A 113263-nucleotide genomic window follows, 5' to 3' on the forward strand; every position below is an offset into this window, starting at 1 on the left:
GATGATCGAAACCGAACAGCGGCTCGCTCTTGATCATCGCCAGGAGGAAGTCGTGCGACAGCCTCGCAGTCGTCGGACGCAGGTTTCGAAACCCTCGCCGGACCCGGGCCGGGGTGAGCCGCTCGAGCGGAGCCGGTTTCTCCCACGGGTGCCGCAGGTCCCTCACGAGCGGTCGGGCGAGCCGGAGCTGGGTGTAGGCGGCGGCGATGAGCCATGTCCATCGGTCGGCGGCCTCGGGGCTGCGGAGCCTGGGGGCGGTCCAGCCCAGGGTCTGCTTCATCATCCGGAAAGTGTGCTCGACATCGAACCTTCTCAGGAACGCTTGCCAGCAGCGGTCGACGTCGGCCGCAGTGGCGCCGGTCCTGGACCACCACAGCCACAACGGCTTCGGACCGGCACCCGAGGGCAGATGCTCGACCTGGAGGCGGATGACCGTACCTTCGATGATGGGCAGTTCGGCGGTGTGGTCGATCCAGGCGGCCCGCCGGGTCAGTCGGGGGTGGAGCCGGTCCCATGCCCGGGCCGTCGCCTTCCCGTAGAGACGGGTGCCGGTGACGGTCACCACCTGCGCATCTCCCCAGGATTCCGGCTGTCCGAAGACGAACTCACCACCGTGCTTGGGCGGCCGGCCGCCATCGGGGTGTTCCTGGTGGAAAGCCTCGCGGGAGGGCGCCGGCCGACGCATCACCCGGTCCGAGCGGGTCCGGCCCAGGATCTCGATGGGCAGGTCCGCCAGCAGGTGGGCGAGCCGTGGAGCGTCGTAACCGGCGTCGACCACGATCAGGATGTGCGGGTCGCCCGGTGCCCACTGGCCCGCCGTGATCAGACGCTCCACGACCTCCCGGATCTGGGCGGTGGTGACGGCTGCGACGTCGGCGCCGGGCAGCAGCCGGACGGTGTCCAGGACCGCGGTCCATGAGGTCCGGCCGGTCTCCAGCGCGGCGACGACCGAGTAGGGCCAGCCCGGGATCATCAGGTGCTTGTTCTCGCCGTACCCGTAGGTGTGGCAGAAGCACCGGTCAGGGGCCGTGTCCGCGTCCGGGCGGAGCCAGGGCGAGACGTCGACAGCGAGGACCAGGCGGCCGTCGGCCGCCTTCGGCAGCGGTACTGAGACCAGGGCCCGTCGCAGTCGGCCCACGTCCAGCTGCCCCTGGTTCAGGCCCGCGTACAAAGCGCCGTGTCCACGACGGTGTTCGGCTGCGAGCGCCAGCCCGACCAGGGTCTTCACCGGCCCGTCCGCGCAGAGCACCGCGTCGGTGAGCTCGAACAGGGCGTCCGCACGCGCGGTCAGGCACGCGTACAACTCCGACCGGAAGTGTGACAGGAGCCCGAACGGCTCACCCGGAACATCGTGATGCAGCAGACTCACCTACGGCCTTCGGCTGGATCTGTATCTCTGTGACGGAGCACAGGTTCCAGGCGAAGGCCGCTCTGCTGTCCAGCACTTATCACCATGAGTGATCAAGTTCGAGGAACGATTCGACCAGTGAAGATAAAACGCAAGGTCAGCGCCTGTTTGTAATCCTCGGAAGCGTGGAGAGGTGCTTCCGGCGTCGGTGACGGACCCCGTGGCGGCCCTGGTCGCGCCGGCATGCTGTGGCGCAGGAAAGGCGCGGCCCGCCTACGCGGCTTGGGTGAGTTCGGCGCGGCCGAACAGGAGTGCGTAGCCGGAGGGGAGCTGGCGCAGGATGCGGGTCAGCAGGTCGGGGCCGGCGTATGCCGCGACGGCGGAGAAGACGGATCCGGTGTCCCAGCGGGTGGTGCCCAGGGAGGCGCCGGTGCGGGCGGCGAGGTCCTTGACGAAGGCCCAGCCGCCGAGCGGTTGGGTGTCGGGGATCTGGGCGGTGAGGATGCGCGCGGCTTCGACGGGGAGGCGGGCGGCCAGTTCGACGCGTTCGTCGCCGGTCAGCTGGCGTCCCAGTCCCGAAAGGACGAGGCGGACGGCTTCCTCGGCCTTCTCGTGGGTGGGGTAGGCGCCTGTGTAGCGGACCGTTTCCAGCATCTGCTCGTAGGCCCTGCCGTAGGGCTGCTGGAGCGGCGCGCTCTGGTCGGACATCACTGCGGTGGTTGCCTTTCTGTCACCAGGGTTCGTGGCGGCCGGTGTGCGGCCGCCGGAGGGTGGGTGGTCAGGTGTGCTGGGGGCGCCCGAAGAGGAGGTCGTAGCCGGCTGGGAGCTGGAACAGGATCTCTTCGAGGAGTTCGTCTCCGGCGGCGTCGGCGGCCGTGGACAGGACGGCGCTGACGTCCCAGGCCGCGGTCTGTTCGGTGGCCCCTTCGATCCAGGCCGCGGTCGCCCGCACGAACCGCTCCGGGGACAGCGGCTCGGCGCTCTGCAGCGGATTGAGCAGGATCAGGGCGAAGTCTTCCGGCAGGCGCGCCGCCAGCTGGGCGCGTACCTGGCCGACCAGGTGTGCGCCCAGCAGGGCGAGCACCACGCGGGCCGCGCGCTCGGCCTCCTGCAGGGTGTGGTACTCGCCGCGTTCCTTCACCTGCTCGAGGAACGCTTCGCGTCGCAGAGTCATGGCGACCGCCACCCTTCCTCGGTTCCCCAGGGCGCGGAGGACGGGCGAGGGGGAGATCAGGTACCCGTCCTCCGCACTGTTCAGCCCTTGTCTGTCCGGCTCAGCCGGAGATCTCCTTGCGGCCGGATCCGCCGCCGATGGAGATCTTGCGGGGCTTGGCGCGCTCGGCGATCGGGATGCGCAGGGTGAGTACGCCCGCGTCGTAGTCGGCCTGGATGTGCTCGGTGTCGAGGGTGTCGGCGAGCACGATCTGGCGGGAGAAGACACCCAGGGGCCGTTCCGACAGCTCCATCTGCACGTCGTCGGCCTTCGCCACCGGCCGGCGCTCGGCCTTGACGGTCAGCATGTTCCGCTCGACGTCGATGTCGATCGCGTCCGCGCTGACACCGGGGAGGTCGAAGGCCACCACGTACTCGTCGCCCTCGCGGTAGGCGTCCATCGCCATCGCGGACGGCTTCGACCAGGTGCCCGGGGCCATCAGCTGCTGGGCCAGCCGGTCGAGCTCACGGAAGGGGTCAGTGCGCATCAACATGGAAAACACCTCCAGAGGGTTCGGGCAGTTGCTGCCAATGCGCCTCACTGAAACCGTTGTAACATGTCATCCAATGGATGACAAACATGGTGGTCGTCCAAAGGATGACATCCCTGATGGGAGGTGCCCATGACCCCGGCCGACCAGCCGCCCTCGTCCAGCGCCGAGGCAACGATCCCGGCGTCGTTCCTCGCCGCCGCGGCGGCCCTGCGCGCCATAGACGAAGCCCTGCACGCCGCCCGGAAGGAAGCCCCCGACACCACCGAAGCGCGCGACGCCGGCCCGGAGCAGGCCCTGGCCTCCCTGTTGCTGCTGCGGCAGGTCCGCGAGCAGCTCGCCGGATGGGAGACCGGCCTGATCGAAACCGCCCGCGACGCGGGCGCCAGCTGGGCCGACCTCGCCCACCCCCTCGGCGTCGCCAGCCGCCAGGCCGCCGAACGCCGCTACCTGCGCGGCCGCCCCGGCCCCGCCGGAACCACCGGCGAACAACGCGTGACGGCCACCCGCGAACGCCGCGCCGCCGAACGCACCACCGCCACCTGGGCCCGCCACAACGCCGCCGCCCTACGCCGCCTCGCAGGCCAGATCACCGCACTCACCGACCTCCCCGCAGCGGCCCGCCAACCGCTCAGCCGGCTCCACGCCGCCCTCGCCGAGGACGACCCCGCCGCCCTCATCAACCCCCTGACCGCCACCCGCCCCCACCTGACCACAACCCACCCCGACCTCGCCGCCCAACTCGACACCCTCACACCCCCCTGACCTCACCCGCTGCCCCAGAGGTGCGCAACACATCCCCCGGCCAGCCCCCTGACCAGCGCCCCCCAAACCAGCTCAGAGCATCACGCACCATCTTCACGTTCACGCGCTCCGGAGCGGCGCACGCCCAGCAGGACCGGTAGACGGTGCAGGCGCCGAACGCACCGATCACTGACCGCCTCCAGCCGTCGCGCCGCTCGGACAGCGACCGCGCCACCATGCGCTTGGGCGGGCGCGTCTGGTCGGCCGCCTGGCAGCCCAGCGCGTAGGCGGCCCGCTCCCCCGGCGGGTGCCTCTGCCTCTCTTCCTAGCCGGCCGTGAGGACGGACATCGTGTCCGCGATCTGCTGACGGCGACTCGACTGCCAGCCGATGAGCCGCTGGTCGATCCCGGCGATTGCCATGACCGGGCGCGAACTGCGGCCCTCGCCGGACGTAGTGGAGGCACTGGCCCGGGCACAGGGGTCCGGGCTCGGCACTCGGTCGTGCCGCACGGCCCCCGGCCGGGCTCGGGTAGCGCCGTGGCGTCAGACCGGCCACTGCCGCGCGCACTCCATCGGCGACGATGTCGATGTCTACGACGGGGTGGGGGCGAGTATCCTCCGGCCCCCGCGGCGGGCGGGGACCGTCAGGCGTTGTGGTGATTGCCCGCCCACACGGCGGGGGTCCGCTGGGCCCAGGGAGCGGCCTGTTCCAGTTGTCCGGCGAGACGGAAGAGTGCGTCCTCGCGTCCGTATCCGGCGGCGAACTGGATGCCGATGGGGAGTCCGGTGGCGGGGTCGGTCTCCAGGGGGACGGACATGGCGGGGGTGCCGGCGACATTGAACGCGGCGGTGAAGGGCGAGCGGTGGAAGAGTTGCCTGACCCAGCCGAGACCGTCGGCGCCGTCGGCACCCTCGGCGTACGTACCCAAGAGGACGGGTAGTTCGGGCAGGGTCGGGGTGAGCAGCAGGTCGTAGTCGGTGAAGTACCTGCCGATTGCGCGCGCGACGCTGTTGCGCATCGCGAGTGCGCGGACGAACTCGGCCCCGCTGACCTGCTGTCCGTATGTGTAGCTGGCCAGCATCTCGGGTTCGACGGTGGTGGAGTCGACGGGGCGCTCGAAGGCCGCGGCGAGGCCGTCGATCCACGTCACCAGATTGGTGCTCCAGAGGCGGGCATTGGCCAGGACGAATTCCTCCCAGCTGACGCCGAGGTCGACCTGGACCTCTTCCACCCGGTGTCCCAGGGACTCGGTGAGCCGTGCGGAGCGGAGTGTGGCGTCGACGACGGTGGCGTCGGCGGTCCGACCGCCCCAGGGCTGTGTCAGGAGGCCTATCCTCAGGCTGCCCGGGGAGCGGGTGATCTCCTGCGCATAGGGCCGCTCCGGCCGCTGGGCGGAATAGGGGTCACCGGTCTCGGGGCCATGGACGAGGTCCAGCAGCGCGGCGCTGTCGCGTACCGAGCGGCTGAGGACTCCATGGACGGCGAGCCCGTTGAAGACCTCGTCCGCGTCGGGGCCCATGGAGATCCGGCCGCGGGTCGGTTTCAGCCCGAACAGACCGTTGCCGGCGGCCGGGACACGGATGGAGCCCGCTGCGTCGGTGGCATGCGCGATCGGGACGATGCCCGCGGCCACGGCGGCTCCCGACCCGCCACTGGAGCCGCCGGGGCTACGAGTGGGGTCCCAGGGGTTACGGGTGGCGCCGTACAGGACGCCTTCCGTGGTGGTGCTGTAGGCGAACTCCGGAGTCGCCGTGCGTCCGAGTGTCACCAGCCCGGCGCGGCGGAAGCGCGCCATGAGTGATGAGTCGGCCCCGGCGACGTTTCCTGCGGCGAGGCGGCTGCCCAGTTCCACTCGCTTGCCGGCCATGGCGACGGCGAGGTCCTTGATCAGGAAGGGTACCCCCGCCAGTGGCGTGCTGCCGGGGGCCGGCGTGTCCTGTGCGGGCCAGGTCTCGACGACGGCGTTGATCTGCGGATTCACCGCCTCGGACGCCAGTTGGGCCGTCGCGGCGAGTTCCGCGGCAGTCACCTGGCCGCGGGCGACCAGGTCGGCCAGGCCGACGCCGTCGTAGTTCACGTACTCGGAGAGCTGCATTTTCGTCCATTCAGGAGAAGCGACATCAGTCAGCAAGACCGCTCGGTATCTCACGATACCGAGCGGTATCGCGTGGGACTGAGCGGTACCGTAGCATTGGCGGCAGGCGGTGCAACCCCCCACCGGACCGATGAAGGGCCGTACGGCGAGCATGGACAGAGTCAGCAGGCAGAGCAGGGTGGCCAAGTTGCCGCCCCGGGAACGGATCCTCGACGCGGCGGAGGAACTCTTCTCGCGTGAGGGGATCAAGGCGGTGGGCGTCCAGGCCATCGCCAGCCGGGCCGACACCACCAAGATGGCGCTGTACCGCCATTTCGCGACCAAGGACGCACTGGTCGAGGAATGGCTCCGCATCGTGGCAGCCGACTACACCGCTGTGTTCGACCGGTTGGAGGAGGCACACCCCGACGAGCCCCGGGCACAGATCCTGGGGATCGCCCGGTTCATCGCCGACGGGCTTCCCGAGATCTCCCACCGGGGGTGTCCGTTCATCAACTCCATCGCGGAACTGCCCGACCGCACCCACCCGGCGCGCCGGCTGATCGAAGCCCACAAGGCCAACCAGATGCGCCAGCTCACTGACTTGTGCGCCCGGGCCGGGCTGTCCGATCCGGACGAGGCGGCCACGGAGATCACCTTCGTCCTTGAAGGAGCCCAGGTAAGCACCCAGAACGGAAGCGTCGAACACGCGGGTGAGCGGCTCATGCGGATCGTCGAAGCCGTACTGGACCGCCACTCGGCCCCCAAGGCCGCCCGGTGAACGGTCACGCCACGGAGTGATCCTGGTGTGGTGGAGCGGCCGGACAGCAGTGAGCATCGCCCGGCCCGTCCCCGTGCTGTCCGGCCCTCACGCAGCCACCCGGCCGACGCTCGAACAGCGGCTCCGGCCCGTTGCCTGTCCGGTGATCCAGGCCCGGGAGTCCAGCCACTCGCTCAGCCGGCCCCGCACCTCGGCGAAGTCACGCCGGCCCACGTCGGCCCCGGCCTGCTGAATCTCCCCGACGTACGCACGCGCCGCTCGGCGCCAGGAGGAGATCGGCCAGGCGTGGCAAGCGAGCCGAGGGATCAGTGACGTGCTTGCTTAGGTGACAGGGCGTCACTCACTCGAGGGGTGGCGCTGTGTCCCTGCTGCTCTACGGCGCCTTCCGACTGCATGCTCGGCTCCATGATTTCGTTCCACCGCTACCGGATCACGGCTCCGAACGCCTTGCCGCCCGCCGGGATGCCGTCCTTGCCCGGCTGGTACACCGTCACCGGCTGGTCGGGGCCCGGGCCGGGGCCGGCGTAGGAGGTGACGTTCTGCCACGGCACCGCGTAGGCCGCGCCCTGCGCGTTCGGGCCGGTCGGCATGCCCACGTAGATGTGGGTCGGGGAGACTGCGACGGCCTGGCCGATGCGCTGGTTGGCGCCCGGCGTGCCCGGAAGGCCGTTGTGCCCGGCGTACAGGACGTCGTTGTGCGGGCCGGGAGCCCCGAGGAGGGTCATGGTCTGCACCGCTCCCGCAGCGGTCACGGGGCCCTGGGACTCGCCGGGGACGCCCACGACGAGCTGGAGCGTCTGCCAGGTGGGGGCGGTCTTCGGTGAGAGGTTGATCGCCTGGAGCGTCTCGCCGAACCGGTCGCCCGTCTCGATGCCCCCGATGACGTCCGGCTGGTCCTGGTGGATCACCTGGGACTGCGTCCAGCCACCAGAGGCGGGGATCTTGAAGGTGGTGACGCTGCCGGCGTTCTTCACGTCCGTCCCGGCCGCGTTGGTGATCGACTCACCCGGGGCGCCCGCGGCGAGGATCGAGTCGCCGTTCGGGCCGTTCTCCACCAGGGCGACGGAGGTGCCGAGGGCGTCGCCGGTCTCGGAGCCTCCGGAGACCTTGTCGCTGTTCTGGTTGATGTTCGCCCGCTCGGTCGGTTTGCGATCCGCGTTGAGCTGGTGCGACAGCACCCACACACAACCGGCGTCGCCGGCCCCGTCGATGTCCTCGCCCGGTCCGCCGATGGCGATGTTGTTCGCGTCGGCGGCAACGGACCAGCCGACCCTGTCCCCGGCCTCCAGGCCGCCCGACAGGCCGGCCTCCTGTGTCAGGTTCACGCTCGTGCCGCCGCGCACGTAGAAGACGTTGCCCGCGTCCTCCTTGGCGCCGATCGACTCGCCCGGGTCACCGATCACGATGAACGGTTCCCCGCCCCGGGTCTTCCCGGCCGCCACGGACCAGCCGAGCATGTCGCCCTTCTCGTTGCCCGACGCCTTCAGCGCGCCGTTGCCCTGGCCCTGCACGAAGTCCTCGGAGACGCGGCCCTTGCCCAGACCGCCCGCGGAGCCGTAGACGACGGACACCATGCCGGCGTCCGCGACCGGCCCGGCGTCCTCGAACGGTACGCCGACGACGAGGTCGGTGTAGCCGTCCTGGTTGTAGTCCACGGTGGCCAGCGACTGGCCGAAGCGGTCCCCTGCCTCCGCCTCGCCCGGGACGAAGGACAGGCTCTGGTCGAGCTGGACGTTGCCCTTGCCGCCGCCGTAGACGACGCGTACGGCGCCGGCCTCGGCGTTGCCGCCGACCGTCGCCTTGGGGTCGCTGATGGCGATGTCCTCGATGCCGTCCCCGTTGAAGTCGGCGACCGGGGCGGCCTTGACGGTGGAGTCCGCCCAGGCGGCGAGGTCGTCGGTGCGGGCGGTGACGCCCTTGGTGGATGTCTGCGCCGTGTCGATGCCGAAGCATCCGCCCTGGTCGGAGCGGGAGGCCACCGACACGATCTGGGCGATGTCCCCGGAGGTGCGGAAGAGGGGCGCGCCGGCATCACCGGCGCAGATCGCGGCGTTGTCGCCTGTGACGTCCAGGTCGGTGCTGCCGAGGGCGGTCGCGGTGAAGGTCCCGTTGTGCGCCTTGACGGGGGCCCACTCGTCCTTCGTCCGGCCGTAGCCGGTCAGCGTCAGCTTCTCCCCGGTCTGTGCGGGGGCGTCGGCGATCCGGGCGGTGCGGACGTTGGCGACCGGGGCGGACAGTCTGGCCAGCACCACGTCCCGGTCCTCTCGCGGGACGAGGTGGACCACGGTGCGCTCCGCCCCGTCGGTCGTGGTCAGGTCGGTGCGACCGACGACGGCCTTGGTGGCGAGCTTCGGCGCCCCGGCGGGGATCCTGACCGACTCGGCGGGATTGTCGGCGAAACAGGAGGCGGCGGTGATCAGCCACTCCGGGGCGACCAGGGCGGCGCTGCATGCCTTGGCGCCGTTGCCGATGTCGAGGCGGGCGGTGAAGCCGCGCGCGTTGTCCGTCTCGGCGGGGCCGGTGACGGCGTGGGCGGGCACGGCGGGGGCGCCGATCGCGGCGGCGGTGACCAGAGCCGCGAATGCGGTGCGCCACTTGGGGGTTGCACGCATGATGTGTGGTCTCCGGTTACTTTCTCGTACGGATCTCGAGGAGGACGAAGTCGCGGCTCTGCGGGTCGGCGGACTCGCCGACCGACGTCCAGTTGCCCTTGCCGACCTCGATCTCCTGATGAGTGCTGTCCGCCGCGGTCAGACTGACACCTGCTGCGTGATCGGCCGCGCCCTTGACCGCGAACACCGAGGGAATCTCCACCGCGAGGTAGCCCGAGGTGCCGGTGGTACGGAAGCAGATCTTCTCGCTCTTCCGCGACCACACCTCCATCAGTCCGGTCGCGGAGGAACAGCCGGCGAGGGTGATGTGGCCGTCACCCCGCTTGAGGGTGATGCCCTTCTCCGCCTTGATCTTGTCGGCGCCCGGGTAGGCGAAGTCCTCGACCACGTACCCGGGCCGGCCGTCGGCCACCGTCACCGGGCCGGGGGATGCACTGTCGGAGTCGGAGGAGAAATCGGCAGCGGCGAGGAGAGCGGCAGCACACGCTGCGGCAGCCGCACCGGTGGCGATGATCCGCCGTGCGAGCGTCATACACGATCCCTTACGTCAAAGGTGAGTTGAACCGTGTCGTACGACCTCCGGCCGAAGCGGACGACGCCCTGGTACGCAAGGGGCGGCTCGGCAACGGAGATGCCGAATTCAAACACGCGCCCCCTTCCCGCACCACCCCGTTAGCGGGTTATTGATCGGCAAAGCACCACACATGCGGCTTGTGGCCCTTCTCCTTGCTTCACATCTCCTTGCTTCACACCGGACCGAGAGGTGGTCACCGGGCCGATCCCGTGCATAGGGTCACGACGCGCATCCGTCGCACCTCTCCCAACTTCCGTACCGCTCCGGGAAGATGCCCACGGCTGACACACACCCCTGCCCGGCGGTGCGCCTCAGCGCGTACGCCGCCGCCGCTCACCGACCCCGAAGGACCGCTTTGCACACCATTTTTTGGAGCAGACGGCGCGTTCTCGGCGCCCTCGCGGCCACCACGGTTGTCGCCGCCACCTCCAGCCTCGTCCTCAACCCCTTGGCCGCCCGGGCCGACACCCCGCCGGCCGGCGGCGACGACGGCGACCCGTTCGACCTGCCCGGCACCGACCGGGCGAAGGCCGTCAAGGCGTGGCTGCTGGGCGGCAAGGCCGTCCGCGCCGCCGCGGAGACGGCGCTCTTCGGCACCGACGCCGACATCCAGACCTTCCTGGCCACCGAGCTCCCCCGGGCCACGGCGGAGGACAACCGCGTCGCCCTCGTCACCTCCCTCGCCGGAGGCGGCAAGGGCACCCGGCGCGAGGCCTCCGCCGCGCTCGAGGGCGGCGACGCCGCCATCGCCGACTTCCTCCAGGGCGGTTTCACGGCCGCCGTCATGGAAGACCTGCGCGTGGCGACCACGACCGTGATGGCCACCGGCGCCAAGGCCGTACGCCGCGAAGGCGGTGCCGCCCTGGACGCCGGCACCCGGGCCGCCCTGGAGACCTTCCTCGCCCAAGGCCAGCACACCGCCCGCCTGGAGGACATGCGCGTCGAGGCGTCCAGGCTCATGGTCGAGGCGGGCCCCGAGGTGAGGAAGTACGCCTCCCGGGCCCTGTCCGGAACCGCAGGCGACGTCGAATGGTTCCTCGACACCGGCCAGTACATCGCCCGCGCCCGCGACCAGGAAGCCGCCACGATCGAGGAACTCGTCGCGGTCGTCGAACGCGAAGGCAAGAAGGCCGATGCCAAGACGAAGCAGGCCGAGGAAGCCGCCGCCCGCGCCGTCGAAGCCGCCGAGAAGGCCAAGCAAGCGGCACAGAAGGCAGCGGCCGAGGCCCAGGCCGCCCAAGACGACGTGATCAAGTCCGGCAGGGCCGCCCGCAAGGCCGCCGAGGCCGCGAAAGGCGCAGCCGACTCGGCCCGCGTCGCCATCCGCGCCTCCCACGCCACCGTTCAGGCGGCCCGCCGCGCCGCCTACGCCGCCACCGCCGCGAGCCAGGCCGCAGCCACCGCCGGATCCGCCGCCGCCCGGGCGTACAGCGCCGCCATCGCCGCCTCCAAGGACGCCTCCAAAGCAGGCGCCGCCAAGGACGCCGCCGTCGCCGCCCGCAATGCGGCGGCCCGGGCCCGCAGCGCGGCCACGGCCGCCGACTACGCCGCCAACGCCTCGGCCCAGGCCGCGAACGCGGGATCCGCCGCCGCCTCGGCGGCCCGCAACGCCGCTGCAGCCGCGGGCGCCTCCGCAGTGGCCGCTGCCGCCGCGGGCAAGGCGCAGGCCGAGGCAGCGGAGGCCAGGCGGCAGGCGCAGATCGCCGGCGCCAACGCCGCCATCGCCACCAACGCCGCCGGTACGGCCCAGGCCCTCGCGAACACGGCAGCGGCCGCCGCCCGCACCGCCCGCGACGCCGCCAACAGCGCGGCCGCCCACGCGGAGAAGTCCGCCGAGGCCGCCGAGTGGGCCGCCAAGTACGCGGGCCAGGCGGTCGAGTACGCGAAGAAGTCCACCGAGTTCGCCAACGAGGCCACCAAGGCCGCGAACACCGCCACCGACGCCGTCGGCCAGGCGATCGAGGTGGAGAAGAAGGCGCGCGAGGCCGAGTGGCAGCGTCTGGACGAGGACATGAAGCAGGCGATCGAGGAGGCCCGCCGACTCGCACAGATCGAGGAGCAGGAGAGAGCGGACCTCGCCGCGAAGCGCACCCAGTCCGAGCAGACCGGGCAGTCCGTCAAGGACCTCGTCGCCCGGGCCGAATCGGCGCTCAAGGCCGGCGACACGGGCCTCGCCGCCACCCTCGGGCGCAAGGCGGCCGTCGCCCTGATGGACTCCCGCGGCACCTGGTCACGCGAGGCGGCGCGGTTCGCCCTGTCGGGCGCGGACGCCGACGTCCACGCCTGGATCGACGCCGACCGGCACATAGCGCAGAAGCAGGACGACCGGGAGACCGTGCTCTTCCTCGCCCAGACCTGCGCCCCGGACCTCGCCGATGCCGCGGCCAAGGCGCTGGAGAGCAGCGACCCGGAAGCCGCCACGGCGTTCCTCGGCCCCGGCGCCGTCGAAGCCGCCGCGATGGACAACCGTGTCGCGGTCTCCCGCGTCCTGGCCGGCAACCCCGGCAACGCGGTGAAGAAGGCGGCGAACGACGCGCTGAACGCGGGCACCGCCGAAGCCCTGTACGCATTCCTCGCCGTCACCTACGAAGCGGCGCAGCGGGAGGACGACGCGGTGGCCACCGCCGCCGTCATCGGCAAGGCGGGTCCGTACACCAAGGCTCACGCCCAGGCAGCCCTGGAGGGCCCGGCCTGGATGCGGCGCAACTTCCTCACCTCGGTGCGGTACAGGACCGCCCAGCTCGACCACGACTCCGCCACTCACATCGCCGCCGTGCAGGGCGCGATCGCCGCTGCCGTGAAGATCGCCCACAAGGCGCAGGAGGACGCCGCCCGTGCGCAGGAGGCGGCGGCGAAGGCCCGCAACGCCGCCAAGGAGGCGCTGGAGTGGGCGGACAAGGCGAGGAAGTCGGCCGAGCAGGCCGCCGTCTACGCGAAGCAGGCGGATGCGAACGCGGACGCCGCCGAGCGGTCGGCCAAGGAGGCACAGGCCTCGGCGAACAAGGCGAAGGAGGCGGCCGCCACCGCTCGCACGGCGGCGCGCTCGGCGAACTACTCCGCCAACCGCGCCATGGCCGCCGCCGTCCGCGCAGTGGACTCGGCCAACGCGGCCCAGTCCTCGGCCGCTTCGGCCCGCGCGTCCGCCGTCCAGGCGGGCAAGGACGCGAGGACTGCGGCGGCGGCTGCGAGCCAGGCCCACCGGATCGCCCTGGAGAAGCGGAAAGCCGAGATCGAGGAGGCGGCCAGGAAGGCCGCCGAGGAAGCGCGCAGGGCCAGGGAGTCCGGGAGGAATCCGGCCGACACGCCCGAGAACGACAAGGTCGAGAACCCCCTTCCCCAGTGGAAGATCGAGGCGAGGCGGCTGGCGGACGCCGCCAACGCACTCAGCATCGTCGCCGGATTCGCGAGCGCGTTCACCGGCCTCGTCGGCCTGGGGGCCGGCTTCGTGTTCCCGCCTGCTGTTCCGGTCATAGAAGCTCTGGCGCTCGGATTCGGGCAGGCCTCCGTCCTGTTCAGCGGGGTCAACGTCCTGTTCACCGGGTTGGGCTACGGCTGGACGAGCACCAAGTTCAAGGAGTCGCTCGGCAGTTTCGCCCTGGGTGTGCTCACCTTCGGGCAGTCCCAGTGGATCGGCTACCTCGGCGGAGGCAAGGTCGTCACGAAACTCTCGCAGTTCGGGCACGACCTCGTATCCCCGATCACCGGCCTGCTGGGACTCTGACACTCCGATCTGACACTCCAAGCGGACATCACGTATCGCGCAGAACCACGTCAAGGTCCGGCGGCGCACCCGCCGCCGGACCGCGTGCGCTGCCGGAAGGACGCCGCCGTGCTCGCGCAGCTTCCCCTCGCCCACCTGCTGCTCATGGCAGCTGCCGCCACTCTCGTCCTCTGCCTCGCGATCGACAGGTGGACGAAGTCCCACAAGCTTGCCGTGGTGGTCCTCGTCGCCTCCGTCGGATGCTGCCTCGGCATGATCGGGGCGGGAGGCCTCCAGGCCCAGCACTGGAATGCCCGTCAGATGCTGGTCATGTACTCCTTCACCTGGGCCGGTTTCACGATCGGCCTGCTTCCCTCCAGGAGGCTGTTCCTCACGTACGGGGAGGAATGGCGCCGAGGCGTGAAGAGGGACAAGTACGAGTACCCGGCACGATGCCGGTGGGCCGTGTACGTCTCGGTCATCGCCATGGGCCTCCTGGCGTTCTTCCTCGCGACATGACCGTCCTCAGCCTCCCGGCACGGCCCGTCGGCGCTCGTGAAGCGCGGTTCAAGGGCGGCGGCACAGGGCCGTGTCCACGACACCCTCCACGCGCTCCATCGTTGTCTTGTCGGTCGGCTGGACGGTCACCGCCACGTTGGCGGCACGGCCGTCGTCGGTGGCGCCGCCCCTGGTCTCGTATCCCGTGGTGCTACCACCGTGGCCCCAGTAGACACCGTCGCACGACAGCGGCTTGCTCACGATGCCCAGTCCGTAGCGGGCACCGGAGCCGAAGTATTCGGCGGGGACGGTGGTGCGCATCTGGGCGAGCTGGGCCGCCGGGAGGAGGCGGCCGCCCAGGAGCGCGGTGAAGAAACGGTTGAGGTCGGAGTCGGTGGAGATCATCTGACCTGCCGCCCAGCCCCAGGAGGGGTCCAGCTCCGTGCCGTCGCGCAGAGGCGCGCCTGCCGAATCCTGGTAATAGCCCTTGGGGTGGGGTTCTCGGATGGTCACGTCTCCGGGGGCGGGGAAGTAGGTGTGGCGCAGCCCGATGGGCTTGATGATGCGCTGATCCATCTCCTCGGCGAGAGGCCGGCCGGTGACCTTCTGGATGATCAGACCGGCCAGCACGTAGTTCGTGTTGCTGTACTCCCATTTCTTCCCGGGAGCGAAGTCGGCCTTGTGCTGGAGAGCGATGCCGAGGAGGTCGAGGGGGTCGTAGTGCCGGACGTCCTCGCCGAGGTGCTTGACGTAGTTGGGAAGTCCGCTGGTGTGCTGCAGGAGCTGCCGGACGGTGATGTGGCGTCCGTCGATCCCCTCTCCGCGGACGAGGCCCGGCAGATAGGTGTCGACGGGGGCGTCGAGGCTGACCTTCCCTTCACCGACCAGTTGCAGCACGACCACCGCGGTGAACGTCTTGGTGTTGCTGCCGATCCGCACCTGACCGTCCCTGGGCACCTTCGAGCCGGTGGCCAGGTCGCCGACCCCCGCGGTGTAGGTACGGGTGCGGCCCTCACGGTCTTGGACGCTCGCCAGCGCGGCGGGCAGGCCATCGGCGTTCACCAGCGCGTTCAGGCCTTGCTGGACGGCGTCCGGCCTGGCGGCGGCAGCAGACGCCGTGGGCGGCGCCAGGGTACCCATCGCCATGACACCGACGGCCACGGCGATCGCGCCCGGCACGGCTCTGCGCCGACCACCACCCGGCCGCCGCCCGGAAGAACGAAACCTCTGCCACGCCTGCTCACGCACGAGCCAACTCCTACGGGGTCATCGGGAAACCGGCGGTATGTACCGGTGCCCAGCATTTCCGGAGGCGCCCACCCGGGACGATCCTGCTATCCGCCCGGCTTCAGGTAGGGCTATCCCCCGTACGCGACCTTTCCCGTTCAGTTCGTGAGCCTGGGCCGACAGGAACTCCTGGACCGTGCCACCGCGCATGGAGTACGCGCCGACCCCGCTCGGCCGGCTGCCTTGGCTGCCTTGGCTCAGCTGCCGGTCAGGCCGAGCGCGAGATTCTTCTCCGCCAAGGCTTCGATGCGTGCCGAGCGCACGGTCTGTGAATCCTTGGGAGGTTCGACTGCGACCGGCTCGCCGTAGGCGAGGAACCGGACGTCAACCGGCACAGACGCGACCTTGGGCGTGTCCATCACGAGCTTGCGCGGATAAGGCTTTCCGTCGGCCTGGACGTAGGTGGTCACCGAGTTGCCCTGGTCGCCCTGCCTCAGCGGAATGAGGCGCTCACCCTGCTCGGTGACCTCGGCGTCACGATACGCACCTCGGTGAGGTCCGGTCATCTGGTCGGCGAGTTTGCGCATGTCAGTCAGGGCGCAGCGTTCGGCCATGTTCTTCCGGATTTTGCTGTCGTGGCTCAGCTCCAGCCACTTGCCACGCAGTTCCTTGTTCGCCTGGGCACCATCGGCGCCGGCGCTGCCCATATCGAGATAGGCGTCACTCCACCGCATCCACGCACGACCGCCGCGTTCGACATCGAACCGGAAGGCCTCGTTCTCGGCGACGACGTGGCAGTTGTTCTGGCGATCCGATGAAACCTCGACGCGAACCTCTGAGCCCTCCGTCATCTGGTACGAGACCCGTACTGACGGCGCGTCCTTGAACAACTGAAGCGACTGCGACAGCAACTTACCGTTTGCGCGCTCGTCATCCTTGCCCTTGCCCTTGCCGTCGCCACTCGCGCCGCTTTCGCAAGCAGTCAGTGTCAGCGCCGCGCACGCCACACCCAGTAACGCAGCTCTTCCCGCCTTGCTTCTCACTACAACCCCACCCTTGAACCAAGATATGTGGTCATAACTGTAGATCAGGGCCCGCGGCAGGCAGGGCGCGGCGGTGTACGGTACAGCCGGACCATGAAGGAGGTGGGCGTTCGACGGCGCGCCCCGGCAGGCGCCGATCGGTGCGTGAACCGGGCGAGATGCCCGACGGATGGCGGATGAAGCCGGGGGCGGCGACCGTGAGGATGGACGGCATGAACATCAACATGGACATGGATCCTGAACTCGAAGCATTCATCCCGTTCTTCCCCAAGGCCGACCTGAACGACCCGGTCGCCGCGCGCAAGGGCCTCGCCGGACTGGCCGCCGCGGTGCCGGCGCCGGACACCACAGGAATGGAGATCGAGGACCGTACGGTGCCCGCCGATCCGAACGTGGCGGTGCGCATCTATCGCCCTCACCAGGCGCAGGGCGGCGCCATCATCTGGCTGCACGGCGGCGGATGGGTCATGGGTGACCTGGACACCGAGCACCCGTGGGCCGCCCGGATCGCAGAGAGCTCCGGCGCGGTGCTGATCTCCGTGGACTACCGCCTGGCGCCCGAGCACCCGTTCCCGGCCGCCTTGGACGACGCCTACGCCGTGCTGACCTGGTCCTACGAGCACGCGGCCGAGCTCGGCATCGATCCGGAGCGGATCGCGGTCGGAGGTCACAGTGCCGGCGCGGGGCTCGCGGCCGCGGTTGCCTTGCGGGCGCGTGACCGGCAAGGCCCGCCGATCCGCTTCCAGCTGCTCAACCAGCCCGGGCTCGACGACCGGCAGGAGACGTGGTCGGCGCTGCACTTCACCGATACGCCCTGGATGAATCGCGACAAAGTCACCGCAGCGTGGCGGCACTACCTCGGCTCTTCCGCGCCCGCCTCGCCGTACGCCGCCCCGGCACGGGCCGACGACCTGTCCGGCCTGCCGCCCGCCTACATCGCCACCGCCGAGTTCTGTCCGAACCGCGACGAAGACATCGCCTACGCGCTACGCCTGCTGCAGTCGGGCGTGTCGGTCGAACTGCACCAGTGGGCCGGCACATTCCACGGCTCGCAGGCGATCCTGTCCGCCGAAATATCACAGCGGCAGCACGCCGAACTCGGCGCAGTCCTCCACCGCGCCCTGACCGGGTGAGGAGGCAGCGGCCGACCTGTCCGACAGGCGCGCCGGTCCGACAGGCCCGCCAGTCCGACGGCCTCCATACCCCGACCCACCACACAAGAGATCACCGCAGGAAGGATCTCCCGGCATGACTGTCACCCCGATCGATCTCTTCGCCTCCTTCATCCACCTCGACCGAAGCGGCCGGGCGCGCGCCGAGCAGCCGGCGTTCGATACCGAGCGGGACGGCTGGCAGCTGATGGCCTTCCACGTGGAGACCGGCGCCGACCTCCACGCCGACTACTGGGAAGTCCACCCGGAGGCTGACGAAGTCGTCGCCTGCCTCACCGGTGCGATACGCCTCTACCTTCGTCCGGAACAGCCCGGAGGCCCGGCAGGCAAGGAGGAAGAGGAGCGGGAGCAGGAGCGGGAGGAGGAGATCAAGCTGGTGGGCGGGACCGCGGTCATCGTGCCGCGCGGGCGATGGCACCGCATGGAACTGGACGCCCCCGGCGACATCCTGTCCCTCACCCTGCCGCGTGGCAGCCGCCTGGAGAAGCGCACCGAAGCCTAGGCGAGGGCGAGGCGCCGGACCGGCTTCGGGGCCCCGGCGCCGGAGCACAGGACTTCGCACTCGACTCGATGAGCGCGGATCCGGGACTGATCCGCATCGTGCGGTCCGACGAGGGGTGGCGCGTAGGGTCCCTCCTCGTACCCTGAGCTTCAGCTGCTGTGATCACGGTGGTGTGATCATGGCAGCCCAAGGCTTCGCACGAGAAAAGGCGTAAAGGTGACCGACCAGGCCAGGACGGCTATCCAGGTGACGTACGGCGAGCAGTGGGACTTCGCCACCCTGAAGGTCGTCGGGGCCCTGACCCGCAGCCAGGCCGAAGAGCGGGATGCCGCCGGGCTGCCGTACGTCGTGGTATTCGGCACGGCGGGACGGACGACACCGGTCGAAGTACAGCTGACCTCCTGGGCCGACCACTACCTGGGCGCGTGGGCATACGACGAACACGGCCGCCGGATATGCGAATTCGACCTGCGTCTGCTCGATGACACGCGCCTTCTGATACGGCATGCCGAGAACTGGGAATACGATGCTCCGGACATGCCCGAATTCGCCGCACACTGCCGACGGACGACGGTGGACCTCTACCCCGACGGCCGGGCCCAGCGCATGGTCAGTCCCTTCGGATCCGATGGCACCACGGTCACCCGATCCGGCATCGGGGACGAGCAGCGTTGGCTGGACAGACCTGCCTTCGGTCAGTGGGTCATGTTCAGCGCGGCCGGACAGGGCCTGGCCGGGCGGCTGCTGACCTACGAGGACGCGCAGCCGGCAACCGGAAACTCGCCGCAGACGGCAGTGGATGCGTGGCGTCCGCCCCGCACGAGGCCACCGCTCTGGCTGGACGCTCTGTTCCGGCCAGGCACACGCCTGTCCACGGCTCTGGAGCCCCTGGAGCTCCTGACCGTCCTGGAACCCCGTCCGGTCGGAACCGTTCGCGTCCCCAGCGGACGTATCGTCGTCGACTGCCCCGTCACCGGCGGCGGCCGCGAACTGACCGTGAGCATTCCCAGTGGGGAATACCTCGTGGACACCGCCCGGACCGGTTATACGTACGAGTTCATGGGCAAGCAGGTCGAAGCGGAGGACATGACAGCCGTACGGCTCCGCGTGAGCGACGAACCCGCCGTCCGGTGGGAGATGGGGCTCGGCGCCGGGGAAGACGTCAGGCTGCTGCGGGACGGGCACGCTTATGGGTTCAGCACGGACACCGCGACAGGCGGTTTCGCCGACGCTGTTGCCTGGCCGGTCCTTGCCGGGCTCTTCCGCCAGGCGTTGCAGACGAACGCCACCGGACCCGCCGAGCAGCTCAGCGACGGATTCCTGCGCACGACCGACGAATCCCTGAACGCCGATCTGATGGCATTCCCGACGGGCGGAGACGGAACGTACGCCGTGTGGGTGGGACGAGGGCGCTCCGGCGAGGTCACGGCCATCGTCGTGCAGGCCGGCTACCTCCACGACGTCCAAGTGCTCTGAGCGCCATCACCATCGGTCCACGGTCGCGCGTCCGGGTACGTTGTTGGTCCGAGCGGACCGAGCAGTCCGAGCAGGCGTAAGGGCAGGTTGCCGCTCTGCATCCCCGCGTCCCTGCACCGATCAGCCGCAGTACCTCGAAGGAGTTTCACGAACCGTGATATCCAAGCGCGCCCGGCGGACAGCCACTGAGCTGCTGGGAGAGTCCCCGGCAGCCGTGGGCTGGTGCAAGCTCGGCCCCATCCCCAAGCCGCCGAAGGACGTCTACGCGGCGGCCGGCCGACCCCGACTGCGACCAGGCTGGATTCGCCCCCTCGGCATTCTGGGATATATCGCGGCGGCACCCTTCCTGCTGTTCGCCCTCGGTTACGCCGCCTTGGAGGCGACCGCGGAAGCCGTCCTCGGGCCCCTGCTGCGCACGAAGAAGGAGCGCCAGGCGCTCAGGGACAAGAAGGCGTGTGAGCAACGACGCCGACGTGATACCGGGTTGCCCGAGAAGCCGCCCACGGACGTATTCGACGGTGACTGGCAGGCCGAAGCCGGTCAGCTTCTCCTGCGGTGGTACGGCCAGTCCTCGCACCCGTCCCGGCTCGTCATCCTGGGCCAGGACCGCATGGTGCTGGCCGGTCCTCCCCGCCGTGTGACGCTCGGGCAGGACAAGAAGGCGCAGATCCTTGACATTCTCAAGGCCGACCGGGCAGTTGCCGAAACCCCGGAGCGCGCCAGCTCCGATACCGACCGGTTCCGGATTCGCTTCCACGACGGCTCATGGATCATGCTCACTGCGACTGATTCCGTGAGCGATATCCATGCACACCTGACCGCGACCCGCATGCTTCCGGAATTCGATGCCTTCGGCCGACTCCAGAAAGACTTGCGTCGCTAGCAAGTCGCGATCGCGGGCGCCGGGGGAACTCGACGGTTCGACGCCCACCGCCCATGCACTCGATCTACGTCTACGAGGCCACAGCACCAACCTCGACACTAGCCTCGACCGTGGATCATCGACAACAGCAGTCCATGAGTCTCGGCATCCGCGGCCGCTACGAGCCCACGGCCCGCCTGCCCGATCGGAGCACCGTCGATTCCGGTGACGACGCAACCGGCGGCCTGACACAAGGCGATGCCGGCGGCGAAGTGCACACTCCCGGCCAGGTCACCGCCATCGGTGACGTATCCGGCGCGCTTACCGGCCGCGACCCAGGCCAGCGCCAGCGTCGTGGACACAACCCGCGACCGGAACCGTTCGACGAACCCGGGGTGAGCGAGCAAGTCCACAGCTCGGAATCCAGGCGCGCTCGGAAAGGGCGGATCCAGGTTCACGTCCACGAGCCGGGAGGCGGCCGTGGGCGCCAGCCGCGTGTCGTTCCCGTCGCGCCGGGCCCAAGCGGTCTCGCTGTCGGTGAAGAAGACCTCGCCGCTGAACGGATCGGCCACCGCGGCCGGACCGTTGCGCAGCCCCGGGCGGCCGGTCGGCATGCCTCACGTCAGCTTCGTCACGCCGCGGGAGTCGAGCCAGACGTAGGCCTTGGTGCCGTTCGGGACGCTCACGGTCACTCCGGTCGACTGTCGGACGACCACGCTGAACGCACCGGTACACGTGTTGTCGATCCACTTGCCGTACGCGTCGGCATCCGTCGCTTGAGGAAGCGTCAGATGGCGATTGGCCGTCAGCGCGCCGGTCGTCACGATGACGCCGCACTGGTGGACGCTCACGGCGGGCCTCTGGGCGGCGTCCCCCATCGCCTGGGTCCCGGTCCCTCCGTTGTTGAGGGAGCTCGTGATGCCGTCCTCGGTTCTCGCCCTGAGGGCTCTGCCGGCCCCGCCCACCCACAGCCAGGCGGCGTTGGCCGGGGGCCTTCGGGCACTGTCTGGTCGGCCAGGGTGAGGTAACCCTTCTCGGAGTCGACTCTGCCGAACGTCTGGAACGTCGCATGGTGGAGGGACAGCATCGCGAGCCCGGCAAGGACCATGAGTACGCGTACTCATGCAGCGCGGACGTCTGCGGATCGGTGGCCGACGGGTTCCGAGGCGCTGACTCGCCGACTCCTACGCCTGTCGGGGCCCTAGCGTGTGGCGAGCCGCTCCAGCAGGGCGGCGCTCCGTGCCAGCAGCGCCCGCTCCTCATCCGTCAGTTCGGCCTCGATGGCCTGCGCGAGCCAGCCGGCCCTGCGGCCGCGCTCCGCTTCGAGCGCGGCCCGGCCCGCGTCCGACAGCTCGACCAGCGACTTGCGGCCGTCCGTGGGGTGGGCCCGGCGCGTGATCAGGTTCTGTTCCATGAGCAGCCCCACCGCCCGGGCCATCGACTGGGGGCGTACGCGCTGATCGGCGGCGAGGTCGCTGGTGGTCATGGCGCCGTTGCGGTCGAGTGCACCGAGCACGGCGGCCTGGCCCAGCGGGATGCGGTCCTCGTCTTTGACGCGTCGGGTGAGCTTGCCCATCGCGGTGCGCAGTTCGACGGCGATGGCGGCGGCTTCCGAGGTGGGCATAGGGCACTTTACCCCGTTGGTCAGCAAAGCTGCGCAGCTGACCTGTACAGCATTACTGCACAGCATCACTGCACAGCAATGCTGTACAGCAAAACTGAGCAGCATTGCTGTAGAGTTTGGCGTTGTCGGGCTCAGCGCCAGCGTTGTCGCAGCCGGGGCCGCGACACACGACAACGGGAAGGACCTCCCATGTCCGCAAAGGCAGTCGGAACCGTCGACGCCGCCATCGAGACCGTCACCGCCCGCCGCATCATCGACAGCCGGGGCAACCCCACGGTCGAGGTCGACGTCGTCCTGGCGGACGGGTCCCTGGGGCGCGCGGCCGTCCCCTCCGGCGCCTCCACCGGCGCCCGGGAGGCCGTGGAACTGCGCGACGGAGACTCCGCGCGCTGGCACGGCAAGGGCGTCGACCGCGCGGTGGCCCACGTCAACGGGGAGATCGCGGCGTCCGTGCGCGGCCGGGACGCGGCGGACCAGGCGGGCCTCGACGCCGCGCTGGTCGCCCTCGACGGCACCGTCACGAAGTCCCGGCTCGGCGCCAACGCGATCCTCGGCGTCTCCCTCGCCACCGCCAAGGCCTCCGCGGCGGCCCACCGCCGGCCTCTCTACCGCTACCTCGGCGGCGCCGACGCCCGCCTCCTGCCGCTGCCGATGATGAACATCGTCAACGGCGGCGCCCACGCCGACAATCCGCTGGATTTCCAGGAGTTCATGATCGCGCCCGTGGGCGCGGACACCTTCGCCGAAGCCGTCCGCATGGGCAGCGAGGTCTTCCACACCCTGCGCCGCGATCTGCTGGCCGCCGGGCACTCCACGGGCGTCGGCGACGAGGGCGGCTTCGCGCCGGCGCTGCGCACCGCCGAGGAGGCGCTCGACTTCGTGATGACCGCCATCGAGCGCACCGGCTACCGCCCCGGCACGGACATCGGCCTGGTCATGGACCCGGCGTCGTCGGAGTTCTTCCGCGACGGGGTGTACGACTACGCGGGCGAGGGGGTGCGCCGCACCCCCTCCGAGCACGCCGACTACCTGGCCGGGCTCATCGACACCTACCCGGTCGTCTCCATCGAGGACCCGATGGCGGAGAACGACCTGGACGGCTGGCGCGAGCTGACCGCCCGCGTCGGCGACCGCTGTCAGCTCACCGGCGACGACGTGTTCTGCACCAACGAGACGCTGCTGCGCGAGGGCATCCGCACCGGCGTCGGCAACTCGGTCCTGGTCAAGGTCAATCAGATCGGGACCCTCACCGAGGCGCTGGCCGCGATGGCCACGGCCCACCAGGCGGGCTGGACGGCTGTCATGTCACACCGCTCGGGCGAGACGGAGGACACCACCATCGCGGATCTGGCGGTGGCGACCGGCTGCGGTCAGATCAAGACCGGCTCGCTCTCCCGCTCCGATCGCACGGCGAAGTACAACCAACTGATCCGGATCGAAGAGGAGTTGGGTGACTCGGCGCGGTTCGCGGGCCGCTCCGCGCTGCGTCGGGCATGAACAGCAGGCAGGGGTAGAGACCGCGCGGGCCGGGGAGACACCTCTTCCTGGGCTGTTCACAGCGCCGGACCCCGCACCGCCCCGCCGATGACCGAAGTCACGGTCTTGTGGACGGCTTCGGCCTTCGGTGGTGCAGCCTTCCGGTCCGCGAACAGGAGGTGCCCGGCCCCGATCAGCGTGGGGGCGAGCGTGTCGATGTCCGTATCGGGCGCGACGCGGCCCAAGTCGCGCTCGGCGGTCAGGTACGAGGCGAGCATGGCCGTGGCTTCCGTCAGGACCGGCAGGCCGGGTGGCCTGGTCTGACGCAGTCGGGCGCGGAGGTCGTCGCGGAAGGTGACGAGGGCGACGATCGCCACGGCGACCGAGCCGAACAGGTCCGTCAGCGCGCCGGTGAGGTTGCCGGCGACGGTGCCGGTCCCGGCGGCGGTACGCAGGGCGGCGGACTGGTCGGCGATCCGGGCGATGCGGTCCAGCACGAGGTCGGCGAGAAAGGCGTCGAAGTCGGCGAAGTGCCGGTGCAGGACGCCCTTGGCGCAGCCCGCCTCCGTCGTGACGGCCCGGCTGGTCAGGGCGTTCGGGCCGTCCCGGAGCAGGATGCGTTCGGCGGCGTCGAACAGCTGCTCTCGCGCATCGCGCATGGCCACACCTGTCGGCATACCGTCGCCCCTCTTTCTCTTTTCCCTTGCCTGTCCTGCTCGTTGACGAGTGGGCATGCGCCCATTCATAGTGGGCGCATGCCCACTTTACCTCCGGAGGGCTCCCGGCCTTCCGCGCACGAACCTCATCAGTATCGCCAGGCAGCGGAGTCGTTCGGTTCGGACGCCGAACGCTACGACCGGGCCCGGCCCCGCTATCCCGAGGCCATGGTGGAGCGGATCGCTGCCGCCGGCCCCGGCCGTCATGCCCCCGAGGTCCCTGGCGTCCTCGACATCCCCGACGTCCCCGACATCCTTGACGTCGGCTGCGGTACCGGCATCGCCGCCCGCCAGTTCCAGTCAGTCGGCTGCCGAGTGTTCGGGGTCGAGCCCGACCCGCGGATGGCCGACCTGGCGCGCCGACTGGGGCTCGAGGTCGACGTAGCGACGTTCGAATCCTGGGACCCGGCCGGCCGGGAATTCGACGCGGTCGTCGCCGGCCAGGCCTGGCACTGGATCGACCCGGTCGCCGGAGCGGCCAAGGCCGCGCAGGCACTGCGGCCCGGCGGCCGGCTGGCAGCCTTCTGGAACGTGCCCCAACTTCCGCCCGAGGTGGCAGAAGCCACCGCCGCGGTCTACCGGCGGGTGATGCCCGACTCGCCGTTCAACCTCCAGGCGATGACGAAACCCGCCCTGGATGGGTACCAGGCCTTGTGCACCAAAGCCGACGACGGAATCCGTAAGGTCGGCGCGTTCAGCGAACCCGAGCAGTGGCGATTCGACTGGGAGTGCTCCTACACGCGGGACGCGTGGCTGGACCAGTTGCCGACCCAGGGTCCCTTCACCCGGCTCCCCGCGGACAAACTGGCCGAGGTGCTGGAGAGCGTCGGAGCCGCTATCGACGCGCTGGGCGGCAGCTTCACGATGCCGTACGCAACGGTGGCGGTCACTGCGATACGAGAATGAGCACGAACGCGAACGCGAACGCGAACACGGACGCGAAGACGAACACGGCGGCCGCGGTCACGGACGCGAGCCCGAGCCGTAGCCGCGGATGGCGGACCTCCAGGCGGCTCGATCCGTAATCCCAGGCCCCGACGAGCCTGCCTACGTGCCGGCGTACGAGCCTCCGGCCCTGGTTGAGTTCGGGCACTTCTCCGCGCTGACACTCGGCTGGTTCGAAGGAAACGTTCTCAAGGAGGGCGGCGAAGGGCTGCGGTGGCGGCGCTAGGACCCCTGCGCGCACGAGTCGCTGATGCCGGAAGACGTGTGGTTCGCCGCCCTGCCCGACAGCCAAGCGGCCTGTACGGCAGCACGCGCTGCGCTCTTCGGCCGGCGGCCCAGTGGGCGGCGTTGCCGAAGACGGGGGCGGCGTGGTTCCGCGCGGACATGAGGAGACCTTGCCGCCCCGCAGTTGGCCTTCGGCGGTGCCGTCACCCGCGACGGTCAGCGGCACACGGGCGTATCCGTAGAGCCGGCCAACCGACGGCTCACCGCCGTCGGCTGTCATGGGCCGGATCCAGGGGCTGGTGCTGACGGGTGATCTACATCTACTCGGTATGCAGCACCGAGGCGATGGTCATCCGGGCCGCAGACCGGGCCGGGACCAGGGCGCCGAGGACTGCGATCGCCACACCCGCCAGGAGCATCGCGGCCAGCTGCGGCGCGTGCCACACGTCCTTCATGTACTCCGGGAAGTCGACCACTCCGACATGGTCCACGACGAGGCGGTGAGCCGCGATCCCGAGCGGGATGCCGAGCAGCCCGCCGACCGCGCCGAGACCGGCGACCGAGGTCACCGTCATCACCACCACCTGCCGGGGGGTCATGCCGATCGACTTGAGCATGCCCAGGTCCCGGCGCCGCTCACGGGTGTTCAGGAGGACGGTGTTGAAGACGCCGAGCGAGGCGACGAGGGTCAGCAGCACGGTGAACACCGTGGAGAAGGTGATAACGGTGGCGGTGCCGGCGTTGCCGGAGTCCATCACCGACGCGTGCAGGCCCGGGTCGAGCGCCGTGACCGCCTCGGCGTAGGCACGGGCGTCGGCGCCGGGGGCGAGGCGTACCGTGTACTCGGTGGCGCGGGCGTCCGGTGCGAGTCGGGTGAGACTCTCCCAAGTGGCCTCCAGCGCCCGGGCGTTGCCCTCGATGACCTGACCCACGACGGTCGCGGTGATCTTCCTGCCGTTCAGCTCCAGCGTGACCCGGTCACCGAGCTTCAGTCCGCGCTGGGTCAGGAACGCCGGCCCGGCCACGATCTCGCCCGCCGCGGCCGGCGCCCGGCCCTTGACGATGGTGCGGTCGTACACGGAATCGTCGCCGCGGTAGAAGTCGGCGAAGACGGGCTGGGTCTGCCCGGTCATGTGCGCCTGGGACAGCGCGCGGGCCCGTACCTTCTCCGCACCCGGCAGGGAGCGCAGCCGTTCCTCGATCTGCGGGTCGCTGAGCCGGGGCGGGGTCCGGTCGCTGCCCGACCCCCCGGTCGTCACCTGGATCCTGGCGCCCCCGTCCTCCCGCCCGACGTTGCCGTAGGCCACCAAGGTGCTGGTCAGTCCGGTCGACAGGGTCACCGTGGTGACCCCGAGGACGATGGCCGCCATGGTCAGCAGGGTGCGGGCGGGGCGGGCGAACGGCTGGCCGAGACCCAGACTGACCGGGCGCGGCAGCCGGGTGGCGCCGAGCATCCGCTGGACGCGCAGCCCGCGTCCGGTCCGCGGCGCGCCGCCCGCGCTGATCGCCCGTGCGGCGGGCAGCCGGTGGGCCCGCAGGGCGGGGGCCAGCGCGGCCAGCAGGACGAGGGCGGGCATGCCCACGAGGCAGGCCACGGACACCCACGGACTGATGTCGCCGACTGAGGCCCGGCCCACGTCGATGCCGGTGAACGCGACCTTCAGGATCGGTCCGGCCAGCGCGTTGCCCAGCAGGGTGCCCAGCACGCAGCCCACCACGGCCGGTACGGAGAGCATCGTCAGGTAGACGGCGACGACCTGGTTCGGGGTGAAGCCCAGGGCCTTGAGCACCCCGATGTGCCGGTAGCCGGAGACGACCGCCCCGCTGACCACGTTGCCGACGATCAGGGTGGAGACCAGCAGGCCGAGGACGCCGAAGAGCGTCATGAACGGGAGATAGGAGTCGGCCAGCGCAGAGAAGGCCCGCTTGAGGGTGAGGTAGGTCTGCGTGCCGGTCAGCGAGTCCTCGGGCAGTCCGGTGGTGGCCCGTGCCAGCGAGGCGCTCAGCTCGGCCTCCGTAGCGGAGTCCGTGAAGCGGTAGAGCATCTGGGCGGAGGTCGGGTGCAGCGCGGCCATCTGCTCGGGCGAGACCCAGGCGCTCGCCGACTTGCTCATGCTGGTGGCGAATCCGACGACGGTCAGCGTCCCCCCGCCTGGGGTCTCCAGCTTGGTGCCGAGGAGGGCCGTGCCGGGCGAGCCCTGGACGGACCAGTTGACGACGATCTCGCCGGGTGCGGTGGCCCAGTGGCCCTCCAGCAGCTCGATCCGGTCCACGGGGCCCGCCGGATCGGCCCGGCCCACCACGCTGAGGGTGCCGCCCGCCATCCAGAGCCAGTCCTTGGGAATGTCGACGACGGCCTGCCCGAACGGTCCGGCCGCGGCCTCCACCCCGGGCTGCCGGGCGGTCCGCGCCAGCTGCCCCGGCGAGACCTTCGTGGTGTCGAAGGCCGCCACCGTATGGGCACCGCGCTGTTCGGCGTAGGCCCTGTCGAAGGGGCTCGAGGCGGCGGTCAGCAGCGCCAGTGCGAGCAGGACGGTCGTGGTGGAGCAGAGCACGACGAGCCCGATGACGAAGGTCTGGAGCCGGCGGCGCTTCACGGCCGCGCGCGAGGCTCTCCATACGGCGCTCACGCGGTCGCCTCCAGCGCGCTTTCGCGGGCGACCCGGCCGTCGGCGACTTCGATCAGCCGGCTGGCGCAGCGGGTGGCCAGCTGCGGGTCGTGGGTGACGATCAACAGGGTCTGGCCGATCTGGTTGAGGTCGATCAGCAGATCCATCACCTGCTCGCCCGACCGGCTGTCGAGGGCACCGGTCGGCTCGTCCGCAAGGAGCAGGGCCGGGCGGTTCATCAAGGCCCGTGCTACGGCGACGCGTTGGCGCTCGCCGCCGCTCAGTGTCGCCGGATAGTTGTTCCGGCGCTCGGCGACACCGAGTTCGTCCAGGAGCTCCAGGGCGCGGCGGCGCGCCTGCCGGGCCGGGGTGCCGGTCAGCTGCGCGGCCAGCGCCACGTTGTCCAGGACGGGCAGGTCGTCGATGAGGTTGAAGAACTGGAAGATCATGCCGACGTTCCGCCGCCGGAACAGCGCCAGGCCGGTCTCGTTCAGCTTCCCGAGGTCGTGGCCCTGCACCTCGACCGTGCCCGAGGTCGGCCGGTCCAGGCCGGCCACCATATTGAGCAGGGTGGACTTGCCGCAGCCTGAGGGGCCCATCACGGCGACCGCGTCGCCCGCCCGGATCTCCAGCGAAAGGCCGTCCAGGGCCTTCGCGTCGCCGTACTCCTTGTGTACGCGGTCCAGCCGCACCACCACTTGCCGGGCACCGTCATGATCAGTTGTCATGACTCGAACTTAGGTCCGGGGCCGATGGCGGGGCGTCACCCGCCGGATGTATCCGTCCGGGCAGGTCATCCCGGGGATGTACGGAGCTGCATCCAGGGGCCGATGCGGGGCCGCGTCATGCACCTGCGAAGATGATCCGGTGGGGGAATCCTGGACGATTTGGCTGGTCATCGCCCTGGTGGTGGCAGTCGGCGCCGCCGGGTGGCTGTGCGTGGTGGCGCTGCGGGCGCGGCGGCGGCACCGGGTGGCCATCGAGGAGCGCGGCTGGCTGCTCGAGCGGGAGCGCGAGAGCGCAACGCGGACGGCGGTGGCCGCCGAGCGGGCCAGGATCGCCGCCGAGCTCCACGACATCGTCAGCCACAACGTGAGCGTCATGGTGGTCCAGGCCGGGGCCGCCCGCGAGATCCTTGCCACGATGCCCGACGAGGCCGCGGCCGCGATGAGCGCCGTCGAGACCGCCGGGCGGAACACGATGACCGAGCTGCGGCACCTGCTCGGCCTGCTCGCACCCGCACAGGACGGCGAGGACGAGCCCTACGACGTGGACCTGTCACCGCAGCCCAGCATCAGCCGGCTCGGCCCGCTGGTCGACCGGATCGCCTTTGCCGGCCTGCCCGTCGAGATGCGCATCTCGGGCGAGCCGCGCCCGCTGCCGACCGGGATCGACGTCACCGCCTACCGGATCATCCAGGAGGGCCTGACCAATGCACTCAAACACGGGGACGGGGCGAAGGCCGAGGTGACGGTGCGGTACGCGGACCACTACCTGCGCGTCGAGGTGCTGAACAGCGGACCGAGCGTCCTGTCGGGCGGCACGCCCGCACAGAAGGAGCCGGGCCGGGGCCGGGCGGACGGAACGGGGCGCGGGCTGCTCGGCCTGCGCGAACGAGTCGCCGTCTACGGCGGCGACCTGGACGCCCGCCGCCGCCTCGGCGGCGGCTACCGCGTCCGCGCCCGTATCCCGCTGGACCGGCCATGACGACGCACACCGAGCGCGCCCCGCGCGTCGTGATCGCCGACGACCAGGAGCTGGTACGCACCGGCTTCCGCCTGATCCTGACCGCCCGCGGCATCGACGTGGTGGGCGAGGCCGGTGACGGAGCCGAAGCCGTGGCCGCCGTGCGCAGGCTGCGGCCCGACGTCGTGCTGATGGACATCCGAATGCCCGCCATGGACGGCCTGGAAGCCACCCGCCGCATCCTCGCGCAGGCCCCGGACTGCCGGGTGATCATGCTGACCACCTTCGACCTCGACCGGTACGTCTACGCCGCCCTCGCCGCCGGAGCCAGCGGCTTCCTGCTCAAGGACGTCACCCCCGCGCATCTGGCCGCGGCCGTGCGCCTGGTCGACACCGGTGACGCCCTGCTCGCCCCCTCGATCACCCGCCGTCTGGTGGAGCGTTTCGCCTCCGGCACCCCGACCACCTGCCCGGGCCCCGCGACGCCGGCCGTCCACCGGGACCTGGCCGCACTGACACCGCGCGAGCTCGAGGTCCTGACGCTCATGGGCCGGGGTCTTTCCAACACCGAACTGGCGCGGGAACTGACGCTCAGTGAGGCGACCGTGAAGACCCACGTGGCCCGGATCTTCGCCAAGCTGACCCTGCGCGACCGGGCCCAGGCCGTCGTCCTCGCCTACGAGACAGGACTCGTCTCACCGGGCGAGTCCGCCGACACCGCCGACCCCTACCGATAGCCGCAGTTCGCTGCGGCGGAGCGGGGACGTCTTTGTCCCTGTAGCAGCCGGCGCCGCCTCAGGAGGAGTCGCGCCAGACGTCCACCAAGAGGACGACGGACGCGTCGCGGTGGTCGGACACCGACATGTTCTTGACGGTGATCAGAGCGGCCCAGCCCTGCTGGTTGCGCACGCAGATCTGCGATCCCGCGCTGAGCGTGCTCGTGTCGACGGAAGAGGTGAAGTCGAGCTTCTTCCGGCAGGCTTCGCGTGAACCCTGCTCGCCGCTGTCCAGCCGGATGAGGTGGGATTTATAGGCGCCGAAGCTGCAGCCCTCGAAGTCCAGGCAGAGGAAGTAGAAGTCGTCGTCGGAGCCCTGCCGCGGTGTGAGCGGCTCGTCAACCAGGTTCAAGTGATGTCCGGAGGGCAGGGTCACCTCCTTGGAATCCGCCAGCGGCTGTGTGTTCTTCGCACCCGCGGCAGCCGTGCCGCCTCTGCTGCCGCTTCCGGTGCCGCCGTCCGTCAGGACGTATGCCGTCGCGGCACCGGCGGTCAGGACGAGCGCGCCCAGGGCCGCGAACAGGACGGTGCGCGGGTTGCGTTTCCGCTGTGGTTGCGGGAGTTGTGGGATGTACGAGGGCGGCTGCAGGACGTACGAAGACGGCTCCGGAACCCGGGAAGGCGGCTGCAGGACGTAGGAAGACGGCTCCGGGGCGTAGGAGGGCGGCTGCGGGGCAGGCGGGAACGCCGGCACGACCGCGGTGAGGGGGGCCGTGAACGCCGGGCCGGGTGCGGGTGCGGGTGCGGCAGGCCGCTGTGCGATGCCCGCTGCAACCCCGGTCGGCAGCCAGCCCTCGGTGCGCCGCAGCTGGGTCTCGTCGCCCGCGGCGCGGCACAGGTCGATGACCGCGGACAGCGCCGGGCGCTGCTCCGGGTCTCTGGCCAGGCACCGGGCCACCAGGTCCCGCAGCTCCGCCGGCACCCCGGACAGGTCCGGTTCCTGGTGGACGATGCGGTAGAGCACGGCATGCGACGGCCCGTCCCCGTACGCGGATGCACCCGTCGCGGCGAAGACGGCCACCTGCCCGAGGGCGAAGACGTCCGTCGCCGCGGAGACTTCGGCACCGGATGCCTGCTCGGGCGCCATGAAGGAGGGCGTGCCGACGGTGACCCCGCTCGCGGTCAGGGACGTGGCGTCGGCGGCCCGTGCGATACCGAAGTCGATGACGCGCGGCCCGTCGGAAGCGAGCAGCACGTTGGACGGTTTGAGGTCGCGGTGCACCAGGCCCGCGCCGTGGATGGCCTGCAGCGCCTCCGCGATGCCTGCGACGAGCAACAGCACGGTCGGCACCGGCAGCGGCCCGTCGTCGGCGACCGCGGAGGTCAAGGTGGGGCCGGACACGTACGCCGTGGCCAGCCAGGGCCGCGGGGCGTCGGTGTCGCTGTCGAGGACCGGCGCCGTGCACAGCCCCTGGACGCGCCGGGCGGCCGCCACCTCGTCGGCGAACCGCCGCCGGAACTCCCGGTCCTCCGCGAACTCCGGCCGGATCACCTTGATCGCCACAGGGCGGCCGGCCGGGGTGTACGAGAGGTAGACCTTGCCCATCCCGCCGGAACCGAGCCGTGCGACGAGCCGGTAGTCCCCGACGACCGACGGATCGTCACCGTCCAGTTCCTGGAAGACCCCGGCGGATCTGTTGTTCTCCATGATCTCCACACACCCCCGGCCCGCACCCTAACGCGCGCCGCACACCTCGCACGCCTCGGCCCCCGGTCATCCGAGGGCCCCCGGCGCGAGGCGCGAGGCGCGCGCCGCCCCAGCCGCAGAGCGGGCGCAGAGCGGGCGCAGCACGTCGTCGTGTCGTCCACCCCAAGGGCTGCCCGGTATCCCGGTCACACGGAACGGGAGAGTTGTTCGCGCACCCATGCAGCGGTGGGGTTGACGTGCGGCCGGCCCGCTGCGAAGACAGTCGGAACGGTTTCATTGCCGTCGTTGGCTGCCCTCACCGTGGCCGCTCCGGCCGGGTCACGCCAGATGTTGACCCAGTGCAGTCGGCGGGCGCTGCGGCCCAACCGGATGCGCAGTCGGATGCAATATTTGCAGCCCGGCCGCCAGAAGACGACCGGCCGGCCGTCGGCCGCGCTGCGGCGTTGTGCCTCCAGCGAGTCGATCGACCTCGGGAAAACCAGAGGTGAGTTCACGCCTGCGAGCAGCACGAACACCGGCAGGACTGCTGCGGCTGTGCCGAGGCTGCTCTCGCTGAGGATCAGCCCGGCCACAAGGGCCGAGCCGCAGAGCACCAGCAGCATCGGCAAGATCCAAGCACGCACCATGATGAGAAAGGCTATCGATGAATCGAAGGGGCCGGGCCGCTACGTCCGCGGGGACGGCCTCGGCGCCTCCCAGGCGGGCCCGACGGAGAGGTAGGTGGTGCGCTGGATGAGGTCCCCGGCCCGGAGCTTCTGCGGTCCCCAGGACAGGCCGTCGTTCCGCGCCGTGTCCACGGACTCCAGCACATGGAACGTCCCGGTGTCGATGATCAGTCGCAGGCGCCAGGTATCGGCGTCCAGGTCGACGGCCGTGCCGGAGCGCCCGGTGCTGTCCTTGACCCGCTCCGTCACCCGCGCCCCGGGAATCCCGGTGAGGACCTTGAACAGTGCCGCCCGCAGCTGCGGTTCGGCGGGCGACTGGGAGAGCAGCTCCTCCATGCCGTTGTAGAGGTCCTCCGCGACCTCCTCTCCGGTGGCCTTTCCGACGAGCCGGGCCCGCAAGGCCGCCGGGTCGGTGGGCAGCTTCTTGAGGTCGTCCCACATGACCGGTTTGCCGCAGATCACGTAGGCCATCCCTCCCGTGTCCTCCCGGGAGTAGTCCTGGACCAGACCGTTGGCGGGCTGCTCGCGTGTGCCGCTCCGGCTCAACCAGACGGTCTTGTACGCCCCGTCCCGCCGCTGGGTCTCGTCGCTGCTCCGCATCCACTGGAGGGTCTGCACCTTCCAGTACGGTGCCGGCCCCGTCTGCTCCTGCACCGCCGTCCGATCCGCCGCCGGAGAGCGCTGCACGTCCCCGGAGTCCGACCAGGGCTGGAAGGCGACACCCAGTGCGATCGCCACGACCGCCGCCGCCGAGACGAGCACGGGAAGGCGCCGCCGCCACGTCCGCACCGGGACGACCGCGGCCACCGGCTCCCGTTCGAGCTCCAGCTCGACGGCCTGCCCGTCCCCCGCCGGCCGTCCGGCCGCCGCCGACCGCACCGCGGCCAGCGCCGCGGCGACGGCGTCCGCCGAGGGCGGCGCGACCTTGCCCGCGGCCCTCAACCGCCCGGCACCGGGGAAGTCGAGGAGGTCCCTGTCGTTCATGTCCTGCTGCCCGGTCATGCGAGGTCTCCTGTCAGGGAAAGCGGGGCGGAGGGGCCGAGCGCCGCGCGCAGCCGGGTGCGCGCCCGGTGCAGCCGGGACCTGGCCGTGCCCGCGGGGACGCCGACGACGGCCGCGGCCTCGGTGGGGCTGAGCTGCTCCCACGCGATCAGGAGCAGCAGCTCCCGCTCCACGGCCGGCAGCTCGGCCAGGGTCCGGCGCATCAGCGGCGCGACCGCCGCCGCGTCCAGCCTCCGGTCGACGGCGTTCCACGGGTCGCTGCTCGCCTCGCCGGCGAGCGCGGCGGCGGCCGCGGGCCGTTCCTGCCCGCGCCAGTGCGCGGCCAGCACGTTGCGGGCCACGCCGAAGAGCCACGCCCGGACCGGCCCGCGGGCCGCGTCGTAGGTGCCGCGCCCCGCGTAGGCCCGCAGCCACGCCTCGGCCAGCAGATCGTCCGCCGCGCCGGGTGCCCGGCGCGCGAAGTAGCCGTGCAGCGCCCTCGAATGGCGCTCCACGAGCGGTTCGAAGGCCGACGCGTCGGTTCCCGAGCGCGCCAGCAGTTCCTCGTCCGTCGCCACGGACCTCCCCTTCCACGGGCCACGCCTTCCGCGGCCCCCTCCCCTTCTTGTGTCCGCCCCGCGAAAGCGTTCGCGCCCGGGAACCGGGCACAGGCAGCGGCGTAGGGTGCGACGGCCCGCCGGGTCAGCCGGTCGCTCACCTTCGCCGCCCCCGGAACCGCTCCGGAGCTGTTCCGGAACCACTCCGGGATCTCCAGTGGCTGCGCCAGCTCCGCGCACTTACGCCGGGCCTTCCAGCAGCGGGTACGAAAGGCAGCCCGACAGGGGGACACGGGTGACGGGGGTTCACGGGCAACAGGACATCACCCGCGAGCAGGAGCCTCTCGCGGCTCGCGACGGTTGCGCGCCGTGGGATCCGGCGGGGAGTGCTACCGGTCTCCGAGGAGAGCAAAGGCAAAGGCGAGGCGGCGGTCGAGCCAGTCGGCCTTGATCGTGACCAACTCGCTTCCCTCGGAGGTCATGACCGGCTTTCCGTCGGCCTTCCATTCCAGAGTCCGCGACTTGGGAGGCTGCTCGCCGCCCTCGGCACCCATGTCCATGACGACTCGGAAGGCGGTCAGTACGACCTTGGTGGCGCCGAGCCCGAGGAGTTCCTTCGGGTCGTTGGTCGCCCATTCGCTGCGACCTGCGATCGCCTTCCAGTCGTCAGCGTCCGCCGAGGCTGCTCCCTCCGTCGACGTCGAGGACGTGGCCGGTGATGAACCCTGCGTCGTCGGAGAGCAGGAACGCGACGGCCGCGGCGACGTCGTCGGGAGTGCCCAGGCGCCCCATCGGGGTCGAGGCGATCGCCTTGCGCTCGGCCTCGCTGCCGACGGGCCGCGCGCGGCGGAACAGCTCGGTGGCGGTGGGGCCGGGCGACACCGCGTTGGAAGTGATGCCGTCCGGGGCGAGTTCCAGCGCCCAGGAACGGGTGCAGCCAACGAGCGCACTCTTGGCCGCCGCGTAGGACGTACGGTCCTTGGCGCCGTACGTCGCCCGCGAGGTGATGTTGACGATCCGGCCGAAGCGCTCCGCGCGCATGCCCGGCACGAGGGCCTGGACGATCTGGACCGAAGCGCGCAGGTTCAAATCCACCACCTGATGCAAGGTTGCAAGATCGAGGTCCTCGATGGGCTGGGGCTGCGCGATACCCGCATTGTTGACGACCCGGCAGACCGGGCGCCTTCGGGTGACCTCTTCCAGCATGCGTGCGGTGTCCTCGACATCGGCAAGGTCACACCGCAGGAACGTGCCGGGGAACTCCTCATCGGGCGCGCTCCGAGCGACGCCGATGACTCCATACCCTGCCTTCGCGAGCCGCTGGGAAATCGCCAGTCCGATGCCCTTGCTGGCACCGGTGACCAGTACGTCCTTCATTCGCTCCTCAAACTTCCACTGTTTTCACGCCGTTGCCCGCCCCGGTCGTCCTCGTGCGCGGCCGCGTACACAATGCTGTCACTTACACCCATCAGATGCACAGCGGTCTTATGGCTGGGCCGACCGACTTATGGCTGGGCGACCGACCGAACGTCGTGACTACGCAGGTTTCGCCGCATTGCGGCCAGGCGGTGGTGGGGGTGAAGCACAGCTCGGCCTTGTTGCACGGCCCACCAGAGGCGCCTGCCTACCGGATTGCGCCCATCGTCTACGGGTGAGGCCGGGCGCGTCGGCCAGCACCTTCCGGGCGGCTGCGGTGACCCTGCCGACTGAGCGTTTCCCCAGGTCGGAGGGGATTCTACGGAGCCGCACCGGCACGCTCGGGCGAGCCTGCGATTGACATGCAGGTAAATGCCTGCATGATGGAGATGTGAGCAGCGATATGGACAAGGTCTTCAAGGCCTTGGCTGACCCGACCCGCAGGTACCTGCTCGACCGGCTGCACGAGAACAACGGCCAGTCCCTGGGTGAGCTGTGCGAAAGCCTGGCGATGTCCCGCCAGTCCGCCACACAGCACCTGGGCCTTCTGGAGGCCGCCAACCTCGTCAGCACCGTCAGGCGGGGCCGGGAAAAACTCCACTACCTCAATCCCGTACCACTCCACGAGATCCAGGAGCGGTGGATCGAGAAGTTCGAACGCCCTCGCCTCCAGGCGCTGAGCGCACTGAAAGAAAGAGCCGAATCCGCCATGAGCACCAAGCCCGAGTTCGTCTACACCCTCTACATCCACGCAACGCCCGACAAGGTCTGGGAGGCCCTGACCGACGCCGAGGCGACCGCCGCCTACTGGGGCCACAGCAACGTCTCCGACTGGCAGGTCGGCTCCCCCTGGGAGCACCGCCGCGTCGACGGATCGGGCGTGGCGGACGTGGTCGGCACCGTCGTGGAGAGCGACTCGCCCAAGCGCCTCGTCACCACCTGGGCCGGCCCGGACGAGGAGCGCCCGGCCGGGCCGTCGAAGGTCACGTTCGACATCAAGCCCCTCGGCGATGTCGTCCGGCTCACCGTCACCCACGAGAACCTTCGCGACGAGGCCGAGAAGCGGATGGCCGCCGGCGGCTGGTCGAGCGTCCTGTCCAACCTCAAGACGTACCTGGAGACCGGCAGCCCCCTCCCCGCGGACTTGTGGGGCCGCGACTGAACCCAGCGACTGAACCCCGTCCCCAGGGAACAGCGCCCCGGGCAGCTCCATGCCGGATGCCACTACGCGCTGGGGTCAGGAGGTCCGGGCGTGGTGGTCCAGCAAGCGGGTGAGCAGCTGCACGAACTGGTCGCGTTCGGCGGGGTTCAGCGGCGCGAGCAGTTCGTCGTGGAGGTCGTCCAGGACCTTGTCGAGGCGGCGGAGGTGACGGCGGCCTTCGGCGGAGATCGTGATGATGTTGCGGCGCCGGTCGCCGGGATCCGGCGCCCGCTCGACGAAGCCACGCTCGGCCAGTTCGTTGAGCACGCCGACCATGTCGCTGCGGTAGATGCCGGTACGCCCGCTCAGCGTCGCTTGACTGCCCGGCCCGAAATCCTGCAGTGAGGCGAGCACGGCGTAGTGCCACTTGCGGGCGTCGGCAGCCTGGGCCAGCCCCTCGTTGATCAGCCGGTCCGACCGCACGGTCAGCTGCGACAACAGCCGGCTCGCCCGTCGGCGCAGTCTGTCGGGCGTCCTGGGCGCGCCGTCGTCAGGCATGTCCGCGGCTTCGGCTCTGGTCATGGCGCCCACCCTACCCGTTGCGTTAGTCAGACTAACGATGTACGTTCACTCGCGCCGAAAACGTTAGTGGAACGAACGTTGACGGAGTGAACTCCCAGGAAGGAAGGATCCGCCATTCCCACCAAGACGCTGCAGATTCCCACCCCGGACGGCCGGGCCGACGCCTTCGCCGCCTTCCCCGAGCACGGCGAGCGGCACCCAGCGGTGCTGATGTACGCGGACGCCTTCGGTATCCGGCCCGTAGTGGAGGAGATGGCCCGCGAGCTGGCCGGGCACGGGTACTACGTGCTCGTCCCCAACTTCTTCTACCGGCACGGCCCGACACCCCTGATCGAACTTCCCGGGCACATCGGGGAAGAGGTCCGGCCCGCGGCCATCGCCCGGCTGATGCCCTTGATCAGGGCGCACACTGCCGAACGTGTCCTGCGCGACGCCGACGCCTACCTCAGTTTCCTCGCCACCCAGCCCGAGGTCGCCGCCGGACCGGTCGCGGTGACCGGCTACTGCATAGGCGGCCTGCTGGCGATGCGCACCGCCGCGGCCCATCCCGACCAGGTGGCCGCCGTCGCCGCATTCCACGGCCCCGTGGGCGCCGACGGGCCCGGCAGCTTCTCCAAAATCACCGCCCGGGTCCACCTCGGCCACGCCGAAACCGACATCACGCCCGAGGCCCTCGGCGAGCTCAACCAGGCCCTGGACGCCGCAGGTGTCGACTACACCTCCGAGATCTACCCCGGCACCGTCCACGGCTTCACCATGTCCGACACCGACGCCTTCAACCCCGCCGCACTGCAGCACCACTGGGACCGCCTGCTGCCCCTCCTCGACCGCACCCTGGCCTGACTCGACATCACCGCCGACGGCACTGTGCCGAACGGGTGACGAGGCGGAGGTGCGACGGGGCGACGGGGCGACGGCGCTGCTTCGCCGACCGTCCCCGTCCGGGGCAGTCGGCGAAGCAGACCGGAAGCCGTCAGCTGCCTGCGCCGCGAGCGGGTCCCTTCGACCGCACCTGGGACTGCGGCCGGGACTGTGACCGAGACTGGGGCTGGGACTCGGGCAGCGCCCCGCCCTCCTCCTCCCAGTCGGCCAGACGCCTGGTCATCGCGTCCTCACGCGAAGCGGAATCCGCCCGCCCGCGCCCGGGAGACCGCCCATCGCGGGCACTCTTCCCGGACTCGTCCTCACGTCGGCCACCGGCCATGCTTTGCCTCCTGCCTATCCGTCCGACACGCGGGCACGCATCCGTACGCATCCGTACGCATCCGGTATGTATCCGCACGTGTGCGTACGCGCCCGTGTGTCCATCAGAACAGCGCTCTCCCGCCCCCACGACTCCGGATACCACAGATGGGTGCCCGTGCCCGTGCCCCTGCCCGAGCAGGCAGCGCACTGAAAGCCGCCCCCCGAGGGGCCGGACCCGACCGGGCTGTCAGCCCCGGCAGGTGAGCTGCGCCGGCAGCTTGGTGCTGATCAGGTACTCGGTCTCGCGCTCCCGCGCACAGGCGGAGTTGAAGTACGAGACGTGCCCGTTCACGTCGGTGACCAGAAGCCGGCTGTCGGCGATCTGGCCGGCGAGGCGACGCGCTCCCGGCAGCGGAGTCGCCGGGTCGTGCGTGTTGGCGGCGATGAGGATCGGCGGAGCCCCTCGTACGACGGTCGGCTGCCACGGATTGGTCGCCTTGACGGGCCAGTCCGCGCAGGAAGCGGACATCACCCACGCCTCTGCGGCGGCGCCGGTGCGCGGGGCGACCTTGCGCGCCCGGTCCAGCCGGGCCGCGGCGTCGGCGTAGCCGGTGAACTGCGGCGGGAAGTCCAGGCAGGACACGACGGCGTACGCGCTGTCCGGATTGCCGACGTAGCCTCCGCCTTGGACGAGGCCGGAGGCGTCGTTGTGGCGGTCTGCGGCGGCCAGCCGCTCGGACAGCTTCACCCACGCGTTCACGCCTGTGACATCCTCGATCAGGCGCAGCCGCAGGAGCTGTTCGGGCAGGGCCATGCGGATCCAGTCGCCGTTGACGGCTCCGATCTTCTCTCCGGGCGCCGGGATCGGGGTGCGGTCGGCGCGGGCCACGACCCGGTCGTACACCGCACCCACGTCCTCGCCGTGCAGCGCGCACGCGGTGTCCTCGGCGCACCAGGCGACGAAGCCGTTGAACTCGCCCTCCATGGCGGCGGCTTCCTCGCGCAGGAAGCGGGCCGAGCCCGAGGCGTGATCGACGGGGCCGTCCAGGACCATGGTCCGGATCCGGTGCGGGAACAGCTGGGCGTAGGTCGCGCCGAGGAAGGTGCCGTAGGACACGCCGAGGTAGTTGAGGCGCTGCTCGCCCAGCGCGGCCCGGAAGACGTCCATGTCGCGGGCGACGGAGACGGTGTCGACGTTCCGGACGAGGTCACCGTGCCGGGTCAGACAGCGTTCGCCACGGGCGCGGCTGTTGCGCTTCATCTCCTCGTACTCGCGAGGGCTCTTGGGGAAGACCACCTGGCCGGGGTCGAGAACCGGGCCGCAGTCCAGGGCCTGGCTGCCGCCGGTCCCCCGGGGGTCGAGGCTGACGAGGTCGAAGCGTTCCCGCAGCGGGCCGCCGAACATCTTGTCCGCGGCGCCGTACTCGAACATCGTCGCACCCTGGCCGCCGGGGCCACCAGGGTTGAAGAACAGCGCGCCGACACGGTGCGCCTGATCGCGGGCCGGGACCCGGGCGACCTTGACGTCGATCTTGCTTCCTGCCGGCTTCTTCCAGTCCAGCGGGACACGTATCGTGCCGCACTGAACGGCAGACCCGTCGCTGCACGGCTTCCAGGCTACGGGGGAGGCCGATGCTTCGGATGCTGGGGCGGACGTCGGTAAGAGTGCGCCGGACACGTCGGTCGCGGGAGCTGAGGAGCCGGGGGCAGAGACAGGGGCGGCCGCATGAGCAGCTGAGGCAAATGATGCGGCGGGGGCGACTGTGGTCGCGAGCAGCGTCAAGGCGCTGGCGCTCAGGACCACACCGTGTCGCACGGCCCGCGGTAGCGGCATACGCCGGTATTCGGTCGTCATACCCCCCATCCCAGCCCCGTTACGATCATGAAGGCAAGAGGCAATCACGCATGATGTTCCCGTGGCCCATCTTCCGACCGACGTGCGAGCCGCTCTCCGGTTCTTCGCGTTCTACCTAGGCAACGGCACCTTGGATCTCGAACTACTCGACGGGATCGACTACCGGGCCCGTTTGCTCGAATCCGGATCAGACCTCGAAATGGTCTTCGCGATCTTCACCAACGTGCTTGAAGTGGATGACCAAGGACAAACCGTCAACGACGGTGACGCTCAATACCGCGCCGCCCAGTGGATCCGCAGACGCTGCGATCCCGACTACCAGGTGGAGCCTCCGTTCGAGCCCTGGGAGACGGAACTGCACGGCCCCTGAGGGCCGTGCGAACCCCTGTGATGCGTGCGCGGGCGCCACGCGCCATGCAGGACCTGGCCGGCCGAACCTTCCCGGCTACCGGCTACCGGCTACCAGCTACCGGCACATAGGTGACCTCACCCGGAACTGGCGCCTGTCCCTCGGCCGCGTCGGCGCCGCCCCGGGGGCGCGGTACGGGTGGGAACCGTTCAGCTCCGCGGGGAGCCGGTGCAGCACGCGTCGCGCTCGCCGTCGTTCAGGACAGGGCTCTTGCCGAGGGTGTCGGCGTCGGCCTTGACGACGTAGACCTCCCAGGGCTCGCGGCCGGGGCCGTGCACCCAGACCTTGTCCTGGAGGGCGTAGCAGCAGGAGGTGTCGTTCTCCTCGAAGGTCGCCAGGCCGGACTCCGTGAGGCGTTCGGTGGCGGCGGCCACCTGCTCCGTGGTCCCGACTTCGACGCCGAGGTGGTCCAGGCGGGTGTCCTGGCCGGGTTCGCCTTCGATGAGGACGAGCTTGAGCGGGGGCTCGGCGACGGCGAAGTTCGCGTAGCCGGGCCGGCGCTTGGCCGGTTCGACGCCGAAGAGCTTGGAGTAGAAGGCCACCGACGCTTCGAGGTCGGCGACGTTGAGGGCGAGCTGGACACGGGACATGGCGATCTCCCTCGGGGCCCTTGCATTGATTGACTTCGATGCAAGCTTGCGCCTTGAATCGACAAGCGTCAACATAGAAGCATGTCGAATCAAGAATTCGTGGTGCTCGGGCAGGACGGTCCCGACGGCTGCTGCCCCGGCCTGCTGACCGCGCCACTGGCCGAGGACCAGGCCGTCGAGCTGGCCAGGGTCTTCAAGGCCCTGGGGGACCCGGTCCGGCTCCGGCTGCTCTCGATGATCGCCTCGCGGGCGGGCGGCGAAGTGTGCGTCTGCGATCTGACGCCCGCCTTCGAGCTCTCTCAGCCGACGATCTCCCACCACCTCAAGCTCCTGCGCGAGGCCGGTCTCATCGCCTCCGAGCGGCGCGGGACGTGGGTGTACTACCGGCTGCTGCCGGAGATGACCGACCGTCTCGCCGGGATCCTCACCCGCCCCGCCGGGCAGCCCCTGCCCGAGCCCGCCGAGGCCCCCTCGTGACCCGTACGACCACCGTCCCGGTAGCGGCCCGGCTGTCCTTCCTCGACCGCTACCTCGCGGTGTGGATCCTGGCCGCGATGGGCGTCGGCCTCGGCCTGGGCCGCATCGTCCCCGGGCTGGGGGACGCACTGGCGGAAGTCACCGTCACCGGGGTCTCGCTACCCATCGCGCTCGGCCTGCTGGTGATGATGTACCCGGTGCTGGCCAAGGTCCGTTACGACCGCCTCGGCAGCGTCACCCGCGACCGCCGCCTGCTCGTTCCGTCACTGGTGATCAACTGGGTCGTCGGGCCGGCCGTGATGTTCGCCCTGGCCTGGCTTTTTCTGCCGGACCTTCCCGAGTACCGCACCGGCCTGATCATCGTGGGCCTCGCGCGGTGCATCGCCATGGTGATCATCTGGAACGACCTGGCCTGCGGCGACCGCGAAGCCGCCGCCGTCCTGGTCGCACTCAACAGCGTCTTCCAGGTGATCGCGTTCTCCGCCCTCGGCTGGTTCTACCTCTCCGTCCTGCCCGGCTGGCTCGACCTGGAGACCACGGGCCTGGACGTGTCCGTGTGGGAGATCGCCCGTTCCGTGCTGATCTTCCTCGGCCTCCCGCTCGCTGCCGGGTTCCTCACCCGCCGCCTGGGCGAGAAGGCCAGGGGGCGCACCTGGTACGAGACGAAGCTGATCCCCCGCATCGCGCCGTTCGCTCTGTACGGGCTGCTCTTCACGATCGTCGTGCTCTTTGCCCTCCAGGGCGACGCCATCACCTCCAAGCCGCTGGACGTCGCGCGGATCGCCCTGCCGCTGCTGGTCTACTTCGCCGTCATGTGGGCCGGGTCCATGGGCCTCGGCCGCGCCGTCGGTCTGGACTATCCGCGGACGACGACCCTGGCGTTCACCGCTGCCGGCAACAACTTCGAGCTGGCCATCGCCGTCGCCATCGCCACCTTCGGCGCCGCCTCAGGCCAGGCCCTCGCCGGAGTCGTCGGTCCTCTCATCGAGGTCCCCGTCCTGATCGGTCTCGTCTACGTCGCGCTGGCCGCCCGCCGCCGCTGCTTCCCCTCACCCGCCGCCGTCGGCCTGCCGGCCGCCGCCGCTCCGGAAGGTTCCACCCGTGCCTGAGTCCCGTAAGCCCTCGGTGCTGTTCGTCTGTGTCCACAACGCCGGACGCTCCCAGATGGGCGCCGCCTTCCTCACCCACCTCGGTGCGGGCCGCGTCGAGGTCCGCTCCGCCGGGTCGGCCCCCGCCGAGACCGTCAACCCGGCCGTGGTCGAGGCCATGCGGGAGGTCGGGATCGACATCTCGGCCGAGACCCCGAAGGTCCTCACGGTGGAGGCGGTGCAGTCCTCGGACGTGGTGATCACCATGGGCTGCGGTGACGCCTGCCCGTACTTCCCCGGCAAGCGGTACCTGGACTGGAAGCTGGAGGACCCGGCCGGCCAGGGCGTCGACGCCGTCCGCCCGATCCGCGACGACATCGAGCAGCGCGTCCGCGGCCTGCTCGCCGACCTCGGCATCCCGGCCCGCGCATGAGCGACGCCGGCCACACCAGCCCCGCCGACGGGAACGGGAGCTGGAACCACGACGAGCTCTAGCCCCGTAGCGCCGTCATGCCGTTGCCGTTGTCGTAGGACGCCCACGCTTCCAGGGCGAATCCGTTCCCCTCCTTGCGGACTTCCATGGCGCCCGGCCCGGCGAAGTGTGCGGGGACGACCAGTTCGCGCTCGGCCGCGGCTCGTTCCAGGATCCGGCGGCGGCTGGCCGCGGCCTGGTCCTGGTCGAGGCAGAAGCAGCTGTTGCAGGAGGGGTGGAGGATCTGTACCGGGCTGTGCAGCAGGTCGCCGACGAACACGGCCCGGTCGGTGCCGGATGCCAGCCGCAGCACGGACGAGCCGGGTGTGTGGCCAGGCGCGGGCTCCAGCGTGAGGTTGTCGTCGATGCGGTGGACGCCGTCCCACAGCACGGCCCGGCCCGCTCGGTGGATGGGCGCGATGCTGTCCTCGTAAAGCAGCCGGTCGTCCTCCTGCCGGCCCTTTCCGTACCCGTTGTCCGGGCCGTAGTGGAAGTCGTCGGCGGCCGGGATGAGGTATTCGGCGTTCGGGAAGGTCGGTATCCACTCCCCCTCGGCGCCGGTGGTGTTCCAGCCGACGTGGTCGATGTGGAGATGGGTGTTGACGACGACGTCCACGTCCTGCGGCCGGACGCCGGCTTCCGCGAGCCGGCCGAGGAAGTCTCCCTGCCAGTGGTGGAAGTGCGGCGAGCCGGGCCGCTCGCGCCCGTTGCCCACGCCGGTGTCGACCAGGACGGTACGCCCGCCGCTGCGCAGCACCCAGCTCTGCAGCGCTACGACCGCCTTGTCGCTCTCCGGGTGCCAGTGGTCCGGCGCCAGCCAGTGCTCGTTGTCCTTCCACATCTCGGCGGTGGACTCCGGGACGAAGCCCCGGGCGGGCACGAGCGGGCCCTGCCATTCGACGACCCGGATGACCTCGACGTCGCCCAGCACGGTTCTCTGCACGTTCTCGTTCTTCATGTCCTCGACCCTAGGGGGGAGTCGGTGAGCTTCTCCATGCCTGTTCTGCTCAATTGAATACGTGGGCGTCTCATGTCTCACGCCCTCCGGCGATACCCTGACGTCCATGGACGTGGTCAGCGACGCGATCTCCGCCGTGCGCCTCGGGCGCCCCTCCTTCAACCGGGCGCGGGTAGGCGGGAGCTGGTGCGTGCGACTGCCGCCGTACGAGGGGGCAGGGTTCCACGTCATCATGGAGGGCAGCTGCTGGCTTCTGCCCGACGGCGGCTCCCCGGTCTCCCTCGGCACGGGCGACACGGTGCTGCTGCCGCACGGCAACGGACATGTGCTCGCCTCCTCCCCCGTCGACGCGGCGGAGGCGGAGAAGGCGGTGCCGTTCGAGCAGTGGCTCGACGAATCGGAGGCTCGTGCCGGTGCCGGTACCGACCATGTGGAGATGCTCTGCGGCAAGTACCGGCTCGACCGCAGCCACGTACACCCGCTGATGGCGGAGCTGCCGAAGGTCGTCCACCTGCCGAACCGCGCAGGCAGCCACCCCGAACTCCGCGCCGCCATCGGCCTGCTGGGCGGCGAGCTGGACGTCCGGCGGCCCGGTTCGTACACGGCTCTGCCGAGCCTGCTCGACCTGCTCCTCGTCTACATGATCCGTTCCTGGATGGCCGAGAGCACGACCGGATCCTGGCCCGGCGTACTGGGCGACGAGGTGACGGCCGCCGCCCTGCGCGCGCTGCACACGGACCCGGCCGCGCTGTGGACCAACGAGCGCCTGGCCGCCGAGGCGGGCGTCTCCCGCCCCACCCTGGCGCGCCGGTTCACCGCCATGGTCGGCCGCCCTCCGATGGCGTACCTGACCTGGTGGCGCCTGACCTTCGCCGCCACCCTCCTCCGTGACACCCCGGACACGCTCGCCTCCATCGCCCGTCGCGTCGGCTACGGCAGCCCGTACGCGCTCTCACACGCTTTCAGCAGGCAGTTCGGCACGACGCCGGGGCGGTATCGGGAGTCGCGTTCACCGGGCCGCTGATTCGGCTTCGCGCCGAGCACCGTTCCGGAGGTCACGACGTTCATAGCCGCCTTCTCCACCCTTCGGGCGGCGGCTTCTAGACTCCCGGCCATGACTTCAGGAGATTCGTTAGCCACCAGTCAGCGATCCCTGGGCGACCCGGAGGTACGCCACCCCCTGTGGCCACCGCTGGTCGCGGGGTGCCCCACCACCAGCACCGACGCCATCGCCCACCCGCTCGAGGTCGACTACGCCTACGACAGGGCGAGTACGGCACTGTTCACCGGCCCCGGCCCCGGCACAGGCCCTGGAAACAGCGCCGGTCACGACCGCTGGGCCCCGCTCCTGCCCCCGCTCCTGGCTCCCGGTCTCGGGGAAGGCGGCACCCCGCTGATCGACCTCGGCAACGGTGTCTTCGTCAAGGACGAGTCCCGCAACCCCACGTGGAGCCACAAGGACCGGCTCAACCGGGTCACGGTCAGCGCCGCCGTCGGCGTCGGGGCGAGCGGCACCGTCGTCGCCTCCTCCGGAAACCACGGCGCGTCCGCCGCCGCCTACGCGGCGCGTGCCGGACTGCGGTGCGTCGTACTCGCATCCGCGGACATGCCGCCCGCGGTCGCTTCCTTCCTGAACGCCTACGGAGCAGTGGTCCTGCCCGTGCCCGCCGCCGAACGCTGGCCGCTGATGCGGCTCATCGTCGACCGCATCGGCCTGCACCCCGTCAGCAACCTCACGGTCACCCACACCGGCCACCCTTTCGGCGCCGAGGGCTACAAGACCGTCGCGTACGAGATCTTCGCCGACCTCGGTGTCCCCTCGGCGGTCTTCGTGCCCACCGGCTACGGCGAACTGCTCTTCGGCGTCTGGAAGGGGTTCACGGAACTCCGCCGACTCGGCCTGGCAGAGAGCGTTCCGCGCATATACGCCTGCGAACCCGAACTCGGCGGCCCGCTCCACGCCGCCCTGCGCCAAGGGGTCCCGGCCGCCCGGGTCGATGTCGGCAAGTCGGATGCGTACGGCATCGACTGCCCGGTCGGCAGCATCCGGGGCGTGCTGGCCGTGCGCGGGAGCGGCGGCGATGCGCTGCTGGTCAGCGACAAGCAAATGAGGGCCGCTCAGGCGGAGCTGGCCGGCCAGGGCCTGTGGGTGGAGCTCTCGGCCGCCGCGGGGCTCGCCGGCCTGCGCAGCACGGAGAAGACCGAGGCGAAGACCCCGGAGAACACCGCGGAGAACGCCGCGGGGCGGGCGGAGCGAGAAGGGCCGGTCGTCTGCATCTCCACGTCCAGCGGCTTCAAGGACCGCGGCGTCGGCGCGCCGGAACTCGCCGTTCCCGTCGACCCGTCCTGGGACGAGGTGTACCGGCGGCTGCGCGCGGCAGGCATTCATGACTGACCCCGGAAGCCCCGAAGATCCCCTGGATAGCATCCCTGCATGACACACGCATCATTGCGCCGTTCCATAGCACCGGCAGCCGCCCTGGCCCTCGCCTTCACCGCGCTCCTGGGCCCGGCCGCTGCCGGCGCGGCGGCAGCGGCCGCGGCCGCTTCCCCGGCCGGGCAGACCCCCGTTCGCCCCACCGCCTCGGACCGCGACGTGGTCGCCGGCCTGGAGCGGTACGCCCACCCGCTGCGTACCGCCGAGCCCGGCGGGCCGTCGGGCGACCTGGCTGCGTTCGGCGCGATGACCCGGGGTGCGTCCATCGTCGGCGTCGGTGAGGCCACGCACGGCTCGAAGGAACTGTTCACCGTGAAGGACCGGTTGTTCAGGCACCTCGTCCAGCGCGAGGGCTTCTCCTCCTACGCCATGGAGATCAGCTGGTCGGCGGCCACCCGGCTGAACGCGTACATCCTCACCGGCAAGGGTGACGTCCGGCAGATCATGCACGAGGAGTTCCAGGACGGGTACTCGCTGCTCGACACGGAGGAACTCGCCCGGCTGTTCAGCTGGATGCGGGAGCACAATCGCACCACCGGCTCGCACAAGCTCCGGCTCGTGGGCATGGACTTCTCCGACGCCGATCCGGAGCAGTACGAGCGCATCCTCACCTGGGCGGAGGGCAACGAGCCCGCCCTCGTGCCCGAACTCCGCCGTCACTACGCCGCGCTCCGCGCCCTGCCCACCGGGGTCGCCGCGCGCATGGCGGCGTACAACGCCCTGCCGCTCACCGAGCGGAAGGCGATCGAGAAGGACGCGGCGGCCGCCTACCGGCTGCTGTCCGAGGCCGGCAAGAAGGACCCGTGGGTGCTGCAGGAGGCCCGGGTCATCTCGCACATGGCCACGGAGTACACCACTGACTGGAGCGACCCGGACCAGGCCAAGGCCGCGAGCCGCCGACGCGACCGGATCATGGCGGAGACCGCCGTGTGGTGGCAGCGCCAGACCGGCGAGCGGATGGTCGTCTCGGCCCACAACGGGCACGTCTCCTACGAGACCGCGGTGCCGAAGTACTACCCGGTCACGATGGGCGCGGACCTGCGGGAGCTCGCGGGCCGCGACTACCTCGCCGTCGGCACCTCCTTCTACGGCGGCGAGTACCGCGCCAAGACGGCGACGGGCGAGGCGGGGACCTACAGCACCGGCCCGGCCGCGCCCGGCAGCAACGAGCACACCCTCGACGAGGTGCGCTACCGCGACTTCTACGTCGACCTGCGCGCGGCCGGCCGGGAACCGGCCCTCAAGAGCTGGCTGAACACGGAGCGCCCCACGTTCGTCGTCCCCGGGCGCTACCCCAACGACCCGACGCCGCCGCTCGCGCTGGGCCGCGCCTTCGACGTCGTGGTGCACCTGCACGACGTGCAGGCGTCCGTGGCAGTACCGCAACCGCAGCCGAAGTAGCGAGTTCGCCCTCCGCGATCGGTCTGCCGCCCGGCAGAACCGGCGTGCGATGATCGGGCCATGACACGGGACACGCGGGACGCTTCCGGTTCCGGCATGGGATACCTCCTGGACAACCGGCAGGCCGAAGCGGGAGAGCGGTTCGCCGCGCTGTCGGCGCTCTTCGACCCGTCGACGTTCCGGCACTTCGAGACGGTCGGGGTCGGCGAGGGGTGGCGGTGCTGGGAGGTCGGCGCCGGTGGGCCCAACGTGCCGGCATGGCTCGCCGAGCGCGTCGGCCCGGCCGGGCACGTGGTGGCCACCGACATCGACACCTCCTGGATGCGGGAGGCATCGGGTTTCGAGGTGCTGCGCCACGACGTGGCGGCCGAGGCGCCCCCGGCCGGGGGGCCGTTCGACCTGATCCACGCCCGGCTCGTGCTGGTCCACCTCACCGACCGCGCCAAGGCCCTGCGGTCGATGGTCGAGGCGCTTCGCCCCGGCGGGTGGCTGGTGCTGGAGGACGGCGACCCGGCTTTGCTACCGCTGATCTGCCCCGACGAGTACGGGCCGGAGCAGGAGCTGGCCAACAGGCTGCGCCGCGGCTTCCGCGAGCTGCTGCGGCAGCGCGGCGCGGACCTGGCGTTCGGGCGCAAGCTGCCGCGGCTGCTGCGCGAGGCCGGGCTGGCCGACGTCGAGGCCGACGCCTACTTCCCGATCACCTCACCCGCGTGCACCGTGCTGGAGGTGGCCACCGTCCACCAGCTGCGCGACAAGCTCGTCGCTGCGGGGCTGGCCACCGACGAGGAGGTCGACCGCCACCTGGCCAACATCGCCGCGGGCGGCCTCGACCTGGGCACCGCACCGATGATCTCCGCCTGGGGCCGCCGCCCGGCGGCCTGAGGCTTGTCCGCCGTTCCGGCATCGCACTACCGTGCCCGTGTGGATCTCTTCTCGCGCTCTTGGGCGGCGTTGCGCACGGCGGTCGCCCAGCTCCCGGACGAGGCCTTCGACCAGCCGTCCGGCTGCAGGGGCTGGCTCGTGCGGGACCTCGTGTGCCACCTGATCATCGACGCGCAGGACGTCCTGATCACCCTCGTCACCCCTGCCGATACGGAACCGACCGTCAACGCGGTGACCTACTGGAACGTCAAGGATCAGCCGCCGACCGGCGAGGATCCGCTCGACGCGCTGACCGTCCGCCTGGCCGCCGCGTACGAGGAGCCGGGCCTGCTCAAGTTCCACCTCGACGACGTCGGCTCCGCCGCCGGCCGCGCCGCCGAACTCGCCGACCGCGGTGTCCGGGTGAGCACCCGCGACGAGGTCCTCACCACGGACGACTACCTCACCGCGTACGTCCTGGAATGGACGCTGCACCACCTCGACCTGATCGCGCACCTCCCGGATGCGGCGGAACCGCCCGCCGAGGGCCTGGCCCGGACCCGCGCGATGCTGGAAGAGATCGCCGGCGCCGCGTTCCCCTCGTCGTTCACCGACAGGGACGCCCTGCTGATCGGCACCGGCCGCCGGGCACCGACCGAGGCGGAGAAGGCCGGACTCGGCGCGCTGGCCGCGAAACTGCCGCTCGTCATCGGCTGAAGCGCGCCCGCCTGCCAGGTCCCCCGGACGGCGGGCCGTGCGTGCAGCGTCCGGGTGCAGCCGGGCACCGGCCCGTTCGCCCGCATCGAAGCCGACGGAAGGGAGCGGCGCCCGGCGCACCCCCGTCACCAGGTGGCGGGGGTCGGCTCACCGCTCACGAGAGAGCGGGCTCGATCTTCCCGTGCGCATTGGCGGGCATGTACTTCTTGTTGCCTTGGTAGTGGACCTCGTAGCCGGAACTGAGGGCGTGGATCCACAGCAGGGGATCGAGGAGGTTGGAGCCGGAGTCGAGGTGGGCGACGCCGGTCGCGTCGGTGACTGCAGTGCCGACCTGGCGGCCGTCGCTGAGGGCGAAGGTGATCGGCTGACCCTTGATGGGCTGGCCGTCGTTGTCGATGAGCTTGGCACTGATCTGCGCCTGCGCCTGCCCCAGGACGGTGCCCTTCACGGTCGCCGCGGTGAGCTGCGGATATTCCTTTTCGTCGTCGTGCTGGGGCGGCGCCGGCGGGTAGTAGTACCCGTACCCCGGCTGCGGCTGGGGCGGGTAGTAGCCCTGGGGCGGGTAGTACCCCGGCTGCTGGGGCGGGTAGTACCCCGGCTGTGGCGGGTAGTACCCCTGAGGCGGGTACCCCTGGGGTGGCTGCGGCGGCGGCGGCGCGTAAGGCTGTGTCACCAGAGAACTCCTAGCGGTCGTTGAGCACGACTGGGGCGGTTCCACCCTTGGATGGGTGTGACACTCACCCTGTTATTGCGCGAGCCCTCAAAGCGGCAAACCACCCACACGGGGGGCTCGATGCACTCACCAGACACTCCGGGCAAAGGCGATGAGAGGGTCATGGGCGGGCCCTCGTAGCGGCCTACGCCAATATGCCAGTGGCTCATGCCGACATATGCGAGCCCGATGAGCCACCGGCCAGGGCGCACCCACCCGACAGGCGTACACCCAGGAGTACCGCTGCCTGCTTGCCGGCTTCTCCTGCGGTGCCCTGGCCGGGCATCTCCGTCAGATCAATGGAAGGCCGCGGAGCCTGTCGGCGGTCGCGATCAGGCCCCGTGGTGCCCCCACGAGCCATGCGAGGCCGCCGATCACCACGATCCCGCTCCAGAAAGGGTCCCCTCGGCCGAAGTCGCCGCCGCATCAGCCCAGATGGCCGCCGGTCAGAAAGGCACTCAGAAAGGCACGCCGCTGTCGGAGTGGTAGCGGCCGCGCCCGTCGTTCTCCTCGCACCACTTGTCGTAGCTGTCCCGGTACCGCTTCCTGCCACCGCCGCTCCTGCCGCCGCCGGCGAGGCCGCCGATGAGCATGACCGGAAGGAGCAGCATCGCGGCAATGGCGAAGGCCGTCATCAGGAGGCCGACGATCACGGCGAGGATGATTTTCGCGGCGAAGAATCCGCATACGGCGAGACCGGCGATGACCACGATCTTCCATACGACCGGAAGTTTCTTGAACCGGGCCAGCAGAATGCCCTTGCCCTTTTGTGCCGCCAAGCGTTTTCCGACGCGACGCCTCATGATGTTCCCCCGATTTCCCGCCCGGCCGGCGATCGCCGACTCGGCCGGACGACTGCGACCGGGAAAGTCTGGCACCCTCACCCCACGCGGCGTGGGGAGTTCACCGACTCCCCGTTTCGGAAATCCGTTCGGGCCTCTATCCGCTATCCGTTATCCGCTATCCACCTCCATTCGAAGGGGCCATGGTCCTGCGCAGGCCGTAAACAGCCGCTCCCACCGCGAGGACCGCGGCTCCGGCAACCACCGAAGCCACGGGCAGCGCGATCGCCAGGGCCGCGCAGCCGGTCAGGCCGATGACCGGTACCGCACGCGGCGGGCGTCCCTCCTCGGGGGCGAGGGTCCATGCGGCGGCGTTGGCGATGGCGTAGTAGGCCAGGACGGCGAAGGAGGAGAAGCCGATCGCGCCCCGTACGTCCACGGTGGCGGCGAGCACGGCGACGACGGCCCCGACGGTGAGTTCGGCGCGGTGCGGGACGCCGAAGCGGGGGTGAACGGCCGCCAGGGCGTGGGGCAGGTGGCGGTCCCGGGCCATGGCGAAGGTGGTGCGGGATACGCCCAGGATCAGGGCGAGCAGGGAGCCGAGTGCGGCGACGGCCGCCCCGGCGCGGACGACGGGCACCAGGGCGGGGGCACCGGCCCGGCGCACGGCCTCCGCCAGCGGTGCGGCCGCGTCGGCGAGCCCGTCCGGCCCGAGTACGGACAGCACCGCGGCGGCGACGGCCGCGTACACCACGAGGGTGATGCCCAGGGCCAGCGGGATCGCGCGGGGGATGGTGCGGGCGGGGTCGCGTACCTCCTCCCCGAGGGTCGCGATGCGGGCGTACCCGGCGAAAGCGAAGAACAGCAGCCCTGCCGCCTGCAGCACCCCGCCCGCGCCGGCGTCCGCAGCGACGTGCAGGCGGCCGGCATCCGCCGTGCCGCCGGTCAGGCAGCCGGTGACCACCGCTGCCAGGACCGCCAGGACCACGGCGACGATCGCGCGGGTCAGCCGGGCGGACTTCTGCACCCCGGTGTAGTTGACCGCCGTCAGCGCCACCACGGCGGCCACGGCGACGGCGTGGGCCTGGCCGGGCAGGGCGTAGGTCCCGACGGTCAGGGCCATGGCCGCGCAGGAGGCGGTCTTGCCCACGACGAAGCCCCAGCCGGCCAGGTAGCCCCAGAAGTCGCCCAGGCGCTCGCGGCCGTAGACGTAGGTCCCGCCCGAAGCCGGGTGACGGGCGGCCAGCCGCGCCGAGGAGGTGGCATTGCAGTACGCCACCAGCGCGGCCAGGGCCAGGCCGGGCAACAGCGCCGATCCGGCGGCCTCGGCTGCCGGGGCGAGGGCGGCGAAGATCCCCGCCCCGAGCATGGACCCGAGGCCGAGCACCACGGCGTCGAAGACGCCCAGACGCCGTTCCAGCCCGCCTGCGCCCGCCGGAGCTGCCGCCGCGTTCATCGCTCACCCCTTCACGGAGCCCCGGCGGGCCCCACGAGCCGTGGATACCGGCGCAGCGCACGGTACCGGAGCGGAACGTCCGGCGAACGAAGTGACGGCCCTGTCGATCCTGGGCACCGCAAAAATGCCCCGGCCGCGGTCAGGCCGCCCCCGCCGATCCCACCAGGGCGTGGCCCGGTGCCGGGAACGCCGCCCGTACCAGATAGGCGTCGCCGGGGACGGGGCCTGCGGCCAGGTCGCCGCCCAGGAGACGGGCCCGTTCGCGCAGGCCCGCCAGCCCGTGGCCGCCCGCCGCCTCTGCCGCGGCCGGCTTCCGCCCGCTGCGGACCTCGACCACCAGGCAGGTGTGGTCGTCCACCGACTCGACCCGCACTTCTACGGGCCGGGCGGGATCGCCGTGGCGCCTGACGTTGGTCAGGGCCTCCTGGACGGTGCGGTAGGCGGCCAGCTCCACGGCGGCGGGCCAGCGGACCCCTGTTCCCGGCTCCACGACGGCCCGGACCGGGAGTCCGCTGCGTTCGGCCAGCGCCGCAATGTCGGCGAGCCGGCGCACGGAAGGGGTGGCGTCCTCCTCGGCCCTGGGGCTGCGGAGCACTCCGACGGTGTGGCGGACCTCGTCGAGGGCGCGCACGCTGAGTTCACGGATGAGATCGGCTTCCTTCCGTACGGCCGGGTCGGCGCTGCCCTGTGCCAGCGCTGCGGCCCGTACGGCGATCAGGCTCATCTCGTGGCCGACCACGTCGTGCATCTCGCGGGCCAGGGCGGCCCGTTCCCGCGCCGCCACGGCCTTGTGCTCCGCCGCCCGCTCCCGGTCCCGGCACCGCGCCAGCTCCAGCAGTTGCTCCGCGATCCGGCGCCGGGAGCGCAGGAGCCGGCCGAGGACGACGGGGCCCGCGCCGACCAGGGCGCAGTAGACCTCGGCCCGGAGCCAGTTGCCCGTCTCGGGGAACGGGCCGCCGAAGAGAGTCCAGTCCAGCAGCACGGCGGCGGAGACGCACAGGCCGCTCAGGGCCGCCGTCACTTCGGAGGCGACGACGGCCACCCGTACCAGCGCGATCATGGCGGCGAGCCACATGCCGCCGACCGTGAGCGCCGGGAGGGTCAGGAGCAGGACGGTCAGGGGCCGTCTGCGGCGCCAGGGCAGGGCCGCGAGGGCGAGCAGCGAGAGGCCGACGACGGCCGGGTGCTCGATGCGCGAGCCGAGCAGCGTCACGAGGTCGCTGCAGGCCAGGGCCAGGACCGCGCCTTCCACCAGCGGGCCCGGCGGCCGGAACCGGGCCAGGGCCTGCCGCGCCCGCTGCGCTCGCCGCAGGATTCCGGTGGGCTCAGCGGCGGCGCTCACCGCCCGTGGGAGGCGAGGTCCGCTGCTGAGCCCACGAGCCCGGACTGCCAGGCGATGACCGCCGCACGAACCCGGTTGTCGGTACCGAGCTTGGCGAGCACGGTGCTCACGTGCTCCTTGACCGTGCCGGGGCTGAGGTGCAGTTCCGTGGCGATCTCGCGGTTGGACAGCCCGGCACCGAGGAGTGCCAGCACTTCCCGCTCACGCGGCGTCAGCTGGGCCACCCGTTCGTCGGCGTCGGCCACCGCCGGCTGCGGGGCCGGCGTCTCGGCCTTTCCTCCTTCACGTCCTCTTTCACGCTCGCCGGTCAGCGAGGAAACGTATCCCTCGACGACCGAGCGGGCGACCGACGGGGACAGGGCGCTGCCCCCGGCGGCCGCCGCCCGTACCGCCCGGGCCAGGTAGGCGGGGTCGCTGTCCTTGAGCAGGAATCCGTCCGCGCCGGCCTGCAGGGCCCGGGCCACGTAGGCGTCGCTGTCGAAGGAGGTCAGCATCAGCACGGACGGCGCGCCCGGGCGGCCCTTGACGTCTTCGAGGACGGCCAGGCCGTCGCGGTCCGGCATCCGGATGTCGAGCAGGACGACATCCGGTGCGCTCTCGGCTATCGCCGCCGGCGCTTCGGTCGCCGTGCACTCCCCCACGACCGTGATGTCGTCCGCGGTGTGCAGGACCATCCGCAGCCCTGTCCGGAACAGTTCCTCGTCGTCGACGATCAGCACGCGTATCACTGCGTTCCTCCCCCGTGTTCGTCCCGAGGATATCCCTCGGGACGAGGGGTCATTCGAGGACGCGGTCCGCCTTGAAGACGAGGGGAACGGCGGTGAGCAGGGCGGCGGCCAGGGTCAGGGAGCCGCCCGCGTACCAGGTGGTGACCTCGGTGTACTTTCCCGGCGCCAGCGTGACGGCCAGGGTGGTGCCGAGCGCGGGCAGCAGTGCCACGGCCCGGACGAGCCCGCCGTTGAGGCCGGCGGTGGCGCGCAGGCCGGCCGGGTAGAGGAAGGCCGTGAAGACCGTCACCGACGCCGCCCAGAGCATGGAGCCCACCGGGACCAGGGCGCCCAGCAGGACGTAGCCGGTGGTGAGGTGCACGTGGCCGCCGCCGGCGGTGAGCACGGCCCAGGCCGGGCCGGTGAACGCCGCGACCAGGACGAGCCATGCGAGCAGCGCGGCGGCCAGGGCGGTGCCGGTGTAGGCGAGGAAGACCGCGCGGAGCCGTACGGGCGTGGCCAGCAGCGCCTCCATGACCCCGCTGGTGAGGTCTCCGGCGACGACGGCTCTGCTGATGGAGAGGGTGATCAGGGCGGCGGCCACGCCCAGCAGGGTGGGAGCCGACAGCAGGGCGGTGCTCAGGGCCGCGCCGGTGGCGTCGTGCAGGCCGGTCACCGAGGCGAGGTCGCTGGAGGCCGCGGTGACGCTGCCGTGGATGCCCTCGGGGTAGACCCGGGGCAGGACCAGCAGCAGGAGGACGAGTCCGAGGCCCGCGCCGAGCGGGACCAGGACGATGTGCTTGCCCTGGTGCCGCCGGGTGCGGGACGCCAGGGCCCGGGCGAGCGGTCCCGCGTTCATGACACTCCCCCGAGGAGCCGGTGGACGGTGGTTTCGGTGTCGGCCCGTACGGGGCGGATGTCGGAGACGGTGACGCCGTCGCGGACGAGTCCGGCCACGACGTCACCGATCGTCGTGTCCGGGCCCACCTCGACCGGTGTCCAGCCGTCCTCCCGGGTCGAGGCGGCGGAGGGCGTGCGGCGCAGTTCGAAGCCGGGCTCCCGGTCGGCTTCGGCGGGCAGGGAGGCGATGGTGCCGTCCTTGAGTACGAGGATGCCGGAGGCGAGCGTCAGCGCCTCGGGCACGCTGTGGGTGGAGTAGAGGACGGTGCGGTCCGCGGCCCAGTCCCGTACCAGCTCCCGGGTGGCGGCCGCGCTGACCGGGTCGAGGCCGGTGAGCGGCTCGTCCAGGAGCAGCACCTGAGGATCGGTCAGGAGCAGCCGGGCGAGGTCGGCCCGCTGGAGCTGGCCTCTGCTGAGCCGGGCGGTGCGGCGGCCGAGGAGCGCGGCGATGTCGAAGCGCTCGGCGGCGCCGGCGATGCGCCGTGCCCGTTCGTCCCGGGGCAGGCCCTGGATGGTGGCCCAGAAGTCCAGGTTGTCCCGGACGGTGAGCTGGGGGGCGAGCGCGGCGCGGTGCGAGAGCATGCCGATGCGTCGTTTGGCGTCCGGGTCCTCGGCGATGTCCGTGCCGTCCACGCGGACGCGTCCGCTCAGGGGAGGCAGGATGCCGGCGAGCGTGCGCATCAGGGTGGTCTTGCCGGCCCCGTTGCGGCCCAGCAGGACGTGGACCCCGGGCGCGAGGGCGAGGTCGAGGGGGGCGGTCACCGGCCGCCGGCGGTAGCCGGCGACGACCTGCTCCAGACGTACCTCGCTCATGCGTCTCCGAACAGCTCACGGCGCTGAGCGGGCGTCAGCTGTGTCTCGTCGGTGCGGCGCAGGAGGGACACGTGCCGGCCGACCGGGCACCAGCCCAGCCGGCGGGGTCCGAGCTTGATGGTGGTCACAGAGGCACCGTGGACCCAGGTGCCCCAGCGGACGTGGCCTTTGCCGCATTCGATGATCGTGTCTGCCATTTCCGGGGCTCCTTGCGTTGTGGGGGTGTGCGGGAGGAGTCGGCGAGGGGAGTGCGGTCGGGAGCGGCGGCGACCGCGGCGCATCCGATCATGATGAGGCTGAAGCTCCACAGCCCGATGGTCGCGACGATGCTCGCGTGCAGCAGGACGTCGAGCCCGAAGGCGGCCTTGCGCCACCGCTCCGGGCCGAGCAGGAACGCCGCGATCACCAGCTCGATGATGATCCCTCCCCAGGTCAACAGACCGAGGGTAAGACCGTGTTCGGACAGCCACAGCGCCGGGGTCGTGAACGGCTCGGCGGCCCCGAAGATCGGGTCGCGCAGGATGTAGTACTCGGCGGATCCGTTGAGCCAGTCCGGTACGCCGAACTTGCTGACGCCGCTCTGCACGTACAGGATCACCAGCTGGATGCGCAGGGCCCAGAACGCCGCGAAGGCGGTGCCGCGTGCGGTCGGTCCGATCGGTGTGGCGGGGCGCTGCCAGTGCCAGCGCCGGTCGTCGGCCATGCCCATGGGGATCAGCAGCAGGCCGGCGATGCGGGCGATGGCTTCTCCGCCGTCGGGCAGGGCGATGCTGACGCCGATCGAGTACAGCAGCCAGGCGTGGATCCACACCGTCCAGCGCGGGCGGTAGCCGCTGGCGACGACGGCCAGCAGGGCGACCATGATCCAGCGGCGCCACTCCTGGCTCACCGCCTCTCCGCCGACGCAGTAGGCGGAGACTGCCAGGGCCTTCTGGCAGTGGGGGTACGGGGCTTCGTTGAGGAGCGGGTGGAGCAGGGCGGCCGTGGGGGTGAGCGCCAGGGTGATCAGGTGGGCCGTGGCGATGAGGGTGCGGCCCCAGCCGAACCAGGGGGTCCGGGGGTCGAACCGGCTCAGGGCCCGGTCCAGGGCCGAGGCGGGCCGGTCAGCCATGGCAGGTGATCCTCAGGTGCACGGTGCGGGTGATGTGTGACGTATCGGGTGAGAGGTCGCGGTAGGCCCAGGGCACGGGACGTTCGTTGGTCATGACGACGTCACCGCAGAGGGTGGGCAGGGGCGACTTGTTGGTCACGGCGTGGGCCGGGCGGGCCGCGGCCTCGCGCAGGCACGCCTCGTTCGTGTCCTGGCAGGGCTCCCAGTCGGGCACGGCGGCGTTGAGGAGCGCCTCTTCGGGGCCCTGGGCCCGCTGGCGGCGGGAGAGGCCGAAGAGGTTGGAGGCCCTTCCCTGGGGGGTCATCGAGAGGTTGCCGGGTGCGTCGTCGCCGTGCGGCCGGTAGGCACCCATCTGCTCGCTCTGCGGCGACTTGGTGAAGAAGGCCCATCCCTGCGGGACGAAGGCCGAGGAGTAGAACTTGGCGGTCGGCGCCCAGGAGGGCGTCGTGACGTTGTTCGGCAGGGCGAAGTAGACGGAGGCGGCCATGACGGCCAGCAGGGCGGCGAACGTTCTGATGAAGGCACCCCGTTGCCGGGCCGCGTCGTCCGCGGCCCGGCAGCCGGAGTCCTGTGAGGAGTCGTGCTGGAGCATGGTTTACAGAGCGCGAGCCACCGAGGCCGCCATGGCCTGCTTGGTGAACTGCGAGGTGTCGTCCGCGGAGCGGTAGGCGACCACGAAGACCACGCCGACCTCGGCGACCGCCGCGACGGTCGTGGCGACGGTGCCGGTCTGGACGACGGCCTGCTGGGTCTTGAACCACCAGGAGCCCAGCGCCACGGCGTCGGCGCGGTTGCCCTTGCCGTTGCTCACCGCCTGCACGTCGGCGGACAGGGTGGTGAGGGCCTTCTCGACCTTGTAGGGGTTGCCGCTCTGCACGTTCTGCGTGACCGCCTGGTGGAAGGCCGGGTCGGTCTTGCGCAGCGCGGAGGTCAGGCTCGCCACGCGGGCGGCGTCCACCTTCTGCTGGGGGATGCCGAACTTCTTGAGGACCTCGGGGTGCTCGGTCGCCGCGCGCCCGGAGCCGAGGGTGAACAGGCCGACGATCTCCTCGTCGGTGTACCTGGCCTTCTGCGCGGCCTTGACCGTGCTCTTCTCGGCAGGCTCCGCGGCCTGGGCGGCCGGCGCGAGCGTGGCCATTACGGCGGCGGCGGTGGCGGCGCTGACAACGGCCGTCGTGGTGCGCCGGAGCGCCTTGCTCTTCATGTTGATATCCACGAATCGATCTTGTCCGGGGGGCGGTTGCCCCCACAACTGCCATCCGGCAGGCTGCCGAGTGGGGGGTGGTCCGGCCGCGGGCCCGTCCGGCGACAGCCCCCTGCCGGGGGCCTGGCGGCTGCGCCGTTCATCGCTCTGCGTACGCGGGGTTCTGAGTACGCGTACTCAGGTGCCCTGCGGAGCTTTTGCGCACGATTGCCCCATGGATCAAGTAGTCAGACGGTGGGCACCGGTCGGTTTCCTCCTGGGCACGGCATGGCTGGCCGGGGCGCTGGTCGTGCCGCAGGTGTGGAGCGTCGGCGTGGTGTGGGCGTGGGCGGCGGGCTGGGGCGGCCTGGTGGCCGCGCTCGTTGCCGGGAGCGCGGCGATGGTCGCGTTGCTGTTCGCGGCCGGCCTGCCCGCCCGGGGCATGGCGCCCACGCCGCGTACGCTCCCCCGGCAACTGGGGTGGGCGATCACGGTGTTCCTGGTAGGAAGCGCCGGGGTCGCCCTCGGGTACCTCGCCCGGCGATCCGGGGACATCGGCCTGGGCGGCGATGCGACGCTCTTCCTGTGGTGCGGCGTGCCGTACGCCGCGGCCGCGGCGCTGTCCGTCCCCGGCCGGGCGGTACGCGCCGCAGCCGGAACGGCGATCGCCTGCACCGCAGCCTTCCTGGCATGGTCGGGGGACCAGGCGCACCGGAGCGAGGAGCTGGCCTCCCTGCTCAAGGACTCGCCGCTCCCCCGGGAGCGTCTCCTGCTGCCCGAGGCCCCTGACGGCTACGAGATCGACGAGGACAACGGCAGCATCTCGTCCCGGGGGTTCAGCCTCGGCTACCGCTACGCCGGACGCGGCAAGGTGCGGCAGACGATCCAGTACGAGGTCTCGCCCGGCGACGTCTCCCCTTGCGCCGACGACAGGCGCCCCGGCCCCGCCACCTGCACCGACCTGGGCGGAGGCTTCACCAGCGCGGCCCGGACGCTGGGCGACGGCAGCCCCTCCACGGCACTGGCGCTGCGGCGCGACGGAGTCACCCTCACCGTCACCGTCTACGAACGGGTGGACATCTCGGAGCTGCGCCGCATGCTGGAGCGAGTCCACCCGGCCGGCGACGACGAGTTGCTGCTCGCCCTGCGCTTCACGCCGTAACCGCCCAGGCCCCACAGCCGCGTAGCCGTTTCCCTCATGGGGGTGGTTTCGGTCCGGTCACGGAGCCGCTGTCCGCGTTCTTCCGATTGTCTCTCGAACACCGCGTACGCAGCACCGCATACGCAGCAGAGAGGCAGAGGGGCGCCATGGCAGACGGGACTGTTCTGTTCGCAGTACGGGAGCACTCCGGGGGAGGAAGCACCACAGCCGAGCAACTGCGCAGGATCCACAAGGAGTTGGAGGATTCCGGTTACGAGGTGCGCTGGGCCTCCACGAGCGAGGACGCCCGGGCGGTGCTGCGCACCGAGGCGGGACTGGCCGCCGCCGTCGTCGACTGGGACCTTCCGGGAAGCAGCGGCGACGACGGCCGGGAGGACGACAAGGACGACGGCGAGCCGGGCGGCGCCGACGTCCTGCGCCAGGCCGGCCGGCGCTTCCGGAACCTTCCCGTCTTCCTGGTCACGGCCGGCGAGGACCTCGACCACCTTCCGCTGTGGGTGGCGGAGGCCGTGGTCGGCTACATCTGGCCGCTGGAGGACACCGCGCCCTTCATCGCCGGGCGCATCGCACGGGCCGCCCGCGGCTACCAGGAGGACCTGCTGCCGCCGTTCTTCAAGGCGATGCGCCGGTTCGACGACACGCACGAGTACTCCTGGCACACCCCGGCCCACGCCGGCGGCGTCGCCTTCCTGAAGTCCCCGGTCGGCCGGGCCTTCTACGACCACTTCGGGGAACGGCTGCTGCGCAGCGACCTGTCGATCTCGGTCGGGGACCTCGGGTCGCTCTTCGAGCACACCGGCCCGGTCGGCGCGGCGGAGCGCAACGCCGCCCGTATCTTCGGCGCGGACCGCACCTACTTCGTCCTGCACGGCGACTCGACCTGCGACCGCATGGTCGGTCACTTCAGCGTCACGCGCGACGAGATCGCGCTGGTGGACCGCAACTGCCACAAGTCGGTCCTGCACGGGCTGGTCCTGTCGGGAGCGCGGCCCGTCTATCTGGTGCCCACCCGCAACGGATACGGGCTGGCGGGCCCGCTGCCGCCCGCCGAGATCCAGGCGCAGTCGGTCGCCTCCCGCATCGCCCGCAACCCGCTGACCCCCGGCGCCGTCTCCCCCGACGCCCAGTACGCAGTGCTCACCAACTCCACCTACGACGGCCTGTGTTACGACTCCCTCCAGGTCGCCCGGGCCCTCGCGCCCAGCACGCCCCGGCTCCACTTCGACGAGGCCTGGTTCGCCTACGCCCGGTTCCACCCCCTCTACGCCGGGCGCTACGGCATGGCCGTGGGCCCCGACACCTTCCCCGGGCCCGAGCGGCCCACCGTCTTCTCCACCCAGTCCACGCACAAGCTTCTGGCAGCGCTGTCGCAGTCCGCGATGGTGCACGTCAAGCCCGCGCCCCGCGCGCCGGTGGAGCACGAGCGGTTCAACGAAGCGTTCATGATGCACGGCACGACCTCGCCGCTGTACCCGATGATCGCGTCCCTGGACGTGGCCGCCGCGATGATGGACGGGCCTCAGGGCCGCTGGCTGATCGACGAGGCGCTGGCCGAGGCCGTCCGCTTCCGGCAGACGGTCGTCCGCATCGGCCGGCGCATCGCGGCCGCAGGCGACCGTCCCGGCTGGTTCTTCGGCGTCTGGCAGCCCGAGACGGTGACCGACCCCGCCACCGGCGAGCAGGTGCCGTTCGCCGACGCCCCCGCCGAACTGCTGCGCACCGACCCGTCCTGCTGGCAGCTGGAGCCCGGCGCCGACTGGCACGGCTTCCCCGGCCTGACCGAGGGCTACTGCCTGCTCGACCCCGTCAAGGTCACCCTCACGTGCCCCGGCATCGACGCCTCGGGGCGGATGTCCGACTGGGGCATCCCGGCCCGCGTCCTCACCGCCTACCTCGCCACCAGGAACATCGTGGTGGAGAAGACCGACAGCTACACCACGCTCATCCTGTTCTCCATGGGGATCACCAAGGGCAAGTGGGGCACCCTCATGGACGGCCTGATGGACTTCAAGACGCTCTACGACGAGGACGCGCCGCTGGAGCGCGTACTGCCCGAGCTGGTCGAGGCGCACCCGCAGCGCTACACCGGAGGGACCCTGCGCGGGCTGTGCCAGGAGATGCACGACCACCTGCGCGAGACGGACCTGGTCGAGCTGCTCGACACCGCCTTCCAGGACCTGCCCGAGCCCGTCACCCCGCCCCAGCACTGCTACCAGCGCCTCATCCGCGGCGGCACCGAGCGGGTGCGGCTGGCCGACGCGGCGGGCCGGGTGGCCGCCGCCATGGTGACCGTCACCCCGCCCGGCATCCCCGTCCTCATGCCCGGCGAGAACACCGGCACCCCGGACGGCCCGCTGCTGCGCTACCTGAAGGCCCTGGAGTCCTTCGACCGGCGCTTCCCCGGCTTCCACAGCGAGGCGCACGGAGTCACCCTCGACCCGGACAGCGGCGACTACCTCATCGAGTGCGTCCGCCGCATCCCGGCGCAGCAGGCCGGGGACGCGGCGGGCGGGGAAGCGGCAAGCGGGGAGGGGGCAGCCGGGGAGGCGGCATCCGTGCGCGTCAGCGACGCGTGAACGGCCTCACGTCGATCACCGTCATGCCCGCCGCGTGGGCCGCGGCAATGCCCTCGTCGCTGTCCTCGTAGACCAGGCAGCGCGAGGCGTGCGCGCCGAGCGCCTCGGCCGCGGCGAGGAAGATGTCCGGGGCGGGCTTGCCGCGTTCGACGTCGTCGCGCGTGACGAGGGCCTGGAAGGCGTCGTGGAACGGCTGGTGCTTCAGCGTGGTCTCGATGATGTGACGGGCCCCGCCCGAGGCCACCGCCATCGGGAGGCGGTGCTTCATCGCCTCCACCACGGCCAGGACGGCCGCGTGCGGGCGTACGGTGTGCGCCTCCTCCAGGAACAGCGCGTCCCGTGCGGCGACGACCTGCTCGACGGGCCGGGCCAGGCTCAGCCCGCGCTCGTCGAGCAGGGTGCGGATCATCTCGGCCGAGGACAGGCCGGTGCGCGCGTCGAACCAGTCCTGCGCGAGCTCGATGCCCTCCTGGCGCAGGGCGGCGGCCATGGCGCGGTAGTTGGTGTACTGGCTGTCCACCAGGGTGCCGTCCCAGTCGAAGAGCAGGCAGGCGGCGTTGCGGGGTGCTAGGTCGGGATGCATGCGGGACATCACCTCTCTGTTTCGAGGGGGAGAGTGGGAGGGGTGGCGGCAGGGGCCTGGGAAACGGACGCGGACACCGGTGCGGATTTCGTCTCCTGCATCCACCTCCCCAGCCCCACCGCCGACGCGGCCGTGATCACCGCGTAGACGAGGAAGGCGCCTTCCAGCGACAGCCCCTGCACCAGCGGCAGGAACGTCGTGGCCACGACGAAGTCCGCGGCCCAGTGCGCCGCCGTGGCCAGACTCATGAGGGCGCCCCGTGCGCGGGCGGGGTAGATCTCTGCGATGTAGACCCAGAACACCGCGGCGGGGCCGACGGCCCCGGCCGTGATGAACAGGCACAGCAGGACGGCCGTGGCCACGCCCGGGTCCCCGAGGCTCTGGACGCCCGCGATCGCCACGGCTGCGGCGGCCATCACCGCCAGTCCCCCGAGCATGAGGGGCCTGCGGCCCCACCGGTCGAGGAAGACGATGGTGAAGACGGTCGCCAGGACGTTGCACGAGCCCACGAGTACGGACCCGGCGACGCCCCCGCTGGAGGTCAGACCGCTGGAGGCGAGGATCGTGGGGGCGTAGTAGATGGCCGTGTTCAGCCCGGTGAGGTGGACGAGGACGGCGATGGCCAGACCCAGCGCCACCCAGCGCGGCCCCGCGTGTGCCGCGGCCGCCCGCAGGCTGAGCCCCCGGGTGGCGGACGGCGTGCTGTCGGCGGCGCTCGCCGGCAGGCCCAGGCGGTGCGCTTCGCGGGCCGCGCGCTCCGTCCGCCCGCGGCTGTGCAGCCACTCCGGGGACTCGGGTACGAAGGGGAGCCCGGCCAGCAGGATCAGGGCGGGGGCGGCGCCGAGGGCGAACATCGTGCGCCAGTTCCCGGAGGGCTCCAGGACGTACGCCACGACGTAGGACAGCAGCAGCCCCACCGTGATCATCAGCTGATTGAGCGTCACCAGCGCCCCGCGGCGGGCCGGCGGCGCGATCTCCGAGATGTACAGGGGGACGGCGAACGACGTCGCCCCCAGTGCGAGCCCCACCAGCAGACGTCCCGCGAGCAGCGCCGCCGTGCCCTCCGCGGTCGCGGACAGCAGGGTGCCCGCGGCGTAGAAGGCGGTGGCGCCGCCCAGGACCGGCCGGCGGCCGAGGCGGTCGGCCAGCCGGCCGCTGGTGGGAGCGGTCAGCGCCGCCCCCAGCAGCGCCGCCGACACCGCCGCGCCCTGGGACCAGGACGACAGGCCGTAGGTGTGGGAGACCAGCGGGAGGGCTCCGGCGATGACACCCGTGCCATAGCCGAAGAGGAGCCCTCCGAGCGAGGTCAGCAGCACCGTGAAGACCCGGAGCGGGGACGGCTGCACGTCCCCTTGCGTCACCGGGGCGTGCGTCACCGGGGCGCCGTACTCTCGTCGCCGCCGCACGCCACTGCGGTGCCGCCCGCGGCGGCCGATGCGACGAGGGCCTCGCCCACGCGCGCCGTCCGCCGCGAGTCCGCGAGGGGGACGCGGAGGGCGGAGGCGCCCGTACGTACGGCCTCCGCGAAGTGGGCCACCTGCAGCTGGTAGTGGTTGGCGGCCGGCACCGTCTCCTCCCGGATGCCGTCCGCCGTGAGCACGGTGATGACACCGTCCTCCCCGCTCATGGCCCAGGCGTTCCGCACGGTGATGGTCCCGTGGGTGCCCTGGAGTTCGTACCAGGCGCGGGGCCCGTAGTCGATGCTGTAGTCGACGACGGCGCTGCGGCCCCGGCCGAAGTCCATCGTCGCCACCGCGCTGGTGTCGACGCCGAGGCCCGGCCGCCGGCTGAAGCGGGCCGAGACGTCGGCGGGCGCCTGCCCGAAGAAGAACAGGGGCACGTCGATCGCGTAGCACCCGACGTCCCACGTGGCGCCGCCGCCGAGCGCCGGGTCGAGGCGGATGTTGCCGCTTCCGGTCTCGATGCCGAAGGCGAACGACGCCCGGACGACGCGCAGTTCACCGATCGCGCCGGAGGCGAGCAGCTCGGCGGCGCGCGCCTGCTGCGGGTGGAAGCGGTACATGAACGCTTCCATCACCGTGCGGGAGGAGGCCTCCGCGGCCGCCTCGATGCGCGCGCAGCCCTTCTCGTCCATGGCCATGGGCTTCTCGACCAGGACGTGCTTGCCCGCCTCCAGGGCCCGGACGGTCCACTCGACATGGTCGGTGTTGGGCAGGGCGATGTAGACCGCGTCGACGGCGGGGTCGGCGAGGAGGGACGCGTAGTCGGGGTGGGCGGCGGCGCCGAACGGCTCGCCGGCCGTCGCCGCCTGCTCCGTGCGCCCGGGGCGGCTGGCGACGGCGGTGAGCTCGCAACCCGGGGTCCCGGCGATGGCCGGCATGAGGTGCGTGGCGATGTAGGAGGTCGCGCCGAGCACGCCCCAGCGCAGGGCGGCGGGTGCGGGGGTGGGAGTGGGTGCGGGGGTCATGCCAGGTCCTCCTGTACGAATTCCGCCGCGCGCTCGGCGACGGCGGCCACCGCCGCGTGGATGTTTCCGGTGATCATGTTCGGGATGACCGAGGCGTCCGCGACACGCAGCCCGGCAACGCCCCTGACGGCGAGCCGCGGGCCGACGACCGCCATGCCGTCCGCCTCCTGCCCGAACCGGCAGGTGCCGACCGGGTGGAACTGCGTCTGCGCGTTGGCCCGGACGAAGTCCTCCAGCTCGCGGCGCGTGGCGGCCGGGCTCAGCGGCCCGCCGGTCGCGAAGTCCGCCAGCGGGGCCGTCGCCGCGATGTCGCGGGCGATGCGCACGCCCTCCACCAGCGTGTCGAGGTCGTGCGGGTCGGAGAGGTAGCGGGGGTCGATCAGCGGGTGGGCCGTAGGGTCGGCGGAGGCCAGGGTGAGGCTGCCTCGGCTGCGGGGGCGGGTGACGCCCGGTCCGACGGTGAAGCCGTGGCCGAGCTCGGAGCCGTTGTTCAGGTCCTTCATGGGCGCGAAGGACAACTGGACGTCCGGGGCCGGGGAGCCGGGGTACAGCGTGACGAAGCCTCCTGCCTCGCCCAGGTTGGAGAAGTCCGCGACGGGGTGTCCCTCGGTGGTGTCGTAGGCGAGGGAGACCTGGACGTGGTCGTGGAGGTTGGCCCCGACGCCGGGCAGGTCCGTGACGACGGGAATGTCCAGCGCGGTCAGACCGGCCGCCGGGCCGATGCCGCTGAGCAGGAGCAGCTGGGGGCTGGCGACGGCGCCGCCGCACAGGATCACCTCGCCTGCGCAGCGCACGGTGGTGACGCGGCCCTCGCGCAGGATCCGTACGCCCGCGGCCCGCCCGTTCTCGACCTCGACGGCGGTGACGGTGGCGCCGGTCAGCAGGGTGAGGTTCGGGCGGTCGAGCGCGGGGCGGAGGTGGGTGTGTGCGGTGTTGCCGCGGCGGGCGGGCGCCGCGGGCGTCGTACGACCGGGGCCGGATGCCGCGTCGTCGGTGCGTGTGGTGCGGTAAAGCCCCACGCCTTCCTGCACGCCCGAGTTGAAGTCGGGGTTCGACGGCAGACCGTACTTCTCCGCCGCTGCGACGAATGCTGCCGCGAAGGGGTGCGGAGCGGTGTTCTCCGCGACGGGGATCCGCCCGTACTCCGGCGCGCCCGCCGGGCCCTCCAGGGCTTCGAGGTACGGCATGACGTGCTGGGCGTCCCACATGGCGCCGCCCCAGCGGGCCCACGCGTCGAAGTCGGAGGCCGCGCCGCGGACGTGCACCATGGCGTTGACGGCGCCCGACCCGCCGACGACGCGGCCGCGGGGCCAGGCGAGGCGCCGGCCGGACAGTGCGGCCTGCGGAACCGTCCGGTACTTCCAGTCCAGTTCGCTGCCCAGCAGGAACGGCCAGGACGCCGGGCGGGCGATCCTCGGGTCGTCGTCGGCCGGGCCTGCTTCCAGCAGCAGGACGGACCGGTCGCGCTGCTCGCTCAGCCGGGCCGCGACGATGCTTCCGGCTGCGCCTGCGCCGACAACGATGACGTCATAGGTGCCGTCGGCACCATGGACACCGTCGGTTTTCATGGAACCACTTCCGTTGGGGAGATCAGTCGAGGTGATCAGTCGAGGTGATCAAGGGGATCGGGTCAGTCGGACCGTGGGGTGGAATGCGCGAGCGGACGGGCGGCTCAGACCGCCAGAAAGCCGCCGTCGACGCCGATGGTCTGGCCGTTGACGTAGGACGACGCCGGCGAGAACAGCCACATCGCCACATCGGCGACCTGCCGCGGGGTGCCGATCTCGCCCGACGGGATCAGGCCCCGCCAGGTGGTCGCCCCGCCCACGGCCGCCTCGGAGGCGGCGAGCATCTCGGTCTCGATGGGGCCCGGTGCCAGTGCGTTGACCCGTACGCCGTCACGGGCGTGCTCCAGCGCCGCGACGCGCGTGAGGGCCACGGCGGCGTGCTTGGACGCCACGTACGCCCCGATGCCGGGGAACACGGTCCGCAGACCGTGGACCGAGGTGTTGTTCACGATGCTTCCGTGGCCCTGTTCCGCCATCAGCCGCAGTTCCTCGCGCAGGCACAGCCACAGTCCCCGGGTGTTGACGGAGAACGCGCGGTCGAAGTCCTCCTCCGACACGTCGACGAGACGGCCGTCGCCGGGCACCCCGGCGTTGTTGAACGCGTAGTCCAGACGTCCGTAGGTCACGGTGATACGGGCGAACAGCTCGCGTACGTCCTCGGGTTCGGTGACGTCGCAGCGGAAGAACTGCGCCTTCCCTCCCCCGGCCCGGATCTCTTCGGCGGCCCGGTGGCCACGCTCTTCGTTGCGGGCGGCGAGGACCACGGTCATGCCCGCTTCCGCGAACGCCGCGGCGGCTTCCCGCCCGATGCCTGCACTGGCTCCTGTGACGAGGACGACCGGGACCCGGTCGTCGCTCATCGCTGTGCCCCGGCGGCGGAGACGGGAGAGGCGGCGTCGCGGGGGCCGTCCAGCAGATCCGCCATGGCGTCGCACGCCTGCTTGATCTCCACCTCGGTCACGTCGTTGAGGAAACAGACCTCACCGATGCCCGTCAGCATGGGGAGGTTCTGCCGGCCGTCGCGGTGGCGGACGGTGTCCTCCAGGGCCTCCAGGACCAGGTCCGTGTCGCAGAAGAGGGGGTGGGAGGGGGCCAGCCCGAGGCGGCGCGCGGCGGCGACGATGCGCCGGAGGTCCTCGGCCCGGATCAGCTCGCGGTTCGCGGCGATCACGGCGGAGAACACACAGTCCATGGCCACGGCTTCACCGTGGAGGAGCTCGGGGATGGCACGCATCTCCACCAGCGGAGAGAAGGAGTGCCCGTAGTCGACCGACCGCTCGAGGTTCTTCTCCCAGAGGTTGGGCTCGAGTTCCCCGGCCATGCCCGCGATCGCGCGCCCGATCACCTCGTCGGCGATCTCGCCGGCCACGCCCTCCACGCCGTCGTCACCGGCGGCCGGATCCTGGAAGCGCGAGCTGATCAGCGCTGCGCCGTACGTCTCCAGGAGCTCGAACAGGCGGCGGTCCTTGATGAGGGCCATCTTGAAGATCTCGCCCATGCCGTTCCGGAGCTCCCGCTCCGGGACCGTGGCGAGGAACTCGCGGTCGATGAGCGTGCGGGGAGGCGGGCTGTAGCTGCCCAGGCGGTTGCGGTAACCGCCGTAGTTGATACCGGTCTTGGCCGCGACGCTCACGTCGACCTGGGCCAGGAGGGTGGTGGGGACGCGGACGTACGGTATGCCGCGCCGGTACAGGCTCGCCGCCAGACCGACGACGTCGGCCACCACGCCGCCGCCGATGACCAGGGGCGGGCTGCTCAGGCGGTGGGTGCCGATCTCGTTGAGCTTGTCGGCGACCTGCATCACCTGCTCGATGTTCTTGTTCTCCTCCGCGCCCCGGATGGTCAGGTATTCGACCGCGGCGTCGTGGTGCGCGAAGTAGTTGCGGATGCGGGTGCCGTACAGGGCGTCGATGCTGTGGTCGAGGACCACCAGGCGGGTTCCGGCGGCGCGACCGCCGCCCGGGACTGCTAAGAGGGCGTCGTTACGGGGGTCCAGGAGCCCCCGCGTCTCGACGATCTCATAGGAGACGGCCTGTTGACTCCGTACCTGCCAGGTCTGACTGCGGGGAGCGGAAACCATGCAGCGAATCTCTCTTTCGGAGCTCGGCTCGGTGGGATATCGGCGGCACCGGCGGCACCAGCGGCGGACGGCCGGCGGTTGCGGTCATAGCCGCAGGCGCACGTGGGCATCGGCCGCTACCGAGCGGCGTTCAAGATCATTTCACTACGAAGCTACTACCGTCGCTCAAGGTGAAGCAAGGGTTCCGGAGCGCGAAAGGTTCAAGAGATCAATTACTCGCGGAGGGGGCGGAGGAGGGGGTGGGGAGGACACTGACGCCCCTCACCTGCGTGAACCTGTCAAGTCGGCGAAGGCGCCGCGCGCCCGCTCGGGAGGCGCTCGGGAGGGTTGTGTTCACTATGTGAAGGATGGCGTCCCGTGCTGTGCGTGCCGTACGGTCGCCCGGTGAACGTCGCGACCGCCGAAGGGCTGCTCCACCTCATCGCCGCCGAGCCCACGCTGCTCGCGAGCGCGCCCGCCGACCCGGACGAGTCGGACCTCCACCTCCGTGCGCGCGACGGCGGGCACCTGTGTCTCGGCTGCGGTCAGCCCGCCCGGTGCGCCGTCGTCGTCAACGCGGACGTACACGGGCCGCGTTGGCTGGACCTGTGCTCCCCCTGCTGGCAGACCGTGCGCACGGCCAACGTCCTGTGCGGCGAGGCGGAAGGCGGCGAGGGGCCTGGGAATGCCGGCGGGCCTGAGAACGCCGGGGGGCCCGAGAATGGAGACGGTCAGGCCAGGTCGTAGACGGTGACCGGCACTCCGCGGCCGGTGAGCCTGCGCGTGACGAGCGGCTCCACCATTTCCCACCGCCCGCCGGCCAGGCCGCAGCCGATCCGGGGCATGTGCACCGACGCCCCGAGGGCGAGGGCCTTGTCACCGAGGGAGGCCAGGGCGGCATCGATCGCTTCGTAACGCACCGGGACGCCGATGCCGGCCGCGCGCTCCGCGGCGGTACGTATGCCGTGCTGCCCCACCATGTTGGCCACCCACAGCCCCGGCTCGACCTCGACGTACTGCACGGCCCCGAGGCCGAAGTCGTTGCGCTGCCGGTCCCTGTACCACCGGCGGAAGGCGGCCTCGGGGGCGCGCCACCGCCGGGAGAGGGCCAGGACGAAGCCCCTCCCCCACCCACCGGAGTCGTTGCAGACGTGGGCGATGACGCGCGGGCCGGAGCCCCGGGGGGCCGTCGCGTCCCCGCGCTCGTAAATGATCTCTGAAGGCATGCCGCGCACCTTATGGCCAGGGACTGACACTCCGTCCGCGGCGGCGCATCGTGCCAAGCGCCACCGGCGCCGACATCGACACCGCCACCAGCCCCGCGAAAACCGCCGGCGGCCGGCGCGGCGGGCCTGGAAGGATCCTCCGCATGACCTACGGAATCGAGTCCCACCCCGCCTGGTGAGCACCCAGGAGGAGCGCAGCGCGCTCACCCCTCGGACCTCCCTGTACGCCTACGCCCTGCGGCTGCACGACGCAGAGCCCGACGGCTCCCTCCCCAGGGGTGGCTATCGCCTGCCGGACCCGGATCCGGCCCCGGCTACCACGCCCCCGACGGCCACGGCCCCGCCCCAACGGCCCGGCAGCATCGACCGGGCCGAAGCCCAGGCGGCCGCGACGGACGCCGTCATCCCGCTGCTGACCGAACCCGACACGGTCCGCGCCGCCGACGAAGTGCACCGCCGCCTCCACGCACTGGGCGTAGGCGTCAGCCATGTCCGGCACGCCTTCACCGAACTGCCCTTGGAGGACGAAGCGGCGGCCCGCGCCCTCGGCCGCCGCCTGGTGCGTACGGGCACGAGTGCACCGGCCGTGAGCGTCGGCCTCGGCCTTCTTACCCGCCTCGGCGAGCCCGAGGACGTCCCCTACCTCAAGGTCCTCGGCCTCTTCCGGACCTTCACCCGCCCGGCCATCACGGCCCTCACCTCCATCGACTGCCCGGCTGCGGCCCTGGTGTGGCTGAGCCGGTATACCGAGGGCCGGGAGCTGCGCCGCCTGGTCGACGCCCTGCTCGCCCACGACGACCAGGCCGCCCGCGCAGGGCTGCTGTCCGTCTCCCTCGACCCCCGTGCCGTGGGGTCCGAAACCGCCCGCAGAATCGCGGAGGCCGTCATGCTCGACGACATCATCAGCGACGATCCCGTCGACACCCGCACCCTGGCCCAGGCGGGACGCCTGCTGTCCAGGATGGCGGGGGCGGGCACGTACCAGCCCGAGATCCTCGCCTACGACCGGGCCGTCGCCGCGTACGAGGCCTTCGTGACCGGCGCCTACCGACTGCCTCCCGGCCTCGACCACTACGCGATCCTGCTCTCCGTAGCCCTCGACCTGCACAGCGGGCCGAGCGTTCTCCTCGACTGGCGGCCCGGACGGCGCGAAGCGCTCCTGGACACCCTGGAGTCCGTACTGTCGGCACCTGCGTGGGCCGCCGTACCCACCGACCCCGGCCTCACCGACCCTGACCTCACCGACCCCGCCGACCGCCGCCGGGTCCGCTGGATACGCCGCGCGGCACCGCAGCCCTTCACCCGCCCGGAGGCCCCGGGCCGGCTCCGCGTCGAGGTCGTCGTACGCGACCCGGCGGACCGGGAACCCGTCGAGACGCGGCTGCTGATCGACGGCCGTCCCCTGGTCCCCGAGGCCTTCGGCCGGGGCCCCGCCCACGCCCCGGAGTACCTGCTCCACACCGGCCGCCTGCGGGCCACGGCCGAACCTCAGGAAGTGCAGCTCGCCGAGGCGTACTGCACCGAGGGCTGCTGCGGCGCGCTCTACGTCACCATCCGGCGCGACGGGGACCACGTGGTGTGGAGCGACTGGCGCCGCCCGGGCACCCTGCCGTCCGGGCAGCCCGCGCCCGGGCTCCCCGAGTACCGCTTCGACGCGCCCGCCTGCGACGCCGAGATCGCGCGCGCCGAGAACGACCACTCCTGGGCCTGGCCGGCCCGGAACGCCGCACGGCTGATCACCGCGGGACTGCGGGAGCGGCCCGGCATCCTCGCCCGGTGGGACGCCCGCATGGACTGGGTCGGCACCGGCTTCCACGACCCGGACACCGTCGCGGTGTCGTTCACCTTCAGGCCGGGGATCGCTGCCGGACGCCAGGACAAGGACGGACATTCGCTGCAGTTCATCTGGGACTTCCCGGACGACGGCACGCCACCGGAGGAGCAGGCCGCCGCCGCGCTGCACCGTCTCTCGACGCAGGACCCGAAGGGCTACGCGGAAGTCAGGGGCGGCAGCCGCGAGTCGGCCGAGGCGCTGGGCTATCCCTGGCCCTGACCGCGTGACGCCGAGGCCGAGGCCGGCTGCCCCCGCTCTACGGGATCACTGCTGCCCCTCTCCGGTGAACAGCCTGTCCAGGTACTGGTCGACAGCGGTGAGCACGTCCCGCGTGTCGATCACGTCCAGCTCGATGAGCGGCGTGAAACCGGTGAGGGCGAGGAGCAGGTTGGTCTCGGTCGCCGGGTCGCGGTCGGGCGGGATGTGCCCGTCGGCGATCGCCTGGCGGATCAGCTGCTCGACGAGGGCGCGCCCTTGGAGCAGTCCGTCGCGCGCCCGCGCGTGGACGTCCTCGTCGTGCAGTGCCTCCAGGACGTAGGCGGCGCTCATCCGGCTGGTCGCGCGGGCGTCGGCGTGCAGCGGGAGGGTTTCCGTGAGCATCAGCCGGAGCACGTCGCGGGGGTGCGGCCGGTCGCCGAGCTCCTGGAGGCCCCGGCCGACGCGCAGCGAGGTCTGCTCGGCCGCGAAGTCCATGGCGAAGGAGAGCATCGCTCCTCGCGAGGCGAAGTAGTGCTGCAGCGCACCGTGAGAGATGCCCGCCTCCTGGGCGACCTCACGCATGGTCAGATGCGCGACGCCGCGCTGCTCCACCACGCGCCACAGCGCTCTGGCGATCGTCTCGCGGCGTTCGCGGTGGTCCACCTGCTTCGGCATGGCTCCGGCTTCCTCGTGACGCTCTTTCTCTTTTTCTTACAGTTGACATAATACATCTGGCTGATAACGCTGGGGGTCTCCGGACGGAAGAAAGGAAACGACATGCCTGCAGCTGAACAGCCGTGCGTGCGTACCACGGAGGGGGTCGTCCGAGGCCGCCTGCGGCAAGGGCACGCGGTGTTCCGCGGCATCCCCTACGCCCGGCCGCCGGTGGGGGCTCTCCGGTTCGCCGCGCCCGCCCCGCCCGCGCCCTGGGAAGGGACCAGGGAGGCAGCGGAGTTCGGCCCCTCGGTACCGCAGTCCGGCCCGGCCCGCGCGATTCCGCCGGAGGGCGCGGAGGGAGTGGAGGGTGTGGAGGATACGGATGATACGGAGGGCATGGACTGGCTGACGCTCAACGTCTGTACCCCGGATCCGGGCGCGGCGGGGCTGCCGGTGCTGGTGTGGATCCACGGAGGCGCCTACATCGCCGGTGCTTCGAGTGACCCGATGTACGAGCCGGCGGCGCTGGCCGGAGCAGGCCTGGTCGTGGTGAGCATCAACTACCGGGTGGGCGCCGAGGGTTTCGCCTTCCTGGAAGGCGCCCCGGCCAACCGCGGGTTCCTCGACCAGATCGCGGCCTTGCAGTGGGTGCAGCGGAACATCGCCGCCTTCGGCGGGGACCCCGGCTGCGTCACCGTCGCCGGCCAGTCCGCCGGGGCGGGATCGGTCGCCGCCTTGCTGACGATGAAGGCGGCGCGCGGACTGTTCCGGCGGGCCGTCGCCCACTCGGTGCCGGGCAACACCTGCACCCCCGCCCTGGCCGAGCAGGTCACCGCCGCGCTCGCGGACCGGCTCGGGGTGGCGCCCACCGCCGCGGCCCTGTCCGGCGTCGGTCCGCAGCGCCTGGCCGACGAGCTCTCGGCCCTCGGCGCCGATCTCTCCGGACACCACGAGAGCTGGGGGCGGCTCGCCCGGACCGGTGTCGCCGTATGCCCCGTCGTCGACGGCGAGGTCCTCACCGAGACTCCCTGGTCCGCCCTGGCCGGCGGGCGCGCGAGCGGAACCGAACTCCTCGTCGGCCATACCCGCGATGAATTCCGGCTGTTCAGCGTCATGAGCGGACGGCGGGGCACCTTCACCGACGAGGACGCCCGTACGGCCCTGGACCTGTTCGCCCCGGCACCGGACGGCGCGGACGCCTACCGGGCCGCCTACCCGCGGGCCACCGCGGAGGAACTGCTGGAAACGGTGTACTCCGACGCCCTCTTCCGGATGTCCTCTCTGCAGCTGGCCCAGGCGAACGCCGCAGCCGGCGGCACCTCGTTCCTGTTCGAGCTGCAACTGCCCTCCCCCGCCTTCGGAGGGGCCCTGGGCGCCTGCCACAGCCTCGACGTCCCCCTGGCGTTCGGCACGCTGGACAGCCCCACCGGCAGAGGGCTCCTCGGCGACCGGCCGGCCCCCGAGGCCGTCGCGGTGTCGCGCGAGATCCAGCAGGCGTGGGTCCGGTTCGCCACCACCGGCGACGCCGGATGGGCCGCCTACGTACCCGGCCGGCACCTCACTCGCGTTCTGAGCGCCGAATCGACGACCTCGCCCTACCCGGAAGAGGCCTCCCGCCGCATCTGGGAGGGGCGCGCGCCGTCCCCCTTCGACCTCAAGTAGCCCGCCGGGAGCCGCCTACGGCGCGGCGCAGCTGCATCGGCCGTGGCCTCGACCGTCCTGGCGGAGGTGGCCGTAGGCGGCGGTCGGCCGCCGCCTACGGCAGCTCTCGCATGACGCGGGCTTTGACGGCCTCATCCACCTGACGGACCTCACCGGTCCGCCGGCCCGCCCATGTCGCATACATGCATGGCCGGACATGTCCTAGCCGCCCCACCCCCGCTCCGGCATCCTCGGGCAGGCAACACATCGGCATGCGGTGTCCATGACCACTTCCTCCAGCGAGGAGTAAGCCATGCGAAAGTCCAACCGATGGGTGGGGCTCCTGGGAGCCATGGGGCTCGTGATCGGCGGCCTCTTCTTCACGGCATCAGCCTCGGCACAGGACCCGGCCGATCCGGTCCAGGCCCAGAAAGCCGACAAGTCCCTGGTCGGCTTCCTTCTCGTGTCGTACATGAACAACAGATGCCTTGAAGTGCGCGACGGCAACACCGGCAACGGAGCCATGCTGGACATGTGGGACTGCCACGGTTATCCCGCCGAGCGGTTCTACTGGGACAATGGCCAGATACGCAGCGACCTGACGGGCAAGTGCCTGGACATCGTCGCGTCAAACCGCGAGAACGGCGCCGGTGTGAACATGTTCGACTGCCATGGCTGGCCGGCTCAGCAGTGGCACTGGGACGGAAATCGCCTGGTGAGCAACCTGAGTGGGCGATGCCTCGACATCTCCGGCGCCAACCCGTACGTCGGCGCGTCCGTCCAGATGTGGGAGTGCAATAACGGCCCCGCCCAGAACTGGCGCACGTCCTGAGCCGGGCGGGACAGCGCCCTTCAAGTCGCTGACGGGTTCCACCCGTTCGCCCGCCTCACGCTTGGGAGAGTCTCCGCTGCGGTGGTGCGGGCACGTGCGGCCCGGTGCCGGAGCCGGCCCCCCGAGGCCACGACCTGGAGAAGGCGGGCTCGCAGTGCGCGGACGTGACCGTCCCGCTCGGTCCCGGCGAGCGACCGGACGTGCGTCAAGACGACCGGTTGAACCGACGGATCCGATGAAACCGACGGGACCGACGGAACCGATGCAGCCGACGAACAGCGCCCGGTCTCAGTCCGGGCGCAAGGAGCGCCAGATGCTGTCGGGCAGGATGCGCGCGGCCTCGGCCAGGTCGATGTCGTCGTAGGTGCTGGCCAGCCAGCGGCGCGCGGCCTCCGCGACCGGGCCCATGACCAGGACCTCGATCAGAGCCGGGGGCATGGGGGCGATCTCGCCGGCCTCGATGCGCGGCCGGATCCACTCGGCGAGGCCGTCCAGCTTGGCGGCCTTGGCGGCACGGATCTCCTCGGCGTGCGCCACCAGGTAGCCGGAGTAGGCCGAGGCGTGGAGGAACAGCGCGGCGTCCCGGTGCTCCTCGGTGAAGCGCAGGTAGGCCAGCACGAGCGCGCGGACGCCGGTGCGTGCGGTGCGGGAGCGCTTCACGGCGTTGACGAGTTCGTCGAGCAACTGCTCCATGCACCGGGTGTAGAGCGCGGCGGCCAGGCCGTCGAAGCTGCCGAAGTGGTGGTAGAGACTGCCCAGGCTGACACCGCTGGCGGCCGTGACGGCATTGACCGTGAACCCCTGCCGGCCCGACTCCGCGTACACGCGCAGCGCGGTGGTCAGGAGCAGGTCGGCGGTCGCTTCGCCGCGTTGTTGCTTGGGGGACATCCGGCGATCGTATCCACCCTCCGGCCCAACAAGGGTCAACTAGAAGGAACTTCTAGAAAAAGTATCCATAAAGTACCTTCCTCCTCAGGTCAGCAGGCCGGCACGGCATCCTTGTGGGCATGACGGAACTTCTTGCACCACCTACCGGCGGCCGGCCCATCACCGCTCTTGACGACGGCTCCGGGCCGACCCTGATGGTGGTCCACCCGGGCGGCGGAGACGCGACGAGCTGGGACGGCGTCACCCGCCACCTGACCGGCGACTTCCGCGTCGTCAGGATCCGGCGGCGGATATACGTCCCCGGCGCGGACATCGCACTGCCCCACTCGATGGCGGACGAGGCGGCGGACATCGTGGCGATCGCGGAACTCCTGAAGCCTCCCGTGCTTCTCGTGGGGCATTCCTCAGGAGCGGTCGCCGCGCTGGAAGCCGCGTTGCTCGCACCCGGCGCCTTCGCCGGGATGTTCCTCTACGAACCGCCGGTGCCCACCCGGGAGCCGATCGCCGGGGCGGCGGGAGTACGTGCCCGCGCCGCGCTCGACGCGGGCGACGTCGTCGAGGCGATGCGGATCCACATGCGCGACATCGTCCGGATGCCCGGGGCCACGGTCGACGCGATGTTCGACGACCGGCATCTGCGAGAGGCGGTCTGCGCCGCGGCGCACGCGCAGATCGCCGACGACGAGGCGATCGACGCACTCGGCGTCGGCACCGACCGCTTCGCGGCCCTCACCCTGCCCACGACCCTGGTCCAGGGAGACCTCAGCCCCCTCCATCTGCGCGAGCGCCTGGCCGACCTGGCGGCGGTCCTGCCGGACGCGCGGGTCGTGACGCTCACCGGACAGGGACACGCCGCCCACCTCACCGCTCCGGGCCCCTTGGCCGGTGCGATACGGGAGACGGCGCGTCAGGTTCTTCAGTCCTGAAGCCGGGCGCGGCTCGCGCCGCCGTGCCGAGCCCTGTGCCCATGCCAGTGCCCGGGCATGGCCGCCTGTTGCTGCAGGAGGGCCGCGATGTGGTTGAGGTCGTCGAGGATGCCCAGGAGGCCCTCGATGTCGGGTGCGGAGGCGCCGTTGACGCCGATGAAGAAAGTGTGGCGCCGGCCGTGGCCGGTGTCGAAGTAGCCGGCCAGGGTGTCCCCGCCCACGGCCAGCCGGTTGTTGACGGCGTCGAAGCCCGCGACCGTGCCGGGTTTGGCGAAGACCTTGCCGTGGGCCGGGCAGGTGGCCGCGCGGGTGCAGGAGCCGGCGAGCGAGCCGTCCACGCCCAGGATCGGCAGGGCCCTGCGGAACAGGGCCGCCTCGGGAGTGCGCTCCCAGAACCGCAGCAGGCGGGGGAACGCCGCCGGGGTGACGCGGTCCACGGGGTTGCCGCCGCGGCCGTCCAGCAGCTGCAGCTGACGCGGGTCGACCCCGGCCTTGCGGAGGAAGGCGGTCAGCGGCCGGAAGCCGTCGTCGCAGCGGTGGCTGCCGGTGTGCACGGCCATCAGGCAGATGCCCAGGTTGGCCCCGAGGTTGTGGCTGACCTTGAGGATGACCTTGGCGTACTCGGTGTAGGGCGGGGACACGTACGCCGCGACGCGCTCCGTGCCGGTCCGGGCGCGCCGCAGGAGGCCGGACGGGTTGGGGCCGGTCGCGGGCGCGTGGACGGTGACGCCTGCGCGGCCGAGTGCCTCGATGAGGGCGGTCCGCCCGAAGGCGTCGGGGTCGTGAACCGGGGAGACCCTCAGTACGGGCTTCGCGCCCTCGGCGATCGTTCCGGTGAGGGTGATGCGGGTGCCGTCGGGCGAGGCGGTGACGGAGAGGTCGGTGGTGCCGCCCGCCGGAACGGTCCGCACCTGCGAGTCGACCCGGTACGGCGCGACGTGGGGGCGCCAGTCGAGCCGGGCCGGGCGGCCGGCGGACGTCGGGGTGGTCAGCAGGTCGACCACGTTGTCGTTGACGATGAGCGGGGTCGGGGCCGGGTCCAGGTTGGGGGACGAGGTGAAGAGCCGGGAGTCGACGACGACGTCCCCGTCGACCTCGGTGATGCCGGAGCGCCGCACCTGGCGGGCCAGTTCGTCGATCCCCGCCAGCGGGTTCTGCGGGGTGAGCGTCGCGCCGGGGACGTCGTTGGCGTAGGTGTGGTCGACGTCGGTGTACTCCATGGTGCCGCCCGGGCCCGTCCGGCCGCCCAGGCTGAGGTCCCCCTGGCCGACGAGCACGAGGTGGCCGTCCAGCGCCGACCGGTGCCGATGCCCCACGGCCAGCACGGGTGTGGTGAACCGGTGGCCGCCGCCGATGGTCCGCCAGGTGGCCGAGACGCTGAACAGCTTGGCCGCGGAGCCTGGGATGAAGAACTCACCGGCGTTCTTCGACCGGACGGTGCGCCCCTTCTCGTCGACCTCCAGCAGGCCCCACCGGGCGTGCGCGTACGCGGGTTTCCGCATCACCGCCTCGACGGCGGCACCCGGCCCGCGCTCCCGGCCCGCCACCGCTGGTCCCGCGGACGCCGCCGTCACCGCGGTGATCACGGCGGCCGCGACCCCCGCCCGTGCCCGCCATCCCCGCGTGAAGCCTCTCATCGCGCCACCGCCACCTGTTCCCGGTCCGGGTCCGGCACGGACCGGTGTCCGCGCCGATTGCGGCAGCCGTACCGCGCGGGGCGCCCCGCCGAACCTCCCGGCCGCCACCTTCACCCGCGCGCCGGTCCGTCACACACGCATCGCCGCCCCGAGCGCGGCCGACGCCCGGTGGGCCACCTCGGCGGGGGCCGCGGCGATGACGTCGTCGAGCGCGGCCCGGGAGGTCTGCAGGTCGGTGATGGCGCGCGTGATCCGGTCGCGTTCCCTGCACAGGTCCGCGAGCAGGTCGGAGCAGGTGGGGACGAGCCGCTCGTCCTCCTCCCGCAGGCAGGGCAGGATCGCGGCGATGGTGGCGGTGTTCAGTCCGGCGGCGAGCAGGCTGCGGATACGGCGCACGGCGGCGACGTCCGCCTCGGCGTATTCCCGGTAGCCGCTGGGCAGCCGGGCGGGGTGGAGCAGGCCCTGGGCCTCGTAATAACGCAGCAGTCGCTCGTGGACGCCGGTCCTCCGGGACAGTTCGCCGATCCTCATGCCGATCCCCGCAACTGCTTGTACTTCTTGACTCTTACATTGATGTCAGAGTTTAGCGTCCGCGACATGAGCAAGAGCTTCCTCCCGCTCGCCGCCCTGAGCGCGAGCGTCTTCGTCGTCGGCACGGCCGAATACCTGATCGCGGGCATGCTGCCGCAAGTCGGATCGGACCTCGGGATATCGGAGGGGACGGCCGGGCAGTCCGTCACCGCCTACGCCCTGGGCGTGGTGATCGGCGGCCCGGCGATGACCATGCTGACCTCCCGTCTGCCCCGCAAACGGCTGGCCGTGGGGCTGATGCTGCTGTTCGCGGCAGGCAGCGTGGTCTGCGCCCTGGCCCCCACCTTCGGCATGCTGGTGACCGGGCGTGTGGTCTCGTCCCTCAGCCACGCCGCGTTCCTGGCGGTGGCGATGGTGATGACGACCGGCGTGGTGCCGCCGGAGAAGACCGGGACGGCCATCGCCACGGTCGCCTCCGGCTTCGCGGTGGCCACCCTGCTCGGCGTACCGCTGGGGTCGCTGCTGGGGCAGAGCGCCGGATGGCGGGCCCCTTTCTGGGCGTTGACCGTCCTCGCCCTGGCCGCCGCCGTGCTGCTGGCCGCCGTGCTGCCCGAGCAGCCGGCCCCGGCGACGCGGCTGCGGGACGAAGTCCGTGTGGTCACCCGCAGGCCCGTCCTGCTGGCCATTGCCGCCACTGCGGTCGGCTTCTCGGGCGTGACCACCGTCTTCACCTACCTCACGCCGCTTCTCGCCCGGATCGCGCACTTCTCCCCGGCAGCCGTCTCCGGGCTCCTCCTCGCCTACGGCGCGGGCAGCGTCCTGGGCAACCTGGTGGCCGGAAAGCTGACCGACAAGTCCCTGTCCGCGACCGTACGCGGCGTGTTCGGCAGCCTGACCGGCGTCCTGGCCCTCGTGCCCTTCGCGGTGGTGTGGCAGCCCACCGCCGTGCTCGCGGTCCTCGGGCTCGGCCTGCTCGCCACGGCCACCATCGCCCCGCTTCAGGGACTGATCCTGCGGTACGCGGGGGCTGCGCCCACCCTGGCCGTCGCGGTCAACGCAGGCGCCTTCAACCTGGGAGCAGCCGCCGGATCCGCCCTGGGCGGGGTGCTGGTCGCGGCGGGTGCGCTGCGCTGGACCGGCCTCGCCGGGGCCTTGCTGAGCGCGGCCGGCCTGGCCCTGACCTATCTCGTCCTGCCTCGCGCGCGGTCAGCCGCCCGCGGCGCCGTCGCCACGAGCGGCTGACCGATCTCACACGCAGGAGGTGAAGGTCGGGCTCGCGTTCGCGATGTACATCGTGGCTCCGCCACTGGGGTCGTCCTGGCCCTGCGGGGCCGGCGCCCACGGTCAGGCGGGGGCGGCGGAGGCGAAGGCCGCCTCCAGGCGCGGCACGAGGTCCACGAGGTCCTGCGCCCAGCAGCCGCTGGTGTGGCCGCCCTTGCATTCGGTGCCCCAGCCGGAGCCGTTGCCGTAGTCCACGTAGTGGTACGGGTACTTGAGGGCGTCCAGGCCGTCCTTGGCGTGCTGTGCCGCCGACCGGACCCAGAACTCCATGTTGCCCGCGTCGCCGTTGCCGTCGCCGGTGTAGATGGAGATGCCCATGCCGGCCAGCGCGCCCATGTGCGAGGACGGATCGGCCTGGTTCCAGCGCCAGTCGGCGTCGAACACCGGATACGGCGTGCCGAAGATCGCGTCGCTGGACACCGTCGGGCCGAAGTCGAGGTTGCAGGTGGGGTGGGAACTGCCGCAGAGCGGAGCGCCGATGTTGGTCAGGGTGGCGACGACCGCGGCGCGCATGACCGCGTGGTTGCGCGAGAGGTCGTCGGCCCCGGAGAGCGTGGCGACCTGGCTGAACAGCGCCGGATGCCGCTGGGCGTAGTGCAGGGCGCCGAAGCCTCCCATCGACAGGCCGCCGACCGCCCTCCCCGGCCGGGCGGCGACGGTGCGAAGGTTGGCGTCGATGAACGGGATCACCTGGTTGATGTGGAAGTTCTCCCAGTTCTGCGCGCCGGCGGCGGTCTTCTGGTCGAGCCAGTTGGTGTACCAGCCCCTGCGGCCGCCGTCCGGAATGACCGTGATCATCGACTTGGCGGCGGTGAGGGCGGGGTAGGCCACGGCCGGGTTCGCCGGGTCGTCCGAGGCGCCGTGCAGGAAGTAGAACACCGGGTACCGCTTGATGGGTTCGGTCGCGTAGTCGCTCGGCAGCAGGATCCGGATGTTGTGCGGTCCGGCGACCTCGTCCGTCTTCACGGTGATCACGAAGTTGGTGGCGGTGCCGGTGACACCGCCGGTCTGCGTCAGGCCGAAGCCGTCGTTCAGCTTCGGCGGGGCGGGCTCGTCGGCCTGCGCGGAGGGCACGCCCGGTGCGAGGAGGGCGGCGGCCAGAGCGGCGACGGCCACCGTGGCGCGCCGGAGCCGTACGGGTAAGAGCCGTCTTGATGCCATGGGAGCGGTTCCGTTCACACGTCCGGGATGGTGGGGAGGTGCAGGCTGCGCTGGGTCGAGTGTGGACCAACCAGCACTCGATGTAGAGGTTTCTTTTAGAAAATCCTTCCGGTTTTCCGTTACCGGCCCAGGACGACGCCGAAGGCCGTGGCCATACGCAGGCCCGCCCCCGGGTCTCCTTCGGGCGTTGCCGAGCCGTCGGCGAAGGCGTCCTCCAGGGCCAGGGTGCCCGCGCCGAGCTGGAGCAGGGTGGCGAGGTCGGTGATCAGCGCTGCCGCGGGTCCGGGGCCCGGGGCGGGGCCCTGGCCCATCTCCACGGTTCCGTCGTCGACCCGCGCGTGGAAGAGGAAGTCACCGACGCGGAACTCGTAGGTCTCGCGGATTCCGCGGGCCGCCTCCGGCCGGAAGCCGGCGCCGACCGCACCGATGATCCCGTAGCGGCCGTTGGTGGCTTCGAGGTGGGCGCCGAGGATCGTGACCGCTCGGCCGACGGCGTCGAGCCCGCCCTCCAGTTGGGCGATCCTCCGCTCCAGGGCGTCCTCGACGGTCAGCAGCCGGGCGCCGACCGCCATGAACGTCGCGAGATCCGTACTGACCACGCACGCGGCTTCCGCGGCCGAACCGTGCCGGACGTCGAGTGTGCCGTCGTCCACGCGGAGGTGGAAGACGTCGCCGTCGACGCGGAACTCGTACGTCTCGTGCAGCCCGCGGGCGAGTTCGGGCCGGAAGCCGGCGCGCACGCAGCCGAGCAGCCAGCCGAGCTGAAAGCGTTCGCCGGGCCGCGGCGCGCCGAGGAAACGCAGACCCCACCGGGTGAGCTCGTCCACCACTGGGCGCATGGCCTCGCCGAGGCCGGTCAGCTCGTACACCGCCGACGCGGCCGGGGGCGGCAGCCTGGACCGGCTCAGGATGCCCGCCTCGCCCAGCTCGCGCAGCCGCTCGGCCAGCACATTGGGGCCGATGCCGGGCAGGCCGGCGACGAGGTCGGTGTAGCGCCTCGGCCCCAGCAGGAGCTCCCGCACGATCAGCAGGGTCCAGCGGCCGCCTATCACGTCGAGGGCCCGGGCGGCAGGGCAGAACTGGTCGTAACTGCGTCCCACGCGCACTTGCCTTCCCTATTGATAGTTACTGCTTAGTTTTTCTATAGTCGAGCCCGGTTTTGCTCAACTTACCCACGGTTCCTCTCAGTTGAAAAGGGCCGGGTCGCGCCCTCTTCGGTGACGGCCCTGCCCCCGGCGAATGGAATGACGGTGCGCATACGCAAGGCGTTCTTCGCGGCAGGCCTGGTCTCCGCGCTCCTGGCCGGCGGCTCGCAGGTGCCGGCCGCCGCCGCGGGGCCGGCGGCCCCGGCCGCGGCCGGCCTCGGGTCGTGCGAGCGGCAGGCGAGCGTGGAGGTGTTCCACAAGGGCGGCATCCCGGTCCTCGACTGGCGGGAGAACCTGGAGTTCGACGGCCGCGGCACGCTCTGGGTGGCCCACATCCTCAAGAACCGCGTCGAGGGATACGCCCCCGACGGGACGCTGAAGACCAGCTTCCCGGTGAGCGGTCCCGGCGGTCTCCGGCGCGGCCCCGACGGCATGATGTACGTCAACTACGGCGTGAACCCGCTGGCGACGGACGGCGGCATCATGCGGTTCGACCCGGCCGCGGCGACGCCGAAGCCCGAGAAGGTCGTGGGAGGCATCCGGGGCATCAACGGCCTGGCCATCGACGCCGGCGGCAACTTCTACCTCAGCCGCGAGCTCGCCACCGGCATCGTGAAGGTCCGCCCCGACGGCACGAAGGACGAGGAGTGGACCCGGGCCGCGGACGTCTTCGGCGCCAACGGCCTGGAGATCGTCGGCGACCAGCTGTACGCGAGCGTCATCACCGACACCTCGTCCCCGGTCTTCCGCATCCCGCTGAACGACCCGGCCCGCCGTACGACGGTCACGCAGCTCAGCAGGAACCTCCTGGACATCAAGCTCCTCGACGACCTCACGTACGCCGACGGAAGCCTGGTCGTCGCCTCCTTCCGCGACGGTCAGCTCATCCGGGTGGACCCGGACACCGGCCGCTCCTGCGTCCTGGCGAGCGGGCTGCACATGCCCAGCAGCGTCCGGGTCGCCCGCGCCTTCGGCGAACACAGCGCCCAGCACGCCCTGTTCGTGGTGGAGGCCTCGGGCCGCATCCTGAAGGTGACCCTCCGCTGACCTCCTGCCCCCCCCCGATCCCCGGCACGGACACGCGGTGCCGGGGACCTCGGGCTCAGCGCATGTGCCGCACGAAGACGTCCTTGACCCCGTTGCCGTCACCGGGCACGAGGTTCGTGGCGTACGACGCGAAGGCCACCGCGTGCCCGCCCAGGGCGACGGAAGGCGCCTCGGTGAACCCGTCGGGGAAGCCGCCGTCCGCGGCGACACTGATCCGGCGCGTCGCGCCGGGTCCCTCGCGTCGCAGGTCGCGCAGGTACAGCGCATAGCGGCAGTCCGGCTCCGCGGTCACGCACGCCCCGGTGCCGTAGGCGACGTAGCGCCCGTCGGGGCTGATCTGCGGTTCGCTCGCTGTCCGGTCGAGGCGCCCGCCGTCGGGCGCGGTGCTCGCGGCCACCGTCCGGCCGGTGCGCAGGTCGTGCACGAACACCTCCCACCGCGTGAGGGGGTTGGGCCTCTCCTTGCCGTCCCGGTAGCTCAGGAAGGCGAGATAGCGGCCGTCCGCACTGAGCGAGGGCTGCCGGATCCACGCGCTGACCTGCTGCGGGTCCCCGGGCAGCCGGTCCACCTTGCGCAGCGCGCCGGTCGCGCGGTCCCGTACGTACGCGTCGATGCGTGTGGGGATCCTCGGCGCTTCCTCACCGAACGCGACGTACCGGCCGTCCGCGCTGAGGGAGACCGAGCCGACCGCAGGCGTGTCCAGGCGCTCCTCCAGCGGCTGGCTGATCACCTCCGTCGTGCCGCGCTCGCGGTCGCGCAGGAAGAGCGTGGACCCGCCCAGGCTCGGGTTGTGGTGGGGCGCGTACGCGGTGAAGGCGGCGTAGCGCCCGTCGGCACTGAGGGCGGCGGGGTGGGCGTAGAGCTGGGGAGTGCCGTCCAGACCGACACTGACCGCCTCGGTACGCCCGGTGCGCAGGTCGCGCACGTAGACGTGCGTGCCCGTGGAGGGCCGCTCCCCCGGTGCGAGGGCGGGGTCGAAGGAGGAGAAGGCGACGTATCGGCCGTCCGCGCTCAGCGCCGGAGACCAGCTCCCGCTCCGCGCCTGGCGTCCGTCGTCGCCCACACCGGCCCGGACCACGATGCCGGTGCGCAGGTCGCGTACGAAGACGTCACCGGCATCGTTGGTGTCACCGGGCACGAGGTTGGACGCCTGCGAGGCGAAGGCGACGAAGCGGCCGTCGGCGCTGATGGCGGGCGCCACTGACTGGCCGTTGCCCTCGGCGCCGCCGGCCGCCGTGCTGACCCGCTCCGTACGGGGCGGGTGGGCGTGGGCTGTTGCTGCTGTTGCTGTTGCTGTTGCTGCTGTTGCCGGTGGGGCGGCGGTGAGGAGTGCTGCGGTCGCGGTGAGCGTGGTGACGGCTAACAGGGTGCGTCTGATGCGTCTTATTCGTCGTCCGTTGACGGCCATGCCCGTTCTCCCATCGGATGCGGGGTGAGTCGGTGCCGGTGAAGGCAGCATGCCTTGCCCCACCTCCGGCTGCCATCCGGATGTGAGCTGAAACGGGTGAGGGGCCCGCGCGGGGGACGCGGTCTACTGACCGCCGCCCATGCTGTGCGGGGCCGGCTGCTGGAAGGGCGTGCGGACGTCCTTCGGCTCCCGCTTGCCGTCGGCTCCGGGTTCCCTCACCAAGGCGAGCGGGGCGTAGTGATAGTCGACACCGTGCGGCTCCTCCTGTCTCCGCTCCCCTTGGTCGTCCAGCGGCCACTCCACGTCGCCGGTGACCACCCGCGCCGGGATCAGCCAGTAGTCACCGGCCCGGTACTTCCGCGGCTCTTTTTCGTCCTTGCCCGCGCCGAAGAGGATCTGGACGCCGTCCTCGAGGTCGATCCAGCTGCCCTGCCTGACGAGAAGCGTTTGCTGGCGCACGTGCTGCGGGCCCTCGGCCTCCTCGGCTCCCTCGGCTCCCTCGGCTCCCTCCTGCGCCTTCTTCGGCTTCACCGGCTCCGGGCGGTGGTCCCAGCGCCGCAGTACGGGGTGCAGCGCGGGGTCGGCGCCGAGGCCCGGCTGATGGCGGTCCTGGGAGGGGTCGGCGTGCAGGACCACCTGCCGGGCGGTGTGGTCGGCCTCCACGACGCGGTACAGGCTGGTGGACGTCTCGAGGATCTTGTCCGCGGCGGCGCGGCAGACCGTGGCGTCGTCGACGACTTCGACGATGTCCCCGGCCTCCACGCCGAGCCGCCCGTCCCGGCCGAGTGACTCGAGCTCCAGCGTGGCACCGGCGGCCGACCTGATCGGGAGGACCACCGAGGCGTTCTCCCTCGACCATTTGAACGTCGCCGTACCCGCGGTGCCGCCCTGGTGGATCTCCACCCGGTAGAGCTGGTTCTCCGGACCGCGGTAGCCGGACTCCGGCGGCAGGTCGCATGGGGCAGTGCCCTCCTCGGGGCGGGCGGCCTTGGCGGCGAGCCTGCCGCGGGGCTCGAACCGTCCGTCGAGCTTGGCCTTGAGGAACGGGCCCGGATCGAGGGGGAAGATGGTCTCGTCGGCCGGCATCCAGTCGAGCTGCCAGACGACGCGGGTCCGGACGCTCGTGTCGGGGCCGTGCAGGCCCAGGGCGACCTCCCGCAGGGCCGGCACCTGGGCAGGCGTGACGAGCCGTTCCCAGACCCTCAGGTAGACCAGGAACATCGTCGAGGGGAAGCCCGTGGCCCGGTCCGGGTCGGGGGGACCGTCGGGCTGCCTCTGATAGTCGGTCCCCTTCTCGCACTCGCACAAGATGCCGTCTACGTACATACGGCCTTTTGTCACGGAGAAGGTGCCGTTCTCGAACGCGACCTTGAAGCCCCCGGCCTCGTTCCCTTTGGGACCGGCGGGATAGACGGCCGGCCCGAACAGATCGGTGACGAGGGTGCGCATGTAGTGCATCAGGATGGCGGTCTGCTCGTTGAGGTCGGCATCGAGCTGGACGCGTCCCTGCTGGGCCAGGACGGCCGAGAACCGCCGGTCCTTGTCGAACGTGACGCGCGAGAAGTCGCCTTGCATGGGTGTTCGGGCTCCCTGGTTGAAGCGCGGTGGAATTAGGTGGGGTCAGGTGACGAAGACGAGGGCGGGGTCGCAGCCGGCGGGGGCGTACTCGGCGAGACGCGTGCGCAAATTGTCCTCTCGCTGCGGCTGGAAGAGGTCGTGCAACGCGCCGGGTTCGGATCCGTCGTCCGCACCGCGGCGGATCGCGTCCGGGCTGCCGTCGGCGAGCTGCAGGTATCCGGGGGTCCCGTAGCGGGTGCTGGTGAAGCGCAGCGGGGCGGCCACGGCGGTGCCGGAGTGCTCGGGTTCGCAGTGGAAGCGCCGCGGGGTGCGGGACCCGGGCGGCAGCCAGCAGAACCGCACGCAGCCGGCCGCCCCGTGCACCACGCGGACCTCCCCGTCGAGCAGGCAGTTCTCCACCAGGTCGACGGAGTGGACGTGCACGGTGCCGATGACCGTGGTGCGGTGGGCGGTCAGGACGGCGTGAGCGTGGCGGTCCTCGGGGCCGGTCAGGGCGGCGGAGGTGCGCGCCGTGGCGTCGAGGGCGCTGTCGGAGAGGTGGATCCGCTGGGGATCGTCGGTGAGCTCGCCCCGGCGGACGACGACGGTCCCGAGCACGCTGTGCTCGACGCGGACGCGGGCAGGCGTGTCGACGAGCTCAAGACTCGGCTCCTCGGGCTCGCGCGGCCCGCACCGCTCGTCGAGGTCCCAGCCCGGCACGAGGGTGCAGTGCCGGATGAGGAGGTCCTCCACGTCGCCGCGGACCTGGACGCTGCGGCCGGTGACCATCAGGCCGTCGAGGGTCAGGGAGGGCGCAGGCCCCTCCCCCGTGCCGGTACCGGTGATGCGGAGGGCGTCCGGGCGGTTGCCGGACACGTCGAGGAGGCGGAGGACGGGGCGGGCGCCGTCGGCGGCCCGCAGCACGAGCCGGTCGCCCCGGTTGAGGGAGAGGTCGAGCAGGTCCTGGTGGACGTCGTTGCCGCTGATCTCGATGATGCCGGAGGGCTGCGGCCCGGGGTCCGGCGGCGGGGCCTTCCGCGGCGGGGTGGTCCGGTGCGGCAGCCGGAAGCGACCCCAGTGCGGTCCGGTCCTCTCCTGCGATCCGGCGTCCTGCTCCGGACCCGCCTCCTGCTGCGGTCCGGTCTCTTGCCCCGGCCCCGCCTGCTGCTCCGGGCCGGTCTCCTGTTGCGGTCCGGTCTCCTGCTCCGGGCCTGCCTCCTGCTGCGGGCCTGCCTCCTGCTGCGGTCCGGCTTCCTGCTCCCGTCCCGCCCGCTGCTCCGGCCCCGCCTCCTCCTGCTGCTTCCCGCCGGGACCATCGGGCTCCCGATCCGGTGCACCCGACGCGCCCAATGCGCTCGACGCGCCCGACGCGGCCCGCCACCGGTCGTAGTCGGCACGCCACCGGTCCTGGTCGGCACGCCATTGCTCGACGGCGTCCGTGATCCGGGCGAACCGCTCGCCGGGGCCGACGCGGTAGGGCTGCGGGGGGCCCTCGGGCACCACCGCGTACGGGCGCGGGTACTCGCCGCCTCCCAGGTCGCTCGCGGACCCGTGGTGGTAGGTGACCCAGACGCCCTGCTCGGGGGCTTTCCGGGAGGGGAAGGCGAGGCGTCCGAGGACGGGGTCGACGGCCACCTTCCCCTCCGGCGTCCGGTAGTCCCAGCCGGAGAGGTCGGCGGAGATGATCTGCTCCAGGTCCACCGGCGGACCGTCCTTGTCGCCCACCCACACGCAGATGCTCTTGCCGGGCCCGTAGTAGTCGTGGAGGCGCTCGGTGAGGGTCCGCCGGCCGATGGGCGCCGGGACGTTGAGCTCGCCCGCGATGTGGCAGGGCGACGGCTCGGGCACCGGCAAGGTGAACAGCTGCGTGTCGTTGCCCAGCACGCTGAACGTGAAGCGGTACGCGGCCCGGTCCAGGCAGAAGGCGGGGGCCCGGGTCTGGGACTGGGCCCGCAACCGCCAGACGTGGAGCCCGAGCCCGGGGATGGTGTACCGGCCGGAGCGCCGGTTCCCGCAGGCGCGCGCCACCTCGGCCGTGTGCGCGGCCTCGTCGAAGGGGCCGTCGAGCCGGTCGAGCTGCCCGGCCCGGCGGAGGTCGGCCAGCGCGCCGCGCCGCAGCCGGCGTGCGGTGTCGTGGTCGTCGGCCGTGAAGCGCCGTACCGGCTGGGTGAGGGCGAGCTGCCGCCGCTGCTCGACGGCGCGCGCGGGCCAGCCGGCGACGTCGGCGGCGAGGTCCTCCAGGAGGGCGAGCGTGCCCTTGCGGCGGCGGTTGGCGACGGTGTCGGCGACCTCGCGGCGCGGCATGGCGAAGGCGAGGAGCCGGTCGCTGCCTTCCCTGTTCTCGGTGAGGGCGGCGACCGCGCCGGGCGGGAGGGTGTAGCCGATGAGGGCTCCGAGGTAGGGGACGACCCAGTCGGCGCAGGTCTCGATGAACCAGTCGTCGTACATGCGCTCGATGTCGGCCTCGACGACGCCGGCCTGTTCGGCGATGACGGACAGCAGGGCGCGCAGCTGCCCGCCGTTCCGCTCGTCCATCCTGCGGTGGACGGAGGGCAGGAGGGCGTAGAGCCGGTCGGGGTTCACGGGATCCTCCGCAGGACGAGGGTTTCGGGCACCGCGGGGTCGAGGACCACGAGCTGAGCGGCGCGCAGGCCGCGCCCGACGATGAGCTTGGTCCCGCCCGTTCCGACATCTTTGCTGGGCACGGCGGCGGGGTTGAGGGCGACGAGGCGGTCGAGGCTCAGTCCGTAGCGCAGGGCGACGGAGGTGAGGGTGTCGCCCGGGAAGATGCGGGCGAGGTCCTCCCGGAAGCCGGCACGGACGGCCGGGACGGACGGGGCTGCCCGGGTGAGCTGTTCGGCGAGGCCCGTCAGCCCGACCGTGTCGATGTCGTCCGGGATGCCCCCGAAGATGTCCACGTCGACGTGGTCGACGCCCGGGACGGCCTGGGCCGCGGCGATGGCGGCGCTGAGGTGGACGGGCTGCGCGAGCTCGGCCCGCTCGAAGCCGAGGGCGTCGGACAGGGCGCGGCGCACGGCGGGTTCGACGTCGTCCCACGTGTGGTCGGGCAGGACGCGGATGCCTGCGGAGACGACGAGGAGGACCCGCTCGCGCAGGGCCACCACGACCGGCAGCGCGGGATCCCCGTAGCGGTTCAGTGCGGCTTCGAGGGAGGTGAGGAGCGGCGAGGAGGGACCGGCGGGGGCGTCGCCGACGGTCGCGACGGTGACCTGGACGACGCGGCGGCCGGTGTCCTGGCAGTACTGGGCGGAGGCCTTGCCGATGCCCGCGTAGGCCCGGGCGAAGTCCTCGTAGTCGCGCAGCGACACGATCCGGTCCAGGGCGCGCAGCCGCAGGGGCACGCGGCTGCGGGTGTCGCCCGGCCCGTCCGCGTCCGTGCCCCCGGTCGCCGGGACCGGGTTGGTGACGGCGCTGACGCCCAGCGGCCTGCTGACGACCTGGTTGACCTGGCCGGTGGGCAGGTTGCCGCCGCTGCCGCCGCCGACGCGGTACGCGGCGGTGACGTTCTCCGTCCCGGTGTGGAGCCGCGCGCCGTGGACGCCGTCGCCGAAGGTGACCGCGGCCGCGCCGTCCGGGCCCGTGCGCAGCCGGCACCCGCGGTCGGCGGGCCCGAGTTCGGCGAGGTCGTCCGTCCAGTGCCAGGTGACGCCGCCGACCCGGACGGTGAGCGTGCCGCCGGCGCCGGTGGGCGTCGCCGCCGGCAGCCAGGTCAGGGGGGTGCGGCGCAGGGAGAAGGTCTGCCCCGCCTGCGCGGCGTCGCCGCTGCCGATCACCTCCTTCACGCTCTCGCCCGCCGTGGCGGGGACGACGTTGCCCTGGATGACGACGGTCTCCCGCCGGTAGCTGTAGGCGAGTTCGGTGGTCAGGACGAGCGTGGTCCGCAGCCGGTCGCCCGGGCGCCGGAGGTCGGTCCCCTGGCGCACTCCGCCGAGCATGACGAGCTCCGTGCCGCGCACGCCGGTGGTGTAGGGGACGTCGGTGCGTTCGCCGGAGACGACGAGCCACCGCCCCGGGGCGAGTCCCTCGCGGATGTCGTCGAGGGTGATCTCGCGTCCCATGATGTCGGAGTCGACGGGGACTTCGGCCGGGGCCAGCGGCTCCCCGGCGGCCCACACGGTGACGGCCTTGCGGGCCTCCTCGCCCCGGTAGGCCTCGGGCAGCTCCTCTGTCAGGGTCAGGCGGGTCACCTGGAAGACCAGATTCTCACCGGCGCGCAGGGTGCACTGGGTCACCGCATCGACCTGGCGCACGAGCGGCTTTTCTCCACCCTTCTCCAGGACGATCGGCGTACCGGGGCGGATCGCGTCGTAGACGGCGTCGAGGGTGAGCTGTTTCGGCGTTGCGGCGTCCGACTCGATGGCCTTGTCCACCTTGATGGTGTCGTCGCGCTGCTTTCCGGGGACCACGACGCAGGGAGTGGCCTTGACCCGGAGCCACCGGATCTCCTGGAGCGCTTCGGCCGGGGTGACGGACGCCGTCCCCATGGCCTGGTAGAGCTGTCCGGCGAGCTGGGGGCGGGTGGCGGCCAGGAGCCTGGGCAGGGCGTCGGAGCCCGCCCCGTAGAGGTCGGCGATGGAGGTGGTCAGGTCACGCCGGCCGGCGGGGGGACGGGAAGGGGGCCGGGCGAGGGCGGCGAGGACGGGGGTGAGGCCGAGCAGTACCTTGCCGCTCCGGCCTTTACTCTCGCTCTCGTCGGCTGTCGCTCCCTCAGGCTCGCCCCCGCCCGGCTCGCCTCCGCCCGGCACGTTCCCGTCCGGCTCGCCCCCGCCCGGCGCATTCCCGCTCGGCGCATCCGTGCCCGGGCCGACGAGCATGTTCGCGCCAGGGACCTCCCCGGTCCCAGTCCCGGCCCCAGTCCCGGCCCCGGCCCCGGCCTCGACGAGGCCGCGCCTTGCCGGAGGTTCGCCGAGGTGGATCAGGGCCTCCAGTTCCGGGGAGTTGGTCGCCCGGGCGGCCGCGCGCCGGAGCGCCCCTGCCGCGTCCGCGACCGGACCGAGCAGCTCCACGAACTCCCGGTCGCCGTCCTTCCTCCTGGCGACGGCCAGGTGCTCGTCGAGCCGGTTGAGCGGCTCGGCGAGCCCGGTGAAGAAGACCGACTGCGGAGGGAAGCCGGCTTTCAGGATCGGATCGAGCACCGCATCCCGTAGCTTCTTGCCCGCATCGCTGAGGGACTGCCCGCGCTTCGCCGCGGTGACGGCCTTGCTCAGGACCTCGACGGCGTCGGCGTACTCGTCCTCGGGCGTGGCCGACGCGAAGTGGACGATGGTGCGCCCGTGCTCCGGGTCGGCCTTGCTCTCGTGGACCGTGCGGACGAGGAAGCGGTCGGGGGTGTTGAGGGTAGCGGGGGTGTCGGGAGTAAAGGAGAAGAGCATCCGGTCGCCGGGCCGCAGACCCGCCTGGATGCCGGAGAGCTCCAGGACGCGGGCCGTCTCCAGGTGCTCGCGGGTGAGGTCGGGAGGCTCGGTCCGGCGGACGGGCAGCTGGTTCCACTCGGCACGGGCGTGGAGGTCCTCCGACGTCTCGAAGGTCTGCGGGAGGCCTCCCGGCAGAGGCGTGCTCTTGACCTGCGATCCGGCCGGGATCGTGGTGCGGCCGCCGGGGTCGAGGGTGTAGGCGAGGAAGGTGCCTGCGCCCAGGGCGGGCCGGGGGCGGTGTCCCACGAGCCGGCCGAGCCGGGTGAGGGACTCCTGTTCGGTGGCCGTGCCGAGGTAGCCCTCGTTGGTGATGCGCTCCTGATAGAAGGTCAGGATGTCGCCGATGACGGCCCAGGCGTCCAGCAGCGCGACGGAGGGGTCGTCGGTCTTCCGGTGGGTGAGCCGGGCGAGCCGGCCCTCGCCCGGCAGCCGGGCGAGCATGGCGGCCAGGAACTGTCCGTGGGTGCCGGCGCGGCAGGACAGCTCGGGCAGCCCGGGCCGGTTCCAGATGCGTGCCGGACCGGCCGGACCGGTGGCGGTGCGGCAGCCGCAGCGGCAGGTCGGGCTGCTCATCGTCCTCCTTGGACGTTCAGGTCCAGCTTGCCGTTCTCCGGCCGGGCGCTGTCGTCGTCGAGCCGGGCGATCTCCAGCGGTCGCATCCGCAGCAGCCCGTCGGCCGGCGTGTCCGCACCGGTGGCGTTCAGACGGCACAGCCGGGTCACTTCGGCGTGGCGCACGCCGGGGACGGCGACCACCGCCGCGATCAGCCGGCTGGCCGGCACCGGGGTGCCGAACGACAGGGCGTCGGGGTCGAAGAATCCCCGTCCACCGCCGGGCAGGGGGCCGGGGCGCAGCACGTTCAGCACGGCCTGCTTGACGTGCGCGGCGATGTGGTCAGGGTCCGCCCACACCGTCAGGGCGACGTCGAGGGGCACCTGGACGGCCGGCCCGGTGACGACGTCGTGGCCCATGCGGCGGTAGCGGTGCAGGGCCTGCCCGACGGCGTCGAGCATCTCCCGGGGCACGTCCGCGGAGCCCTGGGCGTCCAGGGCGACGTCGGCCTCGTACCAGCTGCCGTTCCAGCGCAGCGACGCGGCCGCGCGCTGGACGCCGGGCTGCTGCTGGGCCAGTGCGGCGTAGTCGTCGGCGGTGATGGCGCGCAGGAGCCTGCGGAAGGGCTCGCGGGGCGCGGCGCGGCGTACGTCGGCCACGGATTCGGGGTCGGTGCCGCCGGCGGCGGGCAAGGGGTTGCGGACGCCTGTGATGCCGCCGGGCCGGAGGGTGTGGGAGGCGATCCGGTTGATCGCTTCAGGGCCGACGTTCCCCGCGCGGCCGTTGCCGACGCTGTACTCCGCCCGCAGCTTCGTGCCGGGGACGGGCGGGCAGCCTGCCCGCCCGTTTCCGAACCGCAGGGTGACGACGCCCTCGTCGTCGGTCTCGGCCACGACGTGCCGGGCGCGGGGGCCGCAGCCCATCAGGTCGCGGGCGGGCTTCCAGGGGGCGGAGTTCGCGGCGTACGTGCGGTCGGAGGCCGTCGCGTGCCTGTGAGGCTTGCCCTTGTGCTGCCCGGGCCCGTTCTCCTCCTGCGGCCTGTCGCCCGCGGGGATCTCCGGGCGGAGGAGCAGCCTGGGCAGCGCGGAGCGGGGATCGGTCCGCAGGGCGCGGGACGCCGGCCCGTGGAGGAGCGGGGAGCCGGGGCGGACGGCCAGGGCGTCCGGCCCCCAGCTCCGGACGAGCTCCCATTCGACGTCCTCCTCGGACAGGACGCATCCGGAGCGGGCCTGCCGGACGAGCGTGGCCAGGCGCCGGAGTCCGGCGTCCAGGAAGTGGTCGAAGCGGGAGAGGAGGGTGGCGAGGGCGCGCCGGTGGTCCTCGTGCAGGCCGACGGCGCGCAGGGTCTCCTCCCCGAACAGGACGGTCAGGGTGTGCTGGTCATTGGCGGTGGGGGCGCTGTCCGCGTGCAGGAGGTTGCGGATCCTGTCGCGCGCGCGGTCCGGCAGCAGTGCGAGCTGCCGCGCCTGCGCGGCAGCGATGTCGGCCGGGTCGGGGAAGGGGGTGGACCAGGTGAGGCCGGTGTCGGGCAGGACGGGGGCGAAAGCCTTCCTGCCGACCCAGGGGCCTTTCCCGCCGACCCAGGGGTCGTTCTCTCCGGCCCCGGTGTCGGGCGCGGTGAACTCCGGTGCGGCTGCGCCCGTCCCCCAGGTGTTGTCCAGGCCGTGTTCGACGAGCACGGCGTTGCCCCGGGCGACGGCCAGGGTCGCGGTGTAGCCGTAGGCGGTGAGGTGGAGGGGGAAGGTGAGGGCGTCCTCGGTATCCCAGGCGATGTCGAGGACGGGGACCTGCTCGACGGCGTCGATGCGCGGCGTGACGCGGGTGAGGCGGACGGCCTGCCGGTGTGCGGGATCGGCGTCGGCGAGGGCGCCGGTGGCCGGGCCGCGCTCCTCTTCGAGGACCAGGACGTCGCCGGGCCTGAGGTGCAGGACTCTGCGGGCGTGCCCTTCCGCCATCTTGCCGTCGCACAGGGTGGCTTCGGTGGCTCCGGCCGGCAGGTGGCACTGCTCGTTGCCCCAGCTCCACAGCTCGATACGGTTGTGGGCCGCGCGGAATTGGATCGCGCGGTCCTCCAGGGGCCGGAAGCAGACCTGTCCCCGGGCCCGCAGCTCATCGCTCGTGATCACGGGCCCGGCGTCCGGTCCCCCGGGCGGCACGACGGCGAAGGCGAGTTCCCCGGGGTCGGCGACGTCCAGGTCCGTGCGGGTCTCCACGCAGACGAAGGTCCGGGAGGCGCAGCCGTCGTGCATGGGGTAGTCGACGAGGCGGGCGTGCCGGCGGACGGAGGTGCGCAGCCGGGCGGTGTCCAGGTAGGCCTCGGCGGCGACGGCGTCCTGCTGGTAGCTGAGCCGGTCTCCGACGTGGGCGAGGAGCTCGACCAGGGTGATGCCGAGGTCCGGCACGTGCCGCTCGGTCCATCCGGGCACGGTCAGGGCGAGCCGGTCCAGGAGCAGGCGCCGGAAGCCGGCGTAGTCCTTGGTCAGATAGTCGACGGGCGGGGCCGGGCCGGCCGGGGGCGGGGGCGGGCCGTCGGCGGGCCGGCAGTCCAGGCCGGTGGGGCACTGCTGCCGGAAGCCGAACTCGTGCACGGCGTAACGGGAGTCGAAGGCGTCGCCGACGGCAAGCAGGCGGTAGGGGGACGGGTCGCCGCGCCGGTCGAGGGCGAGGTGCACCTCGGTGGCGGGGTCCCCGTCGGCGGAGTCCTGGACCGTGGCGGTGACGACCTGGATGCCGGTGACGCGCCGGCCGCCCTCGATGCGGAAGCTGTACCGGTCGATGCCGGGGGGCACGGCGCCGAACAGCGTGACGGTGAGTCCGCGCTGGTCGGGGTCGACGGTCACCGAGTCGATGCCGGCCAGCCCGGCCCGGCGCACGGAGGCGCGGCGCCGCTCGTCGTCGCAGACCGGCAGGCCCGGGGGGTTCATGCCGCGGTCCCCCCGTTGACGACGATGCTGTGGCGCTGCCCCGTCACGGCGAGCCGGTAGCTCAGCGAGACGGTCAGGGTCGACTCCTCGGCGGTGACGACGAGGGACTCGACGGTGAGCAGGTCGCCCAGCCAGCGCTGCAGTGCGGCCTGGGCGGTCAGCTCCACGGTGGCCGCGAGCTCGGGGCCGTTGGGCGCGAAGACCAGGTCGAGCAGCCCGCAGCCGAAGTCCGGGCGGTTGACGCGCTCACCGGGGGTGGTGAAGAGCACGATCTCGACCATGTCGCGGACGTGGTCGGCGTGGCCGGTGTCCGCGGTGCGGCCGCGCTCGTCGATGCGGTAGGGGAAGTCGATGTCCACGGCCGGCTCAGCTCGCTCTCACCTTGATCTGCATGGCCTGGACCATCGGGGGGCCGGGGGCGGGCACGCCGGTGCCGGGCCCGGGGCCGGGGGGCGGGGACGGCTGGACGAGGACGGGCCGGCCGCCGGCCAGGACGCGGGGGGAGAACTGGAACCACTGCACCGTGGTGCAGAAAGGGGGTGTCGCAGTAAGGCCGCAGCCCGCCACCACGAAGACGTCCGCGACGGTGGCGACCGGCATGAGACCGACCAGCACCTGCTGCTGGGTGGGCGCGGGCAGCGTCACCACGCCCGGCGGGTGGGCGCACATCATGACGGCTCCGGCGTGCAGGACCAGTCCGGGCATGACCCGCCCTCACCCCACGACCTGCAGCGAAGTGCCGTTGATGCTCACGACCGGCCCCTCCAGCCTGATGCTGGCCAGGCCCGGCCCGCACGAGAGCTCGATGCCCAGGGCGGAGATGCTGATGGAGGGCCCGGCCTCGCCCAGGAACTGCAGTTTGATGCCGCCCATCGGCGCCGGCGCGTCACTGATCACCAGGGCCTTCTGGCCGGGGGTCGCCAGCACGATCTGCGGGGTCCCCGGCGGGCTGGTACGGGCCGCCGGGGGCACGTCCCCCGCGCCGCCGCGCCAGAACCCCACCCACACCGCCCGGTGGGGGTCGCCCTCCAGGAACTGCACCCACACCCCGGAGTTGACCAGGGGCACGACGTACATGCCGCTGGCGACGCCCGCCACAGGCGAGAGCGGCGCGGCCCAGATGCCGGGCTCGTTGCCGAGCACCTCGGGGACCCGCACCAGCAGCCGGCCTTCCTGGAGCGGATCCTCGTTGGAGACGACCACGCCTTGGTGCAGACCGTGGAACCGCTTCGTGGTCGAGGCTTTCATGGGATCACCACCGGTGTGTTCGAGACGAGGCCCTCGCGGGCGAGGCTGAAGCTCTGCTTGTATTCGCCGCGCTTGATCTCGTGCGTGACGCTGCGCACGTACCACAGGCCGTCGTAGGTCAGGCCCGCGCCGCGGACGCCCACCAGGCGCCGGGGGCTCAGGACGTGCCCGTAGCGCAGGACGTCCAGCCGGCCCTGCGCGGTGACGACGTCGCTGGACCGGGCGGACTCGCCGAGGCCCAGCAGCAGGATCTCCGGGAGGGAGCGGCCGGTCAGATCGGGCAACGGCTCCTCCTTGAACGCCGGCGCGGGGCGCACCGCGAGAGGCGGCCGCAAGGGGCTGACGTCGGGGACCGGCACCGAGAACGTGACCTTGGTGTTGGGTTCGGTGATGTCGATCGCGTAGGCCGTGCGGCCGGTGCCGTCGTAGCCGAAGCTCAGTGACTCGACGTTGGTCGCGGCGTCCGAGTCCACGGTGAGCGCGGGCTGCGGCACACCCACCCGTACCTCCGGCCCCCAGTAGGCGATGTTGGCCCCCGGGAGCGGTCCGGAATCGACGTAGAAGACGTAGCCGACATGCTGCGCCAGCGCCTTGAGGTACTCCAGGTCGGTGCCGTGCTGGATCGGCGGGGTCTCGAGGACGTTCGGGATGTCCGGGATCAGGGGAGGAACGGCCACCGGCACGATGCCGTACCGCATATAGGGTGCACACACCTGCGTGACCTGCAATGAGGACACCAGGGCCGGGAAGGACCTCTTCTTTACCTTCTGGTCCATGACGATCGAGATGTCCTGGCCCGTGACCGTGAGGGTCGAGCTTCCCGGGGACGACCCGCACGCCTGGTCCTGACGGGTGATCAGCCCGTCCATCAGGACGTGCGGCATGCCTCCGACGACGACCGTCACGATGATGCGGGTCTGCGGGTCCAGCATCCCCAGCGGGAGCATCTCCCGCGTCACGGCCGACCGCTTGCCGAGCGCGAACGTCAGCTGGAAGCCGCTCGCCCCCTCGGTCGCGGCCGTGATCTGCACGGAGCGCAGGGCGTCCACGAGGGAAGGGGGCGCCGGTGTGGGCACGTACTTCCCCGTGAGCAGCATCAGTTGCAGGCTGTGGGTCATCCCGGGGCTTCCCCCGCCGCATAGGTGCCCGGCATCCCCGCGGGCAGGGTGATCCGCAGCCGCCGCCCCGGCACCGCGGTGAGGTCGTCGGGGCGCAGCGCGCGGTGGGCGTCGGCGATCCGCCAGTCCTGCTCGGGGTCGCCCAGGTGCCGCGCGGCGAACCGGTCGAGCCGGTCGCCGACTCCCACCGGCTCCTCGCGGACGGTCACCAGGTCCTCGGGGTGCGGCGGGAAGCGGCGCCTGACGTAGGTGATGGTCCGCCCGTCCGGACCGGTCCAGGTGGCTGTGGGGAGGCCGCAGTAGCGGCTGGTGGACTCGAACATCGGCGTCTCCTCGGCTCCCCGCGCTCAGATCCCGGTCAGCCCGACGGCGTCGGAGCCGTACGCGCCGAGGGCCGCGAAGCTCTCCTTGCCCTGGTGGTAGCGGAGGTAGAGCGCCCCGGCGCGGTGCTCGAAGCCGACGTCGTCGGTGGTCAGGGTGCGCACGGAGAGGGACACTTTGGCCCGCACGGGCTGGAGGGCGCTGTCGTACGCCTCCTCGGTGACGGACATCTCCGTGATCCGCACCGGTAGGACCCTGCGCCGGCCGAGCACGAGGACGGTCAGCGGCGCTTCCACCGGAGCGATCTCGATCATCCCCATGGACGACAGCCGGTCGCTCTCGCGCAGTTGCGCTCCCGTGGGGTGGATGGCGCTCTCCAGCGCGGAGAGCACCGCGAAGAGCCCGGTGCCGGCCGCCGGGTCGGGCCGGCCGCCCTTGTCGGCCCGGTCGGCCGCGTCGAACTCCGCCTCGAACCGGAACGTCTCCTGCGGCGGGCCGCTGAGCCGCAGCGCCTCCAGCCGGTCCCCGCCTCCTGCGCCGGCGCCGCGCGGCTGCAGGCTGCGGGTGAGGGTGTCGGGGTTGTACTGGAACGGCGTCACCCGCAGGACGCGGCCCTGCTCGGCGTCCAGGAACACGAATCCGCCACGCAGGGCGATGGGGGTCGTCATCGGGCCGCCTCCCGCAACCGCCGTGGCGGATCGAGGGCTTCGTGGACGGTGTGGGCGATGCGACGGCCGAGGGCGGTGGGATCGTCGGTGGCGTGCACCGGTGCCGCCGTGGCGCGGCGCAGGTGGAGGTCCCCGTGGCCGCCGGGCGGCGCGGCGGCCAGCAGGGCGCCGAGTTCCGACTCCAGCGCCCGGCGCAGCGCAGCGGCCCGGTGGCGGGGAACGCCCTCCAGTACCAGCCGCCCGATGGACAGTTCGACCTTCACGGGGTCACCTCCGGCCGGCCGTCCCAGGAGAAGTCCGCCTCGGGCAGCGGCATGTCGGCCTTGCGCAGTTCGGCGCGGGCCGCGGCCAGGACGGCGGGCATGCCGATGGGGGTGCCGGCCGAGGCGGCGGTGAAGGCCGCGTTGAGCGCGATGTTGCGGATCATCCCGCCGCTCAGCGGGAGCTCCGCCAGCCGGCCGGTGTCCAGGGCGTCGACGGGCGCGGCGTCCGGGAAGGCCCGCTCCCACATCCGGCGGCGTTCGGCGGGGCCGGGGAAGTCGAAGGGCACGATGAAGCGCAGCCGCCGCAGGAAGGCCGTGTCCAGCGCCCGCCGCTGGTTGGTGGCCAGGATGGCGAGGCCCCGGTAGGACTCCATCCGCTGGAGCAGGTAGCCGACCTCGATGTTGGCGTACCGGTCGTGGGAGTCCTTGACCTCGCTGCGCTTGCCGAACAGCGCGTCGGCCTCGTCGAAGAAGAGGATGGTGCCGCCCGGTTCGGCCGCGTCGAAGAGGCGGCGCAGGTTCTTCTCCGTCTCCCCGATGTACTTGCTGACCGCCGCGGAGAGGTCCACCCGGAACAGGTCGAGGCGCAGGTGCCGGGCGAGCACCTCGGCCGCCATGGTCTTCCCCGTGCCGCTGGGCCCGGTGAACAGCGCGCTGATCCCCAGACCCCGGCTCGTCCGCTGCCCGAAGCCCCAGTTCCGGTAGACCGTGTCGCGCTGGGCCACCTGGGCGGCGATCTGCCGCAGCAGCTCCTCCTCCCGTGCGGGCAGCACGATGTCGTCCCAGCCGACCCCGGGCTCCAGGCGCTGGGCCAGCCCGCCGAGCCGGGGGCGGGTGCGCACCAGGCAGTCCCGCCAGGCCGCGTCCGGATCGCCGCCCGCGGCGGCCGCGATCTCGTGGATCGAGGGCAGGTCCAGGGCGAACTGCCCGGCCAGGCGGTCCGCGTCGGCCGGGGGCAGCAGCGTGCGCCACGCGGCGGCCTGCTCGACGGCGGGCGGCGGGACGACCTCCACCACCGCGGTGGGGGCCGGCACCCCGGACCGGGTCTCCCCGGTGGCCACCAGGCACGGCCCGCCGACGCGGTCGAGGAAACGGCCGAGCCGCCCGGCCGCCTCCCCTGCGGCGCGCGCTTCGCCGTCGGCGCTCACCTCGTCGTCGGCGTCGAGCCACAGGGCCAGCGGCAGCAGACGGGACTCGCGCTGCCAGAGCCGCGCGACCGTGTCGAGCTCCGCCGCCGCGCCCGGCAGCAGGCCGGCCGGCAACCCGTACAGCAGCAGCCCCGCCGCGGCTGCGGCCTCGACCGCCACCGCGCGCTTCGTCTCCCGGTCGGGACCCAGGAGCTGAACCACCGGCACCCGGCCGCCGGACCACGCCGGGGCCTGCTGCCAGTGGCCGACGATCTCCGCCACCGCCGGGTGACCGGATCCGGGGCCGGGGCCGGATCCGGAACCCGGGCCGGGGACCTCGGGGGAACCGGGTGCGGGCCGCAGGAGGGTCACCAGCGATTCGAGGCGGTCGTCGAGGTAGTCCAGCCCCTTGAGGTGGTTGACGATGCGCTCGTCGGCACTCAGGGGGCTGGTCACCAGTGCCCGGCCCGCCGCCCGTTCGACCTCGACGAGCCGCCAGTAGCGCAGGCCCCGGTAGGGGGACAGCACGTCCCACGCGGGCTCCGGCAGCACCGACAGGGCCAGGGCGAAGGTGGCGCAGGACAGGCCCGGGTCACCCTGCACCGCCGCACACAGCTCCGCGAACGCGGGGTCCAGCTCAGGGGCTGCGCACAACAAGAGGGTGTTCCGCTCGAACGCGGACAGGCCGAGGAGCCCGCCGAGGGAGACGAGGGCGGGCGGCGGGTCGGCGGCCGCGGCGCGCTCCACGGCCGCGGCGGCGGAGGCGAGTTGCCGGTCGGTGACGGGAGCCTGTGACGCTGCGCCGGGCGGGGTGCCGGCGGCCCGGGCGCGCAGCAGGAGCCGCAGCCACGCGAGTCCCGCCTCCAGATAGCGCTCGTTGACGTCGTCCCAGGTCTCCGGTGCGGCGTGTGTGCCGGCATCGGCCGGTGTCGCGGCGTCTGCGGGCCCGGACCCGGGCCCGGCGGCGCGGTCCGCCTTGACGGAGGTCATGTCACCACCACCGCCAGGTCGTCGTCGAGGCGGGGCGGGGTGGCGTCGCCGTCCACGACGGGGCTGTCCACCCCGTCGACGCGCAGCCGCAGCACGTGCCGGCCGGGACCGGAGGAGGGGAAGGAGAAGACCAGCTTGGAGGCGCGCTTCCCCTGGAAGGCCGTGACGGGCACGGGCCGGTCCCCGACCAGCAGGTGGACCCGCTGGCCGGCCGCGACCGGCGGTTCGCAGTCCACCTTGAGCTTCACCGTGCCGCCCGCGCCGGGCTGCGCCGACAGCGGCAGGGAGGAGTTGGCGATGCGCGGGGCGACCGCCAGCGGGAGCGCCCGCGTGACCTGCCGCGTACCGTCGTCACCGGTCAGGACGACCGTCGCCGACCACGGTCCGGGCACCAGATCGTCACCCCTGACCACGGCCCGCGCCTCGTGCTCGCCCACCGCGGTCGTGGGCAGGGCGACGGTGCCGAACAGCGGGTGGGTGAGGTGGACGGCCGGCGTTCCGGCGTCCAGCCTGCCGCCCGTCACGACGAGTTCCGTCCCGAGCGTCGCGGCCTCCGGGGTCACGCCCGTCAGGACGGGCAGTCCGCCGGCCGGGTCCGGGGCGGCCTCGGGCCCCCTGCCCTCGGCGCCGATCCGTACCACCGGCAGCGGGGCGCGGGCGGGCCGCGCGCTGTCGAGCAGCACGATGCGGGCCTGGTACGCGGCCGAGATCCGGTAGTGGCTCTGGAAGGCGCTCCACAGTTTGGACAGGTCGTCGACGGACAGGTCCGCGGGTGTGATCCGTACGGGCTCGGGCTGCCGGTGGGCGTCCCCGAGGTCCGCGTCGGTGTCGTAGTCGTCCGGGCCCAGCACGCAGTGGTCGTGCAGGGCCGTCATCGCCGCCCCGAGGACCCGCAGGGCGACCAGGCCCTGCGGGTCGTCGTGCACGTACGGGGTGAGGAGGTAGTGCAGGACGACGGGCAGGGCGGGCCGGCCGGTCTCGCCGGGGCGGATCCCGGGCGGGTCGGTGTTGCGCCAGGCGCCGTCGATCGTCGTCCGGTACAGGAACACGTTCAGGATCGGGGGGTCCTGGTGGTCGGACGCGGCCTCGTCGGGCGTCTTCGAGGTGACCCGGAGCCCCTGGGCCGTGCCGGCCGCCGCCCTGCCCAGGACCACCTGCAGGGCACGGGTGACGGCGGCCACGGCATCGGAGTCGCTCATGTCCGCCGCCGCAGGTACTCGTCGAGTGCGGGGCCCGCCTTCCGGACGCCCCCGGCATCCTGCGGGCGCGCGGCCGCGGACGCCGGAGCCGCCGCCCGGACCTCCAGCCGCTCGATGCTGATCCGGACGACGGTCTCCGCTTCCGCCGTGGCGGGGGCGGCCCGTCGCAGGCCGTTCCGGCCGGGCTCCGCGCGGGGCCTCCCGGCGGGAACCGACTCCGGCGGACCGGTGTGGACGGGCGAGGGGGCGGCGGGGAAGGGAGCGGCGGGTGACGGCGCAGGGCGGACGGGGTGGGCGGGGTGGGCCGCGGGGCGGCCCGGCGCGCGCAAGGGGGCCTGCGCGGCGGTTACCTGGGGGCGGGCCGGGGGCGAAGGCGGGGGTGCGGCAGGGGGCTCCCCCGGGCGCCGCGGCGTCGCCGGTCCGGCGCCGACGGCGGTCGCCGGGCGGGCGGTAAGTGCCGCCGGGCCTGCGGCGGGAGACGGCGCGGGGGATACCGATGGGGCCGGTGAGGCGACAGGGGATGCCGTCGGCGGAGGGAAGCGTTCGCCGTCGGAGCCGGCAGGACGGGCAGGACGGGCGGGGCTGCCGGGGCGGGCGGGGCTGCCGGGGTCGGCAGAGGCCGGCGCAGTGGCCCCTGCCGGTCGGACCGGCGTCCCCTCCGCGGGACGGCCGTCCGGGGAAGCCTCGGCTCCCGGGCCAGGCGCCTCCGCCCCGGGGCTTCCTGCGCCGGACGGCCGCCCGCCCGGCAGCCGCATCCCGGACGGCCGGCCCGAGGGCTGGGCCGTTCCACCGGATACGCGGGGCGTACGGGTGACTCCCGGCTCGTACACAGCGGCCGGCGGCAGTACGGACGCGGGCGGCGCTGCGGAGAACGGGCCCGGCTCCGGCCCCTCCTCGTCCCCGCCCGGGCGGACGAGGTCTGCACTCTCTACGGCTTCTCCGGCCTCCGCGGCCGTCCCGGACGCCTCCGGCTCGCGCAGCCGGGGAGGCTCCGGGTCGAACAGCGTCGGCAGCCGTGGCCGGAGCCGCGGGCCCGGCGCGCCCAGCAGACGGTCCACGAAATCGCTCACCCGGCCGCCTCCAGATAGAAGCGGCGCCGCGCGGGGCTGACGGCGAGGACGTCCTGTTCCGTCCAGCCGTAGGCGCGGGCGAGCGCGTGCACCTCGTACAGCAGGCGGCGCGCGTACCCCTCGATCTCGGCCCACAGGTGCCCGGCGACGTCCAGCTCCGCCGACCAGGTGTGCCCGCAGCCGGGGCACTCCAGCGCCACCGTCGTCTCCGCTCCCGGGTCGACGCCGGGGAGCCGCCGGGCCACCTCCTCCAGGACGCGGCCCGGCAGAGGGCCCGCCTCCGGGGAGGTACCGACGACGCAGCGCTGCAGCAGGGCCCGGCGGGAGTCGCGTCCGCCGCCGGCGACGGCCAGCAGGTCGCGCAGGGTCAGGGCACGGTACGTCACGTCGCGGCCCCCCGCGCGGAAGCTCCCCGTGGGCGGTGCCGGCCGTGCCCCGGGTACGGCTGCCGGTGCCGGCGGCCGCAGTTCGGCCGTCTCCACGGCGACTTCGAGCGGTTCCCCGCAGGCCGGGCAGTCGGCCGCGCAGGGAAGGGAGCTGCCGAACGCCCGCTCCCGGAATCCGAGCAGCAGGGCGTGGAGACCGGCCAGGGTGAGATCGGCGACCCCGTCCCCCGCGGCGGTTTCCGCGTCCCCCGCGGCGGTCCTGGCGAGCAGCAGGGCCCGGTCCCGCGGGCCCTGCCCGCTCCCGGACTCCCACACCGACAGGAGCTGCGCCTCGGTCAGCTCGGCCACCACGCCGTCACCCCGATGCGGTGTCGGTGAACTGCGGGAGCTCCGGCGGGTTGGTGCGCTCCCGCACCCATCCGTGGTGCTCCAGCTTGATGTGTTCGAAGGCGACGGCGTTGGCGTTCGCGTCGAGGTCCGGGAGGGCCTGGTACTCCGACACCCAGCAGTCGTGCACGGAGTACGACAGCACCTGCTGCCCGGCCTCGTCGAACACGTCGATGATGAGGTCGCGGCGGAAGTCCTTCAGCGAGGTCTCCAGCCCGCCGGCCGACTTGCGCAGGCTCCACACCTTGTTCGCCCACTCCTCGAAGGCGGTGTCGGCCGTGCAGCCGCGCTCCAGTGTGATGGCCTCGTACTCGGTGCGGCCGGGCAGCTTGCGGCTGGTCCCCGGGTCACCGCCGTTCCGGTGCTTGACCACCTCGGTGGTCCGCTTCAGACCGCTGACCTTGCTGATCCCCGCGATGTACGTCGTCCCACCGCCGAACTTCACCCGGAACCGGAAGTTCTTGTACGGGTCCCGGCGCGTGATCTCCGGCATCGTCCTCGCTCCTCCTGCTTCCTGCGACCTGGAACCGCGTTCCGGACCTAGACCTAGACCTAGACCTGGACCTGGCCGGCGAGCTGCTGAATATGGATGATCACGAACTCCGCGGGCTTGAGCGGCGCGAACCCGACCTGGATGTTGACGATCCCGCGGTCGATATCGTTCTGCGGGTTGTTCTCCCGGTCGCACTTGACGAGGTACGCCTCGGCCGGCGTCCGGCCCTGGAACGCCCCCTCGCGGAAGAGGGAGTTCATGAAGGCGCCGATGTTCAGCCGGATAGAGGCCCACAGGGGCTCGTCGTTCGGCTCGAACACCACCCACTGGGTGCCCCGGAACAGGCTCTCCTCCAAGAAGAGCGCGAGCCGGCGCACGGGAAGGTACTTCCACTCGTCGGTGAGCTGGTCGTTCCCCCGCATGGTGCGGGCACCCCAGGCGACCGGGCCCACAGCCGGGAGCTCGCGCAGGCAGTTCACACCGAGCTGGTTGAGGCGTCCGTTCTCCAGGTCGGTCAGCGGCGTCATCAGCCCCTGGACCGCGTTGAGCGACGCGTCCGTACCGGCCGGGGCCTTCCACACACCGCGCTGCGCATCCGTGCGGGCCAGCACGCCGGCCATGACCCCGCAGGGCGGGAAGTCCTTGACGAGACCGCCCCGTGCCAGGTCCGTCGCCAGCACACGGGGGTAGTAGATGGCGGCGTTGCGTGCGTCGTCGCCGGTGATCGGGAGCGTGCGTGCCGCTTTCGCGACCTCACTCGGGGAAGTCTGGTTCCACGCGTTCGGCGGATCGACGAGCAGCACGGCTCTGTGGTCGTGGCAGAATCCCACGGCGGTTTGCATCAGGTGCTGGGACTGTTGGGCGTCCTTCAGCCTCTCCGTGGCATCGGGGATGCACAGAATGTTGAAGATGTCGGCCTTGAGCAACGCTTGGAGACCGGTCTTCTTCGCTTCATCGCCCTCGTAGTCGATGAGAGCGGGAAACTCGTCCTTGGGAACAGGATCGACCTTCGAGAAGAGATCTTTGGAGGGCTGGTCCTCGCCCTCGGCCTGATGGTCGCCTTTAGGAGGTTCGTCATCGTTCTTCTCGGGCGGCTTCGAGCCGTCTTTGTCATACCTGACGAGTTGCGAGACGGCCACGACCCTGCGCAGGCTGCGCGGGCTGTCCGGGTCCGTGCTGACGTTGAGGTAGGTCTCCTCCACACCGGTGCCGGTGTCGGTGAGCCTCAGGTTGTAGACGCCCTTCTTGTCCCCCTTCCCGTCCTCGTCCTCGACCCCCTCGACCCGTGCCGTCAGGTTCTGTGCCCATGCCCCGGGTCCGACGGGAACCAGTGTGGGGCGGGTGTCGGTCCCGGACTTGGGCTTCTTCCCGATCGGCAGGACCGGGGCCTTCGCGTCGGGCGCCGGGTGCTTCACCACCCGTACGATCTCCGCCTCCGCGCCGCCGTTGCGGTAGAACTGCTCGACGGCGTAGCTCATGGGGCTGTCCGGGTGCAGCCCGCCGAACTGCGTCTCGTAGTCGGCCCACGAGGTGATGTGCACCGGCTCGTCGGCGGGCCCGCGCGGCGCCCAGCCGACGAAGGCGGCGATCGACGTCGGAACCCCGGTGATGGTCCGTACGGAGCTCTTGACCTCGTCGATGTAGACGCCGGGGTAGCTGATCTTCACCGGCATGAGGCCTCTTCTCTCCGAAGGCAGGGGGCTACTGGGCGGAACTGGTCCCACCGTAGGAGCCGGTGCCCGGCGGGAGCCCGGCGAGGAGAGCGTGTCTCCCCCGGTCAGGGGATCCGTCAGGGCCGTTCAGCGCAGCGACTGCCGCGGGGCACCGGGCCACATCCTGGCTCGCTCTTGCGGCATCCCCGACGTACTCGACCACCCGTCAGTCGGGCTTACACCCCTGGACGCGGTATCCCAGATCGAAGATTTTGAGATTCTCACGCATGTAATCGACGAATTTCGGCTGAACCTCGGACGGAATGAGGACTCCGGCATCAAGGAATTCCTTGACACGCAGGGCTGCCACCTCGGCTGCATTGGCTGAATCCCGCTGCGCCTCGCGCACACCGAGGGCACGGTTGCTCCGCAAGGTGAGCGGCGCCCAGACCTTCACCCCCACCTTGATTCTCTGCATGGGCCGGAACAGGGAACCGTGCCCGAAGATGATGGTCACACAGCCTGTTACCTGCCAGTTGGAACCCGGCGGGCCGGGCTTGAAGTCGAACACGTCGGGGTTGATCCAGAACGGGATGCCCACGATGTGTGGCGCCCCCACCGCGCGTGGACTGTCTTCGACAGCGATTCGCTGCAGCACCGGGCGACGCTGCGACACCGTGACACCCGCCCCGGGGAGGTCGCTCCGACGCCGGGGCGCGAGCAACCGTTCCGCGACGGCTTCCGCTTCGCGCTCACCGGCATCCTGCGGATCGCTGGCATTCAGCGGTTCCCTGGGACCAGGACCCGGAGAACGCTGCTGGAGTACGTGCGTGAGTTCATGGGCCAGCACCCGTCTGCCGTCAGCCGTACCAGGCCGGTAGCGTCCGGCACCGAACAGGATGTGATCCCCGACCGTACAGGCCGCCGCTTGGAGTCCGAGGGTCGTCCTGGCCGCGCCGTCATCGGTGTGCACCCGTACACGGGAGAAATCGGCCGCGAACCGTGCTTGCATCTCATGCCGCACCGGGGGATCCAACGGCCGCCCCGGTGTATTCAGCACACGCCGCAGATTCGACCACGTGGGGCTCGGCACCTCGCAGGGCCGCTCGGTGGGCACAGCATGCACACCCATATCACCCACTCCACCACGGCGAGGTCGCCTCCGCGACTTGACGACCGTGGGACGGCTCTGTGCCTGTCCGCCCGGCGTCCCCCGGTCCGTTTCCCACCCGCCCGGGGGACGCCGCGTCGTTCAGGGGCCAAGGGGTCACGACGCCAGAGACGTCAGTTCTTCGATGCGTTCGGCGAAGTCGGGGTCGGGCAGGGGAAGGTCGAGGGCGTCGTTGTCGTCGAGGGCGTGGGGGACGTAGGCGATGACGGCGTTGGTGGCGGCGGAGAAGACGCTGGCGCCGCGGAGGTGGGCGAGCAGGCTCAGGACCGCGTTGAGGTCCGTGCGGTCGATGGTCTCGGGGGTCTTCGGGATGAGGTGTTCCAGGCCTGCCTGCTCGTGCCACAGTTCGGCTTCCCTGCGCTCGCCCAGGGCCATGTGGTGCAGGTAGAGGCAGCAGGCCGCGCCGCGGTTGCCCGCGCCGGCGGCGAACTGCCACCAGAACTGGGCGGAGTCCCCGCGCTCGGCCAGGTGCAGCACACAGCCCAGGACGAGGGCGCCCGCGGGTTCGAGGATGCGGCAGGTGAGGAATCCGCCCAGTTCGTGGAGGTTGCGGGTGACGACCGTGCGGCACAGTGCCTGCAGCTGGCGCCGGAAGGCCCGGTGGGGCAGGTCGCTCCGCTCGGCCGTGCGGGCCGCCGCGGTGCGGGCGGGCGCCATCTGGTCGTCGAAGGAGAGGGCACCGTGCAGCATCCGGGCGGTGATGCGGGCCGCGAGCCGGGCTTCGGCCGCCTGGGTGTCGGCCACGGTGTAGGGGGGCCGGACGAGCCGTACCCGGGCCAGCGCCAGCTCGAGCGAGGGGTGGCCGGTCACCTGTCCGTCCCTCCTTCGTCGCCGGAGGGGCCCTGGTCGAGGCCGAGGGAGTGCTGGAGGCGGTGGCGGGCGAAGCGTGCGGCGGAGCGCACGCCGGCGGGGGTGATGCCCATGATGCTGGCGACCTCGCGGGTGGAGTGGCCCAGGACGTGGAGCAGGACGATGACGTCGTGCTGGCGTTCGGGCAGGGCGTGGATGGCGTCGTAGACGGCCAGGCTGTGTTCGAGCTCGCCGATGGGGTCGAGCGCGTGGTGGAGCGCGGTGGTCTCGAAGGCGGCGGTGTCGATCACGGCCGGGCGCCGGCCCCGGGCCCGGGCCGTGTCGACGGTGCGGTGGCGGACCACGGCCCATGCGTAGGCGTTGGGCGATTCCTGGGAGAGCACTTCGTGCCAGGCGAGGTAGAGCTCTTCGAAGGCCTGGTCGACGGCTTCCTCGGCATCGTGGCGATGACGCAGGTAGAGCTCGGCCCAGTGGATGTAGATGCCGCGGTAGAGCTCGTGGAAGGCGCGGTAGTCGGCGGGGAGTCCGGTCACGGGAATGACGCCTGTGCGGGGAGAGCGTGAGGGGCCGGGATTCATCGCATCCCTCCCACCCGCCGGCGCCCGGGTGCGCCCCCGGGGCGGCGCGGCGGCGCGGGCTGCTGGCTCAGGCCGATGCGTACCGTGGCGGCTGCGGCGCGCCGCAGCAGGTGCCAGGCATCACCGGCGAAGACGCGTGCGACCATCGCTGCGGTGAGCAGGTCGCCGGCGAGTTGAGATTTCACGGAAGCAGGGATCCCTCCGGTCGGCGGACAAGCGGCTCGGGCGCACCGGCGGCGCACGCTCCCCCGGGCGCCGCCTGCTGCCCCTGTCGGAGGAACCCTTCTTCGTCCTCCGCCCATATAGGCGACCGCCGCGGCCGGAACGTGCAACGGCAGAACGTAAAGAGTTACGGAAGATGATCGTCCGGTCGTCCGGGCCGCCGCGCCCGCGGGCTCAGCCCGTCGATCAGCCGGTCGATCAGCCCGTCAAGTGGCCCAGCACGGACCGCACCGCCCGCTCCACCGCGCCCCGCGCCTCCTCACTGTGGTCGGTCGTCTCGAACCCGTGGCGACCGAGCGGCACGTCGACCACCTCGACCCCGGCCTTGCAGTTCTCCGCGGCGCTCAGGAACTCCCCGACCGTCGCCGCGATCGCCGCGTTCTCCCGCCCCACCCGGGTCAGCACGACCGGCAGTCGCCCGGCCGAGCCCACCGCGGCCACGGGGCGGAACCGGGAGTCCACGAGCCCCCAGCCCGGCAGCGGCGCCAGCACGGGATAGGTCAGCGCCACGCACCGCAGCCACGGCGGGGGCTCCGCGAGCGGATCCGCCGAGAGCAGCCCGCCGGCCGAGAAGTACCACAGCGCGATGCGCTCGCCGTCGACGCGCGGATCGGCCCGTACGCGCTCGACCGCCGCGGCGACGTCCTCCGCGGCACGCGCGTAGTCGGTCAGGGCGTGCAGCCGGTGATCCAGCATCACACCGACCGCTCCCAGGCTCGCCACGTACCGGCAATAGCCGACGAAGCCGGGCCAGTCCCGCGGCGTGGGCCGCGCGTCGGGCGAGACCGGGCCTCCGTGGACGAACACCACCGCCGGACGGGGCTCGTCGGCGTCCGGCAGGTAGAGATCGGTCCGTCCCACCCGCTCACGAGGCCGCTCCGGTACGTCCATGAGGAAGGAGCGCAGGTGGTCGGGCTGCTCGCTCGGCGCCGCGGCCACCCGGTGGCCTTCTCCCGCGGCGGCGCGCAGCAGTACGCTCGCCAGTTCTCCGGGGGAGGAGAGCATCGGCCAGTGGCCGGTGGCGAGTTCGAAGAAGCTCACCTGCGGGTCGGCGAGCCGGCGGAACTGCGGCGGACCCGACCTCACCAGGAATTCGACCGTCTCGATGCCCACCCCGCCGGCAGTGCACAGGACGCCGGTCGTCGGCAGCCCGGAGGCGGCGCCGGACAGCCGGAGCGGCTGGGTGAACGTGCCCGCCGGCTGCGGCACGGCAAGACGGTCCATGCGCGCCAGCGCCTCCGCGGGGATGCCGTCGGTGCTGCCCCAGCGCTGCCACTCGTCGCCTTGCGGCGGCGGGACCCGCCAGTCGCTCTCGCTCGGTCCGCTCTGCTGCAACAGCCGCTCCCGGAGCGCGTGGTCGGGCACCAGGGCGACGGCCGCGTCACCGTCCTCGGGCATGCCCGCGTCCAGGTAGACGACGCGGGCGATCCGCTCCGGTCGCCGGTCGGCGGCGCCCAGTACGGGGTGGATGCCGTAGTCGTGGCCGACGATCACCACCTCCGCCGCGTCGATCCCGTCGATCAGCCGGACCAGGTCCTCGACGTGCGTCCCGAGATCCGTCCCGGGGCCGCCCGGGCGGCGGTGGTCCCCCATGCCCGTGAGCATCGCCGGGTGCACCTCGGCTCCCGCCTCCCGGAGCCGGGCGGCCACCTCCTGCCACACCCAGTCCCCGGTGAACGGGCCCGACACCAGCACGAACGCCGTCATGAACTCCTCCTCGCATACCGCGGTCCGCGGAACCGGCCGCCAGGGGCCGTCCGCGCTCGCCGGTACGGTAGGAACTCCTGTAACAGGAGATTCAAGGGCGCCCTGAAACTAGCCGTTCAGCTGGATCAGGTCCCAGCGGTTGCCGTAGAGGTCCCGGAAGACGGCCACCGTGCCGTACGTTTCACGCCGCGGCGCCTCCTCGAAGACGACCCCGGCCGCCTGCATGCGCGCGTAGTCACGGTCGAACGCATCGGTGTTCAGGAACCAGCCGACCCGGCCGCCCGTCTGATCCCCGACCCGGTCGGCCTGTTCCCCGGTCACGGCCCTGGCCAGCAGAAGAGCCGACTCCCGCGCTCCCCGCGGAGCGACGACCACCCAGTGTTTGCCGTCGTCGAGCCGGGTGTCCTCCAGCAGTTCGAAGCCGACGGCGTCGCAGTAGAAGGCGATGGCTTCGTCGTAGTCGCGCACGACGAGGGTCACCAGTCCGAGAGAAGGCATCGAACGATCATGCCCGCGCCCGTCCGGGCGCGCCACCCCGGATCAAGGGCCCTCGCTGCCCTCGCGCACGGCGACCGGCGGCCGGCGGACCTCCACGACGGTCGCCGTACCCACCGCGTCCCGCCCCTCGTGCATCGTGATCCGCCGGCCGGGTGCGAGGTGGCGCCACTGGGAGGGGTCGAGCGGGGCGAGCCGTACGAGCGACCGGCCCCCGGGTTCCAGAGCGGGCCGCCCCTCGACCCACAGGCGGGCCACGTTGACCGCGGGCCCTCCGGTGGGCGACCGGTGCCCGATGTCCCACACGGGCCGCAGGACTCCGGCGCCGGGGACGGGCGTCGTGCGGCGGCTCTCCGCGGCCGGACGGAGGGTAAGGTCGGCCCGGATCACGCCGTGGCGGGTCTCGTAGACGCGCCAGTGGCACCAGGCCGCGCTGCGTTCCATGTACAGCTGCTCGGCGGCGCCGGCGAGCGACTCCCAGAAGGCGGGCGGCAGCGGCCGGCGGTCGCCTTCCCCCTCTCCGCCGCCTTCGCCTTCGCCCAGCTCTTCCAGCAGGCTGAGGGCGATATCCCACTCGTCGCGGACGAGGAGGTCCCAGACATCGCCGACGGTGATGTCGTTCCCGGTGGCCACGGCCTCCGGCACCAGCAGGGAGGCCGCTTCCAGCAGCCGGGTGACGTCCATGCGCTCATCGCTCGCGACACGATCCGGCTGACGGCGACGGGCGTCACCGCGGCCCCCGGCGTCAGAGCCCGACCGGCAGGCCACGGGGTTCCTTGATCCGCTTCATGATGATCTGCGAGTTGACCTCGGTGATGCCGGAGAGCGTGGTGAGGCGTTCGATCCACAGGCGCTCGTAGGCGGTGAGGTCGGCGACCGCGATGCGCAGCAGACAGCCCGGGCTGCCGAACAGGCGGTAGGCCTCGATCACGTCCGGGATGTCCTGGAGCGCGGCCTCGAAGGCCTCGACGGCCTCCCGGTCGCGCTTGACCTCGATCGAGACGAGGACCTCGAAGCTCCGCCCGACGGCCTCGGGGTTGATGATCGCCCGGTAGCCCTGGATGACGCCGTCCTGCTCGAGCTGGCGGACGCGGCGCATGCACGGGGAGGGGGTCAGACCGACGCGGTGGGCGAGCTCCTGGATGGTCAGGCGGCCGTCGTTCTGGAGCTCGCGCAAAATATTTCTGTCGATTCCGTCCATCACGCAATTATCCACCACGTCCCGTGCACGGTCGCGCTCAAATCAGCGATCCAATTGCGCCCGTTTCGTCCTATCGTTGC

107 protein-coding genes and 2 pseudogenes are annotated in these 113263 nt (G+C 71.9%); 32 read left to right on the forward strand and 77 right to left on the reverse strand.

The features are described from left to right. The 4 genes from IE241_RS30230 to IE241_RS30245 all read right to left on the reverse strand — a co-directional run. On the reverse strand, positions 1 to 1369 hold a 1369-nt coding region (locus tag IE241_RS30230; RefSeq protein WP_229900054.1), incomplete at its 3' end, for an NF041680 family putative transposase. 252 nt (positions 1370 to 1621) lie between these two features. Continuing rightward, positions 1622 to 2056 carry a DUF2267 domain-containing protein gene (locus IE241_RS30235; protein WP_373300805.1) on the reverse strand — a complete coding sequence of 145 codons (435 nt, stop codon included), beginning with the start codon at positions 2054 to 2056 and terminating at the stop codon, positions 1622 to 1624. Positions 2057 to 2126: 70 nt separating this feature from the next. Then, positions 2127 to 2522: a DUF2267 domain-containing protein gene (locus IE241_RS30240; RefSeq protein ID WP_190025048.1), complete on the reverse strand. Its 396-nt coding sequence runs from the start codon at positions 2520 to 2522 to the stop codon at positions 2127 to 2129. Between the two features lie 100 nt (positions 2523 to 2622). Further along, positions 2623 to 3054 (reverse strand): Hsp20/alpha crystallin family protein, encoded by a 432-nt coding sequence (locus tag IE241_RS30245; protein WP_190025049.1) that lies wholly within the window; start codon positions 3052 to 3054, stop codon positions 2623 to 2625. A gap of 129 nt (positions 3055 to 3183) precedes the next feature. Between IE241_RS30245 and IE241_RS30250 the strand changes: the two genes are divergently transcribed. Continuing rightward, complete coding sequence (locus IE241_RS30250) at positions 3184 to 3816, forward strand: type III effector protein (protein ID WP_190025050.1); 633 nt, start codon at positions 3184 to 3186, stop codon at positions 3814 to 3816. A gap of 133 nt (positions 3817 to 3949) precedes the next feature. Here the strand turns inward: IE241_RS30250 and IE241_RS30255 are convergent. Together IE241_RS30255 and IE241_RS30260 are read right to left on the reverse strand one after the other, a co-directional pair. Next, positions 3950 to 4225 (reverse strand): annotated as a pseudogene (locus tag IE241_RS30255) (relaxase domain-containing protein); the annotation flags it as partial. A gap of 215 nt (positions 4226 to 4440) precedes the next feature. Continuing rightward, positions 4441 to 5892, reverse strand: a complete 1452-nt coding sequence (locus IE241_RS30260) for an amidase (RefSeq protein ID WP_190025051.1) — start codon at positions 5890 to 5892, stop codon at positions 4441 to 4443. Between the two features lie 151 nt (positions 5893 to 6043). Between IE241_RS30260 and IE241_RS30265 the strand changes: the two genes are divergently transcribed. Further along, positions 6044 to 6652 (forward strand): TetR/AcrR family transcriptional regulator, encoded by a 609-nt coding sequence (locus IE241_RS30265; protein ID WP_190025052.1) that lies wholly within the window; start codon positions 6044 to 6046, stop codon positions 6650 to 6652. A 422-nt stretch (positions 6653 to 7074) separates the two neighbouring features. Here IE241_RS30265 and IE241_RS30270 read toward each other — a convergent pair whose 3' ends face one another. Continuing rightward, complete coding sequence (locus tag IE241_RS30270; protein WP_190025053.1) at positions 7075 to 9264, reverse strand: trypsin-like serine protease; 2190 nt, start codon at positions 9262 to 9264, stop codon at positions 7075 to 7077. Between the two features lie 16 nt (positions 9265 to 9280). Further along, a complete protein-coding gene (locus IE241_RS30275) occupies positions 9281 to 9796 on the reverse strand; it encodes a hypothetical protein (RefSeq protein ID WP_190025054.1) in 516 nt (171 codons plus the stop codon). 397 nt (positions 9797 to 10193) lie between these two features. Here IE241_RS30275 and IE241_RS30280 point away from each other — a divergent pair, with 397 nt between their 5' ends. Together IE241_RS30280 and IE241_RS30285 are read left to right on the forward strand one after the other, a co-directional pair. Then, positions 10194 to 13559 carry an ALF repeat-containing protein gene (locus tag IE241_RS30280; RefSeq protein ID WP_190025055.1) on the forward strand — a complete coding sequence of 1122 codons (3366 nt, stop codon included), beginning with the start codon at positions 10194 to 10196 and terminating at the stop codon, positions 13557 to 13559. 108 nt (positions 13560 to 13667) lie between these two features. After that, on the forward strand, positions 13668 to 14057 hold the full coding sequence (locus tag IE241_RS30285; protein WP_190025056.1) for a hypothetical protein: 390 nt from the start codon (positions 13668 to 13670) through the stop codon (positions 14055 to 14057). A 48-nt stretch (positions 14058 to 14105) separates the two neighbouring features. On the opposite strand, the gene IE241_RS30290 is transcribed toward IE241_RS30285, so the two are convergent. Together IE241_RS30290 and IE241_RS30295 are read right to left on the reverse strand one after the other, a co-directional pair. Continuing rightward, on the reverse strand, positions 14106 to 15182 hold the full coding sequence (locus IE241_RS30290) for a serine hydrolase domain-containing protein (RefSeq protein ID WP_308433764.1): 1077 nt from the start codon (positions 15180 to 15182) through the stop codon (positions 14106 to 14108). Between the two features lie 338 nt (positions 15183 to 15520). Then, on the reverse strand, positions 15521 to 16306 hold the full coding sequence (locus IE241_RS30295; protein WP_190025057.1) for a hypothetical protein: 786 nt from the start codon (positions 16304 to 16306) through the stop codon (positions 15521 to 15523). A 230-nt stretch (positions 16307 to 16536) separates the two neighbouring features. Here IE241_RS30295 and IE241_RS30300 point away from each other — a divergent pair, with 230 nt between their 5' ends. From IE241_RS30300 to IE241_RS30315, 4 genes are all read left to right on the forward strand, one after another. Then, on the forward strand, positions 16537 to 17439 hold the full coding sequence (locus IE241_RS30300) for an alpha/beta hydrolase (RefSeq protein ID WP_190025148.1): 903 nt from the start codon (positions 16537 to 16539) through the stop codon (positions 17437 to 17439). 115 nt (positions 17440 to 17554) lie between these two features. Continuing rightward, the gene (locus IE241_RS30305) at positions 17555 to 17980 is read left to right on the forward strand and encodes a cupin (protein WP_190025058.1); all 426 of its coding nucleotides are present in this window, start codon (positions 17555 to 17557) and stop codon (positions 17978 to 17980) included. A gap of 216 nt (positions 17981 to 18196) precedes the next feature. Continuing rightward, positions 18197 to 19456, forward strand: a complete 1260-nt coding sequence (locus IE241_RS30310) for a DUF4241 domain-containing protein (RefSeq protein ID WP_190025059.1) — start codon at positions 18197 to 18199, stop codon at positions 19454 to 19456. Positions 19457 to 19610: 154 nt separating this feature from the next. Beyond that, on the forward strand, positions 19611 to 20339 hold the full coding sequence (locus tag IE241_RS30315) for a hypothetical protein (RefSeq protein WP_190025060.1): 729 nt from the start codon (positions 19611 to 19613) through the stop codon (positions 20337 to 20339). 98 nt (positions 20340 to 20437) lie between these two features. Here the strand turns inward: IE241_RS30315 and IE241_RS30320 are convergent. The 3 genes and pseudogenes from IE241_RS30320 to IE241_RS30330 all read right to left on the reverse strand — a co-directional run. Next, a pseudogene (locus IE241_RS30320) lies at positions 20438 to 20911 on the reverse strand (inositol monophosphatase family protein); the annotation flags it as partial. Between the two features lie 24 nt (positions 20912 to 20935). Next, a complete protein-coding gene (locus tag IE241_RS30325; RefSeq protein WP_190025061.1) occupies positions 20936 to 21169 on the reverse strand; it encodes a hypothetical protein in 234 nt (77 codons plus the stop codon). Between the two features lie 350 nt (positions 21170 to 21519). Beyond that, positions 21520 to 21942 (reverse strand): MarR family winged helix-turn-helix transcriptional regulator, encoded by a 423-nt coding sequence (locus IE241_RS30330; protein ID WP_190025062.1) that lies wholly within the window; start codon positions 21940 to 21942, stop codon positions 21520 to 21522. A gap of 189 nt (positions 21943 to 22131) precedes the next feature. Here IE241_RS30330 and eno point away from each other — a divergent pair, with 189 nt between their 5' ends. Beyond that, entirely contained in the window at positions 22132 to 23439 is a 1308-nt protein-coding gene (eno, locus tag IE241_RS30335) for a phosphopyruvate hydratase (RefSeq protein ID WP_190025063.1), read from the forward strand. A gap of 56 nt (positions 23440 to 23495) precedes the next feature. On the opposite strand, the gene IE241_RS30340 is transcribed toward eno, so the two are convergent. After that, positions 23496 to 24095 (reverse strand): TetR/AcrR family transcriptional regulator, encoded by a 600-nt coding sequence (locus IE241_RS30340; protein WP_190025064.1) that lies wholly within the window; start codon positions 24093 to 24095, stop codon positions 23496 to 23498. A gap of 78 nt (positions 24096 to 24173) precedes the next feature. Here IE241_RS30340 and IE241_RS30345 point away from each other — a divergent pair, with 78 nt between their 5' ends. After that, complete coding sequence (locus IE241_RS30345; protein WP_190025065.1) at positions 24174 to 25040, forward strand: class I SAM-dependent methyltransferase; 867 nt, start codon at positions 24174 to 24176, stop codon at positions 25038 to 25040. Here the strand turns inward: IE241_RS30345 and IE241_RS35110 are convergent. From IE241_RS35110 to IE241_RS30365, 3 genes are read right to left on the reverse strand one after another with little or no spacing between them, the layout of a single operon-like run. Then, positions 25021 to 25584 carry a hypothetical protein gene (locus IE241_RS35110; protein ID WP_444545157.1) on the reverse strand — a complete coding sequence of 188 codons (564 nt, stop codon included), beginning with the start codon at positions 25582 to 25584 and terminating at the stop codon, positions 25021 to 25023. The two genes, IE241_RS30345 and IE241_RS35110, sit on opposite strands and share 20 nt — an antisense overlap. 40 nt (positions 25585 to 25624) lie before the next feature. Then, positions 25625 to 27934, reverse strand: coding sequence for an ABC transporter permease (locus IE241_RS30360; RefSeq protein WP_190025067.1), 2310 nt, complete (start codon positions 27932 to 27934; stop codon positions 25625 to 25627). Next, complete coding sequence (locus IE241_RS30365) at positions 27931 to 28641, reverse strand: ABC transporter ATP-binding protein (RefSeq protein ID WP_190025068.1); 711 nt, start codon at positions 28639 to 28641, stop codon at positions 27931 to 27933. The genes IE241_RS30360 and IE241_RS30365 overlap by 4 nt, the downstream gene beginning before the upstream one ends. A gap of 139 nt (positions 28642 to 28780) precedes the next feature. Here IE241_RS30365 and IE241_RS30370 point away from each other — a divergent pair, with 139 nt between their 5' ends. Together IE241_RS30370 and IE241_RS30375 are read left to right on the forward strand one after the other, a co-directional pair. After that, positions 28781 to 29620: a sensor histidine kinase gene (locus tag IE241_RS30370; protein WP_229900060.1), complete on the forward strand. Its 840-nt coding sequence runs from the start codon at positions 28781 to 28783 to the stop codon at positions 29618 to 29620. Continuing rightward, complete coding sequence (locus IE241_RS30375; RefSeq protein ID WP_190025070.1) at positions 29617 to 30336, forward strand: response regulator; 720 nt, start codon at positions 29617 to 29619, stop codon at positions 30334 to 30336. The genes IE241_RS30370 and IE241_RS30375 overlap by 4 nt, the downstream gene beginning before the upstream one ends. A gap of 58 nt (positions 30337 to 30394) precedes the next feature. On the opposite strand, the gene IE241_RS30380 is transcribed toward IE241_RS30375, so the two are convergent. From IE241_RS30380 to IE241_RS30405, 6 genes are all read right to left on the reverse strand, one after another. Further along, positions 30395 to 32023, reverse strand: coding sequence for a serine/threonine-protein kinase (locus IE241_RS30380; RefSeq protein WP_190025071.1), 1629 nt, complete (start codon positions 32021 to 32023; stop codon positions 30395 to 30397). 185 nt (positions 32024 to 32208) lie between these two features. Beyond that, on the reverse strand, positions 32209 to 32649 hold the full coding sequence (locus IE241_RS30385; protein WP_190025072.1) for a glutaredoxin domain-containing protein: 441 nt from the start codon (positions 32647 to 32649) through the stop codon (positions 32209 to 32211). 39 nt (positions 32650 to 32688) lie between these two features. Then, on the reverse strand, positions 32689 to 33690 hold the full coding sequence (locus IE241_RS30390; RefSeq protein WP_190025073.1) for a hypothetical protein: 1002 nt from the start codon (positions 33688 to 33690) through the stop codon (positions 32689 to 32691). After that, positions 33687 to 34247 carry an RNA polymerase sigma factor gene (locus tag IE241_RS30395; RefSeq protein WP_190025074.1) on the reverse strand — a complete coding sequence of 187 codons (561 nt, stop codon included), beginning with the start codon at positions 34245 to 34247 and terminating at the stop codon, positions 33687 to 33689. Before IE241_RS30395 ends, IE241_RS30390 begins: the two co-directional genes overlap by 4 nt. 368 nt (positions 34248 to 34615) lie before the next feature. Continuing rightward, entirely contained in the window at positions 34616 to 34786 is a 171-nt protein-coding gene (locus IE241_RS30400) for a hypothetical protein (protein ID WP_190025075.1), read from the reverse strand. Positions 34787 to 34892: 106 nt separating this feature from the next. Next, the gene (locus IE241_RS30405; protein ID WP_190025076.1) at positions 34893 to 35603 is read right to left on the reverse strand and encodes an SDR family oxidoreductase; all 711 of its coding nucleotides are present in this window, start codon (positions 35601 to 35603) and stop codon (positions 34893 to 34895) included. A 442-nt stretch (positions 35604 to 36045) separates the two neighbouring features. Between IE241_RS30405 and IE241_RS30410 the strand changes: the two genes are divergently transcribed. Next, on the forward strand, positions 36046 to 36804 hold the full coding sequence (locus IE241_RS30410; protein WP_190025149.1) for an ArsR/SmtB family transcription factor: 759 nt from the start codon (positions 36046 to 36048) through the stop codon (positions 36802 to 36804). A 75-nt stretch (positions 36805 to 36879) separates the two neighbouring features. Here the strand turns inward: IE241_RS30410 and IE241_RS30415 are convergent, their stop codons facing one another. Continuing rightward, entirely contained in the window at positions 36880 to 37365 is a 486-nt protein-coding gene (locus tag IE241_RS30415) for a MarR family winged helix-turn-helix transcriptional regulator (protein ID WP_190025077.1), read from the reverse strand. Positions 37366 to 37479: 114 nt separating this feature from the next. Here IE241_RS30415 and IE241_RS30420 point away from each other — a divergent pair, with 114 nt between their 5' ends. Next, positions 37480 to 38208 (forward strand): dienelactone hydrolase family protein, encoded by a 729-nt coding sequence (locus tag IE241_RS30420; protein ID WP_190025150.1) that lies wholly within the window; start codon positions 37480 to 37482, stop codon positions 38206 to 38208. Positions 38209 to 38797: 589 nt separating this feature from the next. Here IE241_RS30420 and IE241_RS30425 read toward each other — a convergent pair. Then, on the reverse strand, positions 38798 to 40414 hold the full coding sequence (locus IE241_RS30425) for an alpha/beta hydrolase (RefSeq protein ID WP_308433765.1): 1617 nt from the start codon (positions 40412 to 40414) through the stop codon (positions 38798 to 38800). 52 nt (positions 40415 to 40466) lie between these two features. On the opposite strand from IE241_RS30425, the gene IE241_RS30430 reads away from it, so the two are divergent. Beyond that, on the forward strand, positions 40467 to 40775 hold the full coding sequence (locus IE241_RS30430) for a DUF7677 family protein (RefSeq protein WP_190025079.1): 309 nt from the start codon (positions 40467 to 40469) through the stop codon (positions 40773 to 40775). 188 nt (positions 40776 to 40963) lie between these two features. Here the strand turns inward: IE241_RS30430 and IE241_RS30435 are convergent, their stop codons facing one another. After that, a complete protein-coding gene (locus IE241_RS30435; RefSeq protein WP_190025080.1) occupies positions 40964 to 41404 on the reverse strand; it encodes an ArsI/CadI family heavy metal resistance metalloenzyme in 441 nt (146 codons plus the stop codon). A gap of 81 nt (positions 41405 to 41485) precedes the next feature. On the opposite strand from IE241_RS30435, the gene IE241_RS30440 reads away from it, so the two are divergent. Genes IE241_RS30440 through IE241_RS30450 form a run of 3 tightly spaced genes read left to right on the forward strand, consistent with a single transcriptional unit; the run spans position 41486 to position 43402 of the window. Then, positions 41486 to 41881 carry an ArsR/SmtB family transcription factor gene (locus IE241_RS30440; protein ID WP_190025081.1) on the forward strand — a complete coding sequence of 132 codons (396 nt, stop codon included), beginning with the start codon at positions 41486 to 41488 and terminating at the stop codon, positions 41879 to 41881. Further along, positions 41878 to 42990, forward strand: a complete 1113-nt coding sequence (gene arsB / locus IE241_RS30445; protein WP_190025082.1) for an ACR3 family arsenite efflux transporter — start codon at positions 41878 to 41880, stop codon at positions 42988 to 42990. The genes IE241_RS30440 and arsB overlap by 4 nt, the downstream gene beginning before the upstream one ends. Beyond that, complete coding sequence (locus tag IE241_RS30450; RefSeq protein ID WP_229900064.1) at positions 42983 to 43402, forward strand: arsenate reductase ArsC; 420 nt, start codon at positions 42983 to 42985, stop codon at positions 43400 to 43402. The genes arsB and IE241_RS30450 overlap by 8 nt, the downstream gene beginning before the upstream one ends. Before the next feature lie 58 nt (positions 43403 to 43460). On the opposite strand, the gene IE241_RS30455 is transcribed toward IE241_RS30450, so the two are convergent. After that, on the reverse strand, positions 43461 to 44399 hold the full coding sequence (locus IE241_RS30455; RefSeq protein ID WP_190025083.1) for an MBL fold metallo-hydrolase: 939 nt from the start codon (positions 44397 to 44399) through the stop codon (positions 43461 to 43463). Between the two features lie 106 nt (positions 44400 to 44505). On the opposite strand from IE241_RS30455, the gene IE241_RS30460 reads away from it, so the two are divergent. From IE241_RS30460 to IE241_RS30480, 5 genes are all read left to right on the forward strand, one after another. Continuing rightward, positions 44506 to 45423 (forward strand): AraC family transcriptional regulator, encoded by a 918-nt coding sequence (locus IE241_RS30460; protein WP_190025084.1) that lies wholly within the window; start codon positions 44506 to 44508, stop codon positions 45421 to 45423. Positions 45424 to 45513: 90 nt separating this feature from the next. Then, a complete protein-coding gene (locus tag IE241_RS30465; protein WP_190025085.1) occupies positions 45514 to 46794 on the forward strand; it encodes a threonine synthase in 1281 nt (426 codons plus the stop codon). 39 nt (positions 46795 to 46833) lie between these two features. After that, positions 46834 to 48237: an erythromycin esterase family protein gene (locus IE241_RS30470; protein WP_190025086.1), complete on the forward strand. Its 1404-nt coding sequence runs from the start codon at positions 46834 to 46836 to the stop codon at positions 48235 to 48237. Positions 48238 to 48297: 60 nt separating this feature from the next. Then, complete coding sequence (locus IE241_RS30475; protein ID WP_190025087.1) at positions 48298 to 49119, forward strand: methyltransferase domain-containing protein; 822 nt, start codon at positions 48298 to 48300, stop codon at positions 49117 to 49119. 39 nt (positions 49120 to 49158) lie between these two features. After that, complete coding sequence (locus tag IE241_RS30480; protein ID WP_190025088.1) at positions 49159 to 49815, forward strand: maleylpyruvate isomerase N-terminal domain-containing protein; 657 nt, start codon at positions 49159 to 49161, stop codon at positions 49813 to 49815. 154 nt (positions 49816 to 49969) lie between these two features. Here IE241_RS30480 and IE241_RS30485 read toward each other — a convergent pair whose 3' ends face one another. From IE241_RS30485 to IE241_RS30530, 11 genes are all read right to left on the reverse strand, one after another. After that, on the reverse strand, positions 49970 to 50488 hold the full coding sequence (locus IE241_RS30485; protein ID WP_190025089.1) for an Ig-like domain-containing protein: 519 nt from the start codon (positions 50486 to 50488) through the stop codon (positions 49970 to 49972). Positions 50489 to 50985: 497 nt separating this feature from the next. Then, positions 50986 to 51405 carry a hypothetical protein gene (locus IE241_RS30490; RefSeq protein WP_190025090.1) on the reverse strand — a complete coding sequence of 140 codons (420 nt, stop codon included), beginning with the start codon at positions 51403 to 51405 and terminating at the stop codon, positions 50986 to 50988. 82 nt (positions 51406 to 51487) lie between these two features. Beyond that, positions 51488 to 52765 (reverse strand): APC family permease, encoded by a 1278-nt coding sequence (locus IE241_RS30495; RefSeq protein ID WP_190025091.1) that lies wholly within the window; start codon positions 52763 to 52765, stop codon positions 51488 to 51490. 139 nt (positions 52766 to 52904) lie between these two features. Then, a complete protein-coding gene (locus IE241_RS34715) occupies positions 52905 to 54107 on the reverse strand; it encodes a sensor histidine kinase (RefSeq protein WP_190025092.1) in 1203 nt (400 codons plus the stop codon). Next, on the reverse strand, positions 54104 to 54835 hold the full coding sequence (locus IE241_RS30505; protein WP_190025093.1) for a response regulator: 732 nt from the start codon (positions 54833 to 54835) through the stop codon (positions 54104 to 54106). The genes IE241_RS34715 and IE241_RS30505 overlap by 4 nt, the downstream gene beginning before the upstream one ends. A gap of 49 nt (positions 54836 to 54884) precedes the next feature. Next, positions 54885 to 55673 (reverse strand): hypothetical protein, encoded by a 789-nt coding sequence (locus IE241_RS30510; RefSeq protein WP_190025094.1) that lies wholly within the window; start codon positions 55671 to 55673, stop codon positions 54885 to 54887. Further along, complete coding sequence (locus IE241_RS30515) at positions 55670 to 56527, reverse strand: ABC transporter ATP-binding protein (RefSeq protein WP_190025095.1); 858 nt, start codon at positions 56525 to 56527, stop codon at positions 55670 to 55672. Before IE241_RS30515 ends, IE241_RS30510 begins: the two co-directional genes overlap by 4 nt. Next, positions 56524 to 56655, reverse strand: coding sequence for a hypothetical protein (locus IE241_RS34720; protein ID WP_268254438.1), 132 nt, complete (start codon positions 56653 to 56655; stop codon positions 56524 to 56526). The genes IE241_RS30515 and IE241_RS34720 overlap by 4 nt, the downstream gene beginning before the upstream one ends. Continuing rightward, positions 56652 to 57638, reverse strand: coding sequence for a sporulation-delaying protein SdpB family protein (locus IE241_RS30520; RefSeq protein ID WP_190025096.1), 987 nt, complete (start codon positions 57636 to 57638; stop codon positions 56652 to 56654). The genes IE241_RS34720 and IE241_RS30520 overlap by 4 nt, the downstream gene beginning before the upstream one ends. Continuing rightward, complete coding sequence (locus IE241_RS30525; protein WP_190025097.1) at positions 57631 to 58230, reverse strand: SdpA family antimicrobial peptide system protein; 600 nt, start codon at positions 58228 to 58230, stop codon at positions 57631 to 57633. The genes IE241_RS30520 and IE241_RS30525 overlap by 8 nt, the downstream gene beginning before the upstream one ends. A gap of 3 nt (positions 58231 to 58233) precedes the next feature. Then, a complete protein-coding gene (locus IE241_RS30530; RefSeq protein ID WP_190025098.1) occupies positions 58234 to 58854 on the reverse strand; it encodes a sporulation delaying protein family toxin in 621 nt (206 codons plus the stop codon). Positions 58855 to 59056: 202 nt separating this feature from the next. Between IE241_RS30530 and IE241_RS30535 the strand changes: the two genes are divergently transcribed. Further along, complete coding sequence (locus IE241_RS30535) at positions 59057 to 59983, forward strand: hypothetical protein (protein WP_190025099.1); 927 nt, start codon at positions 59057 to 59059, stop codon at positions 59981 to 59983. A 146-nt stretch (positions 59984 to 60129) separates the two neighbouring features. After that, positions 60130 to 62559, forward strand: coding sequence for an Orn/Lys/Arg family decarboxylase (locus IE241_RS30540; RefSeq protein WP_190025100.1), 2430 nt, complete (start codon positions 60130 to 60132; stop codon positions 62557 to 62559). Here the strand turns inward: IE241_RS30540 and IE241_RS30545 are convergent. The 6 genes from IE241_RS30545 to IE241_RS30570 form a co-directional block, all read right to left on the reverse strand. Next, positions 62546 to 63142 carry an HAD family hydrolase gene (locus tag IE241_RS30545; RefSeq protein ID WP_190025101.1) on the reverse strand — a complete coding sequence of 199 codons (597 nt, stop codon included), beginning with the start codon at positions 63140 to 63142 and terminating at the stop codon, positions 62546 to 62548. The genes IE241_RS30540 and IE241_RS30545 overlap by 14 nt on opposite strands. Positions 63143 to 63150: 8 nt before the next feature. After that, positions 63151 to 64518 (reverse strand): sugar porter family MFS transporter, encoded by a 1368-nt coding sequence (locus IE241_RS30550; RefSeq protein ID WP_229900065.1) that lies wholly within the window; start codon positions 64516 to 64518, stop codon positions 63151 to 63153. Further along, positions 64515 to 65570, reverse strand: coding sequence for a Gfo/Idh/MocA family protein (locus tag IE241_RS30555; RefSeq protein WP_229900067.1), 1056 nt, complete (start codon positions 65568 to 65570; stop codon positions 64515 to 64517). The genes IE241_RS30550 and IE241_RS30555 overlap by 4 nt, the downstream gene beginning before the upstream one ends. Further along, on the reverse strand, positions 65567 to 67138 hold the full coding sequence (locus IE241_RS30560; protein ID WP_190025102.1) for a GMC family oxidoreductase: 1572 nt from the start codon (positions 67136 to 67138) through the stop codon (positions 65567 to 65569). Before IE241_RS30560 ends, IE241_RS30555 begins: the two co-directional genes overlap by 4 nt. A gap of 104 nt (positions 67139 to 67242) precedes the next feature. Then, positions 67243 to 67998: an SDR family NAD(P)-dependent oxidoreductase gene (locus IE241_RS30565; RefSeq protein ID WP_190025103.1), complete on the reverse strand. Its 756-nt coding sequence runs from the start codon at positions 67996 to 67998 to the stop codon at positions 67243 to 67245. Further along, positions 67995 to 69218 (reverse strand): sedoheptulose 7-phosphate cyclase, encoded by a 1224-nt coding sequence (locus IE241_RS30570; protein WP_190025104.1) that lies wholly within the window; start codon positions 69216 to 69218, stop codon positions 67995 to 67997. Before IE241_RS30570 ends, IE241_RS30565 begins: the two co-directional genes overlap by 4 nt. A gap of 384 nt (positions 69219 to 69602) precedes the next feature. Here IE241_RS30570 and IE241_RS30575 point away from each other — a divergent pair, with 384 nt between their 5' ends. Next, on the forward strand, positions 69603 to 69944 hold the full coding sequence (locus tag IE241_RS30575) for a hypothetical protein (protein ID WP_190025105.1): 342 nt from the start codon (positions 69603 to 69605) through the stop codon (positions 69942 to 69944). On the opposite strand, the gene IE241_RS30580 is transcribed toward IE241_RS30575, so the two are convergent. After that, a complete protein-coding gene (locus IE241_RS30580; RefSeq protein ID WP_190025106.1) occupies positions 69929 to 70423 on the reverse strand; it encodes a macro domain-containing protein in 495 nt (164 codons plus the stop codon). The genes IE241_RS30575 and IE241_RS30580 overlap by 16 nt on opposite strands. 175 nt (positions 70424 to 70598) lie before the next feature. Here IE241_RS30580 and IE241_RS30585 point away from each other — a divergent pair, with 175 nt between their 5' ends. After that, positions 70599 to 72476 (forward strand): hypothetical protein, encoded by a 1878-nt coding sequence (locus IE241_RS30585; RefSeq protein WP_190025107.1) that lies wholly within the window; start codon positions 70599 to 70601, stop codon positions 72474 to 72476. A gap of 45 nt (positions 72477 to 72521) precedes the next feature. On the opposite strand, the gene IE241_RS30590 is transcribed toward IE241_RS30585, so the two are convergent. Then, on the reverse strand, positions 72522 to 73130 hold the full coding sequence (locus IE241_RS30590) for a TetR/AcrR family transcriptional regulator (RefSeq protein WP_190025108.1): 609 nt from the start codon (positions 73128 to 73130) through the stop codon (positions 72522 to 72524). Positions 73131 to 73232: 102 nt separating this feature from the next. Between IE241_RS30590 and IE241_RS30595 the strand changes: the two genes are divergently transcribed. Both IE241_RS30595 and IE241_RS30600 read left to right on the forward strand, forming a co-directional pair. Continuing rightward, positions 73233 to 74774, forward strand: a complete 1542-nt coding sequence (locus tag IE241_RS30595; protein WP_190025109.1) for a carboxylesterase/lipase family protein — start codon at positions 73233 to 73235, stop codon at positions 74772 to 74774. 292 nt (positions 74775 to 75066) lie between these two features. Next, positions 75067 to 75585: an RICIN domain-containing protein gene (locus tag IE241_RS30600; RefSeq protein ID WP_190025110.1), complete on the forward strand. Its 519-nt coding sequence runs from the start codon at positions 75067 to 75069 to the stop codon at positions 75583 to 75585. A 288-nt stretch (positions 75586 to 75873) separates the two neighbouring features. On the opposite strand, the gene IE241_RS30605 is transcribed toward IE241_RS30600, so the two are convergent. Continuing rightward, positions 75874 to 76473, reverse strand: a complete 600-nt coding sequence (locus tag IE241_RS30605; protein ID WP_190025111.1) for a TetR/AcrR family transcriptional regulator — start codon at positions 76471 to 76473, stop codon at positions 75874 to 75876. A gap of 119 nt (positions 76474 to 76592) precedes the next feature. Here IE241_RS30605 and IE241_RS30610 point away from each other — a divergent pair, with 119 nt between their 5' ends. Beyond that, positions 76593 to 77399, forward strand: coding sequence for an alpha/beta fold hydrolase (locus IE241_RS30610; protein WP_190025112.1), 807 nt, complete (start codon positions 76593 to 76595; stop codon positions 77397 to 77399). Here the strand turns inward: IE241_RS30610 and dacB are convergent. Together dacB and IE241_RS30620 are read right to left on the reverse strand one after the other, a co-directional pair. Then, positions 77390 to 79036: a D-alanyl-D-alanine carboxypeptidase/D-alanyl-D-alanine endopeptidase gene (gene dacB / locus IE241_RS30615; protein WP_190025113.1), complete on the reverse strand. Its 1647-nt coding sequence runs from the start codon at positions 79034 to 79036 to the stop codon at positions 77390 to 77392. The genes IE241_RS30610 and dacB overlap by 10 nt on opposite strands. Before the next feature lie 129 nt (positions 79037 to 79165). Further along, a complete protein-coding gene (locus tag IE241_RS30620; RefSeq protein WP_190025114.1) occupies positions 79166 to 79567 on the reverse strand; it encodes a MerR family transcriptional regulator in 402 nt (133 codons plus the stop codon). 66 nt (positions 79568 to 79633) lie between these two features. On the opposite strand from IE241_RS30620, the gene IE241_RS30625 reads away from it, so the two are divergent. Next, the gene (locus IE241_RS30625; RefSeq protein ID WP_190025115.1) at positions 79634 to 80809 is read left to right on the forward strand and encodes an MFS transporter; all 1176 of its coding nucleotides are present in this window, start codon (positions 79634 to 79636) and stop codon (positions 80807 to 80809) included. A gap of 102 nt (positions 80810 to 80911) precedes the next feature. On the opposite strand, the gene IE241_RS30630 is transcribed toward IE241_RS30625, so the two are convergent. Continuing rightward, positions 80912 to 82009, reverse strand: a complete 1098-nt coding sequence (locus IE241_RS30630; RefSeq protein ID WP_190025116.1) for an alpha/beta hydrolase — start codon at positions 82007 to 82009, stop codon at positions 80912 to 80914. Positions 82010 to 82128: 119 nt separating this feature from the next. After that, on the reverse strand, positions 82129 to 83109 hold the full coding sequence (locus IE241_RS30635) for a winged helix-turn-helix transcriptional regulator (protein WP_229900069.1): 981 nt from the start codon (positions 83107 to 83109) through the stop codon (positions 82129 to 82131). Positions 83110 to 83259: 150 nt separating this feature from the next. Here IE241_RS30635 and IE241_RS30640 point away from each other — a divergent pair, with 150 nt between their 5' ends. Continuing rightward, entirely contained in the window at positions 83260 to 84201 is a 942-nt protein-coding gene (locus IE241_RS30640; protein WP_190025118.1) for an SMP-30/gluconolactonase/LRE family protein, read from the forward strand. Between the two features lie 55 nt (positions 84202 to 84256). Here IE241_RS30640 and IE241_RS30645 read toward each other — a convergent pair whose 3' ends face one another. The 26 genes from IE241_RS30645 to IE241_RS30770 all read right to left on the reverse strand — a co-directional run bounded on the left by IE241_RS30645 (position 84257) and on the right by IE241_RS30770 (position 113183). After that, on the reverse strand, positions 84257 to 85609 hold the full coding sequence (locus tag IE241_RS30645; protein ID WP_190025119.1) for a TolB family protein: 1353 nt from the start codon (positions 85607 to 85609) through the stop codon (positions 84257 to 84259). A gap of 123 nt (positions 85610 to 85732) precedes the next feature. Continuing rightward, complete coding sequence (locus tag IE241_RS30650; protein WP_190025120.1) at positions 85733 to 87184, reverse strand: DUF6519 domain-containing protein; 1452 nt, start codon at positions 87182 to 87184, stop codon at positions 85733 to 85735. A 45-nt stretch (positions 87185 to 87229) separates the two neighbouring features. Next, a complete protein-coding gene (locus tag IE241_RS30655) occupies positions 87230 to 89749 on the reverse strand; it encodes a hypothetical protein (protein ID WP_190025121.1) in 2520 nt (839 codons plus the stop codon). Next, positions 89746 to 93174 carry a putative baseplate assembly protein gene (locus tag IE241_RS34725; RefSeq protein ID WP_190025122.1) on the reverse strand — a complete coding sequence of 1143 codons (3429 nt, stop codon included), beginning with the start codon at positions 93172 to 93174 and terminating at the stop codon, positions 89746 to 89748. Before IE241_RS34725 ends, IE241_RS30655 begins: the two co-directional genes overlap by 4 nt. Continuing rightward, entirely contained in the window at positions 93171 to 96077 is a 2907-nt protein-coding gene (locus IE241_RS30665) for a putative baseplate assembly protein (RefSeq protein WP_190025123.1), read from the reverse strand. The genes IE241_RS34725 and IE241_RS30665 overlap by 4 nt, the downstream gene beginning before the upstream one ends. Continuing rightward, a complete protein-coding gene (locus tag IE241_RS30670) occupies positions 96074 to 96436 on the reverse strand; it encodes a GPW/gp25 family protein (RefSeq protein ID WP_190025124.1) in 363 nt (120 codons plus the stop codon). Before IE241_RS30670 ends, IE241_RS30665 begins: the two co-directional genes overlap by 4 nt. Before the next feature lie 7 nt (positions 96437 to 96443). After that, complete coding sequence (locus IE241_RS30675; protein ID WP_190025125.1) at positions 96444 to 96782, reverse strand: hypothetical protein; 339 nt, start codon at positions 96780 to 96782, stop codon at positions 96444 to 96446. Between the two features lie 9 nt (positions 96783 to 96791). Then, positions 96792 to 97325 carry a phage baseplate assembly protein V gene (locus tag IE241_RS30680; protein ID WP_190025126.1) on the reverse strand — a complete coding sequence of 178 codons (534 nt, stop codon included), beginning with the start codon at positions 97323 to 97325 and terminating at the stop codon, positions 96792 to 96794. Beyond that, positions 97322 to 98443, reverse strand: a complete 1122-nt coding sequence (locus IE241_RS30685; RefSeq protein ID WP_190025127.1) for a hypothetical protein — start codon at positions 98441 to 98443, stop codon at positions 97322 to 97324. Before IE241_RS30685 ends, IE241_RS30680 begins: the two co-directional genes overlap by 4 nt. Continuing rightward, positions 98440 to 98766: a LysM domain-containing protein gene (locus IE241_RS30690; RefSeq protein WP_190025128.1), complete on the reverse strand. Its 327-nt coding sequence runs from the start codon at positions 98764 to 98766 to the stop codon at positions 98440 to 98442. The genes IE241_RS30685 and IE241_RS30690 overlap by 4 nt, the downstream gene beginning before the upstream one ends. Before the next feature lie 24 nt (positions 98767 to 98790). Continuing rightward, positions 98791 to 99432 carry a hypothetical protein gene (locus IE241_RS30695; RefSeq protein ID WP_190025129.1) on the reverse strand — a complete coding sequence of 214 codons (642 nt, stop codon included), beginning with the start codon at positions 99430 to 99432 and terminating at the stop codon, positions 98791 to 98793. Continuing rightward, the gene (locus tag IE241_RS30700) at positions 99429 to 99695 is read right to left on the reverse strand and encodes a hypothetical protein (protein ID WP_190025130.1); all 267 of its coding nucleotides are present in this window, start codon (positions 99693 to 99695) and stop codon (positions 99429 to 99431) included. The genes IE241_RS30695 and IE241_RS30700 overlap by 4 nt, the downstream gene beginning before the upstream one ends. Continuing rightward, positions 99692 to 101812 (reverse strand): ATP-binding protein, encoded by a 2121-nt coding sequence (locus IE241_RS30705; RefSeq protein WP_190025131.1) that lies wholly within the window; start codon positions 101810 to 101812, stop codon positions 99692 to 99694. Before IE241_RS30705 ends, IE241_RS30700 begins: the two co-directional genes overlap by 4 nt. Beyond that, the gene (locus tag IE241_RS30710) at positions 101809 to 103011 is read right to left on the reverse strand and encodes a Pvc16 family protein (protein ID WP_190025132.1); all 1203 of its coding nucleotides are present in this window, start codon (positions 103009 to 103011) and stop codon (positions 101809 to 101811) included. Before IE241_RS30710 ends, IE241_RS30705 begins: the two co-directional genes overlap by 4 nt. Next, a complete protein-coding gene (locus IE241_RS30715) occupies positions 103008 to 103340 on the reverse strand; it encodes a hypothetical protein (RefSeq protein WP_190025133.1) in 333 nt (110 codons plus the stop codon). The genes IE241_RS30710 and IE241_RS30715 overlap by 4 nt, the downstream gene beginning before the upstream one ends. Positions 103341 to 104077: 737 nt before the next feature. Then, positions 104078 to 104815, reverse strand: a complete 738-nt coding sequence (locus IE241_RS30720; RefSeq protein WP_190025134.1) for a hypothetical protein — start codon at positions 104813 to 104815, stop codon at positions 104078 to 104080. 7 nt (positions 104816 to 104822) lie between these two features. After that, complete coding sequence (locus tag IE241_RS30725) at positions 104823 to 105347, reverse strand: phage tail protein (protein WP_190025135.1); 525 nt, start codon at positions 105345 to 105347, stop codon at positions 104823 to 104825. 59 nt (positions 105348 to 105406) lie between these two features. Then, positions 105407 to 107020 carry a phage tail sheath family protein gene (locus IE241_RS30730; protein WP_190025136.1) on the reverse strand — a complete coding sequence of 538 codons (1614 nt, stop codon included), beginning with the start codon at positions 107018 to 107020 and terminating at the stop codon, positions 105407 to 105409. A gap of 205 nt (positions 107021 to 107225) precedes the next feature. Continuing rightward, positions 107226 to 108131, reverse strand: a complete 906-nt coding sequence (locus IE241_RS30735; protein WP_268254439.1) for an eCIS core domain-containing protein — start codon at positions 108129 to 108131, stop codon at positions 107226 to 107228. A 135-nt stretch (positions 108132 to 108266) separates the two neighbouring features. Then, positions 108267 to 108980 carry a hypothetical protein gene (locus IE241_RS30740; RefSeq protein WP_190025138.1) on the reverse strand — a complete coding sequence of 238 codons (714 nt, stop codon included), beginning with the start codon at positions 108978 to 108980 and terminating at the stop codon, positions 108267 to 108269. Continuing rightward, on the reverse strand, positions 108977 to 109513 hold the full coding sequence (locus IE241_RS30745; RefSeq protein WP_190025139.1) for an RNA polymerase sigma factor: 537 nt from the start codon (positions 109511 to 109513) through the stop codon (positions 108977 to 108979). Before IE241_RS30745 ends, IE241_RS30740 begins: the two co-directional genes overlap by 4 nt. A gap of 41 nt (positions 109514 to 109554) precedes the next feature. After that, entirely contained in the window at positions 109555 to 109743 is a 189-nt protein-coding gene (locus IE241_RS30750; RefSeq protein WP_190025154.1) for a hypothetical protein, read from the reverse strand. Positions 109744 to 109978: 235 nt separating this feature from the next. Then, positions 109979 to 111487, reverse strand: a complete 1509-nt coding sequence (locus tag IE241_RS30755; RefSeq protein ID WP_190025140.1) for an alpha/beta hydrolase — start codon at positions 111485 to 111487, stop codon at positions 109979 to 109981. A gap of 108 nt (positions 111488 to 111595) precedes the next feature. Beyond that, positions 111596 to 111985: a VOC family protein gene (locus IE241_RS30760; protein ID WP_190025141.1), complete on the reverse strand. Its 390-nt coding sequence runs from the start codon at positions 111983 to 111985 to the stop codon at positions 111596 to 111598. 42 nt (positions 111986 to 112027) lie between these two features. Then, positions 112028 to 112666, reverse strand: a complete 639-nt coding sequence (locus tag IE241_RS30765; protein WP_190025142.1) for a hypothetical protein — start codon at positions 112664 to 112666, stop codon at positions 112028 to 112030. Between the two features lie 61 nt (positions 112667 to 112727). Next, the gene (locus tag IE241_RS30770) at positions 112728 to 113183 is read right to left on the reverse strand and encodes an Lrp/AsnC family transcriptional regulator (RefSeq protein WP_190025143.1); all 456 of its coding nucleotides are present in this window, start codon (positions 113181 to 113183) and stop codon (positions 112728 to 112730) included. Between the last annotated feature and the right edge of the window lie 80 nt (positions 113184 to 113263).

This window comes from Streptomyces hiroshimensis (genome assembly GCF_014650335.1).
Taxonomy (GTDB): Bacteria; Actinomycetota; Actinomycetes; order Streptomycetales; family Streptomycetaceae; genus Streptomyces; species Streptomyces hiroshimensis.

Bases quoted from the DNA above. Each gene is read 5' to 3' on its own strand.
- IE241_RS30235 (WP_373300805.1), bottom strand. From the start codon at position 2,056: ATGTCCGACCAGAGCGCGCCGCTCCAGCAGCCCTACGGCAGGGCCTAC.
- IE241_RS30240 (WP_190025048.1), bottom strand. From the start codon at position 2,522: ATGACTCTGCGACGCGAAGCGTTCCTCGAGCAGGTGAAGGAACGCGGC.
- IE241_RS30245 (WP_190025049.1), bottom strand. From the start codon at position 3,054: ATGTTGATGCGCACTGACCCCTTCCGTGAGCTCGACCGGCTGGCCCAG.
- IE241_RS30250 (WP_190025050.1), top strand. From the start codon at position 3,184: ATGACCCCGGCCGACCAGCCGCCCTCGTCCAGCGCCGAGGCAACGATC.
- IE241_RS30260 (WP_190025051.1), bottom strand. From the start codon at position 5,892: ATGCAGCTCTCCGAGTACGTGAACTACGACGGCGTCGGCCTGGCCGAC.
- IE241_RS30265 (WP_190025052.1), top strand. From the start codon at position 6,044: ATGGACAGAGTCAGCAGGCAGAGCAGGGTGGCCAAGTTGCCGCCCCGG.
- IE241_RS30270 (WP_190025053.1), bottom strand. From the start codon at position 9,264: ATGCGTGCAACCCCCAAGTGGCGCACCGCATTCGCGGCTCTGGTCACC.
- IE241_RS30275 (WP_190025054.1), bottom strand. From the start codon at position 9,796: ATGACGCTCGCACGGCGGATCATCGCCACCGGTGCGGCTGCCGCAGCG.
- IE241_RS30290 (WP_308433764.1), bottom strand. From the start codon at position 15,182: ATGGCGATGGGTACCCTGGCGCCGCCCACGGCGTCTGCTGCCGCCGCC.
- IE241_RS30300 (WP_190025148.1), top strand. From the start codon at position 16,537: ATGGATCCTGAACTCGAAGCATTCATCCCGTTCTTCCCCAAGGCCGAC.
- IE241_RS30305 (WP_190025058.1), top strand. From the start codon at position 17,555: ATGACTGTCACCCCGATCGATCTCTTCGCCTCCTTCATCCACCTCGAC.
- IE241_RS30330 (WP_190025062.1), bottom strand. From the start codon at position 21,942: ATGCCCACCTCGGAAGCCGCCGCCATCGCCGTCGAACTGCGCACCGCG.
- eno (WP_190025063.1), top strand. From the start codon at position 22,132: ATGTCCGCAAAGGCAGTCGGAACCGTCGACGCCGCCATCGAGACCGTC.
- IE241_RS30340 (WP_190025064.1), bottom strand. From the start codon at position 24,095: ATGCCGACAGGTGTGGCCATGCGCGATGCGCGAGAGCAGCTGTTCGAC.
- IE241_RS30345 (WP_190025065.1), top strand. From the start codon at position 24,174: ATGCCCACTTTACCTCCGGAGGGCTCCCGGCCTTCCGCGCACGAACCT.
- IE241_RS35110 (WP_444545157.1), bottom strand. From the start codon at position 25,584: ATGACAGCCGACGGCGGTGAGCCGTCGGTTGGCCGGCTCTACGGATAC.
- IE241_RS30365 (WP_190025068.1), bottom strand. From the start codon at position 28,641: ATGACAACTGATCATGACGGTGCCCGGCAAGTGGTGGTGCGGCTGGAC.
- IE241_RS30375 (WP_190025070.1), top strand. From the start codon at position 29,617: ATGACGACGCACACCGAGCGCGCCCCGCGCGTCGTGATCGCCGACGAC.
- IE241_RS30380 (WP_190025071.1), bottom strand. From the start codon at position 32,023: ATGGAGAACAACAGATCCGCCGGGGTCTTCCAGGAACTGGACGGTGAC.
- IE241_RS30385 (WP_190025072.1), bottom strand. From the start codon at position 32,649: ATGGTGCGTGCTTGGATCTTGCCGATGCTGCTGGTGCTCTGCGGCTCG.
- IE241_RS30390 (WP_190025073.1), bottom strand. From the start codon at position 33,690: ATGACCGGGCAGCAGGACATGAACGACAGGGACCTCCTCGACTTCCCC.
- IE241_RS30400 (WP_190025075.1), bottom strand. From the start codon at position 34,786: ATGGACATGGGTGCCGAGGGCGGCGAGCAGCCTCCCAAGTCGCGGACT.
- IE241_RS30405 (WP_190025076.1), bottom strand. From the start codon at position 35,603: ATGAAGGACGTACTGGTCACCGGTGCCAGCAAGGGCATCGGACTGGCG.
- IE241_RS30410 (WP_190025149.1), top strand. From the start codon at position 36,046: ATGGACAAGGTCTTCAAGGCCTTGGCTGACCCGACCCGCAGGTACCTG.
- IE241_RS30415 (WP_190025077.1), bottom strand. From the start codon at position 37,365: ATGACCAGAGCCGAAGCCGCGGACATGCCTGACGACGGCGCGCCCAGG.
- IE241_RS30425 (WP_308433765.1), bottom strand. From the start codon at position 40,414: ATGGGGGGTATGACGACCGAATACCGGCGTATGCCGCTACCGCGGGCC.
- IE241_RS30435 (WP_190025080.1), bottom strand. From the start codon at position 41,404: ATGTCCCGTGTCCAGCTCGCCCTCAACGTCGCCGACCTCGAAGCGTCG.
- IE241_RS30440 (WP_190025081.1), top strand. From the start codon at position 41,486: ATGTCGAATCAAGAATTCGTGGTGCTCGGGCAGGACGGTCCCGACGGC.
- IE241_RS30455 (WP_190025083.1), bottom strand. From the start codon at position 44,399: ATGAAGAACGAGAACGTGCAGAGAACCGTGCTGGGCGACGTCGAGGTC.
- IE241_RS30460 (WP_190025084.1), top strand. From the start codon at position 44,506: ATGGACGTGGTCAGCGACGCGATCTCCGCCGTGCGCCTCGGGCGCCCC.
- IE241_RS30465 (WP_190025085.1), top strand. From the start codon at position 45,514: ATGACTTCAGGAGATTCGTTAGCCACCAGTCAGCGATCCCTGGGCGAC.
- IE241_RS30470 (WP_190025086.1), top strand. From the start codon at position 46,834: ATGACACACGCATCATTGCGCCGTTCCATAGCACCGGCAGCCGCCCTG.
- IE241_RS30475 (WP_190025087.1), top strand. From the start codon at position 48,298: ATGACACGGGACACGCGGGACGCTTCCGGTTCCGGCATGGGATACCTC.
- IE241_RS30495 (WP_190025091.1), bottom strand. From the start codon at position 52,765: ATGAACGCGGCGGCAGCTCCGGCGGGCGCAGGCGGGCTGGAACGGCGT.
- IE241_RS30510 (WP_190025094.1), bottom strand. From the start codon at position 55,673: ATGAACGCGGGACCGCTCGCCCGGGCCCTGGCGTCCCGCACCCGGCGG.
- IE241_RS30515 (WP_190025095.1), bottom strand. From the start codon at position 56,527: ATGAGCGAGGTACGTCTGGAGCAGGTCGTCGCCGGCTACCGCCGGCGG.
- IE241_RS30520 (WP_190025096.1), bottom strand. From the start codon at position 57,638: ATGGCTGACCGGCCCGCCTCGGCCCTGGACCGGGCCCTGAGCCGGTTC.
- IE241_RS30525 (WP_190025097.1), bottom strand. From the start codon at position 58,230: ATGCTCCAGCACGACTCCTCACAGGACTCCGGCTGCCGGGCCGCGGAC.
- IE241_RS30535 (WP_190025099.1), top strand. From the start codon at position 59,057: ATGGATCAAGTAGTCAGACGGTGGGCACCGGTCGGTTTCCTCCTGGGC.
- IE241_RS30540 (WP_190025100.1), top strand. From the start codon at position 60,130: ATGGCAGACGGGACTGTTCTGTTCGCAGTACGGGAGCACTCCGGGGGA.
- IE241_RS30545 (WP_190025101.1), bottom strand. From the start codon at position 63,142: ATGCATCCCGACCTAGCACCCCGCAACGCCGCCTGCCTGCTCTTCGAC.
- IE241_RS30555 (WP_229900067.1), bottom strand. From the start codon at position 65,570: ATGACCCCCGCACCCACTCCCACCCCCGCACCCGCCGCCCTGCGCTGG.
- IE241_RS30560 (WP_190025102.1), bottom strand. From the start codon at position 67,138: ATGAAAACCGACGGTGTCCATGGTGCCGACGGCACCTATGACGTCATC.
- IE241_RS30565 (WP_190025103.1), bottom strand. From the start codon at position 67,998: ATGAGCGACGACCGGGTCCCGGTCGTCCTCGTCACAGGAGCCAGTGCA.
- IE241_RS30570 (WP_190025104.1), bottom strand. From the start codon at position 69,218: ATGGTTTCCGCTCCCCGCAGTCAGACCTGGCAGGTACGGAGTCAACAG.
- IE241_RS30580 (WP_190025106.1), bottom strand. From the start codon at position 70,423: ATGCCTTCAGAGATCATTTACGAGCGCGGGGACGCGACGGCCCCCCGG.
- IE241_RS30590 (WP_190025108.1), bottom strand. From the start codon at position 73,130: ATGCCGAAGCAGGTGGACCACCGCGAACGCCGCGAGACGATCGCCAGA.
- IE241_RS30595 (WP_190025109.1), top strand. From the start codon at position 73,233: ATGCCTGCAGCTGAACAGCCGTGCGTGCGTACCACGGAGGGGGTCGTC.
- IE241_RS30600 (WP_190025110.1), top strand. From the start codon at position 75,067: ATGCGAAAGTCCAACCGATGGGTGGGGCTCCTGGGAGCCATGGGGCTC.
- IE241_RS30605 (WP_190025111.1), bottom strand. From the start codon at position 76,473: ATGTCCCCCAAGCAACAACGCGGCGAAGCGACCGCCGACCTGCTCCTG.
- IE241_RS30610 (WP_190025112.1), top strand. From the start codon at position 76,593: ATGACGGAACTTCTTGCACCACCTACCGGCGGCCGGCCCATCACCGCT.
- dacB (WP_190025113.1), bottom strand. From the start codon at position 79,036: ATGAGAGGCTTCACGCGGGGATGGCGGGCACGGGCGGGGGTCGCGGCC.
- IE241_RS30620 (WP_190025114.1), bottom strand. From the start codon at position 79,567: ATGAGGATCGGCGAACTGTCCCGGAGGACCGGCGTCCACGAGCGACTG.
- IE241_RS30625 (WP_190025115.1), top strand. From the start codon at position 79,634: ATGAGCAAGAGCTTCCTCCCGCTCGCCGCCCTGAGCGCGAGCGTCTTC.
- IE241_RS30630 (WP_190025116.1), bottom strand. From the start codon at position 82,009: ATGGCATCAAGACGGCTCTTACCCGTACGGCTCCGGCGCGCCACGGTG.
- IE241_RS30645 (WP_190025119.1), bottom strand. From the start codon at position 85,609: ATGGCCGTCAACGGACGACGAATAAGACGCATCAGACGCACCCTGTTA.
- IE241_RS30650 (WP_190025120.1), bottom strand. From the start codon at position 87,184: ATGCAAGGCGACTTCTCGCGCGTCACGTTCGACAAGGACCGGCGGTTC.
- IE241_RS34725 (WP_190025122.1), bottom strand. From the start codon at position 93,174: ATGAGCAGCCCGACCTGCCGCTGCGGCTGCCGCACCGCCACCGGTCCG.
- IE241_RS30665 (WP_190025123.1), bottom strand. From the start codon at position 96,077: ATGAACCCCCCGGGCCTGCCGGTCTGCGACGACGAGCGGCGCCGCGCC.
- IE241_RS30675 (WP_190025125.1), bottom strand. From the start codon at position 96,782: ATGCCCGGACTGGTCCTGCACGCCGGAGCCGTCATGATGTGCGCCCAC.
- IE241_RS30680 (WP_190025126.1), bottom strand. From the start codon at position 97,325: ATGAAAGCCTCGACCACGAAGCGGTTCCACGGTCTGCACCAAGGCGTG.
- IE241_RS30685 (WP_190025127.1), bottom strand. From the start codon at position 98,443: ATGACCCACAGCCTGCAACTGATGCTGCTCACGGGGAAGTACGTGCCC.
- IE241_RS30690 (WP_190025128.1), bottom strand. From the start codon at position 98,766: ATGTTCGAGTCCACCAGCCGCTACTGCGGCCTCCCCACAGCCACCTGG.
- IE241_RS30695 (WP_190025129.1), bottom strand. From the start codon at position 99,432: ATGACGACCCCCATCGCCCTGCGTGGCGGATTCGTGTTCCTGGACGCC.
- IE241_RS30705 (WP_190025131.1), bottom strand. From the start codon at position 101,812: ATGACCTCCGTCAAGGCGGACCGCGCCGCCGGGCCCGGGTCCGGGCCC.
- IE241_RS30710 (WP_190025132.1), bottom strand. From the start codon at position 103,011: ATGAGCGACTCCGATGCCGTGGCCGCCGTCACCCGTGCCCTGCAGGTG.
- IE241_RS30725 (WP_190025135.1), bottom strand. From the start codon at position 105,347: ATGCCGGAGATCACGCGCCGGGACCCGTACAAGAACTTCCGGTTCCGG.
- IE241_RS30730 (WP_190025136.1), bottom strand. From the start codon at position 107,020: ATGCCGGTGAAGATCAGCTACCCCGGCGTCTACATCGACGAGGTCAAG.
- IE241_RS30735 (WP_268254439.1), bottom strand. From the start codon at position 108,131: ATGGGTGTGCATGCTGTGCCCACCGAGCGGCCCTGCGAGGTGCCGAGC.
- IE241_RS30755 (WP_190025140.1), bottom strand. From the start codon at position 111,487: ATGACGGCGTTCGTGCTGGTGTCGGGCCCGTTCACCGGGGACTGGGTG.
- IE241_RS30760 (WP_190025141.1), bottom strand. From the start codon at position 111,985: ATGCCTTCTCTCGGACTGGTGACCCTCGTCGTGCGCGACTACGACGAA.
- IE241_RS30765 (WP_190025142.1), bottom strand. From the start codon at position 112,666: ATGGACGTCACCCGGCTGCTGGAAGCGGCCTCCCTGCTGGTGCCGGAG.
- IE241_RS30770 (WP_190025143.1), bottom strand. From the start codon at position 113,183: ATGGACGGAATCGACAGAAATATTTTGCGCGAGCTCCAGAACGACGGC.